This window comes from Streptomyces sp. CA-142005 (assembly GCF_050942335.1).
In the GTDB taxonomy this organism is placed as follows: domain Bacteria; phylum Actinomycetota; class Actinomycetes; order Streptomycetales; family Streptomycetaceae; genus Streptomyces.
In genome coordinates, this window is record NZ_CP192078.1 from 501,210 (window position 1) to 614,015 (window position 112,806).

Below are 112,806 nucleotides of genomic sequence, written 5' to 3' on the forward strand. Positions count from 1 at the left end.
TCGCCGGCATCAGTCACCAAGGTGGCCCACGGAGTGACGGATCACTGGACCGCTGGAACAGCAGGACCTCAGCGCTCGCCGACGAGTCGACGAGAAGCGGGACGAGGCCGGCCGCCTCCAAGCCCAGCTGGCCGTGCCCGAGCGCGAATGGCGGGAGTGGGCGATCGCCCGCAGGCGGGTCGGCGCGTATTGAGTCGTGATCACCAGAACCGTGACAACCCGCTACGACAAGCGCAGATACGTCTACCTCGGCACCGTCACCGCCTCTTGACCGAAGCAGCGGATTTACCCAACGGCGGCTCGACCTGCGGCCCGAACACATCCGAGGAACATCATTGCCCCAGCCTGTGATGGTCACTAAAGTCGGGCGGGTGACTGCCGGGTCGGCCATGGGCCATGCACGAGTGAGGTTCCCGGCCTCGGCGTGAGCGCGAGGCGGGCAAGAGGCCCGCCCCCTTCTCCGCGTCTTCGCTCCCGGCGCCCGTTTGCGGCGCTTCACCCAGCGGATCCCCAGACCGGAGACACACCACTGATGTCCTCTGACCAGCAGTACCCGCATGAATCCGAGCTGCCGACAGCCGGTGTCCAGTTGAACCACACCGCCATCTACGCAAGCGACCGGCACCTGTCCGCCGAGTTCATCGCCGCGATCCTGGGCCTGAAGGTCGGCGCCCCGTTTGGGCCGTTCCTGCCCGTCGACCTCGGCAACGGCGTGACGCTCGACTACTACGAGAAGAGGGACGAGCCGATCCAGTCACAGCACTACGCCTTCCTCGTGCCCGACGAGCAGTTCGACGCCATGATCGCCCGCTTGGAGGTGGTCGGGGTTACCTACTACGCAGACCCCGGTCACACCGAAGCCGGCCAGATCAACCGTCTATTCGGTGGTCGTGGCGCCTACTTCGACGATCCGGACGGCCACAACATGGAGATCATGACTCGGCCTTACGTCCGCCCCTAGAGCGGCGTATATCGGCTGTGATCAAGAGCCAGCCTTGTCGCAGCGGGTTGCGACGCCTCGCCAGGCCTTGAGCTTGTTGATCAGGCGCTCGACGGTGTTCCTCTCCTTGTAGAGGTCCGCGTCATGGCTGACTGGTCGGCCGCCCCTGGAGCCTTTCCTTTTCTTCCGGCTGGCGGTCTGGTCCTTCTTCTCGAAGATGACTGCCTTGATGTGGCGTTTGCGCAGGTGGGTCCGGTTGCCGCGGGACGAGTAAGCCTAATAGGCACTTGGGTTGGCCGTTGGGCCGGTCCAGGCAGGGGCTGGACAAGACGTCTGGGATGTAAGCAGCGCCAGGAGTGCTTGGACAAGAGGGACGCTGTTGCAGCCCCTGCCGCGTCACCCCCGGGCACCGTACGGTGCCGTGATTCGAGCCATGCCCAGGGTTACCTCCTGATCAGCCGGAGCCGTCGAGCTCTTCACGAGATTGAGGACCCTGGACCAGGCTGGGGTCACGGACGGCTGATGGGGTGGTGCGCCTGCGAGCGCTTCTATTAGGTCGCCGGGTGGCCCTGCCGTGGCTCGATGCCGACGGACAGCGAACACTCGAAAGGAAAGCGCGGTGCACGCAACCTGCGGAATCGACTGGGCCGAGGACCACCACGATGTGGCGGTGGTCGACTCCGAGGCCCGACTGCTCGCCAAGCTTAGGATCAGCGACGACGCGGCAGGCCTCCAGGACCTGTTACGCCTGCTCGCCGACCACGGCGACAGCCCGGACGATCCGATCCCCGTCGCGATCGAGACCTCCCGGGGACTGCTGGTGGCCTGCCTCCGGGCCTCCGGACGCCGCGTCTACTCGATCAACCCGATGGCCGTCGCCCGCTACCGCGACCGGCACGTGGTCTCCCGGAAGAAGTCTGACCACCATCCTGCGGACCGACGCCTCATTGCACCGTCCACTGCCCAGCGACTCCGACCTGGTCAAGGCAATCGCTGTCCTCGCCAGGGCCCAACAGGACGCAGTCTGGGACCGCACCCGTGCCCACAACCGGCTCCGCTCCCACCTGCGCGAGTACTACCCCGCCATCCTCAAGGCCTTCGCCACCAAGCGTGAGCAGTTGCTGGCCCGGGAGGCCCGGACGATCCTGGCGATCGCGCCTACTCCAGCCGAGGCCGCCCGGCTGACCCGCACCCGAGTGAGGATGGCCGTCACCCAGGCTGGACGCCAACGCCGAATCGAGGCTGAGACCGAACGACTCCTTGAGGTGTTCCGCCGGACCTGGCTCCGCCAGCCGGCTCTGGTCGAGCAGGCGATGGGACGGCAGACGCTCGCCCTCCTTGCCCAGCTCGAGGCAGCCTGCCGGGCGTGCGACGACCTTGCCCGCGACACCGAGGAGCTGTTCCTGCAGCATCCCGATGCGGAGATCATCACGAGCTTCCCCGGCCTGGCCACGCTTACCGGCGCACGGATACTCGCCGAGATAGGCGACGACCGGACCCGGTTTGGCCAGGCCGGCGACTTGAAGTCCTACGCCGGAAGCGCACCGGTGACCCGGGAGTCCGGCAAGAGCCGCCGTGTCACCCATCGTCGGGTCAAGAACAACCGACTGGCCGCAACCGGCCGGCACTGGGCGTTCGCCGCATTGACCGCCTCGCCCGGAGCCCACGCTCACTACAACCGACGACGCAACAGAGGAGATCACTACCAGGCAGCCCTCCGCAACCTGTTCAATCGCATGCTGGGCCAGCTTCACCACTGCCTGGCAAGCCGCCAGAACTTCGACGAATCCATCGCCTTCAGCCAACCGGCACAGCCCTCGCTCACCACAGCCGCTTGACCCAATAGCCGCATGGGGTGTCTTGTCCCCGGCGACCGCGTCCGGCCGGGTGCCGGGGCGCCGGTGGACCTTCCTGGTCTGCCCGCCGCTGGAGCTTCCCAGGCGGGCCGCCCTTCAACCGGAGTTTTCGCCGACGCCGGATGCGCCGTCGTTCTTCCCAGTCAGGAACTGTTTCGGCGTCCTGCCACTTTGTTCTTCCGACCCGCCCCCCTTTGACCTGCACTTCTCCTCCTCGGCCGCGGCCTGCTCCAGGCGGTGACAACGTCACGGTCCAAGTGCATCCCGGCCGCGTGTGGTGAGCACGCACGATGGTGGAGTCGGCGCTGACCAGGGACAGGTCCACCTCGCCCCGCTCCGCGGCTTCCGCCATCACGCCGTCCAGCAGGGCTGCGAACACGTCCGCGTCACGCCACTGCCGGAAGCGGTTGTGCACGGTCGACCAGGCGACGGACTCCCCCGGCATCTCCCGCCGCTGCCCGCCGGTCCTGAACCGCCAGATCACGCCCTCGAACTGCTACCGCAGCCGCTCGGGGTACGGGCCGTACTCGCCGATCGGCAGGTACGGCTCGATGAACTCCCGCTCGTCGTCGCTCAGTTGTACTCGCGTCACGCGACACGAGCTACCGGTCCAGGCCCCGCCCACGAGGGCTATTCCCGCAGATCGATCAGGACCCCATACGCGCCCCTAGGCGGATCCCCGCAGCCGCAGTTCCGCGCGTGCTACGAGGTCGTCGGGGCCGAGTGGGGTGCCGCCGGTCAAGAGACGGGCGGCCTGGTCGACGGCGAGTGCCCCGAGCCTGCGCGTGTCGAGGGCCACGCTGGACAGCGGGGGCTCGACCAGCGTGCCGAGCCTCACTCCGTCGAAGCCGATCACGGCCAGGTCGCGCGGGACCTGGCGTCCCATCCGGCGTGCACCGCGCAGCGCGCCGATGGCGATGATGTCGTTGAAGGCGAAGACAGCGGTCACCTCGGGGTGTGCGGTGAGCAGGCTTTCCACTGCGCTTTCGCCGCCCTCCACGCTCTGATCCGCACGGTACACCGGTCCTTCGGCGAGCCCGTGGGCGGCCAGCCCATCGGCGAACCAGGCGTGGCGCACGCTCGGCTCGGTCCGGGCAGCGTGGTCGAGCATGCCGATACGCCGATGCCCGGACTCGACGAGGTGGGCGATGGCCGCCCTGACTCCGTCCCTGCCGTCGATCCGGATGGAGCTGAACCGTTCGGCATGCTCACCACGGTCGATGAGGACCACCGGCAGCCCTCGGGTCAGCTGTTCGATCTCGGCCTCGGGCAGGCTGAAGTAGCCGACGACCGCGTCCACTTGCGAGGCGATCACCTGGAGTGTGCCGAGTTCCTCCTGTGCGCTGTCCGCAGTGTCGTAGACGAGGACGTGCCAGCCGCGGGCCCGTGCCGCTTCCAGCGCCGCCGCGGCGACCTCGGTGAAGAACGGGTTGAGCAGGTCGGGGATCACGAGACCGACGCTGATCGTGTCCTGGCGCACCAGCCCCCTGGCGAACCGGCTCGGGCGGTATCCCAGCGTCAGCGCGGCGTCGAGCACGCGCTGCTTGGTGGAGTCGTCGATCTCCCCCTTGTCGTTCAGCGCGCGTGACACGGTCTGCCGGGACACTCCGGCAGCGCGGGCGACATCATGGATCGTCACCCTGCGGGACTCGGTCCCGGACGGCACTATCGCTCACCTCCACACATCGGACGCCACCGGTGCGTCACAGCGGTCCGAGTATGCCCGGGCGCTGCCACGAGCCTGTGCGACCCGGAAGTCTTGACACTCGAACGCACGGGAGCGCACACTTCCGAACGTTTCGCACCGTCCGTGAGCGTTCCCGTGAACGTTCACGGGAACGCTCACGGACGGAAAATACATCAGCTTGCCCATTCCCGCCACGGCGCTCGGCGACCGAACCGACACCGTTGCGCCCGTCCACTTCCACCACGGCCTCCCGTCTGAGTGAGTCAACGTCGACCCGTCTAGCGCCGTCGCTAGTCGTTCTCGGGAACGGAAAACATGAGCAGCACAGTCACGCGCACCCGCCTCGCCGTCGCGGCCGCCACAGCAAGCATCGTCGTACTGGCCGGGTGCTCCTCGTCCGGTTCGTCGGACAAGGCGTCCGCATCGTCCTGCGCGCCCACGAAGGGCAAGGTCACCCTCCAGTACTGGAACACCGTTCCGGGCATGGACAAGGTCGTCGCCCTGTGGAACAAGCAGCACCCGGACATCCAGGTCGAGACGAAGAACATCTCCAACGACCAGTACGGCACCCTCGGCAACGCCCTCAAGGCGGGCAAGGCGCCGGACCTCGCTCAGGTCGGCTACGACGAACTGCCCAACCTGCGCACCCAGAACGCCTTCGTGGACGCCTCCGCCTGCAAGGCGGCCACCGCCGCCAGGTCGAAGTTCGTCCCGTGGACCTGGTCGCAGACCAGCTTCGGCGGCACCGGGGTGTTCGCCATCCCGCAGGACACCGGCCCGATGGCCCTCTTCGTGCGCAGCGACATCTTCAAGAAGCACCACGTTGCCATCCCCACCACCTGGGACGAGTACGCGGCGGCCGCGCAGAGGCTGCACAAGGCGGATCCCGGCCTCACCATCACGTTCTTCGACCCGAACAACGCCGAGTGGTTCAACGGGCTCCTCTGGCAGAACGACGCCAAGATGTACGGCTACTCCGCCGACAAGTGGCAGGTGACCGTCGAGTCGGACCAGAGCAGGCAGGTCGCCGGATACTGGCAGAAGCTGATCTCCGGCAAGCTCGTGCGCACCGACCTCGCCAACGGGTCGACCCAGATGTACGCCGCGTACCAGAAGGACCAGATCGCCAGCTACGTCGGCGCCGCCTGGGGCTACAGCATGTTCCGCGACAACCTGCCCAAGCAGGCCGGCAAGTGGTCGATCGTCCCCATGCCCACCTGGGGCTCGGACGGCGCGTCCGGTGACTGGGGCGGGTCGACCGTCGCCTTCATGAAGGGCAGCAAGCACCTGCACGAGTCGGTGGAGTTCAACACCTGGCTGAACACCGACCCGGACGCCCTGGCGCTGGAGAACGAGCTCGGCGGCCTCTACCCGGCGGCCAACGCCGGCCTGCAGCTTCCCGCGCTGAAGAAGGGCGTGCCCTACTACAACAACGAGAAGATCTTCGACATCTTCGCCGACTCGTCCAAGAAGATCGACACCAGCTTCGCCTGGGGCCCCACGCAGAAGACGGTGAACCTGGCACTTCAGGACGCGATGGCCAAGGCGACGGCCGGCGACGGCACGCTCACCGACGCGCTCGCGGCCGCCCAGTCGGCGGCCCTGAAGTCGATGAAGGACCAGGCGATCCCGGCGACGGCGGGCAAGTGACCGCGGTATGACCGACCTCGCAGCCCGTCCGGCCGGCGTGGTGACCACGCCGGCGGGCCGCCGCCGTCGCCTCGGCCGCAGCGGCCCCCGCGTGGGCACCGTCGCCGCGTTCCTGACGCCGTTCTTCCTGCCGTTCGTGCTGTTCTATCTGGTGCCGGTCGGCTACGCGCTCTGGCAGAGCTTCCGGGTCGTGCGCCGCTCCGGAGGGCAGTACGGGACGTCGTACACGACCTTCGGCGGATTCGAGCAGTACGCGCGGGTGTTCCAGAACACCGAGTTCTGGTCCAGCATCGGCCGCATCGGGCTGTTCGGCATCGTGCAGGTGCCGGTCATGCTGTTCGTCGCCCTGGTCATCGCGCTGCTGCTGGACACCCCGCTGCTGAGGCTCAAGGGGTTCTTCCGTATCACCGCGTTCATGCCGTACGCGGTGCCCGGTGTGATCGCCGCGATCATGTGGTCGTACCTCTACTCGCCCCAACTCAGTCCGGTCGTCGACCTGTTGAACGGCATCGGCCTCAAGCCCGACTTCCTCGGCCCGGGTGCCGTGCTGTGGTCGGCGGCGAATGTCTCCACCTGGCTGTGGACCGGTTACAACATGTTGATCATGTTCTCGGCGCTGCAGTCGATCCCGCAGGAGCTCTACGAGGCTGCGAAGATCGACGGTGCGAGCAACTGGGCGATCGCCTGGCGGGTCAAGGTCCCGATCATCGCCCCGTCGATCGTCCTGACGACGGTGTTCTCGATCATCGGCACGCTCCAGCTGTACGCCGAACCGGCGGTGCTGCGTCAGATCTCCTCGAACATCTCCAGCACGTTCACCCCGAACATGCTGGCCTACACGGTGGCGTCCGGGAACAACTACCAGCAGGCCGCGGCGATTTCCGTGGTCATCGCCGTCATCACCTTCGTCTTGAGCTTCGGGTTCATGCGACTGACCTCGAAGAAGGCGGGACTGTGAGCAACAGCAACCCCTCTTTGATCCGCGAAAGCCGCGTCAGCCGTACGGCCGCCATGGCCCTGATGCTCCTGCTGACCGTCTACTTCCTGCTGCCGGTCTACTTCCTGGTCGTCGCGGCGACCAAGCCGCAAGGAGACCTGGCCTCCACCAACGGGCTGGTGTTCTCGCACTTCAACCTGTTCGAGAACCTCCGCGTCCTGTTCACCCGCAGCGACGGCGTCTTCGGCCGCTGGGCCCTCAACACCGTCCTCTACGCCGTGCTGGGCGCGGCCGTCGGGACCCTGATCTCCGCGCTGTGCGGCTACGCCCTCGCCAAGTTCCGGTTCTGCGGCCGGGAGTTCCTGTTCTCCGTCATCCTCGGCGGCGTCCTCGTGCCCACCACGGCGCTCGCCCTGCCGCTGTTCCTGCTGTTCTCGGCGACCGGGCTCGTCAACACCTACCTCGCGGTCTTCCTGCCCAGCATCGTCAGCCCGTTCGGTGTCTACCTCGCGCGGATCTTCGCGGACGCGGCGGTTCCGCAGGAGCTGATCGAGTCGGCGCGGCTGGACGGCGCGGGCGAGTTCCGTACGTTCTTCTCGGTGGCGTTCCGGCTGATGACACCGGCCCTGGTGACCATCTTCCTGTTCCAGTTCGTAGCCATCTGGAACAACTTCTTCCTGCCCATGGTGATGCTCCAGAAGGAGTCGCTGTTCCCGATCACGCTGGGCCTGTACGAGTGGAACGGCCAGACCGCCAGGGCCCCGCTGCTCCAGCAGTCCGTGATCACCGGTTCGCTGGTGTCGATCGCGCCCGTGATCGTCGTGTTCGTGCTCCTCCAGCGGTTCTGGCGGACGGGGCTTGCCGCCGGCTCCCTCAAGTGACGCCCACCCCACGCGCAGAAGGTGACTGTCGCCATGCCCGAATCCGCCGTCTTCGTGCCCCACTTCCACTGGGACCGCGAGTGGTACGAACCCTTCCAGGTGTTCCGGCACCGGCTCGTCTCCGCCCTCGACACGGTGCTGGAGACGGCCGAGGCGGACCCGGACTTCCGGTTCACCGTCGACGGCCAGATGGCCGCGGTCGAGGACTACCTGCAGATACGCCCGGAGCACCGCGATCGCGTCGCGGCCCTCGTGCGGGAGGGCCGGCTGGCCGTCGGCCCATGGCTGATCCTGCTCGACGAGTTCCTCTGCTCCGGCGAGACCATCGTGCGGAACCTGCAGATGGGGTGGGCGGCCGCGGAGAGCCTCGGCGGCGCGATGCCCATCGGCTATCTGCCGGACATGTTCGGCCACATCGCGCAGATGCCGCAGATCCTGGCGCGCGCCGGCATCGAGCACGCGGCACTGTGGCGCGGGGTGCCCGGGGCCGTCGATGGTCACGCCTTCCGCTGGCGCGCTCCCGACGGCTCCGAGGTGCGCACCGAGTTCCTCTTCGACGGCTACGACAACGGGCTCGACGTCCTCCTGGTGCCCGACCGGATCGGCCCGGCGCTCGGCGAGTACGCCGAGATGACGGCCCGGCGGTGGGGTGCCGACCCCGTGCTGGCGATGGCCGGAACCGACCACAACGCGCCCGACCCACAGCTCGCGACCTGGCTGCGCCGCGCATCCGGCCCGGAGCGCGTCATCACCATCGCCACGCTCGACGAATACGTCCGCAAACATGTGCGCGACGAGGTGACCACCGTCGTCACCGGTGAACTGCGCAGTCATGTGCGCGGCAACATCCTCCCTGGCGTGCTGTCCGTACGGCTCGGGCTCAAGCAGCGAATGGCTCTCGCCGAGCGCACCGTCGACCACGCCGAGCGGGTGAACGCCCTGTGGTCTTCGCGGGACGACTCGCCGTTCCTCTCGCTCGCCTGGCACAAGATCATCGAATCGACCGCACACGACTCGGTGGTCGGCTCCGGCACCGACGAGACCTGTGCCCAGGTCGAGGCACGGCTCGCCGAAGCCGCGCAGACCGCGCGCGCCGTCCGGGACGCGGCCCTCGCCGAGCCCGCCGCCCTCGTGCCGAGCGACGGCCACCTGGTCGCCAATCCGCTGCCGTTTCCCCGCATGGCGTTGGCCGAGGTGGAGGTCGCGGCCCCATCCGCGGGAACCACAATGGTCGCCACCACGGCGGACGGCTCCGAACATCCCGTGCAACTGATCTCCGAGGCCCCGACCGTGCTCGGCGACGAGCGCATGGATGCCTCGCAACTCGAACGCGTGCTGCGTCGCATCCATCGCCGCGAGCTCTTCGGCCGTCTGATCGACCGCTACGAACTCACCCCGGGTTCGCTCGTCTTCCACCTCGCCGAGGTGCCGACCGGCGGACCGTTCGACCTGCTGATCCTGCGCCGCGAGGTCGCCGCCGCTGCCGCCGCGCATCCGGGTCAGTGGCGGGTGCGGACGCTGGCGGAGGCCCGCGCCACCGCGCTGGTGCCCGTGCGCCTCCCCGCCTGCGGGCTGGCGAGCCTCCGGGTCACGCCGATCGACCGGCCCGCCACCCCCGCGATGCCGCTCGCCCCCTCGACGGCGACCGCCCGCACGCTCTCGAACGGGCTGGTGGAGGTCGCGGTCGCCACCGACGGCACCCTGGACGTGACCGGCGCCGACGGCACCGTGCTGCACGGAGTCGGCCGGCTCGTCGACGGCGGTGACCGCGGCGACAGCTACAACTACGCTCCACCGGCTCACGATGTGCTCGTGTCGGAGCCGAAGGAGGTCCGCGTCGAACTCCTGGAGAGCGGCCCGCTGCGGTCGAGGCTGCGGGTCACCCGCGTCTACGAGTGGCCCGCCGCACTCTCCTCCGACCGCGACGTGCGCGGCGCCCGGACCGTGCCGACACCGGTGGAGACACTCGTGGAAGTCCGCGTGGGCGAGCCGTTCGTCCGTGTCTCCACGTCGTTCCTGAACCAGTGCGCCGACCACCGGCTGCGCTTTCATGTGCCGCTGCCCGAGCCCGTGGACACGTCCGCGTCCGCCGGGCAGTTCGCCGTCACCGAGCGCGGCCTCACCGCGGAGGGCGGCTGGGGCGAACACCCCCTTCCGACCTTTCCCGCGAGTTCGCTCGTGTCGGCCGGCGCCGCGCACGTCCTGCTCGACCACTCCAGTGAGTACGAACTCATCGACGACGGCTCCGAACTCGCCATCACCCTGCTGCGCGCCATCGGCTCGATCAGCGTCAACATCCATCCCCTGCGTGACGAACCCGCGGCGAGCGAGATCCCCGTGCCGGGCGCGCAGGAGCTGGGCATGCGCATCGAGAACCGTTTCGCGATCCTGCCATCGGCAGCCGGCTGGCAGGGTGCGCACGCGGTCGCTCGCGCGGAGGACTTCCGCAACGACGTACTCGTCACCCGTGGAACCGCGACCGCTGAAGGCCCCCTGCCCCCGGACCGGATCGGGGTGCGGGTCGAGGGCAAGGACGTCTTCGTCTCGAGCGTCCGTCGCGTCACCGACGCCGACCGCGGAGCCGGCACGGAGATCCGGCTGTCCGCGATGAGCGCCACGCCGACGCACGCCCGCGTGACCGGCCCGTTCACCCAAGCCACGACGGTCGACCTGCTGGGTCGGCCCCTCTCCGAGACGCCGGTACGGGACGGACTCCAACTCACCCTCGGCGCTTGGGAGATCCGCACCGTCGTGGTCCGCTGACCGGTCCCCCGGCGCTCAACTTCCCCCACTCGCTACCGAAAAGAGTCGTGACCTCTTGCCGTCCACACTTTCCGCCCGTGTTTCGGACATCGCACCAGGACGTGGCGCACTGCGTCCCGCGCGCTCGTGGCTGCACTCCGACGCCCCCTGTCGGTCGCTGAACGGGCCCTGGCGATTCCGTCTGTCGCCCACGGCGTCGGTGGCGGAGGATTTCGCGGCCGAAAGCTTCGACGACCACAGCTGGGACAGCATCCAGGTTCCCTCCCACTGGGTGCTCCAGGGCGACGGAGCCTACGGGCGGCCCATCTACACGAACATCCAGTTCCCCTTCCCCATCGACCCGCCCCACGTGCCGGACGAGAACCCCACCGGCGACTACCGCCGGCACTTCGACATGCCAGCCGACTGGTCGGACGCCGAGCGCATCGTGCTGCGGTTCGACGGAGTCGAGTCCCTCTTCCGGGTGTGGGTGAACGGCGTGGAGGCCGGCAGCGCCAGTGGCAGCCGGCTCGCCCACGAGTACGACGTCACCTCATCGGTGCGCCCCGGTGACAACGTCGTCGCCGTGCGGGTGCACCAATGGTCGGCGTCCAGCTACGTCGAGGACCAGGACCAGTGGTGGCTGCCGGGCATTTTCCGGGACGTCACCGTGATCGCCCGGCCGGCCGGAGGCATCGAGGACGTCTGGCTGCGCGCCGGCTTCGACAACGGACGCGGTCACATCGACCCGGAGGTCACCGCCGACACAGCGGCGTTCCCGGTCGCCCTGCGCATCCCCGAACTCGGTATCGAGCAGGTCTGGGCCACGCCCGCCGATGTGGCGCCCCTCGACGTCGCCGCCGTGGAGCCCTGGTCGGCCGAAGTGCCTCGCCTCTACGACGCCACCGTGTCGACGGCCGCGGAGACCATCGCCCTGCGCGTGGGTTTCCGCACGGTCGAAATCCGCGGCGACCAGTTCCTGGTCAACGGCCGTCGCGTCGTGTTCCACGGGATGAACCGCCATGAGGCCCACCCCGAGCGCGGACGCGTCTTCGACGAGGAGCACGCCCGCGAAGACCTGGCCCGCATGAAGCGGTTCAACGTGAACGCCATCCGCACCAGCCACTACCCGCCGCATCCACGGCTGCTCGACCTCGCCGACGAACTCGGGTTCTGGGTCGTCCTCGAGTGCGATCTGGAGACGCACGGCTTCGACAAGGTCGACTGGGTCGGCAATCCCTCCGACGATCCGGCATGGCGCAAGGCGTACCTCGACCGCATCCAGCGCACCGTCGAACGGGACAAGAACCATCCCAGCATCGTGATCTGGTCGCTCGGCAACGAAGCGGGCACCGGCAGCAACCTCGCCGCCATGGCGGCGTGGGTCCACGCCCGCGACACCGAACGCCCCGTGCACTACGAAGGTGACCACACCGGCGAGTACACCGACATCTACTCGCGCATGTACGCAACAGTGCCGGAGATCGAGCGGATCGGCGCCGACAACGCACGTTCCACGCTGATGAACTGCACTCCCGCACAAAGCGCCCGGCAACGCACCAAGCCGTTCGTGCTGTGCGAGTACGCGCACGCGATGGGCAACGGGCCGGGAGCGCTCGACCAGTACCAGGCTCTGGTCCACGCGTACCCGCGCGTGCACGGCGGTTTCGTCTGGGAGTGGCGCGATCACGGCCTCCTGGCAACGGCCCCGGACGGGACGCCGTACTACGCCTACGGCGGTGACTTCGGAGAGGTGGTCCACGACGGAAACTTCGTCATGGACGGAATGCTGCTGAGCAACGACGTGCCGACGCCCAGCCTCCACGAGTTCAAGGCGGTCGTACAACCGATCCGCTTCGACTTCGACGGCGACAAGCTCGCGCTCACGAACCTACGTCACTCCGCCGACACCTCCGACCTGCGCTTCCGCTGGCGCGTCGAGCACGACGGCGTTCCCGTGGACCACGGTGACCTGGAGGTCCCCGTCCTCGCACCGGGCGACTCGGTGCACGTGCCGCTGCCACGTATCCGGGTGTCGCCGGACGCTGAGACATGGCTCACGATCGACGCGCTACTGGCGGCCGGAACGGCCTGGGCGCCCGAGGGACATGTGGTCGCGACCGCCCAACTGGACAGCTCGTCACCTCGTACGGCCCCCGCTGCCCGGCCCCGGTCCGACTGGGAGCCGGGAGACGGAACCCTGACCCTGGGAACCGCCCAGTTCATCGACGGATCCCTCGTACGACTCGCCGGACGGGCGGTGACGGGCCCGCGGCTGGAACTCTTCCGTGCGCCGACCGACAACGACGAAAGCGCCTCCGACCAGGTCGAGGACAGCGACGCCGACGTCGCCGGAGCCTCCAACGCCGACCTGTGGCGTCGCGACGGTCTCGACCGGCTGACCACGCGACGCGTGTGCGTGGAACAGGCCGCGCGGTCCCTGCGCACGATCGACAAGGTCTCCGCGGCGGGCTCCGCCTTGTCGGTGATGGTGGAATCCGTCTGGTCCCTCCAAGACGACGAGCTGGAACTGCGTGCCGAGATCGAGCCTTCGAGCGGCTGGCGGACGGTGTGGCCGCGGATCGGGATCCGGTTCGATCTTCCCGATGGCGCGGCTCCGGTCGACGGCGCCGAGTGGTTCGGCCTCGGCCCCTTCGAGTCCTACCCCGACAGTCTGCGTGCGGCGCGCACCGGCCGCTTCTCCGCCACCATCCGCGACCTCTCGGTCGACTACGCCCGCCCCCAGGAGACCGGTCACCGCTCGCAACTACGCCGGCTGACACTGCTGAGCGGCGAGAGCGAGGTGCTGCACATCGTGGCACTCCAGGACACGTCCGGACGGCGTCCGGGCTTCACCCTCAGCCGTCACACCCCCCAGCAGATCGCCCGAGCCCAGCACCCCTTCGAGCTTCCCGTCTCGACGACGAGTCACCTGATCATCGATGCGGCCCAGCACGGACTCGGCTCGCGGGCCTGTGGACCGGATGTGCGGCCGGAGTTTGCGCTTCGCCCCGAATCCCGCACGATCAGACTGCGCCTCACAGCGGGCCACTGAACTCCGTTGGGTGGTTCCTGGGCCGACCGCTCGGCGCAGGCGGTCCCGGTTTCGTGACGTTCCCTGCGCTGCCGGCTCGGCTCAGAGGTGGAGGCGGGCAAGCGCGCTGACGATCACGGCGGTCCAGGGCCGGTGCTACCAGGTGTTCCAGCCCGCGCCGCACCTGGCGGACGACGAAGACACCACCCGCGCCCGGGCCGGGGCAGCGTCTTCGTCAACAGCGACCTATGCCCGCGTGAACCCGTGGCTCCGCTCCACTTTCGCCATATGCAGCGTGTAGCTCTCGTACCACTCGGCTCGCCCGCGCTCTTGCGCCGCACGGTGCTCGGCGTTGCTCCGCCACTCCCTGAGGGCGTCGGAATCGCGGAAGTACCCGACGGTGATGCCCAGCCCGCCTGGAGTCTGCGCGTGGTCCATCCCCAGGAAGCCAGGGACGTCCTTCACCAGCTCTTCCATGCGTGCGTTGGCCTCGCTGTAACCGCTTTGGTCCTGGGTTCGCACTGTAGTGAACACGGCCACGTAATAGGGAGGTTCATAGGCCTCGACGGGCGCGGCAGGCACTTCCGAGTGATCGCTCATGACGCCACCGTAGGCGGACTGTGCCCAACAATCAGCGTCTCTCCTCGACGAAATACCACGGCCGCCGTGACTGGTGCCGGCAGCCGCCTGCTTGGTCGCAAGACCACCCTCCCGCCCCGGGTAGGTTTGGATAGCCTCGGTGCTGTGACGGCCTATCGTGCTGGCGCCGCGGAACCGTGGGCGCCCCTTCTGGAAATGACACGTACTTCGCCGGGCGGGAGGGGGTTCTACTTGGACTTCGACGGCACGCTCTCCCGAATTCAGGTCGATCCAGCGACGGTCCTGCCGGTGCCGGGTGCCGTGGAGGCACTGACCAGACTCGCCGGCTTGGTGAGTGCCGTCGGGATCGTCTCGGCACGGCCGGTCGACTTCCTCCGGTCACGGTTCGGCGATGTCCCGGGCGTGGTACTGCACGGCCTGTACGGGCTCGAGCGGTGGCAGTCGGGGACGACGACCTCTTCTCCGGAGGCCGAGCGCTGGGAGCCCGTGGTTGTGGCACTGCTTGCCCGCGCCCGAGAAGAACTCCCGGGCGAGATCCTGATTGAGGACAAACGTCTCTCGCTGGCGCTGCACTACCGGCGAGCACCGCGGTTCGAGGAGCATGCCGTCCAATGGGCGCGCGAACAAGCTCACCGCCACGGCATGCTGCTGGAACTCGGGCCGATGACAGCAGAGTTGAAACCACCGATCGATCGAGACAAGGGCACCGTACTCACCGAGGCGACCTCCGGGTTGAGGTGCGTGTGGTACTTCGGTGATGGTGCACCCGACCTGGCGGCCTTTCGAGCCTTGAGTGGCTGGTCTCTCGCTTCTCCGGGCAGAACAGCGGTGCGCATTGCTGTGCGTCACCCGGACACCGATGCCGCGCTGCTCCAGGAGGCGGATCTCGTCGTGGACGGTCCCGATGCGGTCCCCGGGCTTCTCGACGCTGTGAGCACGGCGTTGGCTCATCGGCCCAGCGGGTAGACGTAGCATTGCTGCAACCGCCCCATGTCCGGGGCATGGTCGCGCATGAGCGCGCTGTCCAGTGCCAGCTCGTAGACGAGACCGAAGCCGCTCCCCCCGAATCGCTTGGCGAGTTGTCGCCAGTCCTGCCGCAACTTGCGAACAGCCGCTGCTGTGGCCGCCGCACACGTGCCTGCGCAGAGGAATACCCGCGTCTCCTCCCAGTCCACGGCCTCCACCACCGCGTACTCGAGGTGAGGGCCATCGCCTGCTACGGGTTCCATCCGGCGAAACGTACGGTGCGTGTTCCCGTGCACGGGGCGGACTTCGACACCGCGCACGGGCCGACCGTTCTCGTCGCGCATGGAGAACGCGAAGGCGAACGGTGCCTGTCCGAGCATCACCGTTGTCGTGGTGTTGTACACCGGCCCGCCCACGAGTATCGCGCAGTCGACGCCTCGCACCGTGTTCTTGATATCCTCAGCGGTCGCCTGCTGGTGCTCGGTGTATTCCGAAACCGACCTGCTGGCGGTGACGCGGCAGCGTATCGGCCGGTAGACGACCCGCTCGGGAAGGCCAACGGCTTGCAGCAGCCGGACCACGGGATTGGCTTGCAGCGCGTCGGCGAAATCGAGCGCCTCCCGGTATTCCAGCTCGCTGATGGCCGTCCCCGTGAACCCTGCCTGGACGGAGACGGTCCCGGTTGCAGTCCGAGGTCGGATGTCGAAGCTGGGCACGATCACCGTGAGGGAGCTTCTCGACGCCGTACCGACCCGGAAAAGCTTCCATACGCTGCTGCGCCGTGACAGCCAGGCCGCGGCCAAGGCCAGGGCGCTTGCCAAGACGGCCAGCACGCCCGTGCCGGCGACATTCGCCAAAACGTCCCGCACGAACCCCATTCGGCCGCCCCCTCGCCGCCGCCGTTCGCCAAACGCACTGCGAGGACCATCTTAACGATCTCATGCACAGTAGAGCGGTCAAACTCGAGTGCTTGAACACCGTTCGTGATCGTACGGCGGGTACGCGGTTCGTGCAGCGCGCCCAAAAGGGTGTTGCACGAGGCCGTGATCAAGAATCCTGAAGCGTCCGGCGAACACACAGGTGAGCGGCCTGGTTCCAGGAGCATTTCGACTCATCGATAGTCTGCGTCACCATGATGCGCGCTTGGACCGTGCCGATGCTGTTTGCGCTCTGCGGCTCAGCCGCCGCGACTGAGTTGATCTTCAAGGGAAGCCCCGGCACAGCTGCGGCACTTCTGCTGGCGTTTCTTGCCCTCGCAGGCGTCAACTCGCCCCTGATCTTCCCGAGGTCGATCGGTGCGCGGGAGGCACAGCGCCGCAGCGCCGTCGACGGCCGGCCGGTCGTCTACTGGCGTCCGGGCTGCACGTACTGCATGCGACTGCGCATCCGGCTGGGCCGCAGCGCCCGCCAGTTGCATTGGGTCAACATCTGGCATGACCCGGCAGGTGCCGCAGCGGTGAGGGCGGTCAACAACGGCAACGAGACCGTGCCGACCGTCGTCGTGGCGGGCCAGCCGCACACCAACCCCGATCCCCAATGGGTGCGGGAACAGCTCTCCCCTTCCGCCTGATCAGAAACCCGGAGAGGCGCCCGCAGACCTTGCAAGCAGAGGTCAAAAGACAAGCTGAGGTCCGATCGACCTGATCCGTCTGAGGGGCACGGCAACAGCGTCATTCCTCAGATCGCGGGCGAGGAGGAGCGGACGCATCCCACCGAGGCCAATGCCCTGGGCGGAAAGTTCGCGGTCGATACGCCCTTCGTCCGTGACACCCCCAGGACCTGCCTCTTTCCAACAGGGCACGGGTACAACGGCCTTGCGCGCGGTACCTGCCTCGCCCACCTGACCGGCTACCGCGACACGGACTGTGCGACCGGGCTCAGATCCACGTTCCGAGCCACATCCTGACGCGCCAGTCGGCGTACGGGATGGTCTGCCCGGTATAGAGCGGGAAGAGATAGATGAAGTTCCAGACGATGAGCAGCACCAGCACGCCGGCGGCGACCACACCCAGTACGGGGCGTTTGCCCGCCGCGCCCGGCGGCCCCGACAGGGCTCCCAGCATCATCGCCACGGCCAGGCACAGATATGGCACGAACACGACCGCGTAGAAGGAGAAGATCGTGCGGTCCTGGTAGAGAAACCAGGGCAGATAACCGGCACCCACCGCGCACAGGATGGCACCAGCCCGCCAGTCGCGGCGAAACGCCCATCGGTAGAGCAGGTACACCAGTGCGCAGCACGCCAACCACCACAGCAGCGGAGTGCCGAGGGCGAGGACCGTCTGCGAGCAGTCGCCGGCCGTGTGGCAGCCGTCTTGTCCGGGCTTCGGCGACTCGTAGTCGAACAGCACAGGGCGGCCGAGGACCAGCCAGCTCCAGGGATTGGATTCGTACGTGTGAGGAGTGTGCAGCCCCACATTGAACCGGTAGACCCCGGACTCGTAGTGCCACAGGCTGCGCAGTGGAGCGGGAACCCATGACCACGTACCGCCGCGGCCGTCGGCCCAGTGGCGTCCATAGCCGTCGTCGGACAGGAACCAGCCGGTCCACGTCACCAGATAGGTCACCCCGGCAACCGCAACCAGGGACAGGACTGACCATCCGAGGTCCTTGCGCAGCACCGCCCGGTACGGGCGGCGGGCCCCCGCCACGCGGCGAGAGCCAACGTCCCACAGCACCGTGAGCACCATCAAGAAGACGAGGCAATACAGGCCGTTCCATTTGGTGGACGCCGCCAGTCCCAGGAACAGGCCGGCTGCGAGCCGCCAGGGACGCACGCCTGTCCCGGCATGGTCACCGGTGTGTCCGTCCGGGCGCGCACGGCCGTCCGCCGCGACCGGCAAGGCCCCAGCGAGCCGGGCCCGTGCACCATCGCGGTCGATCAGCAGGGACCCGAACGCCGCAAGGACGAAGAACATGACGACGAGGTCCAGCAGCGCCACACGGCTCATCACCATGTGCAGACCGTCCACCGCCATCAGTGCGCCTGCCAGACAACCCAGCAGTGTCGAACGGAACAGGCGGCGTCCTATTCGACACAGAATCAGCACCGACAGGGTGCCCAGGGCCGCCGTCATGAAGCGCCAGCCGAACGGGGTGAGGCCGAACATCCACTCACCGAGGGCGATCACCCACTTGCCGGCCGGCGGGTGTGCGACGAAGGAGCCGGTGTCGGAGAGCGGGATGACCTGAGGGTGGGCGAGTATCTGCGGGTCGGAGATCTTGCGGTCCGGCCAGGTGCCCTCATAGCCGAGGTGCAACAGAGACCACGCGTCCTTGGCGTAGTACGTCTCGTCGAAGACGACCGCCCGCGGCCGGCCGAGATGCCAGAAGCGGATCGCTCCGGCCAGCACGGCGACGAGTACCGGCCCAAGCCAGTCCAACGCCTTCGCGACACGGCACACCCCAGCCGGGCCAAGACCTGTCCACTCCCACAGACGGGCCGACGGCCTGGGAAACGGCGGAACAAGACGCTCGCGGACGTCGCTCTCCGGACGTGCCACGTATCCGAACCGGCGAAGCCGCGCCTGCCAGTCCTCGGGCACCGTCGCCAAACCCGTGCCATCGGGAGCAAGAAGGCGGCATGCGCTGCTACTCGTCACCGGATGACCCTAGCCGTTAGCTGGGGCCCGGTGTCGCCGGGCGGGCGGTCAACGGCCGATGGCATCCCGGCCAGTGATGCAGCCCGGTGGTGCAGCCCAGGGAGCGCCGTGAACGCCGAGTGTCAGGTCGCGCATTCGTCGTCGGTGACTGCGCCTCGAACAAATGGTATGCCACCACACAAGTCCCTCTGATGATCGGGCACTTCAGCCGGAGGAACGCTTCATACCTCTCATGTGCGCGCTCGTGAACCGGGGGCACGGCACTCCGGGGCTGTGCCACGGGGGCGGTGTCGTCGCTTGGCGCCAGGCGGTGTCCGTCCAGTGGGGCGGTCCACGAGCTGTGGCCGGGCGCCAGCGTCTTGACGAGGCGTGAGCGGTGACCCAGATCCGACCTGTGAAGGTGACCGGCGGCGACCGTGTCGTCACCGAAGACCTCATCCCAGCGTCCGAAGGGACGGACCTGTTTGGGACCTGTCCGGATCAGCAATGTGCCGGACGGTACGGGTAATCGTCTTGTTGAAGACGCGTGGTCCGGCGATGCTGGGCCGATGCCAGGGCAGCGGAAGAGGAAACGAAAGCAGGCCGACGAGAGGCAGCGGGCCGACGCTCGCTTCGCGCCTGACACTGGTCATTGGGAAGTGCTCTTCGAGACTCAGGACGAGTCGGAATGGCGTGCTCACATCCATCGTCTGCGAGCGTCGGACGAGCAGATCGACTGGACGGCGGTGCGGTTGGATACGCTCTGCGGACGCTTGGTGCAGCCGACCACCTACCGGCTGAGTCTCTTTGTGCCGAGCCCCGTGCACGATCCGGGCCAGGACTACGCCAACCATTGATCATGTGGCTGGTCGAGGCGAGTTGGCGAAGGCGGCATGGGAGCGAATAGAGCCCTGCTGCGCCGCGGGTGGATGGATGGGCGTGGCCGTCCCTGGCGGGGTCTCCTGCAAATGGTTTACGGGGTGCTTTGGCGGTTGCGGACCGGCGCTCCCTGGCGCGACTTGCCCGAACGGCACGACCCCTGGCAGACGGTGTATGAGCGGTTCTGCCGCTGCGAGGCGGACGGGACCTGGGCAGGGCGGGGCCGCCGGGCTGGCCGTCCTGGAGGAGGAGTGGGACCCGCCGGCCGGCCGCTTCGACCGGGCCCGCCCGCTGCTGCTCGCCGCCGACCTCCCGGCGTTCCGCCCCCGGCGCAACCGGCTCACCCATCCGCGCGGCCACGTCCAGCTCCGGCTGGGCCGCGACGGCCTGTGGTACGCGTACGAGTCGGAACCGGGCCGGGACGACTGGTGGCCCCGCGGCACGCCCGACCTGGACCCGGTGGGCGCCCTGACCGGCCTCGGCACACCGGACGACGGCTGACCGCCACGACGCGGGAAGGCCGGTGCCGGCAGCGGTGGTCGCTGCCGGCACCGGCCTTCGGGTGCCTAGGGTGCCGTCGGCTCAGTAGGCGGAGTTGACGTTGTCGATGGAGCCGTAGCGGTGGGCGGCGTAGTTGGCGGCCGCGGTGATGTTGGCGACCGGGTCGGTGACGCTGTTGGCGGTGCCGGCGACGTGGTAGGCGTGGAAGGTGGGGTCGATCACCTGGAGCAGGCCCTTGGAGGGGGTGCCCTGCTTGGCGTTGACGTCCCAGTTGTTCTGGGCGCTGGGGTTGCCGCCGGACTCGCGCATGATGTTGCGCTTCAGGCCCTCGTAGCTGCCCGGGATGCCCTTGGCCTTCATGATGGCCAGCGACTGCTTGATCCAGCCGTCGAGGCTGCCCGCGGAGCCGCTCGTGGAAGCGCCGTGGCTGTCGTTGCCGGAGGCCGTGACCGCACGGGCATGCGCCTGTACCGGCTCGGCGGCCTGCGCGTTGGCCGGCATCAGGGTGAGCGCTGCGGCGGCGGCGCCCGTGGTGGCGATACCGGTCAGGCCGAGACGGGCGATGCGGGTGCGGTTGATCATGGCCATGCGAAAGCAACTCTCCGTGGGGGACGTCAGTCGGTGCCGGCCGCTTGCCTGCGGCGGCGTCGGCCGCCCGTGCACACGGGCAGACCCTTAGGGGGGTCGCTCGCTTCCGGCCATCCGGCTCGCGGCGACGACAGCCATGATTAGCGGCGGCCGGGGGCGGGCGCAATGATGTGACCTACTACCCCCATACGTATATTTGTCCGTTTTGTGCATGAATGGCGCTGTCGGTGCATTTCAGGGGCATCCGGTCCTACGGCCCTGGTTAGGATGTGATCCCGCTCGCATGGCCGACATCACGCCCACACAACCCCGGGCGCGGTCAGCAGCCGGAAAACCCGGGGCATCCGCCCGGCGACGGCCCGACCGACGGGACCAGGTCACGGCAGTGGCCGGCTGCGCCCCGGCCGCCCGGGCAGCGCCGGCGCCGCACCGAGCCCTTGCCGGGACGCTAGCGGAAAGAGATGACCCAGGTGTCACCCGCACCGTGTCCATGCCAGGACCGCCGGGCACCGACTGCATCCACCAGTCCGGCACGAGCGACGCCAGGACCGCCACCGCGGACAGGAACCCTCGGGCCGACGCCGCTCGGGCGGGCCTTCGATGCGATCACGCAAGACAACGCGAAGAGAAGGTCACCTGCCGGGCGAAGACCACGGCCCAGGACCGGGCGGACAAGGCCCCTGCCAGACAGTAATGGGGATATTTGATTCTGGCTCTGGCTGCAGTTCCGTGAACCACAGCACCTGGTGCGCCGGCAAAGACAGACGCGCCGATCGCCCCGTTATGGCTGAACAGCCTGGACGTGCCACGGAAGGCTGCCGCGGAGTCGCTGCGTGCCCAGTTCAGCGCCCTCGGCGTGGAGATCCTGTCGACCCGATCAAGTCGGAGGTCATGGAAGACCTTCCGCAGCTCGCGCGATTCGTACTGCTGCGGAGCCTGTGGCACGGTGTGATCGACGGCTGGACCGAGCCAGGATCGTTCGATCAACTGCCCGCCGCGCAACGCCTTCTGGCCGCTGGGCGGACCGGGAGGACCTTGTTCGCCTGGTCCGAGCCGTTGCCTATGAGGCGGTGTTCGCGACGCTCGACGAGCTGGACGCCGACGGCGATGTGAACGTGTCGGGTGTGAGTGCCGGCTGGGTGGTCATGGAGTCGGGCGCAGATGGCTCTCCGACTGGGCGGGTCTTGTCAGACCTGAATGAAGACCTCCTGACAATGGACCCCAGCGGGCGCGACGCAGCTGACCTCTGGCAATGAGGGCCGTACATTGGGCTGATTGATGCACCCATGAGGGCCGGGCTTGTCAAGCGCGTAATGGGTCCCTGACCTCGGGTTTTGACTGTCGAGCCATTCCGGGGGCGTTGGAGATTCCTGGCGTGAAGTTGCGGTCCGCAACTGGTCGTTCGCGTGGGATTGGCTCCCGGAGTGACGTGGTCGGCGTGGGGTTCACAAGCACCCATTCGGCGTCTGGCCTGTGTGGTCGGCGCCATGACCGTGGTCCGGGGCCGGGGCTGCTCAGTCAGGTCATCGAGCGCGGCGAGGCCGTCTCATGCAAGAGATGCGAGCTCACCCCGGGGGTCTGCGGGCGGCCGGTGTGGGAGGGATTCATCGCGCGGGTCGTTTCTTGCGCTGCGGCTGCGCTTCGGCGGCTTGGAGGAGGTGGTAGGCGCGGGTAAGAAGCTTGCGGGCGATGGCGGTGGTGGCGATCTTCTTGCCGCGGCGGGCGGTGATGGCGTGGTAGGTGTCGGCGAAGTCCGGGTGACGCTTGGCGGTTTGTGCGGCTTCGCACAGGATCCACCGCAGCCAGGCGTCTCCCTGCTTGGAGATGTGGCCGTGGCGGACGATGAGGTCCGAGCCGCGCACGGTCGGGGTGAGTCCGGCCCAGGCGGCGAGTTTGCGTGCGGAGGGGAAACGGGTGACGTCGCCGACCTCGGCCAGGATCACCAGCGCGGTGAGCGGGCCCACGCCCGGCAGGGCAGTGAGAACTTTGACCCGAGGGTCACCGCGGGCGTGCGCGGCAAGCCGCACGTCAAGGGCGTCGATGGGGATCTGCAGCGCGTCCATCAGCTGCAGCAGGTCGTCGACCACGTGGCGGGAGGCGTCCGGCAGCTCGAGCGAGGCGAGCCAGACCCGCCCTGGTCCGGTGAAGACCGAGCCGGCTCGGTCGTGGCCGAGATCCGCGAGTACCGCGTGGACCCGGTTGCGCAGCAGCGTCCGCAGACGTACCAGCTGGAAGCGGTGGCGCAGCAGGGCTCGCTGCTGACGCACCCACAACGGCGCGATCCATGCCTCCGGCAGGAGGTCGGCACGCAACAGCCGGCCCAGCGTGGCTGCGTCGACCTTGTCGTTCTTGAGTCTGGCGGAGGCGATGGCCTTGCATTGCAGCGGATGCACCAGATGCGGCTGGTAGCCGTAGTCCTCCAGCAGTTCCACCAGCCAGCCCCAGCCATAGGCGGCCTCGAACGCGACCGGAGTGCCGATCGGTAGATCCCCGATCACCGAGAGCACCGTCTCGACCCCGTTGGGCACGTTCCGATTGATTCGAACCGTGCCCTCCTGGTCGAGGACCGCGATCTGCGACCGCTTGCGGTGCACATCGATACCGACGTAGACAGACATTGAGGGCCTCCTTCCCGAGCCCGTCGATACCCGGACGATAGGCATCGCCCGACTGAGCACGGAAGGGGGCCCGGCCCTCATAGGGTCAGGTCATGACTGGGGGATGCGGGTCCGGTGGAGTTCTATAAGATCCCCGGCTGCACGGTCGGTTGACGGCGGACGTCCGGACGGCGGACCACCCGATGAGCCCAGGCTGCAAAGGGAAAATCGCGCGCCGCTGGGTCGGCCCGTCCGTAGCATGTCGTGGCATGACGTATACGCCTCGTCGTTCCGACGTGCCCGAGAAGACCTCTCTCGAGGGACTGGAAGAGAAGTGGTCGCGGCGTTGGGATGAGACTGGCGTATATGCCTTCGACCGGAGCCGACCGCGCCGGGAGGTCTTCTCCATCGACACTCCGCCGCCTACGGTCAGCGGCTCGTTGCACGTCGGCCACGTCTTCTCCTACACCCACACGGACGCCATCGCGCGCTATCAACGGATGCGGGGCAAGGCCGTCTTCTATCCGATGGGTTGGGACGACAACGGTCTGCCGACCGAGCGGCGGGTGCAGAACCACTTCGGGGTGCGCTGCGACCCTTCGCTGCCCTACGACCCGGACTTCACCCCGCCCGAGCACCCTGGCAAGCAGCAGATCGCAGTCTCCCGGCGCAACTTCATCGAGCTGTGCGAACGGCTGACCCGGGAGGACGAGAAGGCCTTCGAAGAGCTGTGGCGCAGGCTCGGCCTCTCCGTGGACTGGTCGCTGACCTACCAGACCATCGACGACGCGGCGCGCGCCACCGCCCAGCGGGCTTTTCTGCGCAACCTGGCCCGCGGCGAGGCATACCTCGCTGAGGCTCCCACTCTGTGGGACGTCACCTTCCGCACCGCTGTCGCTCAAGCCGAATTGGAAGACCGGGAACGTCCTGGCGCCTACCACCATCTGGTCTTCCACGGCCCCGACGGGCAGGCCCTTGAGATCGCCACCACCCGCCCGGAGCTGCTGCCGGCTTGTGTGGCGCTGGTCGCTCACCCCGACGACGCTCGCTACCAAGCTCTCTTCGGACAGACCGCTGCCACCCCGCTCTTCGGCGTTGACGTGCCGGTGGTGGCACACCGGCTGGCCGACCCGGGAAAGGGCACTGGCCTCGCCATGGTGTGCACTTTCGGCGACACCACCGATGTGGTCTGGTGGCGCGAACTTCAGCTGGCTACCCGGCCGGTGATCGGCTGGGACGGCCGGTTCCTGCCCGAGCCGCCGCCCGGCCTGGACGGCGATGCCGCGCGCTCTGCGTACGCGCTGTTGGCGGGCGCCACACCGCACACGGCTCGGGAGCGGGTCGTCTCGCTGCTGCGGGAGCGCGGTGAGCTGCTGGGCGAGCCCCAGCCGATCGTCCACGCCGTGAAGTTCTACGAGAAGGGCGACAAGCCTCTGGAGATCGTCACCACCCGGCAGTGGTACCTCCGCAACGGCGGCCGGGACGAGCAGCTGCGCGACCGACTGCTGGGACGCGGCGCGGACCTGCTCTGGCACCCCCCGCATATGAAGACCAGGTACGACAGCTGGGTGAGCGGCCTCAACGGGGACTGGCTGGTCAGCCGGCAGCGGTACTTCGGCGTGCCCATCCCGGTCTGGTACGCGCTGGACGACACTGGCAACCCGCGCTGGGACCAGCCACTGGTACCCACCGAGGACCGGCTGCCGGTCGATCCGGGCACCGACACCCCCGACGGGTACACCTCTGAGCAGCGCGGGGTGCGGGGCGGGTTCATCGGCGACACCGACGTGCTGGACACGTGGGCCACCTCCTCGCTCAGCCCGCAGATCGCCGGGCGTTGGGGACGGGACGACGATCTGTTCCAGCGGGTCTTCCCCATGGACCTGCGGCCCCAGGCCCACGAGATCATCCGCACCTGGCTGTTCTCCACCGTGGTGCGCGCAGACAGTGAGCACGGCGTGCTGCCATGGCGCCGTGCGGCGATCTCCGGCTGGATCCTGGACCCCGACCGTAAGAAGATGTCCAAGTCCAAGGGCAATGTGGTCACCCCGACGGACCTGCTCGTGCAGCACGGCTCCGACGCAGTCCGCTACTGGGCGGCCAGCGCCCGGCCCGGCACGGACACGGCCTTCGATACCGGGCAGATGCGCATCGGCCGCCGACTTGCCATCAAACTGCTCAACGCCAGCAAGTTCGTGCTGGGTATCGGCGAGCCCGACCCGAGCAAGCGGTTGGTTGACGAGCCGCTCGATCAGGCGATGCTGGCCCAGCTTGCCGACGCCGTCCAGGACGCCACCGAGGCCTTCGAGGAGCTCGACTACGCGCGAGCGCTGGAGCGGGCCGAGGAGTTCTTCTGGCGCTTCTGCGATGACTACCTGGAGCTGGTCAAGATCCGTGCCTACGGCGGGCACTCGCAGGAGGGCGCCGACTCGGCCCGGCTGGCGCTGCGGACCGCGCTTTCGGTGCTGGTACGGCTGTTTGCTCCGTTCCTGCCCTTCGCCACCGAAGAAGTGTGGTCCTGGTGGCATGACGGCTCGGTGCACCGCGCGCCCTGGCCTGACGCAGTTTGGCTGCGCGAGCAGGCCGGAGCAGCGGACCGGTCGGTGCTCGAGGTGGCTACGGAGGTGATCGCCGCGGTTCGCAAGGCCAAGTCCGAAGCGAAGGTGTCCATGCGTACCGAGGTGGCTTCCGCCAGGATCAGCGCCTCCCCGGCCATTTGGGAACGGGTGGCGCTGGCGGCGGATGATCTTCGCGCCGCGGGCCGAATCGCCGAGGTGGAGCCCGCCGTCGGCGAAGGTGCCGGACTTGCGGTAACGGTCACACTGTGACTGCGCCCCGATACAGGGCGAAGACCTTCCTCTCGCGCACCTGACCGCCGACGCCGCCGGTCGACGCGTCGTCCACTTCGACCACCGGAGCGGACGACGCTCAGCGGTTTGCTCGCCCCCACCGTTATTAGTCGGCGCCAATCATCGCGTAGAGATGCGTCTCGGTGTGGAAGGCACCCCGACTGCCGTCAGCGGCACTGCTGCTGGCTTCGGCGCTACTGGAATTGAGCGCCAGGCTTGCCCACGCCTGCCTTGGGGCCGGCCGAGCCTTGGTGTGCGTGGCGGCGCCCGCGAGTCTTGAGCTGCGGCCGTGATCAGCGCAGGAGGACGCCGAAGACCATGTGGAAGAAGGCGTCGAAGGGAGCGGAGGACTTGTCGGCCCGGGCTGCGATCAGCGTGCCCTCCCAGGCGCTGAGAATGAACAGCGCGGCCTCCTCGACGTCGAGAGCGGCGTCCAGCTCACCTGCTTCCCTGGCTTCGGTGAGCACCCGCCGGATGCGCGCGGCCCATCGCTGGAAGCCGCTCCGGACGGCGGAGCGGATCTCCTCGGAGTGGTCCGCCACCTCCGCGCCGAGGTTGCCCACCAGGCATCCGCGGGCGAAGCCGCTGCCTACCGTGTCCGCACCCAGGAATTCGAAGTGCGCCCGAAGCCGCTCCAGGGCAGGACGTCCGGGGGTCTCGAGCAGGTCGAACCGCAGCCCGGCGGCGTAGCGGCTCAGTGCCTCAAGGGCGCTCTCCTCCTTGCTTGCGAAGTGGTTGTAGAACGAGCCCTTGGGAGCCCCGGCCGCCGAGGTGATGTCGCTGATGCCGGTGGCATTGAAGCCACGCGTGCGGAACTGCTCCAGGGCTGCCTGCGCGATCTCCTCGCGCTTGGACGCGCGTGCCATCCTCACCACCACCTCGGGATCAATATGTCCGGTCGCCTTGGTCTGGGTCAAACCCACGTCACAGGTCAGCGGCTCCCGCCCACGACGACATGTGACCCATGACTCGACCCTCAGACCTGCTTGACTAGGTTTAAAGTGACCGGTCATATTGAAGTGACCGGTCATATTCAAGCAAGTTCCCACCCCCAAGCCGCCAAGCCCTTGGCCCTCCCCGCTTCGGCAGAGGCAACAACGAGGAGATGCGACATGTCCGCCTACCGAGCATTCGAGGCCACCGGTGTCCACCAGCTCCGGCTCGTGGAGCGTGAGCTGGTCGACCCGGATCCCGGACACGTCCGGCTCAGGGTGGAGGCGTGCGGTGTCTGCCACACCGACGTGCTGGCCGTGGAGGGCCTGCGCCCCGACCCGTCACGGCCCGTCGTTCCCGGCCATGAGGTCGTCGGCGTGATCGATGCCGTGGGCGCGGGCGTCACCGCCTGGCGGCCGGGCGACCGAGTCGGCGTCGGCTTCCTGAACGGGCACTGCTGGCAGTGCGAACCGTGCCGCCGCGGTGACTTCGTCAACTGCCTCAACCAGGAACAGACCGGCACCACCATCGACGGCGGATACGCGGAGGTGGCCTACGCCCGCGCGAGTGGACTGGTGCGCATCCCCGACGGCATGTCCGCCGTCGAGGCGGCCCCGCTGCTGTGCGCCGGACTTACCACCCTCACCGCGCTCCAGCAGGCCGCCACCCGCGCGGGCGCCCTGGTCGCCGTACAGGGGATCGGCGGGCTGGGACACCTGGCGCTGCAGTACGCACGCAGCCTCGGACACCGTGTGGCCGCCATCGCGCGCGGCCAGGAGAAGGAGCCTCTCGCCAGGGAGCTGGGCGCCCACGAGTACATCGACAGCACCCTCACCGACCCCGGCACGGCGCTGGCCGACCTGGGCGGCGCCTCGCTCATCGTCGCCACGGCATCCAGCGGTACGTCCATGAACCCCCTGGTCCGCGGACTGGCCCCGGGCGGCACGCTGGTGGTCGTCGGCGCCGCCCCCGACCCGCTGACGGTCGCCACAGCCGACCTGATCTTCGGCACCCACCGCATCGTCGGCAGCCTGACCGGATCGTCGATCCAGAACGAGGACAACCTCGCCTTCAGTCTCGCCCACGGCATCCGCCCCGCCACCGAGACCATGCCCTTCACCCACGCCATGGACGCCTACGAGCGGATGCTCTCGGGCAAGGCACGCTTCCGCGTCGTCCTGGACATGGCCGCCTGACCACGCCACAACCTGTGCCGCCGGGCAGGCGAGTTGAGGCCCGCGCCCTCGGCAATCCCCTCGAGGTTCCCCCCATGACCGACATGGTCGACACAACAGAGCACACCAGCATCGCCCCGTGCGAGAGCGTGCCTGCGCGTCCAGCCGCCGACATCGTCTCCGCCGTCAACGGTCTCCATGCGACCCGCGCCGCACGGATCAGGCTGCTGTCCGTCTCCCTCGGCACCGCCGGCCTCGGCGGAGCCTGGCAGGCAGGGGTAACCACCTTTCCGTCCGCTCTGCAGTTCAGCGACGCTCTGTTCACCGTCAGCGGACTGATCTGGCTGGTGCTGCTGGCCCAGTACCTGCGGCATGGCGGGACCCGATGGCACAACCTGCGCCATGACCTGCGTCATCCCGGCGATGGCTTCACCCTCGGGTACGTCCCCATCATCGGCATGCTGATCACAGGACACTTCTCCCGGTTCGAGCTCACCGGGGCACGCTGGGTCTACGCGGTGTTCCTTGTCCTGGCCGCCTTCATCGCCGCACGCCTGCTCGCCCACTGGCTCACGGGCACCCTGAGCACCACCGCTTTGCACCCGGGCTATCTGCTGCCGGTCTCCTCCGCACCGTTCGTGGCGAGTGCCGTCGCCTCCACGCTCAGGCTGTCCGGTGTCGCCGACGCCGCCTTCGCGGTGGGGCTTCTGTACTGGCTCGCCTTCGGCACCGTCATCCTCGGCAGCCTCGTCACCGGTGGACCCCTGCCCGGGCCCGCCCGCCCGGCCCTCACCGTCCTGACCATCCCACCGGCGACCGGCGGAATCGCCTGGACCGCCGCTCACAAGGGCGTCTTCGACGCCGTCGGCTACGGCTTCGCCGGCACCCTGCTCTTCACCGTCCTCCTCGTCGTCTTCCTCCTCCCCGAACTACGCCAGCCCTCGTTCCATCCGGGCGTGTGGATCTTCAGCTTCCCCATAGCGGCAAGCACCAATTTCGCCGTCCGCTGGATCCATGCGTCCGCACTCCCCGGAGGACCGGCCCTCACGGGCATCCTCCTCGCCGGTGCCACATTGGCGCTGGGCCTGCTGGCCGCAGCCACTCTGAACCACCGCGCCCGGCGAGCACTTCCCAACTGACTTCCTGCTCCGCGGGCGGAGAGACGCATGCCAGAGACATCACCTCGTCCACAAGCGCCCACCGACCCCGTTCACCGGACGGCGACAGCCCGCGGCCCCGGTTTACGGTGCCAGCAGACGCCGACTCCATCCGACCCATGTGCCCTGCCCCACCGCAACATGCCCAAGGAGCCATCATGCCCACGCTCGACCGCCATGACGCCGTCTTCGTCCTCGACCTCGGCGACGGGGAGAACCGCTTCCACCCCGACTGGATCACCTCGGTCAACGCAGCCCTGGACGAGGTGGAGAAGTCGGAAGGCCCCCGCGCCCTGGTGACCGCTGCGAACGGGAAGTTCTATTCCAACGGTCTGGATCTCGAATGGCTCGCAGCGCACAGCGACGAGCACCTGGCCTACGTCAACTCCGTCCACGGCCTCTTCGCAAGGTTCCTGTCCCTCCCGCTGGTCACCGTAGCCGCCCTGCAGGGACACACGTTCGCCGCAGGAGCGATGCTGTCCCTGGCCCACGACTTCCGTCTCATGCGTGCCGACCGTGGCTTTTGGTGCCTGCCCGAGGCAGAGATCAACATCCCCTTCACTCCGGGCATGTCCGCCCTCATCCAGTCGCGGCTGACCCCGCAAACGGCCCAGCACGCCATGGTCACGGCCCGTCGTTTCGGCGGCGAGGAAGCCGCCACCGCCGGAATCGTCGATCAGGCCGTGGACGAGGGCGCCCTGCGCACTGCCGCCTTCGAACTCGCCCAGGCTCACGCGAGCAAGGCCGGCGACACCCTCGGAACCATCAAGACGCGCATGTACGCCCCTGTCCTCGCCCTCCTGTGCGACACGACCAACCCGCGGGGCTGACGCCGTGCCGGGGGCGGTCGCCGGCCCGGGTAGGGCACGACGTGTGCAGGTGCGGACAGACCGGTCATGGTGACCGGTCGGACGACTAGGGCCTGTCCGGCGAGGGGATGTCTTCACGTCTCGGCGCGGCGGAACTTACGGTTTGTGGGTTACCCAGAGCAGTTCCGCCGGCCAGCGGTGTGCCCAGTCAGGCGGGTCGGTTTCGTTGTAGCCGTTGGGTGTTCCGAGTTCGGGCCGCGGCTCGATGAGGTCGTCGATGACGAGACCTGCGCCGCGCAGGACCTTGACCCAGTCGCCGTAGGTGAGCTGATAGCTGGTCGCGCCCTGGCCTTCGGCGATGGTGTCCAGCCCGAAGTAGTCCTGCTGCAGCGTCGTGGTCACGCGACTGGCGACTTCGTCGTAGCAGGCTTCGAACCATGGGCTGGCGACGTTGAACACCAGGCGCCCACCGCGGCGCAGGATGCGTGCGGCCTGCGGGACGGCCAGATGCGGGGGTGCCCAGCTGAGCCCGCCGTAATCACAGAACACCAGGTCGAAGCTGTCGGCGGCGAACGGGAGTTGTTCGGCGGCGCCTTGCACCAGCGGGTAGTGGGCCGCTCCCATCGCGCGAGCTGCCGCGGCGAGCTGGGCTTCGGACAGGTCGAGCCCGACCACGGTGGCGCCCTCAGCGGCGAGCGCCCTGGACCACTGGCCGGCGCCGCAGCCGAGTTCGAGGACGCGCTTACCGGTGACGTCGCCCAGGGCGTGCAGGTGCGCGTCGGGGATGGAGTACATGCCCCACAGCCGGGGTTTGGCGCCGATTTGCGGGTCGTGCTCCTGCTGGTAGGCGCTGCTGATCTGGTTCCAGAGCCGCCGGTTGGCGGGGATGCTGTCCACGTGCCGACTCCAGCACTGCCTGCCGGGGGCGGTCAACACGATTAGGGCACTGGCCGGCCCTCGCCTCGGTCCGGCCCTGGCTCGGCCCATGATCCGCCGGACGAGCCCTAGGCTGGCGCCGTGGCCAATGAGCTCGTTCATGAGGGAAGCGCCTTCCTCAACTTTCGACGCTACTTCCCGGATCCGAAGGAGCACGGGTTTCGGTGGGTCGACGTCAAGCAGCTCCGCTTCTCTGCGGGGTCCATCGACGATGGAGAACTGCTTGCCGCACTGATTGGGCATGAGCAGTTCCGGGACGACTATGCAGGTGGTGGAGTGCTGCCGGAGGGGCGCCGGCACGGTCCATATTGGCTGCGGTTGATCACGCCCGACGTCTACGAGCCCATCAGCCAGGAGCAGGCCGCGCAGATCCTGCGGGAGTGGGTGGATCCGCTCTGGGACGTGCCCACGGAGCTGGAGGAAGATCTGCAGCGAAAGGTGCTGGACCGCCTGGCGGCAGCCGATGGCGTCTACTATCTCGGCGAGCTCGGGGATGAGGCGATTCATGACTGGGGACGTGTACACGACTACTTCCACGAGTTCGTGCTGGTCGACCGTTCCGCTGGGCAGATCACCCTCGTCGTGGCGGCCGACGACTGAGCCGACCGCTGGGACACCCGCTGCGATGGCTGAGATCAGTAGCGGACCCACATCCGAATCGCGGCAAGACTGACCGTGACCTGGAAGACGCAGGCCCGCTTGTCGTAGCAAGTCCCCACGGCTCTGGAGGCGTTGCGCGCGCGTTGAAGCAACGCTCGGCTTTGTTCCTCCTCTTGTAGGCAGTGCTGTCAATGCCGGTTGGCCGGGGTGTCATCGATCTGGCGTCGCCGCAGGTAGCGGCGGTTTCGGCAGAGCTATACGCGTTTGAACTGCTACCAAAATGGATGGCGGATGCACCCCTGACGGGATGAAGATCCTCCGGTACTCGCCGATGAAGGGGTAGCTATGGGCGACGTCGTCCCGAGGGAGCTCATCTCCCTTGCCGATGACGAGGGAACAGCGTCACTGTCAACGTTTTGGGACGTAGCCCCAGCTGGGCAGCCGGGCTCGACGCCGAAATCGTCGTCACGACGCCCTTCGTATCCGGTCGCTGTTACCTGGGGTTGTCCGCTTACAGGTTGGAACGCTGGTCCGAGGCGCTACTCAGGCTCGACGCCGGCGACGACGTCGCCTGGCTGGAGATGAGCAGGGGGGCGTCCATTTCGATTCAACTCAGAGGCGAGCATGACTGCCCAGAGGTGATCGTAGAGGACGAAACGGGATCCATGGTCACCGTGCGCGTGCCGATCGCCTTGCCAGACGACTGGATTGCCGACCACCGACAGCGTCTGCTCCAGGTCACGAATCACTGGGTTCCGATGCTGTCATCGTAGCGAGACAAGCCGTCGCCAGCAGATGAGCGCGCATCCGAGGGCAAGGAATGTGGAAGTGGGCGAACGCTCGCCTCACGACCCAGCTCGGGTGCTGAGTTCGGAGCCGTGCCCGGTGCCCCTACGGGCGATCAGCGGCTCCATGCCGAGTGCGCGCGGACGAGGTCCGAGATCCTGTCGATCACGGGCCTGACAGACCCGAGGTCCGGCCCGGACCCGGTGCCGTAACCCGCGCCCGCCAGGCCTACACCTTTGTGGATGGCCGTCTGGGTCCGCTTGGTGCGGTCGCCCCATCCTAGACGTCGTGGCAACGGTCGCAGCGATCAGCGGTCTGCCGCCGACCCTTGGCGGTCGACCTTGCGAGGTCGATGGCTCGGCGCGGCGACCACGGCCCGTCCAAGGGATGTACTCCCTCGTAGCCCCAGCCATTGAATGAATGACTTGTGCAGATTTCTACAGGTTAGTTCCGTATACCCCATGCTGGCATCGAGGGCGCGATGAGGTCACGTCGGTGGGAAGTTGCCGGAAGGCGGCAGAGTTCAGCTCATTTTTGATGCCGGAAGCGGCCACTTACCTCAGTTGACCAGGTACATACACTTGTTCGTGCAGTTTTCGCCGAGCACATCCGGGCCCGCCGATCGTGGGGACGGTCTACGGCGGTTGTGGGGGGATTACGTGTTACGGAGTAGCGCCGTGGTGTTGAGTCTGGTCGTCGGTGTGACGGTGCTTGTCCGCCGGGAGCTACGGGGGATGGCACTCAATCCCTGAGTACGCCGAGCCGAGACGGCAGCTGCCTGGCGACTCGCGATGCGCGCCGCCCAGCCCATATCCCTCACCATTTTCGCTGACGTTCAAGGCCGCAAGCACCCTGCGGGATCGTGAATCCCGGCAATAGGAAATCATGTCATGCTTCGTTCCAGGAGGAGCCGCGATCATGTCTGCGCACCTGACCACAGGTGACTGGTCGCTCATCGCTGCCGGCGTCACCGTGGCCTACATGTCCTCGATGTACTGGTGCATGCCAACACCGAAGGCGAAGCGGCGCATGGTTGTCGCCCCGCTGGCCGGCTGGATATTCCTGTTGCCCAACGCCACCATAAAGGGCTATTCCGTCTCGCACACACTGTATATCTACAGTTGCACTCTGGTGATGTTCATCATCATGCTGGTGCCGGCCGCGAAACGGGTCGCCTCCGACATTGCGGAACAGGAGGAGAAGCCTTGGGACAAGGTGCCTCTCAATACTTTTTCCCTGTACTGGATGCTTGGGTCGGCGACGGGCTGCATAGCGGGAGGGGTCTACCTCTGGCCGTTCCTTGCATAGCGGACGCATAGGCGAGGCACCCGCGGCTTGGGGCGTGTGCAGCCGGGCGACGCTGAGCATGGCCCGGTGAACGCCCTTTCCTTTGAGCCGGCAGTCGTGCGGAATAACCGGGGCTGCCTCGGCAGGTCCGGTCGGCGCCGGTCTTCGTGAACGGCCGGCAGCCATCGCGACTGCCCGGCAGCGGGAGGCCGATCGCCACGATCAGGCGACTCTTGTGGCGTCGATGACGACCTGCAGTTACGTCGAGTACTGACAGTTCTTGCTGGACGCGGCGATTGCGGGGAGGGGCAGGGATGCCGTCGACGATGTAGACGGCATCCCTGCGAGGCCGACGGGCGGGTGAGACGGCCGGCAGGGCCGCGGCCTGAGAGGGCCTGGCGAACCTCGACCCGTCACAGAATTAGCCGGCGTAGGGGTTGCCGCCGAGCCAGGTGTTGCCGTCGATCAGTTCGCGCACCGCGTCCAAGTGGCCGCTGTGGCAGGCGACTTCGGTGAGCACGTGGATCAGGATGTGCCGTACGTCAGGCAGTCGCCAGGTCGGCCAGATCTCCACGGGCCAGGCGGCGGGTTCCTGTTCGGGCGCGGCAGTGGCGAGTACGGTGTCCGCGCGCGCGATGGCCGCCCGGTATTCGGCGAAGGCCTCCTCGGCGCTCATCCCCTCGGGTACGTACCAGTGCGCCTCCGCGTCCGCCGTGAGCTGTCCGGCCACATCCGGGTCACCCGCGATCACCCCGGGGAACCAGAAGCGTTCGACGTCCAGGGTGAGGTGGCGCAGCAATGCCAGGCAGCTCCAGCCACTGGGCAGCACCGACCGCCGCAGATCCTCCTGTGAGAGCCCTTCGAGGATCCCGAGGACGTGCTCGCGCTGGCGGTCCAGGGCGCCTTTGAGGGCGCCGAGTTCGGCGTTCACCGGGCGGAGCACAGATCGGCGAGGCGTTCCAAGGTGCTCGCCATCTGCGTCTGCCACCAGGCGCGCCCGCTGTCCACCTCCGCGCGTTTGTCGTCCGGCATGCGCGAACCGTCGAAGATCTCGGTCACCACCGTCGCCCCGGCCCCGTCCGGGAGCAGCTCGAAGATCCACCGGTGGCCCCACGTGGCCTCGGGATCGGTGGCGTCCGGGTGCCCGCGACCGGGCCTCGGCTCCCAGCCGATACGGCGGTCCGGTTCGTACTCGACGACGTGGTTGATCATCTCGTAATCGCCGTAGCGCTCGTAGTGCATCCGCATCACGAAGACGTCCCCGACGCCCGAGACGGCGGCTTCGAAGACGCCACCGCGCAGCATCCCCGAGCCGTCGAGGCCCGGGTGCCGTCCGGGGTCGGCCAGGATCCGGAAGATGTCCTCCGCCGGGGCCGTGATACGCCGGGACACCGCCACCACGGCCTCGCCTGTCGTACTCGTCATCCGCGCGCCTCCGTCAACGGCAGAGCATGAGCCTGACTCCTGCTTGGACGCTACACGGCGGGTACGACAACGCCCGGCCGAGCACCTACCAGCCTAGCCCTGCGCGCACCTCCACCAAACCAGTTCTCGCCGCCGGCACCACATGCCGTCGGATGCCCGGCGATCTCCTGCGAGGAGTACTCGCGCGCCGGCGTGCGGCCATCTCCGCCGTCGGCTGCCGCACGCCGGTCAGCGGCCGGTTGGTGTCCCGTGCGATTGGCGAGTCCTCGGAGCGGATCAGCGCCACGTCGTCCGGCAGCCGCCGAGCCTGGGGTCTACATGGTCCGGTCCTGGCTTCAGTGACCTTCAGAAGCAGGTGACAGCTTCTGGAATGTGTTTCGTGGCGGTGTCGATTTCGCCGGTGGTCGTTCGTGTAGGGGGTGACAGGGCCGCAGCAGGGCGGCCCGCGGAATGAAGGGAGCAGGTCGGTGCGTGCGATCACGACCAGGATGTTCGTCACTCTCGATGGAGTGGTTCAGGGGCTCGGCCGCCCGGACGAGGACACCAGCGGCGGCTTCATCCACGGGGGCTGGGGCCCGCAGTACAACGACGAGGTGATGGGCCGCGAGCTGGCCAAGGAAATGGCCAAACCCGGAGATATGCTGTTCGGCCGCCGGACCTGGGAGGACTTCATCACCGACTGGGGGCGCGAGACCGACGGCAATCCTTTCACCACGCACATGAACGCGGCGACCAAGTACGTCGTGTCCAGGACGTTGGAAAACGCGGACGCCTGGCAGAACTCGATCCTGCTGCGCGGCGATGCCGCCGAGGAGGTGGCCAAGCTCCAAGCGCAGCCGGGCAACGACCTATCCATCAACGGCAGCGCCTCGCTGGTCCGCAGCCTGCACGCCGTAGGGCTGATCGACCATTACACCCTGCTGATCCACCCACTGGCCCTGGGCAGCGGAAAGCGGCTGCTCGACGGACCTGCCCCACTCACCGAGTTCGAGCTCACCGGGAGCGTCGCCACCCCCAAGGGTGTGATCATCGCCCACTACACCCGCCGATGAGAGACCGCGTCCATCAGCTCCAGGGCGTGTACTTAATGTGCTGGTCACAGCCATTCGATGATGGCTGCTGCGAGGACGGGCGCCTCGTAGCGGACCCACCACCTGCAGCGCAAGACACACTCCTCATGGCACATCCGCGTCGAGCACAACATCGCCCCCCAAGAAGCGGCGGGCTCTCGCCTGCCACCATGGCTGCCGCGAGCACATGAGCGACATTGGAGCCTCGCCAGCTTGAAGTCGCAGGTCATCGGGGCGGCATGACGTCGTATCGGGGTGCTCCGTGCTAGTCGTGGGCGGCAGTCTGTGTCCTTGATCGTCAGGCAGTGGTCAAGGCCGGTCTGTTCGTTTCCAGGTCGCGGAGGCGTACGGATTCGTAGGCTCGCGGGATGACGGAGATCAACGAGGTCGCCGAACGCGTCGCAGCCCGCCGGGCGGAGCTCGAGGAGGAGAAGCTCCTGGCCGAACGGCTCGATGCGGTCCGGGCGACCGTCTCCGTCACGCACCGTTCGTCGCATGAGAACAGGGAGACTTGTGAGCACATCTGAGGCTTCGTCAACGTCCTCGGAGGACCCGTCCGGTGACCTTAAGCGCCTACTGGTCAGGGCCGATGATCTGGCCCCGGCCAGCCTGGGCGATTTCACCGAGTTGGCCTCTCCTTCGTCCGACGAGGACCCGCCGCCGATGACCGGCCCGACCCGGGAAAGCACGGCCTTGCTGAACCGGACGTTCACCGACAAGGCCGCGAGAGAGGTCAGGACGTCCTTCGCGAACGCCGACTCCTCGATCGTCATCGATGAGGGGGTTTCGGAGCGGATGGCGGGGGCCGCCGTGAGCTGGATGGCCGACATGCGACAGGTGTACGCCCAGTGCGCCGCGTGGACCATCAGCATCGGCGATCAGGAGATAACGGTGGAGGTGGTGGAACCGGCCGATGATCCGAACAAGCCTCTCGAGGTGGAGCGGAGGTTCGGCGACGAGGCGCTGATGCGCACGATGCTCGCCGGTCCAGTCGGGCAGCAGGCCCAGATCACCACGCTCTTGGTTCGCGACGGCGACAGGGTCCTGGAACTGACGTTCCGTAGCTTGGCGGCCGACGCAGACAGCCCGGAGATGACCCGGTTGAACACCGCGATGTCGAAGTTCCTGGAGCTGGCTCCAGCAAAGTTCCTCGGTCTGCCGGTCGGCTAGAGATCCCCCAACTGACACGCGCACAACATGACGGAAAGTCCCGGCCAGGAGCATCACTGGACTCCGCTTCGTGCCCTGGTCGGGGCCTTGTGGTATGGCGTAGTGCTTGTGCAGGCACGCCGGTGACGGCGCGAACCGCCCGCTATCAAGGCGACCCCACAAGCCTCACCGTCTTGAATTCGTAGGTCGGCGTGGCGTGATCTCGTGTCGATGCCCGTGCAGGTCGCGGGGCTGCGGTCTGCACTCTTGATCATCCGTCAGTGTGAGAGCTCGAGGCTCGCGAGGACCAGGGCGCGCTCTGGAGCTCTTCACCGACGGAGAGCGGTTCTGGTACTCAGACCTCGCCCACTACATCGAGCGTTACCACGTCCCACTGGACGAGGCCTTCATCAAGTACGCGCATACACAGCACTGGACTCCGCCCCGTCTCTCCGCCGAAGACCTCATCCGGATCGGAGACACCCTGGACGCCTTGTTCGATGCCGAAGGCGCGTGACGTGCCTGCCACTTGACGAGTTGAGCCCCTGAGGTGTCTGTGTGGCCAGAGCACTACAGGCCGAAGGCGGTCCCCGGACAGGCACGACGAAGCTCCTGGTAGTCGGCGGGTGGTCTTGGTCGTCACCCCGTCTGCCAGGAGCTTCGTCGCTGCGTACTGCTTGGGCCCCTCACCCTGGGGGTGGCCCCGTGCGTGAGCCGTCGCCCGTGGCCGGCAGGATCAGCAGGGGAAGGTGCCGCTGTAGATGGCGTGTCCGTAGGAAGAGCTTCCGGAGCCGAAGCCGTAGATGCCGTCGTCGCTCCAGACAGCCTCGCGGAAGCCGGTGACGCAGGTCGACGTCGGTGCGATCGCGAAGCCCTCCAGGTTGTCGGTCGGCATGACGGCCGGGTTCGTGTAGGTCACGTCCGGAACGATCGCGCCGCTGGCGTTGACCTTCATGAAGGTGTGCGTCTCGCCGCAGGTGTTGTCGCAGGTCGCGATGATGCGCTGGGTTCCGGCGTCGAACGTCACATCCATCACGGAGGCCTTGCCGGTCGCGATCGTGCCGAACGTGGTGAACGCGCCGTCGGAGTTCAGGCCGTAGACATGCAGCGTGCCGTCCCACTCCAGGCCGGCGAAGAACAGGCCCGACCCGTGCAGCGGGTAGTTCGCGGGGTTGTAGGCGGCGCCGGTGAGCGGGTCGACCCAGCCGTTCGCGGTCAGCCAGCTGTCCGGTACGTAGCCGACGCCCTCGAACCCCAGGTTGGCGTCGTCCTTGCTGCCGGTGTCGAGCTGCGGGAACTGCGAGGTCATGTCCCACTGGTGGATCGGCGTTAGCGTCGATCCGGTCGCGGCCGGGTCGAACTCCATGATCGTGTCCTTGGGGACCGTGTTGTTGGAGTTGTCACGCTCGGAGGTCACGTAGAGGTGGCCATTGGCGCCGACCGTCAGACCCTCGGAGTCCGGCTGGCCGGTGCCTCCGGCGAAACGGATCTGCTTGCCGGTCGCGCTCCATGACGCGTCCGGGATCCACTTGCCGTTGCTCTTGACCAGCTTGTACAGCCAGTTCTTGTTCTTGGCGGCCCACAGCACCGACGGGTTCGCCGGGTCGAATGCCAGGCCGCTCAGGTCCCTGCCTTCAGGGCCGGTGGACGTGGTGAACGCGCAGACGTTGTCCGCGATCGTGACGTCCAGACCGCCCGGCCACGCAAGGGTGCCCGCCGGCGTGGAACCCGTACCGGAGGGCGCCTCGGGGGTGCAACCGCTGGTGAGGGAGCCGCCGCCACCCAGCAGCTGACCGCCGCCGGTACCACCGCCGCTGCCCGAGCAGGAGTTCGCACTGCCGAGCGTCGCGGTCGTGGAGGTCTGGAACCAGCCGGTGCCGTTGGCGCAGCGCTCGTCCGACGGCTTGGCGTCATCGGTCGCCCAGGTCACCGAGTCGACGGTGTTGCCGTTGCCGTCGAGGAGGAAGACCGAGTCGTTGTCGCCCAGACCGAGGGTGGAGTCGAACGTGACGTAGCCTCCCGCGGGGATGCTGGTCGCGCTCGGCGAGGAGGACGAGACCGAGACCGGGGAGTGGGTGGTGTCACTGTCGACGTACTTCCACGAGCCGATGCTGACCGCGCTCGTCCCGCCGTTGTACAGCTCCACGGTGTCCGCGCCGTCCGAGGTGACCTCGTTGATCCGCACCCGGCTGGCCGCCGGTATCGACGACGGGCAGCCCGAGGCGTTCGAGGCGCCGAACGTGGACACCGCGGTCGTGGTCACCCACCCCCCGGTGCCGTCGCCGCCGCAGCGCGCCATCGCCGGCTTCGCCCCGTTGGTGGCCCACTCAACGCGGTCGACCACCGCGCCGCCGGCCGTGTAGATCACCAGCTTGTCCGAATCACCGAGGCCCTTGGGCGAGTTGAAGGTGACGAAGCCGCCTGCCGGGAGCGTGCTGGAGGACGGGCTGAACGTCTGCGGCGAGAAGCTGTCGTCGGACATCTTCCAGCCGCTGATGCTCACTGCGATCGAGCCGGTGTTGTACAGCTCCACCGTGTCGGTGTTCGACGAGGTGACCTCGTTGATCCGAACATTCTGGTAGCCGGCCGGGTCCGCGGCAGCCGCGGGCTCAGCGGCAACCATCCCTGTCACCAGCAGACCTGAAAGCGTCAAAGCCGCGGCGCATACTGAGGCGACGCCGGCACGCGAATGTGAGGTAGACACGAGGCGGAACTCTGGCGACACGATCTTGAAACAGCGTGTACTCCGGCTTAATGCCACCTGCTGGCCACCGGAACGCCAGGCGCGCGTCGGTCCCCGGCGCCGGCCTGCGGCTGACCCGACTGCCCTGAGGCCAGGCCCTGCATCTGTCTCGGGTACCACCGAGCCCGGAACACCCGCCGGCATCCGGGGCACCACCGTGAACCAGCCGGTTCGCCGGCGGATGCGAAGGCGCATCGGCCCTGGCCCACACGCCCCGCCTGCCACCGCGCGGTCGACATGTCCCCCGACGGAACAGGCAGCCGTCGAGCACCACAGCCCAAGCCGCAAGGAGCGCAAGGACTTGCCGGGCGCGGCCCGCGTCTGGTTGGGTACCACCGCCCCAGCCGCATTGGGCGTGCCGGGCAGGGTGGGGAGCGGAGCAAGCAGCGTGCATACGACGGTACGGCAGGACGGCCCGTGGCCCTTGCCCGACGGGCTCGGGCAGGCGATTCGTGCCACTGCCGAGGAGATCGCCGCGCTGCTGCGCAGCGCGAGCGACACGGCGCTGGCCGTGCCGGGATCACAGTGGACCGTCGGCGAGGCCGCCGCCCATCTGGCCCTGGCCAACGAACTGATGGCCGACCTCGCAGCCGGACGGGAACGCCCCTACGGCGACGGAACACCCCAAAGCCTCGCCGAGGCCAACGCAAAGTCCCTCGCCGCCTTCACAGAGCGTCGGGCGGAGCCACTCGCGACGATGATCACGGAGCAGGCCGAGGCGTTCCTGGACGCTCTGTCGCGCCCTGCGGCCGACGTCCAGGCACCAGCCACACCGCTCGGCCAGATGGACCGCTCCGTTCTGGCGTCGTACCTGCTCACGCACATGCTCGGCCATGGATACGACCTTGCTCGCGCCATGAAGCGTCCCCACATGGTCGACCGGGCACGGGTGGCCTTGTGCATGCCTTTCATGCTCTCGGTCATGCCGCGTGTCGCGGACCCCACAGCCACGGCCGGGCTCACGGCCCGCTACCGGATCCGGCTGCGCGGGGGCGAGGCGTTCGGCGTGTCCCTGGCCGACGGCGCTGTGCAGGTGACCCCGGGCCCGCCACGGCAGCGCGCGGACTGCACCATCCTGCTCGACCCCGTCGCCTTCCTGCTCATCGCACTCGGCCGGCTGAATCCCTGGCGTGCCATCGCCCAAGGGCAGATCCTCGCCTGGGGCCCCCGGCCGTGGTTGGCCCCCCGCTTCCCGACCCTGTTCACCGCGCCCTGACCCGGCTGACGGGCCGGACGCCGCAGTCAGCCGCAGTACAGGGGCCGGAGCCCTGCGCGACCGCCACAGCACTGCTTCTCGCTGCACGGGCATGACGGTGGCCTGCGCGGCCCTTGCCTCCACCGCCCACACGCCCGGCGGGGGCGAGAAGGTGGCAATGGAGCGGCCGTGGCCGCCGGGGCGCAGCCGCCGCCGTCAATGGTCTCCCCGCTGTCCGCTGAGACGAGATGGGCCTCCAGGAGGAGGCCGGGGTCCTCGGACACCGCGGTCACCCAAACCAGTCGCCCCGGGCGCTGTCTCCCCACTCGGGCGGCGCGGCCGACAGACACGGCACGGTGCCGTCCCCCAGCCTGCGGTCGTTGTTCTTGAAGCGGTCCACGTAGGCGACGGCTCCCCCGATCACACTGAGCGCGACGTCGGTCCGCTCCCCTTTGCCGCCTGAGGCGAACACCCTGTACGCGGCAGGGCGGCCGGCCAGCCGATCCGCCTCGTGTTCCAACCCATCTACCAGGGGCTTCACCATGTTGTCAGCCCAACTGTCGCAGCTCGGAAGCAGGTTGGAAAAGGCTCACTACAGCGGATGCCCCGATGGTCGCCTCAGTCGTCGGCGGCGACGATGAGCGTGATCCGCAAAGCCGAGCGGTCGATGAGCACGAACTCGTGGAAGTAGTCGTGCACGCGTCCCCAGTCATGAATCGCCTCATCGCCGAGCTCGTTGAGGTAGTAGATGCCATCGGCTGCGGCCAGGCAGGCGAAGACCTCCCGCCGCAGATCTGTCTCCAGCTCGGCCGGCACATCCCAGAGCGGATCCATCCACTCCCGCAGGATCTGCACGGCCTTCTCCTGGCTGATGGGCTCGTACAGGTCGGGAGTGATCAACCGCAGCCAGTACGGACCGTGCCGGCACCCGTCCGGCAGCACTCCACCACCTGCATAGTCGTCCCGGAACTGCTCATGCCCGATCAGTGCGGCAAGCAGCCGTCCATCGTCCACGGACTCTGCAGAGAAGCGGAGCCGCTTGATGTCGACCCACCGATACCCGTGCTCTTTCGGATCCGTGACGTAGCGTCGAAAGTTGATGAAGGCGCTTGCCTCGTGTGCGAGCCCGTTGTTCATGGCGTCAGCCTAGAAGGCAGGCAAGGGGACTCCGCCGACTCACCGGACAGGTCCTAGCCCTCCCGCGCCCACGGCCGCAGCTTCTCCGGGTTGCGGACCGCCCAGATTCCGGTGACGCGCCCGTCGGAGACATCGAACGAGGCTACGGTCACGACGACGCCGGCACGCCGGGCCACCAGACCCGGCACACCGTTGACCGACCGCTCCAGGAGTTCGAGTCCCGGAGCCTTATCGGCAATGGCCACCATGTACTGGGCGATGCGCGCGCCGCCCGCGACGGGGCGCAGGACGGTGCCGACCATTCCGCCGCCGTCGGCGGTCATCACAGCGGCCGGGTTGAGGAGACCCACGAGGGCTGCGATGTCCTTGGTCTCCCACGCCTTCTTGATCTGCCTCACCACCTCGGCCTGGCCGGTCGCCGTCACCGGAGCGGGCGCGACGCTCACCCTCCGCCGGGCGGAGGCAGCCAGCTGCTTGCAGGCCGCAGGGCTCCGGTCGAGAACGTCGGCGACCTCGGCGAACGGGTACCGGAAGACGTCGTGCAGGACGAACGCCACCCGCTCTGCGGGCGTCATCGATTCCAGGACGACGAGGAAGGCCATGGTCACCGACTCGTCCAGGACGATCTGGTCGGCCGGGTCCGCAGGGCCGGTGGGGTCGGCGCCGCCCGCGTGGTCCCACTCGGTGCGGTCGGGAACCGGCTCGGGCAGCCAGGCGCCGACATAGTGTTCGCGGCGGGCGCGCGCCGAACCGAGCACGTCCAGGCAGATGCGGCTGGTCACCGTCGTCAGCCAGGCGCCGGGAGACAGGATCTCCTCCTGCCGGCTTCGTGGCAGCCCGTACCAGCGGGCGTAGGCGTCCTGTACGGCGTCCTCGGCCTCGGTCACCGAACCGAGCAACCGATAAGCGATATTGATCAGTTGGCGTCGCTCGCCGGCTACCTCATCTGTGCGGGTGCCGACAGTGTCCATGTTCCGGCCGCCCCTCGCCTTACGTTTCGCAGGCCCGCGTCGTCGGGCTGGTGAGACCTTATCGATCTGCTGCCCGAGGGCGGAAAAGGGGACTGTGACATGGCCACCCAGGTGACGACGACGGCGAACGCACGGCGCATCTCATCGTTCCTGCAGATCGCGATCGCCCTGCAGACCCTGACCATCTTCCTTCAGGCGGTCACCGCCGGACTGCTGCTGACCTCGTCCTACGGAGAGACACTGCACAGCGTCGGCGCCCGTGTGATGTACGGGGCGTCGATGCTGTACGTCCTGGCGGCGGTGCTGGCGTGGAAGCCGGGCGGCGGCTCGCCCCGGCCTATCTGGCACGCGTCAGGTTTCCTCGTGCTCGCCTCGGTCCAGGTCGTGCTCGGCATCGCGCATGTGCCGTCGGTCCATCTCCCCCTGGGCGTCTTGATGTTCGGTCTGAGTGTGCTGGCGCTGGCCCGGCGGTGAAGTCGGATAGAGACTCCGTGTGCCGTCAGCCGCCATGGGGAAAGTCGGGCTTCCCTCGTCATCCCGCACAAGCCGTACGACGCCGAAGGGCCCGGCGAGGGTCTCGAGGCGCCGGCCGTACCAGGGCTGCCCCGTACGCTCCGGTAGGAGCAGTCCTCGGGGTACCTCTTCTGTCGTCGGATCACATCCGGGAAGCGCCCGGGCTACTGCCTCGCGAATCACTCAGGCTCGATGCGGAGAAGGTCGACGCGGCCGTAGCCAGCGTGCAGCGGATGCGGTAGCTCGTCATCGCCGCCTGAACTGCCGCTCGTACCGCTCATTTGGCGGTCCTCGGGTGGTGGTGAGATGGTGAAGAAAAGGAGTTTTCGGAACATACGGTGACTGTGTCACTTTCCGAAGCATGTGGCTGGTCGCTGCAATGCAGCCTCGTTGCTTAGCGCGCACGAGTGGACACCCTTTGCCGCCTCAAACCCCATCGGGCTGTGCAACAACACTCAACCAGCAACACTCAACACAGTTGCCTCCTGAACGATTGTCTGGGCAATTGCACTGGAAAGGACAATGGTTGTGCGCACCAAGCGATCCATCATTCAGGCCAGCTCGGTGATCCTTGCGCTCGCCATATCGTCTCCGGCTATGGCCACGCAGGCATTTGCCGCGGGAAGCGAACCCGCCGGCGTCCTGCGCAGCATTACGCTGCACCCGGGCCAGGACGACGACGAGGGACCCGGATGGACACAGGGCTACATCGACGGCAAGGCATGCCGCGACGGGGACCCCGGAGCGTACGAGAGCTTCCCCGACGAGAACTTCGAGGGCAATTACTGGGCGGGCTACGACGAGGGGTATTTCGAGGCCGATTGTTAGTCGACGACGCGGTCCGGGCCGATTGAGCCGGAGACGACGGTCGCGTCGACGCGTTGTTTGCCGACGGTCAGTGATCCGCCACGATGTTCTTCAACTCATCGGCGCATCCTGGAAGCGCAAGGGCGTTCTCTCGATCGTGCGGCCGGTCCACGCGTACACCATCACGGGCGCTTCCCGGCGTGACGTCCTGCGAGGCACCGCCGGTGACGACGTCATCTGTGGCCTCGGCGGCGACCACGTAATCCTCGGTCTAGGCGGCGAAGACGTGAGCACTCGCGTCCCGTCGGCGGCCCCTGCGGGTCTGCCTCAATCCAGAGCACGGCCGCTACCTGCTCCAACTCCACTACGAGCTGTGCTGGGCAACCACAGGGATGGCGGATGCCAATCGGTGGATTGCGCCGGTGCTCGGCCTCCCCGAACTCCCCTTCGTCGACTTCGGCGACGTCTTGCTTCAAGACCGCCCCGACGGAGTTCTCCGGAAGATTGCTCTCCTGGTGGACCACGCCAACGGCCGCGCCTTCACGTGAGTGGACGACGAGCAGAGCGACCTGGACCAGGCGTACGTGACCACCCACCATCGCGCACGTGGCCTTCTGCACCACGTCAACCCGCGGATCGGCCTGCGCGAGGATGACTGCCGGGCTCTTGCCGACTTCGCCCGTTCTTTGGGTACTTCACAAGCCACCGGCTGAGCCTGTCCTCAGCCCATCGAGCAGCTCTGCCCCGGCTCCGTGATCATTGCGGGACAGCCCTTCGGGGAACCGGGAGGCGCTCTACCGGCGGACCGCCGAGATCAGTCCGCCGGGCCGCTCCTCGCGCTGCGACGGGGTGCTGATCGGGCGGCCGTAGGCGGCAGCGCACTCGCGCAGGGTGTGGCTGTTTGCCTCCCAGCCGTGCCCGGCCAGCCAGCCCACCGGGTCGTCGGGCATCTCCGAAACCCACATGGATGCCGCCGATCCCGGCACGGCGTCCACGCTGAAGCGCTCGATCACGCCGCGCGAGCCCAACGTCAGCCCCATCCGACTGCCCGCTGCCGACTGCGCGCTGATCCGGGCCAGCAGCAGTTCCACCGCGTCCTCGGGCAGATAGATCAGCAGTCCTTCGGCGATCCACACGGTCGGGGCCGCCGGGTCGTGGCCTGCGGCGGCCAGCGCGGCTGGCCAGTCCTCACGCAGATCCACCGCGACCGTGATCCGCTCGCAGCGTGCGACGGCCCGCTCCTGGCGCAGCACCGAAGCCTTGAAGTCCAGTGGCGCGGCGGTGTCGACCTCGAACAGCCGGGTGCCCTCGGACCAGTCCATCCGGAAGGCCCGACTGTCCATGCCTGCGCCGAGCAGCACGACCTGTCGGACCCCGGACGCGGAGGCCTGCTGCAACAGCTCGTCGAGGAACTTCGTCCTGATGACGATGGAGAACGCCACGCCCAGCCGGCGGCGTCGCGCGGCCTCGTCACCGGGCAGCGGCGGCGAGGAGGGCCCCAGGCCGCCGGCGGTGGCGAAGGCCTGTGCCAGTGGGTCGCGGAACAGCGCGTTCTCCCGCTCGGTCTCCAGCGCCCGCACCCTGGCCACCCCTACCGCCGTGGCCCACACTCCCGACGGCTGCACCCGCTCCTGCTCATCAGTCACCGCGCCAGCTTAGTGCTGTCCCGTCATGTTCTTCTTTGCAGGCCAGTTGGGGCTGGTCGCGCTCACGGCGATGCGGGATGACCGGGCCGGTGTCCCGGTAGCCGCCGTCGGCGCACGGTGGCGTTGCCGACGGCGGCCTTCATGCCGGGCGGTTCCCACGCTGTGCAGCCCCCGGTACGTGGCTCTGAAGATTACGGGGCCTCTGGATACTCAGGGCGCTTCCGCTTGAGCTTGGCCAGGTCACTGAGGTCGATCCCGGTGGCCTTGGAGTACTGCTTGGCCCAGTCGGCGACGGCTTGCCGGAAGAGGTAGTCGGGCCAGGGGACCACCGGTCCCTCGCCTCGCTTCCGTAGCTTGGCCACGGCCGCCCGTTCCAGCTCTTGATCCCCACAGTGCCGGGCCAGCAGGATCGCCTGGGCAAGCCGTGCCGGCTCGTTGTTGGTCGGTGCGAAGCACCAGACGCTGTCGCGGTGAACGTGGGTATCCGCCAGCAGGAGCAGGCCCAGGTCGTGGCGGTCGCGGACGAAGTGCAAGGAGGGACGCCCGTACTCAGTGACGGCGGCAGTGGCCTCCCTCGCCAGAGGGCTCCCACTCGCCGGCCAGGGGTAGCAGGCCCCCGGGGGATGTTGGTTGGGTTCGCCTCGCCGGATGGCGAGGGGTGGTCGATCCGGACGCTCATTCCGCCGAAGCTGTTCATCCGGTCGCGGAGGGCGGCGTCGTAGGTGACGACCATCCAACCGAAAACCGCCCGGTCGTAGCGGTCTTTCCAGATCGAGAGGGTGGAGTGCGGGTCTCCCCGTGCGAACGTGAGGTTGCCGCCGTCCACACCGGCAGGAGCCATCCCGAGCAACTGGGCAAACTCATCCGCCATCTTGCGCACCGTCCAGGGCCGGATCACGAAGGCATGGCAAGCGCTGGCTAACGGCGTGTGACCTGCGGCACCTGCTGCCGAAGCGCCCCACCGCCTGTTCCCGGATCACCGGTCGGCATCGCCCGCTGTTCTTCGCTGCCCAGGGTGACGCCGGGCAGGGCGTTGCTGTGCTCCGGCGCGGGGACGACACGGCACAGTGAGTGTGCATGTAGCCCGGCCGGCCGACGCCGCGACGACACCGGCCTCGACGTGCGAGGAGAACGCACACGACGCACACGACGGCGCTGACGAGACCGCGGGCACAGCCGTTCACGAAGGCGTTGCCGCTGCCCTCGACGGCGGCCTTCGGCTGTGGGGAACCGTCGTCCGTGACCGGCGCCACCGCCGTCGCAGCGTCCCCGCCATGGCCTGCACCGATCGGCGAGAGGAGATCCACTGCGTGCCATCCACCCGTCTTGAGCAGAGCCTCGCCGACGCTCTCGCTGCGCGTGGAATCCGCCACAAATCACTCCCTTAGCAGGCGTAAATGCATAAAAGTAGTCCTTTGAGTCGGTTGCACTCCTCCGGTAACCAGCTCCAGGATTCACCGTCCAGTGACATGGGAGAAGCGTTTGATTACGGCACGTAAGCGAAGCACCAGGCTGATGGCCACGGCCGGCGTACTCGGCGGCGTACTCACGCTCACGGCCCTCGGCGGTACCAGCAACGCTGCCACCGGCGGTAACGACACCGCGAATCATCCAAAGTCGCAGGCGCCGGGAGATCAGGCGGGCGCCCCGGACGCTTCCGACGCCCGAATAAAGATCACGCCTGGGCAAGGTTCCTACGACGTCGGGATCACCGGCCCCGTCAAGGTCACCGTCAGCAACGGCAAGCTCACCAAGGTGACCATGACCACCGTCGCGACCGGCTCCGAGATCTCGGGCACCCTGTCCACGGACGGCACGTCCTGGAAGCCGGACGGCCGGCTGGAGCGGGCCACCAAGTATCAGATCGCCGCAGAAGCCGAGGACGCCAAGCACCGCTCCGTCACCGGGAACGCCACCATCACCACGGTCTCCCCGGCCAACGACTTCATCGGGCACCTCTCCCCCGAGGACGGCTCGACCGTCGGCGTGGGCATGCCCGTGACGGTCAACTTCGACAAGGCGGTCAGCGACAAGGCCGCCGTGGAATCGGAGATCCAGGTCAGCTCCAGCAGCGGGCAGCGGGTCGTCGGTCACTGGTTCAACGGCAACCGCCTGGACTTCCGCCCCGAGACCTACTGGAAGCCCGGCTCCACCGTCACCGTCACGCTCCACCGCCACGGCATCCAGAAGACGGTCACGTTCAAGATCGGCCGGAGCCAGATCAGCACCGTCGACGCCAAGACGAAGCAGATGACCGTCGTACGGGACGGCAAGACGATCAAGACCATCCCGATCTCGTCCGGCAGCCCCGAGCATCCGACGTACAACGGTCAGATGGTGATCTCCGAGAAGTTCAGGCAGATCCATATGAACGGTGCGAGCGTCGGCCTCACGGAGAAGGACGGCAAGCCCTCGTACGACATCCAGGCGGTGCCGCACGCCATGCGCCTGACCGACTCGGGCACGTTCATCCACGGCAACTACTGGGGTGCCGATTCGGTCTTCGGCAAGGCCAACACCAGCCACGGCTGCGTGGGCCTGAAGGACGTCAAGGGCGGCGGCGACGGCAAGCAGCCCGCCGCGTGGTTCTTCGACAACTCGATGATCGGTGACGTCGTGATCGTCAAGAACTCCGAGGACAAGACCGCGTTGGCCCCGGACAACGGCCTCAGCGACTGGAACATGCCGTGGACCGAGTGGGTCTCGGGCAGCGCGACCAGCTGACGCCACGCGACTCTCCGGACACCTGAACCTGAACCCCTTCCGGCAGGCGGCGGAGCGCTCGAACGACCCTCCCCCGGGAGCCCTCGCACGTCGTCGACGCTCCGCTTGCCCGCCTGCCGACTCACGGAAGACTGTTCCGTGAATGCCGACTCTGCGGGTGCCGATAAGTCGTCCACCCAGGAGCGGGCCAGATCGCCTAACCTCAGGTCGCGCTTGTCGACCACTCCGAGATCTCGAATGCGCACCCGCCGCCGACCCGCGCACGGATACGCCGCCGCCGCGCCGGCTCGACGCGCCCGACCGGGACGACAAGACCGGGCAGTCCACACTCCCGGCTTCCCCCGGCGATCATCTCGGTCCGCAAAGCCGCTTCCGTACATTCAGGCAGCGCCCCCCACCCGCGCCGGCACCAGCTTCATCCCGAAGCCCACAGCCATCCCCTGGCGCGTCAGCCCCTCTTGGCCGAGCCGGGCCCGGTCCGCCGACATGGCCAGGATGCGCTAACAGTCCGCCGACAGCACCGACCACCCCAGCCCCTGGCGCCACACCGGCACCTGCGACTTCCGCTACGCCGCCTCCCGGCCCACCGGCCGCCCGGCCGACTCCCGCACCTCCTGGACTCCCTGCGTGTCAGCGGCGCTGTCACCGCCCGCAGTCAGCACCACGTCACCCGCCTGCGAGCAATCACCCACTCCTGCCATTCCTGCTCGGCCGCGGCCGGCTCGGCCTGGATCCGGTCGGCCTCCTCCCCCAGCTCGTCCACACAGCGACGGGCAGCCGCTCCAGCAGTCCGACAACCGACGGCATCCGCAACCTCCCCGGCACGACCTGACACGCCATCACTCCCGTGGAAACACCGGTCTCATGCCTCAACAGCGGAAACGCGGCAATTACGTCCGGAGGGGCCATCAGCGTCGGCCACGATCTACGACAGAAGAGGGCATAAGCCCCAGCAGAAGCGCAGAACCGACCTGACCGTCACATCAAGCCAAGGCGGCCCACGATGTCAGTAGAGCGCGACCGGCGCTCCGTGAACGCCTAACGCCGGTACCGCTGAACGGTTCCCGAGCCCTGACCCACGAGTTGCAGCTGACCGCCGTGTCCGCGAAGGTCGTTGTCGTCGTGCCGACGTTCAACGAGCGGTACAGGCGCCCGAGGTATGGGAATCGGGCAGGTTCTCGGTCACAGTGGATGTACTCGGTCGAGGGGGAAGCCGTGGCGGGGGAAGAAGGACCGACGACGGGGTCCGGTCTGTTCGAGCTGGATGCCGTCGTGGTGGGGCAGCCGAAGCGTTCACGGTGGCGCAGATACGTGGGCCCCGCCCTGGCCGTGTCCACCGTGCAGGGGACCCCGCTCGCCTGGGTCACGTACACCGACGACACATACTCCGTCCTCACGACAACGTCCGGGGAGTCCATCGTCCGTATCGAGCAGTTCGGACCGGCGAAGTTCCGGTTCACCGACGCCGCGGACCGCGAGGTCGGTACCGCGGGTGCCCGTGGCTTTGCCAAGACCCGGCAGCTGAGGCTCCAGACAGAGCAGGGACGCCGGCTCTTCCTCACGCGGCCGGGTCTCCTGCACGTCGAATGGCATCTCACGGAGACCGATCCGGACGGGGGCCCGGCGCCGGAGATTCTCGGCCGGGTCACGGTGAGCACCATCGACTCGTGGATCGGGTTGCAACAGTACGTTGTCGAAATGGGCCCTCGCCTCGACGCCTCGGAACGGCGGACCGTCGTCGCCTCGGTCGTCTGCCTGCACCTGCTCCGCCGACCGCCGGGGGCCAGCACCGCGCCGGCGTGAGAGGGGTCCTGGTGTTGCCCCCGGCACGGTTCACCGAGTCGTGTCGGTGTCAGCGCGGTCGCCGGAGGAAAGCGACAAATTCGGCCAGCCATGTCCTCGTCCGTGACACCCTCGGCGCGGAGAGCGTCGGGGCGCGTGAGCGGGCCGTGGCCGTCACGGTGTGGAGCAGCATCGCGGAGGCCAGGTAACACACACTGAGCCGGTACGGACGCGGGCCTCGCCGCGGCATGAGTAGGACCGTACGGCTGCTCGAGTAGGTAGACGCCCAGGTAGACGCTCACCATCGAAGGCGACGACGAGTCGGTCGTCCATGACCTCCCGCTGACGGTGACCGCTGAAAGGCCGGACCGACGTGACCAGTGCCCGGCCCGCCATTCGTCACCACCTTGACAGGTGACGCGTGAAGGTGCACTCTGCTACCACGTCCAGCCGTCGAGCAGGACACCATCCACGACCGAGGAAGCGGAGAAGGTCATGAGCAAGGAATCCACGCCGGACGCCGCAGCCGCAGCCCGGCACGCACGCTTCGGCCGGCTCCCCGAGCGCATCCGCTTCGAGGACATGACGGAAGAGGTCGAGGCCGGCCCGAGCGGCGTGAAAGCCGCCTACGACCCCGAAGGCTCATGGAAGTACTACTCGTGCCTGGCGCTCGACCTCGGGCTGTAGTCACCCGGGACGCCGACCGGTAGACCCGGCTCGTTCGCTCCGCTCGTCAAGCCATTGCCACGAAAGGGTGTCCGCTCCGGCGGACGCCCCTCACTAGGTCATTCAGCGGTCCGTCAGCCCTGCGCCATCCGGGCCGCCCCGGTGCCGACCGACAGGAGAGCCGAGGCGACACCAGTCGCTCTTTTAGCGGTCCTGACAATGGCGTTGGCCCTGGCGCTATGTGATGGGCGCCGGGGCCGCCGCGGTCGCCCGGAGCCCTTACAGGCGGGTGTGCCCCTCGTCGATGGAGGCGTCACATCTTGTCCACCTGCTCGGAAACGTTCCCCGCGTGCTCCTCACACAGCCACCGGGAGTGGTTTCGCTCCGCCCAGGACCGGCTGACGTGTCCGGTGCGCATGCCCAGCCGCGCCTCGGGGTCCTGGAAGGCCTTGCGCATGTGTCCGAGCAGAAAGAAGGTGATCGCCCAGGCCAGCAGGTCGTGGACGAAGATCGCGCTGGTGCGGGAGATGAAGGGCGCCAGCCCCATGAACCACATCAGCAGACCCGTGAACATCATCACGAGGACCGCCCCGGCGATCCAGCCCGCATAAAGTTTCTGGCCCGCGTTGAACTTGCCGGCCGGGCGCGCCCCGGGAGACGTGTGGCGCCTGCGCGCGGCCCGCAGCCACTGCCGGTCGTACACCGCGAAGCGGTTCAGCCGACGCAGGTCCGCGCGGAAATCGGCGGACAGGAGCCCCAGCAGCAAGGGCAGCGGCAGCGAGATGCCCGACCACTCGTGCACGGTGACCATCAGGTGCCGCCGCCCGACGAGCTGGGCGAGAGGCCCGAGGTAGAGGCAGGCGGCCGAGGCCAGACACAGCAGCATCAGCCAGCCGGTGGCCCGATGGACCATGCGCGGGGCGGTGCCGAAGCGGCGGACGCGGCCGGTGGGGTCAGGCCCCGTCGCCATGCCGGTCGGCGCCGTCGAGCCAGCCGTCGATCGCATATCCGCGTTCCTCCCAGTAGCCGGGAACGACCTTGTCGGTGACCGAAATGCCGGACAGCCACTTGGCCGACTTGTAGAAGTACATGGGGGCCACGTAGAGACGGACCGGTCCGCCGTGCTCGTGGGTGATGGGCTTGTCCTGCATGTTCAGCGCGACCAGGACGTCCGAGCGGCGGGCCTGCTCCAGGGTGAGACTTTCGGCGTAGGCGCCGTCGAAGCAGGTGAAGCGGACCGCAGCGCCCCGGGAACGTACTCCGGCGGCGTCGAGGATGTCCGCGAGCCTCACCCCTTCGAAGGGCGTCTTGTCCACGCGCCATCCGTCCGTGCACAGCACGTCGCGCACGATCCGGGTCTGCGGCATCGCGCGCAGTTCACCGAGCGTGTAGGTCTTCGGCTTGTCCACCAGCCCGCCGACCCTCAGCGCGTAGTTCGTCTCGTCCTTGTGCGGCACCGATCCGACGACGCTGTAGTACCGGAATCCGCCCGGGTTGGGCAGCAGTCCGGTCAGGCCCGTGGCGTCGACCTGCGAGGCGGCGCCGAGGAACCCCTCCCAGCCGCGCTGCAGATAGGGCGCGGCGGCGAGCCCGGCGGCGCCCGCGCCGAGCATGCCCAGCATCGCCCGTCGCGCCACCGGTGCGCCCTCGGCACTCCGCTTCGGCTTTCGTGCCATGGTCCGTGTTCTCCTTCAAGGTGGCGACGGTCCCGGCGCCGCGCGCCGCACGGGGCGGAACCGGCCGGGCGAGAGCCCACACGTGTGAACGCAGGTCGAGTCATCGCGACGTCCGTCACCTGTTTAAGTGGTGACGATGCTGCCATGCAGACTTCGGGCTGTCAATGACGGGGCCTCGGCGCCGCGAGGGCGAAACACCCCCGGGCCGGTCGGCACACACCGGCCCACATATGTGACCGGGTAATGCCTGCACCGTCGGCCGGCAGGGCCACGAGGGCTGCTACGCTGCCCCCGACGTAGATCGTGTATCGAGGAGTCGCAGACGTGGTGGGTGACGACGACATCTCCGGGTGAGATCCGGATCTGACGGCCACCGGACGCGCTGAGGAGCGCCGCCGAGGTGGCCCGTCTCGTCGTACCCCCTTTTGCCATGTCTGCCCAGGGCAGGGGTCTCTTCACTGCCCGCGATCCGTCCGAGGTCACCTCATGTCCGACGTCGCCGTCGTCTGCTCGAACCTGTCCTTCGCCTGGCCCGACGACACCCCCGTCTTCCACGACCTGTCCTTCGCCGTGACCGCCGGCCGAACGGGCCTGGTCGCCCCCAACGGCTCCGGCAAGTCCACCCTGCTCAAGCTGATCGCCGGTGAACTGAAGCCGGCCACCGGCTCGGTGGTCTTGGACGGCACGCTCGGCTATCTCCCGCAGAGCCTGCCCCTGGCCGGCGATCTCACCGTCGCCGAGGTGCTCGGCGTCGCCGGTGTGATCCGCGCTCTGGACGCCGTCGAGTCCGGGGACGTGAGCGAGGAGCACTTCACCACCATCGGCGACGACTGGGACATCGAGGAGCGCACCCGCGCCCAGCTGGACCGCCTGGGCCTCGCCGACCTCACCCTGGACCGCAGCCTGAGCACACTCAGCGGCGGCCAGGTCGTCTCGCTGGGCCTCGCCGCCCAGTTGCTCAAGCGCCCGGACGTGCTGCTGCTCGACGAGCCCACCAACAACCTCGACCTGGGGGCGCGACACAAGCTCTACGACGCGCTGACGGACTTCGCCGGCTGCCTGCTGGTGGTCAGCCACGACCGCGCGCTGCTCGACCGCATGGAACGCATCGCCGAGCTGGGCAGTGGCGAACTGCGCTTCTACGGCGGCAACTTCACCGACTACGAGGAGGCAGTGCGGGCCGAGCAGGAGGTCGCCGAGAAGAACGTGCGCAACGCCGAGCAGGAACTGAAGCGGGAGAAGCGGGAGATGCAGCAGGCCCGCGAGCGCGCCGAGCGCCGCGCGAGCAACGCCGCGCGCAACCTCAAGAACGCCGGTCTGCCCCGTATCTTCGCCGGCAACATGAAGCGCGGCGCGCAGGAGTCCGCCGGCCGGGCCGGGCAGATGCACGCGGCCCGGGTCAGCGAGGCCAAGACCCGCCTCGACGAGGCCGGACGCGCGCTGCGCGAGGAGCAGCGCCTCACCCTGGAGCTGCCCGACACCCAGGTGCCCGCCGGACGGAACCTGTTCATCGGCGAGGGGCTGCAGGTCCACCACGGTGACCGGCCCGTGTTCGCGGACGGCGGCGTCGACCTCACCGTCCGCGGCCCCGAGCGCATCGCGCTGACCGGGCCCAACGGCGCCGGCAAGACCACTCTGCTGCGGCTGGTCAACGGCGATCTCGCCCCGGACAGTGGGGAGATCAGGCGGAACGACGGCCGGATCGCCTACCTTTCGCAGCGCCTGGACCTGCTGGACCTGGACCGCACCGTGGCGGAGAACTTCGCCGAGTTCGCCCCCGGGCGGCCCGAGGCGGAGCGGATGAACCTGCTCGCCCGCTTCCTCTTCCGGGGTGCCCGGGCACACCTGCCGGTCGGTGTCCTGTCCGGAGGCGAACGGCTGCGCGCCACCCTGGCCTGCGTGCTGTGCGCCGAGCCCGCCCCCCATCTGCTGCTGCTCGACGAGCCGACCAACAACCTCGACCTGGTCAGCGCGGGTCAGCTGGAGGGCGCGCTCAATTCCTACCAGGGCGCCTTCGTGGTGATCAGCCACGACGAGCGGTTCCTCACCGAGATCGGGGTGAACCGCTGGCTACGGCTGGCCGACGGAGCGCTCAAGGAGTCGGGGGCACCTGCGGTGTGAGCCGCCGGCGTGTGAAGTGGCCCGCGTCCGAGGCCGTGCGCCCGGCGGGCCGACCACCGATCACGTGGGACGGATTCCTGTCCCTCAACCCGCTCTGCTCGCTCACGACCTCGTCCGCGTCCTGGGAGGCCGGCGCGTCCTCGACGGTGTCTCCCTGACCGCCTCCCCCGGCCACCGCATCGGCCTGATCGGGGAGAACGGCGTCGGCAAGTCCACCCTGCTGCGGGTGCTGGCCGGCGTGGACGAACCCGACGCGGGGAGCGTCACGCGCCCCGCCGACCTCGGCTTCCTGCACCAGGAGATACCCTTCGACGCCGCCACGACCATCGCCGCTGTGCTCGACGAGGCGCTGCGCGAGGCCCGCGAAGACCTCGCGGAACTCGAACGGCTCGGCGAGGAGCTGGCCCGCGTCCCGGAGGGGGATCCGTGCCATGCGGAACTCCTCGACACCTACGGCAGGCGGCTGGAGCAGGCCCAGGACCGGGCGTCCTGGGACGCCGACCGCCGCGCGGCGCTGGTGCTGGACGGTCTGGGCCTCGGCGCGCTCGGGCACGACCGCACTCTCGGCTCACTGTCCGGCGGGCAGCGCAGCCGGCTGGCCCTGGCCGCACTGCTCGTGCGCAGGCCGTCGGCGCTGCTGCTGGACGAGCCGACCAACCACCTCGACGACGACGCCGCCGCCTTCTTGGAGGAGCAGGTACGCGGCCTGCCCGGCACCGTGGTCGTCGCCAGCCACGACCGGGCGTTCCTGGACGCCGTCTGCACCGACCTGATCGACCTCGACCCGGCGTTGGACGGTCCGGTCCGCTACGGCGGCACCTACAGCGCCTACCTGGACGACAAGCGAGCCGAGCGGGAACGCAGGGAGCGCCGCTACGCCGAGGAGCAGCAGGAACTGGAGGAGCTGCGGCACGCGGCAGGTGTGACCGCGCACCGCCTCGCGCCCGACCGATGGCGGCGCGACAACGAGAAGATGGGCTACGGCCACCGGGCCGGCCGGGTACAGAGCCAGATCTCCCGCCGGGTGCGCAACGCCACCCGGCGGCTGGAGGAGTTGGAGCGCGCCCGGGTCGCCGAGCCTCCCCGGCCGCTCGGGTTCGCGGTCGGTGAGCTGGCCGCGCGTGCCGATGAAGGCCCGCAGCCCCTGGTATCCCTGCGGGACGTCCGAGTGCCGGGTCGGCTCGCGCTGGACTGCCTGGAGGTGACGGCGACAGACCGGCTGCTCGTCACCGGCGGCAACGGGGCCGGCAAGTCGACGCTGCTCGCCGTCCTCGCCGGACATCTGCCGGCCGAGGGCGACGTGCGCAGGCGGCACCGGCTGACGGTGGGGCTGCTCGGCCAGGACACCGTGTTCGACCGGCCCGACCGCAGGGTCCGCGACACCTACTAGTGGCTCGTCACGCAGTCTTGGTCGGGTAATCGGTCCAGGACCGGATCGGTGAGTCGGGCGCGAACGCCGTCTTCGGCTCGGCGCGGGCATTGCGCCAGCGGACGTAGGCCGCAATGGCCGCGTTCTGCTCGCCGTGGCTGCGATGGTCAGTGCCGTTCAGGGCGAAGTAGCGCAGGGCCGCGAACTCGGCCTCGATCCAGTTCAGCCAGGAGCCGTAGGTCGGCAGGAAGACCAACTCGACGTCGTTGTCCGTGGTCCAGGCACGCACTTGGGCATGCTTGTGCGGGGAGAAGTTGTCCAGCACCACATACAGCTTCTCCCCAGGCCAGCGCGCACGCAGGGCCTTGAGCAGGCCAAGGAACTCGCGCCAGCGCTTGCGCGGGCGGATGCGGTAGTACAGCTTGCCGGTGGCCAGATCGAGGGCGGCGAGCATGTGCCGCACGCCGCCATAGCGGTTGTAGGTGGCCCGCAGCCTGCGCGGACGCCTCACCAGCCCCCAGGTCTTGCCCTTGCGGGGCATCAGGTTCAGCGGCCCGAACTCGTCGACGCATATCACCCGCCCGTCCGTCGGCGGGGTGTCGTAGAGCGCCAGGATGCGGTGCATCTTGGTGATGAACTCCGGGTCGGTGGACGCCTTCCACGTAGTGGTGGTCTTCCAGGAGACCTTGCCGGCGCGCAGGATCCGGCGCAGGGTCTCCCGACTGATGGCTGCGATCACCTGCTGCTTGATGAGGTGCTCGGCGAGCTTGCTCAGGCTCCAGGTGGAGAACGCGGTGATCTTCCAGTCGGCGGGGGATGTCCGGGCGATCAGGCAGATGTGCTCGCGCACCTGGTCACTGATCGTCTTGGGGCGTCCCCCGCTCCATTTTGGGTCCAGCGCGTCGAACCCCCGCTCGTTGAAGGCGTGGATGACATCGCGGACGTAGTCCTCGCCGACCTGGATCAGCGTGGAGATGTCCTTGACCGTCTGGCCCTGGGCGGACATCAGCACCACGATCGCCCGGCGGAGTTTCACCGGGTCCTTCGCGGTCCGGCTGATCCGCTGCAGCTTCCGGCCCTCGTCCATCGTGACCGGCCGGACGAACACACTCGGTCGACGTCCCACGACCACCTCCCAGATCAGGTCTTGGAGACAGTCTGCTGGCCGACGAGCAACGGATCGATTACCAGGCCAAGGCTGTGTGCCGAGCCACTAGCAGTCGCTGGGTGCCGAGCGGGCCGAGAAGGTGCCGCTGACCTCGCTCGGACTCATGCACGAGGCCGACCTGGGCAAACCGGTCGGGCACCTGTCCGTGGGACAGCGCCGACGGCTCGCGCTGGCCCTGCTGGTGGCCCGCTCATCCCAACTGCTGCTGCTCGACGAGCCCACCAACCACCTGTCCCCCACCCTGTGCGACGAGCTGGAGGCCGCGCTGGGCCCCGGTCCCGGCGCGATCGTCCTCGCGAGCCACGACCGCTGGCTGCGGAGGCGCTGGCAAGGCCGCGAACTCCGCCTGGAGCAGGCGCGCGTGCAGCGGGGGGAGGTGTCGACGGCCCGTTTCCCGTCCTGACCTACGCCAGCCGGACACCGTTTCCGCCGTTTCCGGTCCTGACCTGCTCTCCATGCGCGAGGTGCCATACGATCGTGAGCACCCGCTCCCACGGGGTGACCGGCCCGAATGTGACGAGCCTTGCGTTCGCCATAAGTCACCTGTCAAGATGGTGATGTGAATCTTAGCCATGTCTTCGTATGCGGGCACCCGGCGCTGGACTTCGTGGCCACCCTTCGTGCCCGGCGCTCGATCCGGTTCGAGATGTTCGTGACGCCGGAGCGACTCAACGCCTGGTACCTGGAGTCCGGACTCGTGGACACGATCACACCCGGTGACGAGGACGACGTCCGGGAGGCGATCGCCGTGCGCGAGGCCCTCTACCGGCTGGTCACCAACCGTCGGCTCACTGAGGAGTTCGACCGCGAGGCACTCGCCGTGGTCAACGGCGCCGCGCGCAAGACCCCCGCGACGCCGCAGCTCACCGTGGCCGGGCGGCACACCGAGGCGACCCCCGGGCAAGCCCTGGCCACCGTCGCCCGGCAGGCCGTCGAACTGCTCAGCGGCCCGGACGTCCCGCTCCTGAAGGAGTGCGGCAACCCGGAGTGCACGCGGGTCTACATCGACCGTTCGCGGGGCACGCGGCGGCAGTGGTGCGGCATGGAGTCCTGCGGCAACAAGATCAAGGCAGCCGCGTACCGCGCCCGCAAGAAGGCCGCACCCGGCGTCACCGCGCGCTGACCTCCCCGCCGCTGCCGTACGTCCGAGACGATCCGCTGGCCGTCGTTCTCCGGTCCCGCGCCGTGGAGCCACCCGGCCTGACACGTGCTGTCACGCACCGCCTACTGGCGCTGCCGCACTCCTGAGTCGCTGCGGGCGCTGAAGCAGTTGCCCTCTCACCGGGCAGCAGTCACGGGTAGTTGTCGTCGCAGAGAAGGGAACGTTCCGAGAGGGGCACGGCCGCCGAGTCCGCCTGACGGAGAGCGGCGCAGCCCTCCTCGCGGCGAAGGGGAAGTCGCGCCTGCCTCTGCCAAGGGACCCCTCCGGCGTCACAAGCAGCAGCGCTCCGTCATGCACACCCTCGTGAAGCCGGGCAAGGCCGGCGCCGTCGGCTGACACCTCGGCTCGTCCCGACTACCCTCGCCGGCCGGCGCAGTACGGGAACACATGCACGCCGACCGTCGGACACCACCTCTGCCGACCGACGGGTGAGCGGTGGATCGAGCCCCCGAGACGCCGGCCGCACCGGTGCATCCCGACGCCGCGGGTGAGAGCGCGATGGCCACTGCCGTCAAGAGCGCGCTCGCCCGGCACGCGTGGACGTTCCGCACGTGGCACGCTCGTCGGTGTCCCGGGCCGGACCGGCACGATCCCGTGGCGGGCCGGCCCTTTCGGTACGGCAATCTCCGCACCCTGATCCGCCGTCAGAAGAAGCTGGATGCCGACGGGCCGTACCCCGAGACCATCACGCTCTCCGCCCAGTGCCACACCCCCGTGTCGGCGGGCCACGGACGGTCCTCGGAGTGTGCGGTGTCCCGGGACGGCCGCGCGCCGGAGCCGGCCGAGACACGGCCGAGGGCGGAACGACGGTGCTTGGCGTTCCCTATGTGTGTGGGCGTCATCGAGGCCATGGGCTGCCTTCGCTCTCCGGTCGGTGGCGTGGGTGTGGGAAGCGGGTCCCGCGCACGGGGGAAGTCAGCACGGGACCCGCATCTAGGGAGGGCTGCGTCAGGCGACGGCGCCGGCATTGATCGTGACGGGTACGTTGTCGCGTGTCGCCTTGGAGTACGGGCAGATCTGGTGGGCGGCGTGCGCGAGTTCCTCGGCGGTGGCCTGGTCCACGCCGCCGAGGACCGGGGTGAGGACCGCGGAGAGGGAGAACTCGCCGTCGTCACCGTGAGTGAGGGTGATCTCGGCCGTGATGGTGGTGCTGGTCAGTCGGATCTTGCGCAGGGTGGCGGCGCGGCGGAGGGCGCCGAGGAAGCAGGCGGCCCAGCCCGCGGCGAAGAGCTGCTCGGGGTTGGTCGCGGTGCCGGCGCCGCCCAGCTCCTTCGGGAGCGCGAGGCTGGTCTCCAGCAGGCCGTCGGAGGAGCGGACGTGACCGCCGTTGCGGCCCTCTCCGTCGACGTCGACAACGGCGGTGTAGCTGACTGCCATGGCTGGGCTCCCCATCTGGGTCGAATGGTCTTCGGGTACCTCCTGACCAGGACACTTTTGCATCACCGGTTGAGGCGGTGACGCAATCATGGCAGCCCTTAGCGTCACCAGTCAAGGTGGTGATGACCGTCCCTCCGTGGAACCTGAGTCATACGGCCCCCAATCCCCCGCCGCCGTCACACCCCCCTTGAGCGTGACCTGCGTGTGTGCGTGACGGCGGAGCACATGCGTGAGGCAACCGCCGTACGCCAACGGCCGTTTCGGCAATCGGGAACCGCTGTCTGGCGGCTGCCGCCGGGACGCCGTCGCCGTCCCCCAGGACATGGCCGACCGACTCGCCACCCAGCACGCGCAGTGGCGCCAGTGGCGCCACATCAGCGAATCCGCATGAACCGAACCACCGGGCCGGACGCCGGGTGACGGCAAGGGGCGCACGCGCGGTCACGCTCCCGGGCACTGCACGGTCCAGGTCATCCACTGCGGCCTGAATCATCTGCCCGGTCGGACTTCAAGCGCATCACGACCGGCGAGAACGTGCGGCACCGGGTCCATACCCGATTCCGGCCTTCGGCTCATGGCGTGAAGGGCGGCCGTGGCCCGGCCCCGGCACGCGGTCGGCGGGGACGGCCGCGGGCCCTGTGGCGATGGGTCCCGCACGGGCGGGAGGTCGGGGGAAAGCGATGGCACCGCAGCCGTCGGTGGGCAGCCGGAAACGCCGCGCCGGCGGCAGGTGGTCGGCCCACCTGCCGCCGTCGGCGGATCTGACCGTGGTCGGAGGCGGGTCAGAGGGTGATGGTCTTGTACTCGGTGTAGGTGCCGAGGCCGACCGCGCCGTACTCGCGGCCGATGCCGCTGGCCTTGAAACCGCCGAACGGGCCGTCGAAGGCGATGGAGGCGCCGTTGATGGTGATGGTGCCGGTGCGGACGCGGCGGGCGACCGCCAGGGCGTGCTCCTCGTCGGAGGACCAGACACCGCCGGAGAGGCCGTACTCGGAGTCGTTGGCGATGCGGACGGCGTCGTCCTCGTCGTCGTAGGCGATGACGACCAGCACCGGGCCGAAGATCTCCTCCTGCGCGATGCGCATGGAGTTGTCCACGTCGGCGAAGACGGTGGGCGTGACGTAGTTGCCCTTCTCCAAACCCTCGGGGATCTGCGGGCCGCCGGTGACCAGGCGGGCGCCCTCCTCGATGCCGAGCCGGATGTAGGCGCGTACCCGCTCCTGCTGGTCGGGGCGGATCATCGGGCCGATGAAGGTGTCGGGGTCGCGCGGGTCACCGACCTTCAGCGACTCCACCAGCTCCTTGAGCGCGGCCACGACCTCCTCGTACCGGCTGCGCGGGGCCAGGATCCTGGTCTGTGCGATGCACGACTCGCCGTTGTTGAGCAGGGAGCCGAACTTCACGCCGACGACCGCCTTCTCGATGTCGGCGTCGGGGAGGATGATGGCGGCGGACTTGCCGCCCAGCTCCAGGCTGACCCGCTTGAGCTGCTCGCCGGCGATCGCGGCGATGCGGCGGCCGGCCGCCGTCGAGCCGGTGAAGGCGATCTTGTCGACCTCCTGGTGCGACACCAGGTACTCACTGGTCCCCCGGTCCGCGGGCAGGACGCTGATCACGCCCTCGGGCAGGCCCACCCGCTCCAGCAGCTCGGCCAGGAATCCCATGCTCAGCGAATTCTCCGGGGACACCTTCAGGACCACGGAGTTGCCTGCGACGAGCGCGGGGATGATCTTCGAAGTGGCCGAGGAGAACGGCGAGTTCCACGGGATCACCGCGGCCACCACTCCGATCGCCTCACGGCGCACCACACTGCGCACCGGGGACGCCGGGTCGGAGGGCACCAGGGTCTCCTCCCAGCCGAACTCCTCCGCCGCCTTCAGGTAGGCGTTCGCCTGCCGGGTCAGGCCGGGCTGTCCGGCCCGGGTGAACCATCCCGCCGAACCGTTCTCCAGCGAGATCAGGTGCGCGATCTTCTCCGCGTTCTCCTCGCGCAGCACGTTGAACCGCCGCAGGACCGCGATCCGTTCCGCGGGCGGCGTCGAACGCCACACCCCCGCCTCGAACGAGGCCCGCGCCGCGGCCACCGCGCGGTCGATGTCCGCCGGCTGCGCCTGGGCGGCGCGGCCGACCGCCGACTGGTCGTGCGGCGAGGCGATGTCGAGCAGCTCCCGGTCGCTCGGCTCCACCCAGGAACCCCCGATGAAAAGCCGGTCGTAAGTGATCATGCGCTCTCTCTCCTTCAGGGCATCTCTTAACTGTCACACCACTGTAGCACTTTATAAATCTACGTAGACATCATCGAGATACAAAGACTGTGATCCTCCGCACGGGAGCTGCGCTTAAGGTAAGAGAGCCGACGCAGAACGCAATCTGGAAGCCGTTCTGACCACCGGGGCACGGATGATCGCCGCCGAGTACGGCGTCGAGGGCCAGGGAAGGGCCGCGCGGCAGCGCGCGATGCCGGGCCGCGCCGCCGTCCAGCGCACCGGGCACGCCTTTCGAGGAGTGCAGGTGTCCGCGAACCGCCGCGGCCGGCGCCCGATGAAGGCGTCGGCCGGGTGGAGCGCGGCGATTGGGCGCTCAGGCGGCTGGGACGGTGTCCTTGGCGTTGGCGTCGGCGGGGTCGCTGGCACCAACCCCCTGCTCCCGGCCGGTCCTGCGGGTGGGCTTGAGGAAGAGGGCCAGGAGGGTGCCGACGGCGAGGGCGGGGGTGATCCAGAGGTAACCGGTGGCGGTGGCGTGCGCGAAGGCGTCCAGCGCGGTGTCGCGCAGGGCCGCCGGGAGAAGGGCGACGGTGTCCGGGCGGGCGGCGTCGAAGCCGCCGGAGGTCGGCAGGCCGTGGGTGCGGTCGGCGAAACCGGTGTTGAGGAGGGTGCCGAAGACGGCGACACCGAAGGCCGCGCCGATGGAGCGGGCGAAGGTGACCACCGCGCTGGCGGCACCGAGGTCGGCGGCGGGCACACTGTTCTGCACGGTGGTCAGCACGACCATGGGGACCATACCGATGCCAACGCCGGTGATGAGGAAGTAGACGCTCAGGACCAGGGTGTCGGTGACGGCACCGATGGTGCCCAGCAGGAGCAGCCCGGCGAGGTTGGCGAGCAGGCCCGCGAGGAGGATCGGGCGCAGCCGGCCGGCGTGGGCGGACCAGCGTCCGGCCAGCGACTGGCTGACGACCAGGCCGGCAACCAGCGGCAGCATGTGGATGCCGGAGAAGGTGGCCGAGACCCCGTGGACGATCTGCAGGTAGGTGGGCAGATACACCAGGACAGCGAACATGGCCGCGTTGGCGACGAATCCGATCAGCGAGGAGAAGACCACGGTCCGGGAGGAGAACATGGCCGGCGGTAGCACCGGGGCGGCGGCGCGGCGCTCGATCGGGACCAGCAGGGTGCCGAGTGCGACGGTGGCGACGATCAGGCCGATGATGGCCGGCGAGGCCCAGCCCCAGCGCTCGCCGAAGGACGTGACCAGGACCAGGCCGGTGGCGATGGCCGCCAGCACCAGGGCGCCCGCGTAGTCGATGCGGGTCTTGGCCCCCCTGACGCTCACCGGGAGTGCCCGCGCTGCGACGACCAAGGCGACGGCCCCGACGGGCAGATTGACCAGGAAGGCCCACCGCCACGACAGCTGGTCGGTGAAGACACCGCCGAGCAGGGGGCCGACGATGCTGGCGACACCGTAGACCGAACCGAACATGCTCTGGTAGCGGCCGCGTTCGCGGGGGGCGACGATGTCACCGACCAGGGCGAAGGTCAGCACGATCATTCCGCCGCCGCCCACGCCCTGCAGCACGCGGGCACCGATCAGCTCGGGCAGGTTCCGGGCCAGGCCGCAGGCCACCGAGGCGATCAGGAAGAGGGTGGTCGAGGCCAGGTACAGGCGCTTGCGGCCAAACATGTCGCCGAGCTTGCCCCACAGCGGGGTCACCGCCGTCGACGCCAGCAGGTACGCGGCGCTGACCCACGCGATGTCGTCGAACCCGTTCAGGTCCTGCGCTATCCGCGGCAACGCCGTCGACACGATCGTCTGGTCCAGGGCCGCCAGGAGGACCGCCAGGACCAGTGCGCTCATGGCAGCGGCAACTCCGCCTGTTCCAGGGGAGGGAGACTGCTGTGCCTTCGGCATGGAGGTGTGCCTTTCTACACGGGTGCCAGGGATGGCGCGCAAACCGCCTGCGAGACGGACTTGACCCAATCAGCTGGCACTACCAGCTATATTTGCCACATCAATGTAGCACTTAGCATGTGGGGTTGCACATGATAGGGGCGATAGGCGTCTCAGGTTTCACATCTCCCCGCTAGACTGCTGCGGTGAGAGCCGACGCAGCACGCAATCTCGAAGCCGTTTTGACCACCGGGGCGCGGATGCTCGCCGCCGACCCTGGCGCGAGCATCGCGAGCATCGCCGCCGAGGCGGGCGTGGACCGGCGTACGGTCTACCGGCGCTTCGCCTCTCGCGAGGAACTCCTCGCCGCCATCTACGCAGCCCGTCTCACGGCCATCGAGCAAGCCATCGAAGACGCCCGGCTGCGCGAGGCCCCCGTCGCCGTCGCCCTGCACCGCTACGTCGAGAACATCATCGCCGTCAATCGCACCTGGCCCGTCGACCTCGCCCGCATGCTCGCCGACGACACCGTCCACGCACGCCGCGACGCCTCCATCCGTGAAGTCGACGCCTTCCTCCAACGCGCCACCGACGAAGGCCTGCTCCGCCCCAAGCTGCCGGAAGGGTGGGCGAGCGCACTGCTGCCGCAGCTCATGCACCTCGTGTCGCGGCAGATGCCCCATCTGAGCCCCGCCCAGGCGGCGGACGTCGTCGTCGACACGCTGCTGCACGGCATCGGAACATCCTGACACCTCAAGGCCCCGCGACGGCGGAACGCCCCCGGCATACGCGGTGCGGGATTCAGTCCATCCCGTCGGATTCCGGCTCGAAAGCAGCCAATTGCCGGCCGGTCGAGCGGGATCTCACCCGCCGGCGGAAGGGCACCGCCGTTCCGGGGGTTGTTGAGCAGCGGCGCGGGAACACCTGCAGGCGCTTCCGGCCCCGAACTCGCCCAAGGCCAGCCGTCGGTGGTCGGGAGAGACCGCGGGCAAGGAGTTGCCGAACAGGTCGTCCGCGGTCCCTGGTCGGCGTCGAAAATCCCCGCCACCGCCTTCTCTTCGAGGAACGGCTCGGCGCACCGCCCGGGCCGAACGAGCACGTGCCGAGCTGAGAACGTCGGGGCCGGCCACGCGCGCCACGGACGCTCAGCCGTCCGAACCGACCCGGCAGGAACGCCGGATCGGGGACCTCTCCGTCAGGGACTTGACCGACAAAGGAGATCGGCAAGCGCATGCACCTGTTGCCGCGCACGGTCAACTCCCACCTCTACCGCCTGTTCCCCATCTCGGCATCGCCTGCCCCACCGCGCTGCGCGAAGCACGGGCCAGGCTGGTGGACGGCCATGACCTTTGAAGCCTGACCTCGAACGGCACGGCTCAGTGCATTGACTCAAGCCCCGAAGCCGCGGTGCCGGGGACGGAAATCCTGCTCTCCGGGCCGAGAGTGTGCCGCACGGCCCGCCACCTGCGGCGCCGCTTACGGGAGCCGGTCATACGCGAGGTGCGCCGGACGGCGGTGTCACCGCCCGCGTCGTACCGTCAAGGGACGGATATGTCCGGTTTCGTTGCGGACAGAGTGTGCATCGCCGGCCCGGGCCGCGGAAGAACAGCCTCTGCACCACCGCCCGGCACGGAGACGCCTTTGCGTCACCGGTTTGACAGGTGACGAGCCCTGTGCGAGGGTCGTCACGCCACAAACCGCGGTGATCTCGTCCCCGGGACGGGAGCGGGAGTTCCCAGGGCGTGGACCGGTCACCGGAGAACGCACGACGGAGGGGTCAGATGATCAACAGGCGTACTTTCAGCAAGGCCGTCGGCCTGGGCACCGGCGCAGCCGCGGTCTCGTTGTCCGGCCTGCAGAGCAACGCGTCCGCCGCCACCGGGACGGCCGTCTCCCGGCAGGCCGGCGGCACGCCCGCTCCCACCGTCCCCAGCATCGTCCCCGGCACCCACACCGGCTTCCGCACAATCAAGCAGATCAAGGCCGGCGTCCTTGACACCGGCTACGCCGAGGCCGGACCCGCCCACGCCCCGGTGGTCATACTCCTGCACGGCTGGCCCTACGACATCCACAGCTACGTCGATGTCGCCCCGCTCCTCGCCGACCTGGGCTACCGCGTCATCGTCCCCTACCTGCGCGGCCACGGCAGCACCCGCTTCCTGTCCCGGCACACCCCGCGCAACGCCGAGCAGTCCGCGATCGCCCTCGACATCATCGCGCTGATGGACGCCCTGAAGATCGACAAAGCCGTGCTGGCCGGCTTCGACTGGGGCTCACGCACCGCCGACATCATCGCCGCGCTGTGGCCCGAACGCGTCACATCCCTGGTGTCCACCACCGGCTACGTCATCACCAACGTGAAGGCGCAACTGACGCCCGCCGCCCCGGCCGTCGAACACAACTGGTGGTACCAGTGGTACTTCGCCACCGATCGCGGCAAACAGGCCATGGAGAACGTCGACGAGCGCATCGCCCTGTGCCGCTACGTGTGGACCCTCGTCTCCCCCAACTGGAACTTCGACGACGCCACCTTCCAGCGCACCGCCCAGGCCTTCCACAACCCCGACTACGCCGCCATCGTCCTCTACAACTACCGCTGGCGCATCGGCCTCATCGAGGGCGAACCCCGTTACGCCCGCTACGAGAAGCAACTCGCGGCCCAGCCCTCGATCCACGTTCCGACCATCACCCTCGACCCCGCCCTCGACCCCTTCACGCCGCCCGGCGACGGCACCGCCTATCGCAGCCACTTCACCGGGCCCTACGAGCACCGCACCATCGCGAACATCGGGCACAACCTGCCGCAGGAAGCGCCCACCACCTTCGCCCAGGCCGTCGTCGACGCCGACCACCTCTGAGCTCGGGCGCCCGTCACCGACGCGGTGGCGATTCCGCCCGTGTTGGCCACCGAAAGGTCTGCCGGCGGGTCCGTCGGAGCACCACATGGCCTTCGCCGGCACCCTCCCACTCACGCCCTCAGCGCCCTGACGACCGAGCTGACCACGGAGATGGCGACGCTGATCGCCTTTGCCTGCTGCTTCGGTGCCGGACGGGACCTGGTACGCGACACCCTGGAGACCCAGGACGGCCTCAGGCACGCCGGTGAGGGGGAATGTCCACGATGATGGCAGCCTTCCCCGAGCTGATCCTCGCCAAGAACCTGGCCGAGACGCACGGGCCGCGGATCGGCTTGCCCACAAAATCCACCGAGCCGGTGTACGTGGCCGTGTCCTTCGAGCGGATCACCGCCTCGCGGGCGTCGTGCCGTACCAGGGCGTGCCCGTCCCGGCCCCGAGCACGGCGCGGAAGCGGTCGGCATGGTGGAGGCGTTCACCTCGCAGCACGCCGACCACCTGGGTGCCCGACGTGCTGACCGCGTTCGGCGCCATGTCCGGGTGGTCCACCGACGAGCAAACCACGGCGGTCCCACCTGGCTCGTCGTAGTAGTGGAGGGCTGTCGGCCCGCCCCGTAGCCCTCCCCGTCACCCACCGACCTCTTCAAGGCTACGGACCATCTTGATCAGGCTCCGACGACCTGGACGTATGCGTCTCCGCCCGTGAGCCATCGGGGAGCCGGATGCAGCCGGCCGGTGCTCATCACCGGCTCCTCTGCCTTCCTGGCTCCCCCACGGCCCGGCGCAACGGTCAGTACTGCTCGGTTTCCATGAAACCCGTACCCCCGTTGTCGTCCGCGTCGAAGGCGGCGGCGGTCGGGTCGAATCCGGGCGGGCTGTCCTTCAGGGCCAGACCCAGGCCGGCCAGCTTCGCCTTGACCTCGTCGATGGACTTCGCACCGAAGTTGCGGATGTCCAGCAGGTCCGCCTCCGAGCGAGCCAGCAGCTCACCCACCGAGTGGACGCCCTCGCGCTTGAGGCAGTTGTAGGAGCGGACCGTGAGCTCCAGCTCCTCGATCGGCAGCGCCATGTCGGCGGCCAGGGCGGCGTCCGTGGGGGACGGGCCCATGTCGATGCCCTCGGCGTCGATGTTCAGCTCGCGAGCCAGACCGAACAGCTCGACCAGGGTCTTGCCGGCCGACGCCATGGCGTCACGCGGACGCATGGCCTGCTTGGTCTCGACGTCGACGATGAGCTTGTCGAAGTCGGTGCGCTGCTCGACACGCGTGGCCTCGACCTTGTACGTGACCTTCAGCACCGGCGAGTAGATCGAGTCGACCGGGACACGGCCGATCTCCTGGCCCACCTGCTTGTTCTGCACGGCGGAGACGTAACCGCGGCCACGCTCGACCGTCAGCTCCATCTCCAGCTTGCCCTTGCCGTTGAGCGTGGCGAGGACCAGGTCGGGGTTGTGCACCTCGACACCGGCCGGGGGCGCGATGTCGGCGGCGGTGACCAGACCCGGGCCCTGCTTGCGCAGGTACATCACGACCGGCTCGTCCTGTTCCGAGGAGACGACCAGCTGCTTGATGTTGAGGATCAGGTCGGTGACGTCCTCCTTGACGCCCGGCACGGTGGTGAACTCGTGCAGGACACCGTCGATGCGGATGCTGGTGACAGCAGCGCCGGGGATCGACGACAGGAGGGTACGGCGCAGGGAGTTGCCGAGGGTGTAGCCGAAGCCCGGCTCCAGCGGCTCGATCACGAACCGGGAGCGGAACTCGTCGACGACCTCTTCGGTCAACGAGGGACGCTGAGCAATCAGCACGAGGTATTGCCTCCAGTGTTTGGCGCCCGCTATCTGACGCCGTGGTCTCCGAAGGGTACGGGCCATCCGGCCTCCCACGAAGCCGAACCGCCCGTCTGCAGGCCAGGCTCATCTGGCTGGAGTGAAATTTCACCGAGCAGCCGGGTAGCCCCCACCGCAGTTCGCAGACGCGTACTGTAGGACCGCTGTGCCCGGTCAGGGCAAGCGCGTCCTCCCATCCGGGACGGCTGCGAACACCGCCTGCACGCTGGAGAACTGGCGACCGTTCCGGACCGGAGCGGACTGTCCACTGCCTTCACTGCGAGCACCTGACGCCAGTGGCTGAGCGACGCGAACCGGTGCCTCTTCTGCCGTTTCTGCCGGCGCGGCCCTCGCGTGCACTCAGCTCCAGTCGCCACTGCCATGGCACGGCCGAATGGGGTAGGCCGCCGTCCGGGGGGCGGCATCGCCTCGGAGGTCAGGACAGGCGCGCGCCGAGCGTGGGCGTCAGTCGCGCTGGTGCCCAGCCGTGCTGTCGGTCCTGGCCTGTACGGTCCTGCCCATGGCTGAGAGACCGACTACGAACTGGCGGCGCGGCATAGCCGAGGAAGCCGAAGAGCTTGCCGCCGGCACCCTGGACCCCGAGTGCGCCTGCATGGCCGGGTTGTTCCCCGAGGAACTGCTTACGGCGACCGACGCGGTCCTCGACGTTTTCGAGACGGAGCTTCCCGGACTCGTCGAGGCCAGTGACGAGCGGGTCTTCGTCGTGGTGGAACGCGTCATCCTGGCACTCAACGCGGTGAACGAAGCCCACAACGGGAACGCCTTCGAAACCGACGAGCGCGAGGAGCTGTGCGACTACATCGACGAGTCGCTCACCGAGCACGGCGTCGATGTCGTTGCACTGACCGCCCGCCACGGTCTGGGCCGGTACCAGCTCACCGACAAGTGGCGGAAGTGGTAAGGCCGCTCTCTATGCGGCCGCTGAGCACCGCACCGGCGTCGGCGAGCGGTTCAGGAATGTGCCCGCTGCTGCTTGTCCCACTGAGCCCGCGAGAGGGCGGTGGGCCGTGGGAGCAGGACGCCGTCCACGTACAGGTCGACGTGCTCGTTGTAGAAGGCGACCATGCCCGCGATGGCGGCGCACGACACCGTCGGGAAGTCGTACGCCCAGGCGACATCGTCATGGACGACGGCCCCGCCCGCGAACGACCAATACTCGCTGGTCCTGCCCTTGTACGGGCACGCCGTCACCGTGTCCGAGGAACGCAGTAGGGTCCAGTCGACATAGGCACGCTCCACGTAGTAACGGGTCGGCAGGCCGGTTTCGAAGAGCTTCACCGAGGACGGCGCGTCCGCCAGGACGGTGCCGTCCACCTCGACGCGCACGCTGCTGGACGAACGCAGCGCGTCCACCCGCGTGTACGGGCTCCTCGGGTGCACGAAGACCTGCTCTTCCTCCTCGTACCACGCGTCGATCGCGTCCCATCGGAAACGGGCGGTGTCGATGAGTGCCTCCGGGGCTCCCTCACTCCAGACCCACGCCGCACCCTCACGGACCTCCGAACCGACCCGCAGGGAGTGCCGCCGTGCCGGGCCGGGGCCCAGCCGGCCGGCACGGCCGTCGTCGCTCAGGACGCCCTCGACCATATCCCGCAGCGGGATGCTGTACTGCGGGTACCCGGGCCACTCCCATACGTACAGCGCGTGCCGGGTGTCGAATGCGCACCGGCCGCCGACCTGTGCACGGATACGCCGCGGCACCGGCTCGACATGCCCGACCGGGACGATGAGACCCGGGTAGTCCACATTCTCGTCCGCCATGGGCGATCACCTCAGTCCGCTCGGCCGCTTCCGTACATCCAGCTTTTCCCCGGAGGGCACACTCCGTCCTGTGGGGGTTGTCATGATTGCGCCATTCGGTGCGATGAGGCAGCCAAGGGACACCCTGACCGGGAGGCGACCGGCGCACCGATCCGCGCCGGATCTCCGCTGGGAGCGGTTGACGCGGCGGGCCAGCCTTGGACGAACGCGCTGGGCATGAGGGTGTCTCCTGATTGTGAGGATGCTGTGGGTGGCGGGGGAACAGGGTTCCGGCTCCCGGAGCCTCTCCCTACGCTCCGGTTCACATGACAACAGAACACGCGCAGCAGTCCGAGGAGAGCGCCGGACACTCCCGCAGACGTTTCCTGGCCGCCGCCGGGGCGACGGTCGCCGGCGGAGCGGTCGCGGCGACCGCCTTATGGTCCGCCGGGAGCGCCGCGGCCGCGGCGTCCGAGAAACGCGTCGCCGTTCTGGGCGGCGGCGTCTCCGGCCTCAGCGCCGCCCATGAACTCGCCGAACGCGGCTACGCCGTCACCGTCTACGAGTACTACGACGCCCTCGGCGGCAAGGCCCGCTCCATGGACGTACCCGGCACTGCCGCCGGCGGTCGCGCCCCGCTTCCCGCGGAGCACGGCTTCCGGTTCTTCCCCGGCTTCTACCGGAACCTGCCGGACACCATGCGCCGCATCCCCTTCCCCGGAAACGCCGGCGGCGTCCACGACAACCTCCGCAGCGGTACCGAGGCGCTGTTCGCGCGCGGCTCCGGCCGCCCGGACCTGCACTTCCCCCTGCGCCGGGTCACCACCCCGCCAGCGCCCGGTGACATCACCCCGGCCTGGCTGCGCGACCAGATCCTGTCCGTCCTCGACCTCGGCACCCGGCTGCCCGCCCACGAGGCCGCCTACTTCGCCGACCGTCTGCTCGTCCACCTCACCAGCTGCGACGCTCGCCGTGAGGACCAGTGGGAGAAGACTGCGTGGTGGGACTTCATCCGGGCCGGCGAGATGAGCGCCGAGTACCAGGTGCTGCTCGGCATCGGCCAGACCCGCAATCTGGTCGCCACCCGCGCCGAGATCGCCTCCACGCGAACGGTCGGCCGCGTCATCATCGAGGCCCTGCTCCTGTGGGGCCTGCTCGGCCGGGGCATGGACGGCGACGCCGACGTCGACCGGGTCCTCAACGCCCCGACGAGCGAGGCCTGGATCGATCCCTGGGAGCGGTATCTGCGCTCGCTCGGCGTCGAGTTCGTGCTCGGCACTGAGGTTCGGGAGGTGCTGTACGAGGGCGGCCGCGTAACCGGCGTCCGTGTCGCGCCCCGCGACGGCGGGCCGGAGCGCACGGTCACCGCCGACCACTACGTCTCGGCGATGCCCGTCGAACACGCCCGCGTCACCTGGGGCCAGGCCCTGCGCGCGGCCGACCCGCAGCTGGGCCGGTGCGACGCGCTGAAGACGGACTGGATGACAGGCGTGATGTTCTATCTGCGCTCGCCCACCCCTGTCGTGCACGGGCACATCAACTGCCTCGACTCGCCTTGGGCCGTGACCGGCATCGGACAGTCCCAGTTCTGGGACGTACGCGACTTCTCGCGCGACTACGGGGACGGACGGGCCCATGACTGCCTGTCCACGATCATCTCCGAGTGGGACAAACCCGGCATCCTGTACGGCAAGACCGCCCGCGAGTGCACCAAGGACGAGATCGTCGCCGAACTCTGGGCCCAGCTGCAGGACGGACTGAACGACTCGGCCAAGACGACCCTCACCGACGAGGACCGGCTCGGCTGGTTCATGGACCCGGCCGTGACGGGTCTCGGCGGCCCCGACCCGCGCAACCGCGAGCAACTCCTCATCCACCCCACGGGCACTCTCTACAACCGGCCCTCGGCCCGCACCAGGGTGGCGAACTTCTTCCTCGCTGGCGACTACGTCCGTACGGACGTGGACCTGGCGACGATGGAGGGCGCCAACGAGTCCGCACGGCGAGCGGTCAACGCCCTTCTCGACGCGGACAATTCGAGCGCCGAGCGGTGTCGCGTCTGGGAACTGTTCCGCCCGCCGGAACTGGAGCCCCTGAAGCGGGTCGACGAGGTGCGTCATCGGCTGGGACTGCCCAACACCTTCGACCTGGGTTGAGCCCGTACGGCTGCCGGGGATGAGCCCGAAGGGCCGCTGCACCGCTGCCTCCGAGCGGCTGCGGCCCTTCACGCCTGTGGCGTCGTTTTGCGCCATGCCCGGCAGGACTTGACCGGGCGATCATGTTCCTGGTCAGGGTCGAGCGTGTCCAAGACCAGCATGAGCAACGAGACCAGCGACATGGTCTGCCTGTGGGTCGAGCCGTGGGGAACGGATCACTGGATGCGTCCGGGTGAGGAGTTCCCGGTGGTGACCGAGGCGGAGCCGGAGCAGTCGCCGTTCAACGTGGTCGTGCATGATCAGGGCATCACGGTGTGAGTGAACGCGGGGCATGACGCCGAGGTCTTCGACAAGAACGGTGACTTGGTGCCGTGCGGGCATCAGCGGCCCGCCGACGGCGGTAGCTGAGCTGCGTGAGATGGGTAGATGCGGAGCCAAATGCGTCGGAAACGATCGTTTCGACATCCGATGTTCTGCCGCAACAACCGTGGTCCGACACCTCGACCATGACGCTTGAACAGGCCAAGAGCTACCGCGAACAAGTCATGCAGGAACGCAAGTTCTTCGTCGACGAACACAACGAGCAGCTCTACGAGCGAGAATTCTCCCTCTGCGAGCACTGAATCTCTTCAATCCTGAATACGTGCACCCATGAGGGCCGGGCTTGTCAAGCGCGTAATGGGTCCCTGACCTCGGGTTTTGACTGTCGAGCCATTCCGGGGGCGTTGGAGATTCCTGGCGTGAAGTTGCGGTCCGCAACTGGTCGTTCGCGTGGGATTGGCTCCCGGAGTGACGTGGTCGGCGTGGGGTTCACAAGCACCCATTCGGCGTCTGGCCTGTGTGGTCGGCGCCATGACCGTGGTCCGGGGCCGGGGCTGCTCAGTCAGGTCATCGAGCGCGGCGAGGCCGTCTCATGCAAGAGATGCGAGCTCACCCCGGGGGTCTGCGGGCGGCCGGTGTGGGAGGGATTCATCGCGCGGGTCGTTTCTTGCGCTGCGGCTGCGCTTCGGCGGCTTGGAGGAGGTGGTAGGCGCGGGTAAGAAGCTTGCGGGCGATGGCGGTGGTGGCGATCTTCTTGCCGCGGCGGGCGGTGATGGCGTGGTAGGTGTCGGCGAAGTCCGGGTGACGCTTGGCGGTTTGTGCGGCTTCGCACAGGATCCACCGCAGCCAGGCGTCTCCCTGCTTGGAGATGTGGCCGTGGCGGACGATGAGGTCCGAGCCGCGCACGGTCGGGGTGAGTCCGGCCCAGGCGGCGAGTTTGCGTGCGGAGGGGAAACGGGTGACGTCGCCGACCTCGGCCAGGATCACCAGCGCGGTGAGCGGGCCCACGCCCGGCAGGGCAGTGAGAACTTTGACCCGAGGGTCACCGCGGGCGTGCGCGGCAAGCCGCACGTCAAGGGCGTCGATGGGGATCTGCAGCGCGTCCATCAGCTGCAGCAGGTCGTCGACCACGTGGCGGGAGGCGTCCGGCAGCTCGAGCGAGGCGAGCCAGACCCGCCCTGGTCCGGTGAAGACCGAGCCGGCTCGGTCGTGGCCGAGATCCGCGAGTACCGCGTGGACCCGGTTGCGCAGCAGCGTCCGCAGACGTACCAGCTGGAAGCGGTGGCGCAGCAGGGCTCGCTGCTGACGCACCCACAACGGCGCGATCCATGCCTCCGGCAGGAGGTCGGCACGCAACAGCCGGCCCAGCGTGGCTGCGTCGACCTTGTCGTTCTTGAGTCTGGCGGAGGCGATGGCCTTGCATTGCAGCGGATGCACCAGATGCGGCTGGTAGCCGTAGTCCTCCAGCAGTTCCACCAGCCAGCCCCAGCCATAGGCGGCCTCGAACGCGACCGGAGTGCCGATCGGTAGATCCCCGATCACCGAGAGCACCGTCTCGACCCCGTTGGGCACGTTCCGATTGATTCGAACCGTGCCCTCCTGGTCGAGGACCGCGATCTGCGACCGCTTGCGGTGCACATCGATACCGACGTAGACAGACATTGAGGGCCTCCTTCCCGAGCCCGTCGATACCCGGACGATAGGCATCGCCCGACTGAGCACGGAAGGGGGCCCGGCCCTCATAGGGTCAGGTCAGAAGAGGGCGAACAGCCTGGACGATGGTGCCGATGCGGCGGGTGGAGCAACTGGCCCGCCGCAGCAGTGGCCAGGTATTCGGCGGTGCGAAGGCTCGTTCTCCAGAGCCACCAGTTCTTGACGGTGACCATGGCCTGCTCGCCGACCGCGCGGATCTTCGCGTGGGCCCGGTTGACCTCCTGCTGGCCTGCGGAGAGCATGTTCCAGCGGCCGCGGTGGGGAACGTAGATGGCGGGCCGACGCCTCGGTAGGCCTGTCCGCCCAGCAGCGGATGCATGCGGTGTTCAGCGCGTCGAGGATGCCGCGGGTGCGGGCGGGCTTGATTTGCGTCGGAGGGATTGGGGCCGTATGCCGTCGATCAGCTGCCGTCCGGCCCATGTCGGCGGACGTCCCAAGATCCACTGCCGGCGCGTCCTAGCTGCTCCAGTATGCGAAGGTCTGGCTGGTGGCCTTGTGTACGGTGGGTTCGGCGATCGGGGCGGGCCAGACCTGGATCAAGTACTCCTCAATGGCGTCGGCATCGTCGCGGGGGTCACCGTCGTCACGGTTGCAGCCGTGGACACGCAGCCGGTAGTCGCCGGGCCCGGGCAGGTCAAGCCGCTTGTTGGGATCGCTCCCCTGGTCTGTCGTGCCGAAGTCGATAAAGGCGGACCGCCAGGTGACGGACACCTCGGACACGTCCTGCCAGCCTTCAGTGTCCAACGGCGGGGCGCTGCCCCACAATTCCGCGGTGACTGCGACGCTTCCGATCTCCTGCCCGCACAGGATGCGTGCTCCGTCGCCGTCAGGGTCGGCTTCGACAAGGGCGTTAACGGTCCACTCCGGCTCAAACTCCACCACCAATTCCTCCCCAGCAAGGTCGACGGTGGTGGCGTCCACGTGAACCTGCGGGGCGGTGGCACGGTGTAGCAGTTGTGTCATCGGCGTGCTGCCTCTCAGCGGGGACGGGACTGCTGGTTCAGCTTATGCATGCGTGAGTCGTCGTTCGCTGCTGCCAACGGAGCTCGCAGCTGTCCGCGGCTCGCATCAACGAGCCGTCAGAGCACAGCAGTCACAGGCAGGGCATATGGCCGCAACCAGGGGCTGATTCCCGGCGTCAGGCAGCGAATCCGATGGTGGTGACGTACTCGTACTGACCCCATTCGGAGCCGAGGTCCACCACCGCGTCGCTGACCCAGGCCTCGTCCAGAGCCTCGTCGTCGTCGTTGGCCCATGCCTCCACGATCCGATCCCAGTGGCGCACGTTGAGTGTGCGGAACGACAAGGCCCGCTGGCGAGGGCGGGGAACCTGCGACTGGTTGAGCGGGTGGAACTCAACACGCGTTCCACGGCCCTGGCGGTTCAATCGAGCCAGCAGATACCTGGCCACATTGTGACGACGTACCGAACGGTAAGCGACCTCGATGGCCTGGAGATTCTTCTTCGACGGGCTGCGCCTGCCCTCCAGCCACGCCTTGACCGTCCGGTCGCTGACGGTGAGACCGACCTCACGGGCCGCCCGACGGGAGCGATCGGTCCGCGTGAGATAGTGCAGCCGCGCAAGCAAGCCACGCCGCTGCGAGACCGGGGTTGCAATGAAATTGGCCAACGCATCAAGCTGACGCGCCACCGCTTCATGCCCTTTGACCCCGCTGGCCCCGTATCTGCCGAACTCGATATTCCTATCCGGCACCTTCTACCCCTCGCCCCACGAACCATTGACGGACACTCAGGAGCCCCAATTCCAATGATCAACCATACAGGAATTGAGGGCTGAAACGGCCCGTCGCCCCAGCATTTCCATACGGCCGTCGCTGATTGCCTAGTCGGTCGTGTCGGGAGTGCCGACGCGGTATACGTCCTTGACCTTGACCTCGGCGACGCCGCGGCCTTCGGGGAACACCGCACGCCAGTTGCCGATGACGTGGAGTTCGTCGGTACCCATCGCTCGGACGACCATCAGGCCCTCGTCGTACGCGCGGTGGGCCTTCCACCACAGGTTCGCGAAGGCCTGTGAGCGGATGATGTGCATCCAGTCGGTACGGTACAGTTCCCGGTTGTAGTTCGACTCCCCCAGCGTGGAGACGAACTTCGAGTACATCGCCTTGACATACTCCAGCGTCACTTCGTCGCCCTCGGCGATCGCCCGGTCCCGGGCATCTTTCAGGGCGACGCGGAATTTCTCCAGCAGGCCCTCCGTGGCCCCGGACGTCCACGACTCGTGGATCTCCGGCGGGTCACACAGCCCGTATTTCGGTCCCGAGATCCGCAGCAGCAGGCGCAGGGTGGATTCGGTCACCCACAGCGGGCCCGGCTCGTCCCGGCTGCCGATCGGGTTCGGCAGGTAGGCGTCGTGTGCCCAGTCGGGCGGGGTGATCAGATGCACGCCGGCGCGGCGCCGGTCGTGATGGTTACCCGTGGAGTGCTCCAGCTGGCCGAGCGGCAGGTGGGTCTTGAGCGCACTCAGATAGGCGCCGTTGACGTCGAGCGCGGTGACCTCGTGCTCCCCCGGCGGCAGTTCGGGCCTCGCCCACTTGGGCCGGGCCTCCCAGATCTGGTCGGCGCCGCGGGAGGACTGCTTGCGCAGGACGTCGGGCAGCCATGGATGCGCGACCACCTCGTACCGGCCGCCCTTGCGGCTGTGGTCCAGCAGAGCCATCGCGTCCGGGATCGCCCGCTTCACCAGCGCAGTGGTCGCCGCCTCCACATCGCCGGAATGCTCGGCGAGCGCGGCCGCAACGGCGGAGCCGACCAGGTCTGGGGCGTCGGCGGTCGTCAGCCGGCGGCCGACAGGCACAACCCTCACCCCGCGCTCCTGCTGCCCGGTGCGGCCGGCGGGCTCCGGACGCCCGGCTTGCTTGGGCGGAGCCGGCTCCTCCGGCACAGCGGGCCCGATCGCAGGCGGGGGCTTGGCGGTGCCGCAGTCGTCGGGGTCCAGATGCTGGGGGAACCCCGCGACCTCGTGGTGGGCGGGCTGCCCGCACAGCACGCACGGCCGGGGTGTGGCGAGCTTCTCGACATCGTCACCCGAGCCGAGGTCCTGCTCGGCTTGCGGAGGCACGATGTCCTCGCGCTCGTCGGCCGGCGCCCTCGGGGGCTCCTCGGCGGCCAGTTTGGTCCGCGCACCTGTGAGGAAGTACGCGTACGTCTCCCGCACTTCGCCACTCGGGTCCCGCCCCGACTCCCAACCCCCGACCGTGGACGGGCTTACCCCCAGGGCCTGCGCAAGCTGGACGCGCGAGACGTTCAGCGCCTCACGCAGGGCACGCCGCTCCTCGACCGGCGGCAGCGCCACCTCCCTCTTGGCCCCCGCCAGCAGCGCGTCGATCGCACCGAAGTCCGTCATCACACTCCTTCGTCGGCGCTCGCAGCGCCTGCGGTGGCAGCACGGCGGCCGGTAACGCGGCGACGCTCGGCAGGCAGCGCCTCCGCAGCCCGGGTGGGTCCCGCCAGAAGATCAAGGACATCGATACCGTAGTGCGCGGCGACCGCGTCACAGTCGGCCAGGCTCCAAGCGGCGGAACCCGACTGACGCCGACTCACCTGAGCCTGACTCACCCCCAGATCGGCGGCGAGATCAGTCTGCGACTCACCGGCCGCATGCAGCAGCGCCGCCACAGCCGACCGCACCCGCTCCTCCAGGCTCATACCCATAACGCGGACCCTATCATCAGGCATGCATGTTCTATACGTATTTCGCATTGCGTCGTGGAGGCGGACAGAACTCCGCAAGGCGGCCGAGGCCGTACAGGGACACAAGCACTGGAGACTTGGCAAGCCGCACAGCGTCGAGGGCGCTGACCTGGTCGCCCCCGGCAAGCCCCTACCTGGAATGGCGAGCCATGCCGGCCGCCTCCGCGGTGAGCTCGGTGCCCCGGGGCCGAGCTCAGTAGCGGCTGAGCATGCACCCGAAGCATCTCTTCGCCGGCGCGCGGCTCACCGCTGCCCACGAGTCCGACAACTCCTGATCGCAGCCCGGATCCTCCCGGTGGCGGGGCGCGGTCCTGCATCCGGTTCGGCGGGCTTCACCATGGCTGGTGGCCCCACCTGCGGTCACCTCCCCGTCCGTGCGCGGCGAGTGGTGCGGAAGCGGCGCTGATAGGCGGCGGGACTGATGGACAACTCCCGTACGAACACTCGGCGCAGACTCTCGTAGCTCGGGAATCCCGCCAGGGCGGCTGCCTGCGTCGCGGTGTGCCCCTGGTCGAGGAACGACTTCGCGAGGTCGAGCCGGATCGACTCGACGTACCGGGCCGGCGTGGTGGACAGCTCCTCGCGGAACAGTCGTGTGAGATGGCGGGCGCTGACATGGAGATGCTCGGCGAGTTCGCCGAGGGAGTGGTTCCCCGCGGGATCCGCCAAGACCCGCTCGACGACTGTGCGCAGGGCGGGAGACCGAGGTGGCGGACCCTCAGCGGGGCGGAGAACTGCGACTGACTGCCCGCGCGTTGCAGGTAGACCACCAGGGCGCGTGCGACGTCCCGGCTCAGCTCGGACCCGTGGTCCTCCTCCACGAGAGCCAGCGCCAGGTCGACGCCGGCGGCGACGCCCGCCGACGTGAACGTGGTGCCGTCGCGCACGTAGATGGCGTCGGGCTCCACGTGGGTCTTCGGGCACCGGGCGGCGAGTTCGCCCGCGACCTTCCAGTGGGTGGTAACACGCTTTCCGTCCAGCAGGCCGATGGCACCGAGGACGAACGCCCCGGAGCAGACGGAGGCGACACGGCGGGAGCGGACCGCCAGGTCCCTCGCAGCCTCGACCAGCTCGCGCGCGATGGGTGTCCTGGGATAGACGTCCCCGCCTGGCACCACGAACGTATCCGGGGCCGGTTCGGAGGCGGGGCTGCCGTCGACGGCGATCCGTATGCCGACCGAAGACCTGACGTCGGCGCCGGTCGCCGACAGCACAGCGATCCGATAGTCGGCACCGAGTCGATTCGCCTCGGCGAACACCTCGGCGGGACCGGCGACGTCCAGAAGTTTCACCCCGTCGTAGACGAGGAGGGCGACCCGGTGTGGCGTCCCGGAGCTCACAGTTCTCTTCCTCAGGCCTCTGGATGTGAGTGATGCGTCGCCGGACCGATGTCGCGCAAGACGACCCGATGTCCTTCGGCGCGCTCCCGGAAACCGACGCCCGGGAGCCAGGCGACCGGGTGGTGCTCCGCCGGTAGGCCGGCGGCCCCACGAGCGATCTCGGAGACGGTCGGCACCCGGCTTTCGTGATCGAGCGCCTGCAGACCCCTGCTACGCACGGGTTGACGCACGGCCCACGGAACGCCGGCCCCGGTCCGCGGCTGGCCGCCGGGCCGTTCCTGCTCCTGTGGCGCCGGCCTAGGCGGCTGCACCGGCGGTCCGCGGAGGTCGGATGTCGTACGAGATGCGTCCGGCGGGCAGGTAGAAGAGGGCGATCAGCGCTCCTCCCCGTACCTCCGGGTAGTGGTGACTGCCCGGGGCGGGTGCTGTCCAGCCCGGCCCCTGCCAGCCGTGGGGCCCCGCGAGCTCGGCTCCGGGGTCGATGGGGACGACGAGGTTCAGTTCGCCGTACGGGTGCGCGTGGTACTGGCCCCGGTAGCGCTCGACGCTGTCCATGTAGACGGCGGTGATGCTGAAGTAGTGGGTCTCGGCCGTCGGTTCGGCGATGATGCTCCGGCGGTAGCGGGCGCCGTCGACCTCGATGTTCGCCGCCCAGCCCTCCTCCAGGACACCGATCTTGATCAGGCGCGCCAGGTCCAGGTACAGCTCGCTGCCGGCACCGTAGGTGGTGTTCAGCCAGCTCTCGAGGTCCTTGCCGGCCGTACGGTTCCTGACCTCGGCCAGGAACGGGATACTGCGCTCGATCAGTGCCCTGCGGCTGTCCGCACTCATATGCGGAATCCTCTCGTGTGGCTACTGGGTGTCCCCCGAGAACGATGCATCTGCTTTACGTTACAGTCAATAGCTGTAACGAAAGGTGGGCCGGTTTCTCGGTACCAGGGTGAGGGGCCGGGGATGTCAGGCGGGTCGGGCTTCTCCGTCCACGCAGAGCGTCGGCCAGAGCGCGGCGACGACCCGTTCCGCGAAGCCGGCGTCGACCTCACGGCCGGTCCTGAGGTAGTCGGCGAAGTAGCTTCCGAAGCACAGGGTGACGACCATGTCCAGGTCCACGTCCTCGCGCACGGCGCCGCGGCGCTGCAGCGAGACGAGCGTCATCAGCAGTTCCTCACAGCGGGGATGCACCCCGTGCTCGCGCAGCTGGTCCAGCAGGCCGGGCGCCCGCTCCACCTCGGCCATGAAATTGCCGTGCAGGGCCATGGCCCGCTCGTTGTGGTAGCGGGGGTCGAGACGCCGCACCGCTTCGACGAGCGCCTCGCGCGGGGTCAGCTGCTCCATGTCCAGCGGAGGGTAGGCCTCGCGCTGCTTGCGCAATCCATACTCCAGGGCATCGATGACAAGGTCGTACTTGTTCGCCCACCGCCGGTAGAGAGTCGGCCGTGTGACGCCGGCGTCCGCGACGATGTCCCCGATCGTCATGGAGGTGTAGCCATCGGTGGCCAGCCGCTTGCGCGTGGCCTGGATGATCGCCTCCTCGATGGCCGGATCCCGGGGCCGTCCGCCGACGGAGGCGACCGGCTCCGCGCCCGAGCGACCCCGGCGCCCGTCGGACCGCTCACCGTCACGCGTCGTCTTCGCCCTCGCCATCTCATCCCTTCCGAACACACAAGCCGGCCGAAACCGGGGTGCCCATCCGCGCTCCCCCGCAGCACGAGCACACTACGCGAACCGCTGCCCGCTGCCCGCTGCGGCTTTAACGGACGCCGGGCAGGGCAAGGCCGGGTTTTCTTTACAGCTCTCGACCGTAACCAGAACCCGCCCGTGGCGTGGCACGAACACAGAGTCTGGTGACGTGACCGAACGCGACGAGTGCACGATGCCGATCGACCGCAGCGTTCCGGACCCCATGTACCGCCAGGAAGCGGAAGGCCCGGAGAAGGCCTCGTCCCTGGTGCGGTGTGGATCGGCCGGGACCTGTGCCGGGAGGCCACCGCCCGGCACCGCACGCCGGTACGACGAGCCGCCCGGTCGTCAGGTGCGGAACGCCGACCCCGCCGTTTCCCGCACCGGCCGGACACGTCTCTTCCCGGACCGCTCCGTCCGCGGCCTGACGATGGAAGCGACCATGAACCACACATCGACCACGACATCGGTCCCCTCGACCCGTTCAGGAAGCCTTGGCGCGCGCGGTTGACGCACGTGGTGCCGACAGGTGCCGGCAGGGAGTCCGTCTTCGGATGCCGGCGGCGAGTGCGCTGGGGCGGGTTGCGTGACGGCGTTGCCGTTGGCGGTGCGCATGCCGATCAAGGAGGCGCCGTAGGCCCCGGACGCCGACACCAGCGCGATTGGGCGAGGGGCGCTGTCCGATGCGTGTCAGAGCTCGCAGTCCCATCCTGAAGTGGCTGGATATGAGTGGTTCACGGCCGGACCGATGCGGAACCGAAGTCCGCATGGTCGGCACTGTGGACTTCGGACGCACAGTCCAGTCCTAAAAGATCGCATCGGAAAGAGCGGACGCATGACCGTCATCATCGCAGGGGTGGAAATCCCCGAGACCTCGGCAGTGGCGGAGGCCACGAGCCGCCTCCGGGAAACGACCACACCCCTGATCTTCCATCACTCCCGGCGTGTTTTTCTCTTCGCCTCCCTGCACGCGCGCGAGTTGGGCCTGGAGCCCGATCCCGAGCTGCTTTACATCTCCGCGATGTTTCACGACACGGGCCTGTTGACCCCGTTCTCCGAGGAGGAACAGCGTTTCGAGCTCGACGGCGCCGACCACGCGCGCAAGTTCCTGCTCGACCGCGGCTTCTCCAAGGGCGCCGCCGACGTGGTCTGGACGGCGATCGCGCTGCACACGACGCCGGGCATTCCCGGCCGGATGGGCCCGGAGATCGCTGCCACGAACTACGGTGTCCTGACCGACGTGGTCGGCTGGGGCCTGGACGGACTGGAGGGCGACCAGGTGGACGAGATCGTCGCCGCTCACCCGCGCGGAAACTTCAAGAAGGAATTCGTGCAGGCGTTCGTCGAGGGGCTCAAGGACCGTCCGGACACCACGTACGGGACCGTCAATGCGGACTACCTGGAACGCTTCGTTCCCGGCTTCCACCGCACCTCCGTCATCGAGCGCATCACCGAGGCGCCCTGGCCGCAGTGACCCGGCGGCAGAGACTTCCCGGTCCAGGACGACGCGCCGCTTCACCGTTCTGACGGTCACCAGCGCCGTGCTGATGGCGGCTGCGAGTGCACTCTCGCCGATCTATTCCCTCTACCGTGAGCGCTGGGACTCCTCGGTCTCCATGGTGACGGTCGTCTTCACCGCGTACGGTGCCGCGAGCGACCGCCTGGGACGCCGTCCGGCGCTGCTCGCCGCACTGCTCATGGCGGCGGCCAGTACGGCGATCCTCTGGACGGCCGACGGTGTCCTGTCCCTGGTGATCGCAAGGGCGGTGCAGGGCGTCGCCACCGGGACCGCCATCAGTGGGCTGGCCCCGGGCTCGGCGGTTTGTCCCCGGCGAGACACCCGCAGGCAGGGACCACGGTGACGGCGGTCGGCACGAGTGTGGGCCGGGCCGCCGGCGCCTCGGTGGTGGGGCCGATGATCCGGCTCATCCCCGAGACGGTGGCGTCGCCGGTCGGCGCCCCCCGTCTCCCTGCGCCCCGGGGTGGGAACCCCCAGGATTCCCGGCGCCGGTTTCTGGCCGCCGTACCCACCCTCATGGCGAGCTGGTCCATCACGGGGCTGTTCCTAGCTAGCGCTCACCCTCTCAGTGGTCACCGGCGTCCTGCACATCGCCCAGGGAGCCGCGGGCGGACTCGAGATCGCCGCGTTGTTCCTGGCCGACCGTGGGATCGGCCGGGGGCGGCACGTCCAACGAGGCGTTGTCATTGCGGTCGCCGAGCAGTGGTCCCCTGCCGTGGAGGGGGCGGCACATGCGCGGCATAGTGGCAGTGTGTCCACTGATGGTTCTACGAGCTCCGCAGCTGGAGAGCGAGCTGTGCAACCAGGTGACGTTCTGGCGGTGATCAGTGCCGACATGACGGTCTCCGTGTGGACGGGGGCCGCCGAGCGCCTATGGGGCTATTCGGCTGACCAAGCGCTTCATCGTCCCGCCAAGGGGCTACTGGTTTCCGGCGCCCCTGAGATTTCCCGTGTCTTCGCCGGCAGCCCCTGGTCAGGGCGGGTGCGGATCCACCGCCGCGACGGCCATGAGGCGACTGCGGATCTACAGGTCACTCCTCTGGACGCTGACGGCGGCGCGGGTTGGCTCGTATGGGGCCCTGACATGTTTGGCCGACCAGGCCTGGATCCGGCTGCGGTGAATGCGCTCTTTCACCACTCGCCAGTCAGCCTGGTCATCTGGGACCGGGAATTGCGCTGTACCTGGTTCAACGACAGCGTTCACGATCAGGACATCTACAGCTCCCAGCCGGAGCTGGGCGGCTATGTCACCGACGTGGTCCGCGCTCGTCACCCGGAGTGTCTGGAACGCGCCATGGCCCGCGTCCTGAGCGACGGGGTGCCGCTCCTCGGGTACGAACTGTGGCCGACCGAGGCTCGCGCCCCCGACCGTTACTACCGTGTGGCCCTGATCCGTCTGGATGAACCGGACGGTCGACCAGTGGGCGTCTGCTCTGCGGCCGTGCAGGCCAGCACCGGCCAGCAAGTCGGAGGACTTCGTCTGCTCAACGAAGCGAAAAGCCGCCTCGGCACGGATTTGGACCCGTTGGTCACCAGCCAGACACTGGCGGAGACAGCGATACCCCAGCTCGCCGACTACGTCACCATCGACCTCGTCGAGGCCGTGCCGCTGGACAAGGAGCCGCTCAGACGCCTCAGGTCCACCGATACGAGCATCCCGGGCTTCTACCGCGCCGGCGCCGCTTCCATCCACGACGATCTTCGCGAGTCTCTCTGGGCGCGCGGAACACCGGTCTACGTTCCGCCGGCATCCCCCTTCGCCGCCGTACTCAGGAATCGCAGGTCCTACTTCGAGCCTGTTCTCGACGCCTCCCCCGGCACTTGGCTCGACAACGACCCGGATCGGGCCCGGGTCATTCGCGAGACCGGAATGCATTCCCTCATGATCGTCCCCCTGCAGGCCCGCGGTGCGATGCTCGGCATCTCCGTCTTCGTGCGCAGCGAGAACCCGGTCCCGTTCAGCAGGGCAGACCTTGCGCTGGCCGAGGAACTCGCGGCCCGTGCCGCACTGATCATCGACAACGCCCTGCGGTACACCCGAGAGCGAACCGCCGCGCTGGCGATACAACGCGCCCTGATGCCGCACCACTTGTCGGGCGGCAGCGCAGTCGAGCTGGCCACCCGCTACCTGCCCGCGGACAGATATGCCTGCGTCGGCGGCGACTGGTTCGACGTCATCCAACTGTCTGATTCCCGCGTGGCCTTGGTCGTGGGAGATGTCGTCGGTCACGGCATCAACGCGGCCGTGACCATGGGACGTCTGCGCGCCACGACACGTGCGTTCAGCAAGTTGGAACTGCCGCCCGCCGAACTGCTGCGTTTCATGGATGAACTCGCCGTCGACATCGCCCGTGACCGTTGCGACGACGGCACCTCCGCACCATCGGCTTTCGCAGCCACCTGCCTCTACGGTGTTTACGACCCGAAATCTCAGCGATGCACCATGTCCAGTGCCGGCCATCCCCCGCCCGCGATCATCTTCCCGGACGGATCGGTCGACTTCGCCGGAGTAGCCCCGGGTGCGCCCATCGGGCTGGGACTGGGCTTCTTCGAATCGACCGACGTGGAGCTACCGGGCAGCAGCGTGATAGCGCTGTACAGCGATGGTCTGATCGAGATGGAGCACGACGTCGACCGGGGACTGCAGCGGCTGCGCGCCGCTCTCGCCGGCCCCATTTCCAGTCTGGACGACCTGTGCACATCGGTCGTCGACACCCTGGCCCCTGACGGTCCGGTGGACGACGACATCGCCCTCCTTCTGGCCCGCACCCACCCCGCCGCCGGGTAAATCGGGCCCACACACCCTGATGATCGGCGCGCTTACCCCCCTCTGAGCAACAGGCCCTGGAGAGGATGGCGGAGAGCCCATGTGTGATCCAGAATGACTGGATGGTCAGGCTTGAGACTCCCCGTTTGATCCTGCGTCGCTGGCGCGAGGAAGACGTTGCGCCCATGGCTGCCGTCAATGCCGACCCCGAGGTCATGCGGTGGATCCGTGACGGCAGTGTCCGTGACGAACAGCAGACTCGCGACGGGATCCAGGCATGGGAGAGCGAGTGGGAGTCACAGGGCTTCGGCCTGTTCGCCGTGGAGATCCGGTCCACTGGCGAACTGGCCGGGTTCACCGGCCTTTCGGTGCCCAACTTCTTGCCGGAGGTACTGCCGGCGGTTGAGGTCGGCTGGCGGCTCGGGCGTTCCCACTGGGGGCAGGGCTTGGCCACCGAGGCCGCTGTGGCCGCTGTACGGTTCGGGTTCGAAGAGCGGGGGCTGGAGCGGATCGTCAGCATCACTCAAGTGGGCAACGACGCCTCCGAACGGATCATGACCAAACTGGGGATGCATCCGGTCCGTGAGACCGTCAATCCCACCGGCGGTCGGCGAGTGCGGGTGTTCGAGTTGTCGGCGGACCAGTACGTCACCACCACTCGTTGATGGCGGCGACTGGGACGGTAGCCTCGTAGCGGACCGCGAGCTTGTCGTATCCAACGGCCACGGCTCGATGTCTCTTCCGGCGATTGATGCCGCACTCGACCTGCGGCGAGTCCCCCGGCTGCCCTGCCGTGCTCACAATCGACAAGGGCTTCTGTGATCATCGGGCTCGTCGAAGACACCGCCCGGTGATTCCTTCTCGGTGGAGTCGACGCTCAGGTTCCACACGATCGCGCCCTTCGCATCGGCCAGGGCCTGGAGCCGGGTGAGAACCTGGTGCCAGGTGCCGTCTCGCTGCCACCGGCGAAACAGGCCGTAGATCCGGCCCCACGGCCCGCACTCGACGAGCACGTCCCGCCATGGCACACCGGCGCGGGCCCGGAACCGTATGCCGTCGAGCGGAGCTGTCTTCGAAGATCCCGAGTTCGCGTAGCTACGCTGGAGCCGCGAGGTGGAGGAGGTTGCGATCGGTATGGGTGACGGGCACGAGCCCCGACGGTCTGAGCAGGACGACCCGCTCGGAGCCGAATGGGACAGGCACCGGCCCGCCGTTTTCGGTGTGGCCTACCGGCTGCTGGGAAGTGTGGCCGATGCCGAGGATGTCACCCAGGACGTGTGGCTGCGGGCGGCCGGAGCGGATCTGCAGGACATCGGTGATCTGCGGGCCTGGCTGGTGACGGTGGCCGCGCGACGGTCGTACGACATTCTCAAAAGTGCCCGTTTCCGCCGGGAGACCTATGTCGGGCCGTGGCTGCCGGAGCCGCTGCTGACAGGGCCGGACGCCTCGCAGCCGGTACTCGTCGACGAGTCCGTCAGTTCGGCGATGCTGCTGATCATGGAAGAGCTGAGCCCGCCGGAGCGGGTGGCCTTCGTCCTGCACGATGTCTTCGGCCTTGAGTTCGGCCGCATTGCCGAAGTGCTGGACGTCTCCGTGCCGGGGGCCCGGCAGCTCGCCTCGCGGGCACGACGACGGGTGGCCAAAGCGAAGGAGGCCACGCCCCAGGCGTCGAAGGCGGAGCGCGAACGTGTCCTCGCGGTCTTCCGCGCCGCCTACGAGGCCGGGGACCTGGCCGGCCTGGTCAGGCTCCTGCACCCGGACGCGGTCTACGTCACCGACGGCGGCGGCAAGGCGTTGGCGGCACGCAAGCTCATCCACGGCGGCGAGCGCGTCGCCGAGGTCATGGTGCGTACGGGGCGTCAGTGGCACCCGGACCGCATCGACTTCGCCGAGGTCGGCGGCGAGCCGGCCCTCGTGTTCCACCGGGAAGGCCGGGTCTACTCCGTCGACACGGTGCAGATCACAGACGGTCTGATCACCGCGTACCGCAGGGTCATGAACCCCGACAAACTCGTGCGCGTCTGAGCTGTCACACCCGGAGGGGCCACCTCGTCTCCCTACTGAGAACGCACAACGGGCGACGAAGGAATACGCGCGAGCAGGTGAGATCGATCATGCAGAGCGGCATACATCCACCTGCAGCCGCTTTGAGCCCGGCGCGCGAGTGTGCCGTGCGCTCGGGTCGCCCCTCCCAGTAAGGACCTGTATGCAAGCCATCACTGTGCGAGACCGTGACGCTGGTCTTGCCGGGATGTCCCTGACGGACATGCCCTACCCTCACGCGGCCGAGAACGACGTCATCGTGCGGGTGCACGCCGCGGGATTCACCCCCGGAGAGCTGGACTGGCCCGCCACGTGGACCGATCGCGCCGGCCGCGACCGGACGCCGAGCGTGCCCGGGCACGAGTTGTCCGGTGTCGTCGCGGAGCTGGGGTACGGCACCACCGGCCTGAGCGTCGGACAGCGGGTGTTCGGCCTGGCCGACTGGGCCCGCGACGGCGCCCTCGCCGAGTACACCGCGGTGGAGGCCCGCAATCTCGCCCCGCTGCCGGCGGACATCGACCACACCGTGGCCGCCGCACTGCCCATCTCCGGGCTGACGGCCTGGCAGGGCCTGTTCGACCACGGCCGCCTCACCACAGGCCAGACCGTCCTGATCCACGGTGCCGCGGGCGGCGTCGGCTCGATCGCCGTACAGCTCGCCCGCGAGGCCGGCGCCCGCGTCATCGGCACCGGCCGGGCCCGCGACCGGGACAGGGCCCGCGCACTCGGCGTCGACACCTTCATCGACCTGCAGGCCGAGAAGCTGGAGGACGCCGGCGAGGCCGACGTCGTGTTCGACGTGCTCGGCGGCGACATCCTCGACCGCTCGGCCGCCCTCGTCCGGGCCGGTGGCACGCTCGTCTCCATCGTCATGCCGCCCAAGGTCCGGCCCAAGGACGGCCGGGCGGTCTTCTTCGTCGTCGAACCCGACCGCGCCCGGCTCGCCGACCTCGCCACGCGGCTGAGGGACGGCCGGCTCAAGCCGGTCGTCGGTGCTGTGCGGCCGCTCGCCGAGGCAGCCGCCGCGTTCACCCCCGGCAAGCGCACACCGGGCAAGACGATCATCCGCGTCACGGAAGACGCGTCACGGAAGACTGAATCAGGAGACCCCTCGTGATCGGAATGCGAATCGCCACCGGCTTCCTGGCCGTCGCCGCGCTGACTGCGGCCACGGCCTGCTCGACCTCCGACCAGCCCGCCCATGTCAAGGGCACGACCGCGGCCATGGCATCGCCTGCGGCCGCGGCATCGACACGCCCCACCGAAACCCTCAAGCCGCTGCTCCAGCAGGCCCTTCCCAACGTGAAGGGCAAGACGTTCACCTCGGCGATCGTCGACTTCCCGCCCAACGCAAGCGCCCTGCCACACCGGCACGGCCAGGCGTTCGTCTACGCCTACGTCCTCGAAGGCACCGTGCGCAGCAAGCTCGACGGCAAGCCCGCGACCACCTACCACCAGGGCGAGAACTGGGTCGAACAGCCGGGCGCCCACCACGTCCTCACCGAGAACACCAGCCGGACCAAGCCCGCCAAGCTCCTGGTCGTCTTCGTCTCCCACACCGGAGACAAGCTCAAGGTCGACGACCCGAAGACATAGCCCGGGGCACGCAGGGGGCGGCAACAGTCCGCCCGAACTCTGCCCCTGCCAAAAGCACACAGCGCCCGCCACCAGGACGCGCGCCCGCAATGCACGGCGCACGCCACATGAAGGAATCGAACGAACCATGACCGACACCCAGCGCGTCAACATCGGCAAGCAGCACCCGGCCCCCTACAAGACCCTCATCGCCCTGTCATCACAGGTGGAAGAGGCCGCCGCCGCAGCGGGACTTGACCCGCTCCTGGTCGAACTGTTGAGGATCCGCACCTCCCAGATCAACGGCTGCGCGTTCTGCCTGCGCATGCACACCGGCGATGCCATCAAGAAGGGCGAGAACCCCGACCGGATCGCCGTGCTGCCCGCCTGGGAAGAGACCGGCTACTTCTCCGAGACCGACCGCGCCGCCCTCCGCCTGACCGAGGCGATCACTCGCGTGCCGGACGGACACGTCAGCGACGAGGAGTACAACGCCGCCGCGGCCGTACTCACTGCAGACCAGATCTCGGCGGTCGCCTGGCTGGCAACGGTGATGAACGCCTTCAACCGCGTCGCGATCACCAGCCGGTACCCTGTCGGCGGCTGACCTCGACGGTGACGCCGGCGGTGACACGGTTGCCGAAGCCTCCGCCGTCGTGAAGGCGATGGGCGGGATCAGCCGGGCAGCGCGGTGGAACAGTGGATCACGTCACCTGACGCGGCCGCGCTGCCGATAGCAGAGCGTCTCGCCCGGCCCGCAGCGAGCAGGATTGAGGGCGTCGGTCGGCACGGTGCCGACCGACGCCCGTCTCCATCGAGCAGCGCGGCGACGACCTGCCCAGTGCCCGAGACCGCAGGGCGACCTCACAAAGACGCCCACATGGTCGACTGGGCACATATGCGTGACCGCTGGTACGAGGCAGGTGTCTCCTCACGGCGGACGAGAAAACGCGTTGGCCGGCTGCCGCAGGGCGGCTGCGACCATGCAGCTGTTTCCGATGCGGAGGGGGCCTTTGTTCGTTTTCGTTTGTGTGAGGTGCGAGGCAGAGCTGACCGTCCCCTTGTCCCAGGTCTCCCTGCCGGCCCACGCCCGTCAGAAATACGGGAACGGGGTCCAGCTTCCGGTGCTCATGGAGTCAGGGACGTTTGCCGTGGACCCGGATCCCTGGGGAGGGCCGTGGCGGACGTGGGACGAGATCGATGCGGACGAGGCAGAGGCGCGCGGCATCTATGCGCCGGTCCATGCCCTGTCCGACGGCGCGCCCGGGGCGATCGTCATCGCGCCCGGTGATATCCGCGGGACCCGGCTGATCCCAGAGAAACGCGGCGGTGCCTGCTGTGGCCTGGACGGGGCCGACGGGCCCAACATGGCCTGCCGGGCGTGCGACCTGCCCGTGGCGACCAGGGTCGACGACTGCTCGCTCTGGCAAGCGGTGCGGCTCAGCTCGGACGCCGTGCACCGCGTCCTCGTTGGCGGTGTCCACACTGTGCCGCTCTCCTGGGCGGAACTGGCGGAGGAGGGGGAGAAGACGCCCCCGTTCGAGCCGATTGCCACGTGGGGAGGAGGACGGTTCGGGACGAGCCACCACTGGTCGTGGAGTCCGCGATGGGAGGCGGCAGCCGGCCAGGCGCTCGCCCACCTGCTCGCGGCCTCCCAAGGACAGCCGGTGCAGGTCCCCGACGGACTGACCGCGGACGTGTTCCAACGCGCGCTCGACGCCCTGCTGCCCGCAGGCCCCCCGAAGCGGCGTGCCGTCCTGACCGGACCGGGACAGCCCTCCCCCGACGCGGACGTCGACATCCTCCTCGTACCGGTCCATCCCCAGACGGGTCAGACCTGGACCCCCGCCGGCCCGCCTGCGTCGGCATACCCGGTGCCCCTGCCGCTGGGAGTGTGGCAGTGGCTGGTCTCTCCCCAGCCGTACTTGCCGGTTCCCGCGTCGGGCGGCACACCCCGAGACGTCCTCCGCGACGACCCGCTCCCGCCGCGCCCCCACCACCTGTTCCGGGCGGACCGGGGAACGTTCCAGCACACCTTGGTCCGGCTGCCGGCCGTTCGCAGCCCGTGGCTGCGCACGATCCTCGAAAACCTCACGCGGGCCACGTCGGCCGGCCTCTTCTAGTCTCTGGCAATCGAGCAGCGCCAGAGGGACCTCGGCACACACATCAGTGATCTCAGACCGTCGACATCTCCGCGGCATCGTTGCCGGCGGGCTGCCGACGCAGTCGCGCGGCGTCCGCTCCCGGGGGCGTGCCGAAATGCCGGCGGTACTCACGGCTGAATTGCGAGGCGCTGTCGTAGCCGACCGCGAAGCCGACGGAGGCCACGTCTTCCGTACTGCTCATGAGCATCAGTCGAGCCTCCTGCAGCCGGATCCGCTTCTGGTACTGGATCGGCGTCATGGCGGTCACCGCCCGAAAGTGCCGGTGGAAGGGTGAGACGCTCATCCCGGCCACATGGGCGAGATCCTCGACGCGCAGGGTCTGGGTGTGATGCTCGCGGATCCAGTGGATCGCGCGGCTGATCTGCGTGAGGCGGCTGTCGGCCAGCCCGATCTGCCGGACCAGCATCCCCTGCTCACCGGTGACCAGTCGCCAGAGGATCTCCTTTTCGAGCATCGGGGCGAGAATGGGCACGTCGTCGGGATGATCCAGCAGCCGGACCATGCGTGTCACCGCGTCCACGAGGCCCGCGGGCGCGTCACTGACCGCAAGGCCGTGAGGGGTTGCCCTGTCGGTGTGCCCGGTGTCACCGGGCCGCCGTCGAGTGTCCGCTCGCTGATGCAGCCGCTGCGGCCCTGCTGGGCGCGCCGACTCCGCCGCGGCCGAGGCCTCCAGCAGGAGGGAGGCGATGCGCGCGGGTTTGAGGACGAGCCCGAAGCCGAGCAGCGGTTCCTCGGGGGTGGCCTGCGTGCAATGGCCGGTGACCGGCAGGTCGACCGTGACGACCAGGTACTGGCCGGCACCGTAGTCGTAGACGAGGTCGCCGAGCATGAGGCGCTTGCAGCCTTGGACGACGAGCGCCATGACGGGCTCGGCCATGCCTACCGTCGGCGCGGTGGGCCAGTCCGTCCGGGACAGCAGCAGGCCGTCGACGAGACCGTCGGCGTGTTCGGCGTGCCGGGCGATGAGGTGGCGCAACTCGGTCAGGGACACGCCCCGATTCAAGCCCCGGTCCGGACCGCATGCAACGCCTCCCCGATGAAATCGACAGGATCGTGCAAGCCGTCGATGGGATCGCACTAACGACAGCCCAGCTCAGGCTGCTTTGCTCGAAGAGCCAGTACATTCACGACTCTCTTCGGGAGCATTCATGGCACTCGACTCGTACGTCAGTCTCGGCCGGTCCGGTCTCAAGGTCAGCCCCTTCTGCCTCGGCGCGATGAACTTCGGCGAGGACAGCGGGCTGGGCTGCGGCGTCGAGGAGTCCGAGAAGATCCTTCAGGCCTACGTCGACGGGGGTGGGAACTTCGTCGACACCGCCAACCTCTACACCAACGGCCACTCGGAGGCGATCCTCGGCGACTTCCTTGCCGCTCGCCCCGGCCTGCGCGACCGGCTGGTACTGGCCACGAAGTTCTTCGGCAACCTCCACCTCGGCGATCCCAACGGCGGCGGCGCGAGCCGAAAGGCGATCATCGGCCAGCTAGAGGACTCCCTGCGCCGCCTGCGCACGGACTACGTGGACCTCTATTGGCTGCACAACTACGACTGGGCCACGCCGATCGAGGAGACCCTGCGCACCCTCGACGATCTCGTAACCGCCGGAAAGATCCGCTACATCGGCTTCTCCGACACCCCCGCCTGGTTCACCGCCAAGGCCCACACCACCGCGCTGCTGCGCGGCTGGTCTCCGGTCGTCGCGCTGCAGATGGAGTACTCCCTGCTGGAGCGCACCATCGAAGGCGAACTCATCCCCCTGGCGCAGGACGCCGGGATGGGGCTGCTGCCCTGGAGCCCCCTCAAGAGCGGTTACCTGACCGGGAAGTACCGCCGTCATCTGAACGCCCCGGCCGACGCCAAACGGGCCGCAATCCTGGGCAATCCCAGCGAGGCCCAGTTCACGGTGATCGAGAGGCTGGTCTCGGTCGCGGAAGAAGCCGGCACGACCCCGGCCGCCGCGGCACTGTCCTGGGTCCAGAACCGGCCCGGCGTCACCTCCACCCTCATCGGCCCGCGCACCCTGGCCCACCTGGAGTCCCATCTCACCGCTCTGGACGTCCGTCTCACCCCGGCCCAGATCGCGGCCCTGGACGACGTCTCCATTCCCACCCTCAATTTCCCCCACGACCTCAACCACCGGGTAGGCGCCATGCTCAAGTACGCGGGCGCGACAGTCGACGGCCGCCCGAGCTCGGTGTACCCGCCACTGCTGCAGAGCGTGAATCGCTACTGACGAGCCATCGGTTCACCGTTCGACGGGGTTGTCGGGCCCGCCGCTGCGAGGTGGAGCAGGCCGTGAAGAAGGCCGTGCGGCACGCCGGGAGGACCCGTCTGGCGAGTAGCCGGCGCCGCGTCCAGCGCTGATCGGGCCCAGCAGCCAGGACGCCGACGGTCTCCTCGTCTGCAAGGCTGACGCGTACGTCGGCCGCTGGCAGTGAGCAGCATGCGGCAACGGCCAGCACTGGCGATGCAGGCGGATCCCCCTCGAACGCCCCGGCTCACGGGCGATCACGTGCTTCGCCTCCAACGGTGATGGACCAAGCGGCCGGCAAGGCCTCACCGCTGCCCATCCCCCACCCAACGTTTGCCTTACCTATCGAAATTCGATAGATTCCCATCGTAACTCGATGGAAGGATGAGTCGTGGGGAAACTGGCAGTGCGTGCGCTGCGCGCCGTGCTCGTGGTGGTGCTCGTCGGCACCGTGTTCGTGCAGGCGTTGATGGTGTGGGCGTTGGTCAGCGGGAGCGACCCGGAGGACGGGTCGCTCCCGCTGACCCCGCTGCGCGTGATCACCATCCTGGGCATGGTGTCGGCCCAGGTCGCCCTGGTCTGCGTATGGCGGCTGGTGTCGATGGTGCGACGCGGAACCGTGTTCTCCCACGCCGCCTTCCGATACGTGGACGGGATCATCGGCGCGATCGTGGCGGCTGCCCTCGTATGGTTCGCGGTCACCGCTCTCAATGCGCCGGGCCAGCGGGACGACCCGGGCGTCACCCTCATCATGGGCGGGATCGGCGTGGCCATCCTGGGCGTCGCGCTCATCGTGCTCGTCCTGAGGACACTGCTCGCCCAGGCCGTCGCGCGCGACGCCGAAGCGGCGCAGATGCAGGCCGAGTTGGACGAGGTGATCTGATGCCGATCACCGTCGACATCGATGTGATGCTGGCCAGGCGGAAGATGTCCGTGGGCGAGCTCGCGGACCGCGTAGGGATCACGCCCGCCAACCTGGCGGTACTCAAGAACGGCCGCGCCAAGGCGGTGCGCTTCACGACACTCGCCGCGCTCTGCGAGGTGCTCGAGTGCCAGCCGGGCGACCTGCTGCGCTGGGAGGCCGAGGGCGCCGCGGGCGGATGACATGCCCCAGGGCGGGCGCGAAAACGCCTGGCCCACCGGCCGTGGCACGGCACGTGGCCCGTCCTGGTCGATTATCGCGACCTGCGAATGTGACCTCCCTACCGCGAACCCCGCCCTTCCAGCGTGGAAAGGCGGGGTTCGTCATTGTGCGGCGACGGGGTTCCGGGAACGGGACAGGCACGGGCTTCCAAGATCTCCCCGAGCCACCCCCGTGATCGTTTCACGACCTTGATTGGCATCTTAAACACGACCTACGGGACGCGTATCTGGTCGTGATCAATGAGCGTCGCAACGTCCAGGGCTGGTGCCCGTCTGGGATGCCGGCCCGGCGATCTGCGGTTGGCCCCTGCGGATTGACGGCATCTCACCTCTCCTCCCGTGTTGGCTGCGAGCTGGCGCCCCTCAGGGTCCGGTGTCATCCCCAGGTCTGACACGGCTTCCCGCGGTCCGACGGAAGCCGCCCATCGGAACGGGAACTGCGGCTGACGTCACGGCCTGCTTACGCCGGGACGATGGAACGGTCCCCAGAAGGCAGTAGCCCTACGGCCAAGCGAGCGTCGTGAGCGTCGCCGGATCCAGTACGGCGGTGTCCGGCCTAGGTGCCGTGGGACAACCGATAACGGGAGGAAGTACCGAAGATGGCCAAGCTGCAGAGCCTGGACCCGAATACGCCGATGTTCGCGCAGTTCAAGGAGAAGACCGGCCCCATCGTCCTGGCCAACACCTTCTTCGTTCCGAAGGAGAGGACTGACGCGTTCCTGTCCCTCTTTCGGAGGCAGGCGGAGTTCATGAAGGCTCAGCCGGGAGTCGTCTCCCTGCAGATGCACAAGGGAACGACGGACAGTCAGCTTCTGATGAACGTCGCGGTCTGGGAGTCGACCGAGGCGGTCGCCACCGCGTTCGGCAGCCCGGAGTTCCAGCGCATGGCGGCCGAGTTTCCCGACGACACCGTGTCGTGCCCGCACATCTTCGAGCAGATCGACGTATGACACGGCAGCTGTAGCCGAGGGAGAGCAGCCGGAGAAGCCCCGCCCCCACCCGGGTGGTCACCCATCCCTGCACCATGCCGGGTCGCCAAGGCCGCCGAGCACCCCACCACGCATAGCCCCCGCCCCCGAAGAGGAGTCACTATGCGGTCCCGCATCGCATCTCTGATCATCCACCGGACAGACACAGCCGATCGACTGCGCAGACCATCGAAGCGACGCACCTTACTCCTGTGTCGCCGCCCGCTCCTCTTCCTCTGGGGGCAGGCCCACCGGGCGGCGGCCAGGGGGCTGTTGGGGCTCGGGGCGCACGGGTGCGCGCGGCAGACGGCGGTCCACCGGCGTGCCGGCGGTCAGGGTCGTCGGCTCCCCGTGATGCAGCACGACCAGGGACTCGCCGTCCACCAAGTGGTACCGCACCTGGGACGGGCCGATGTCCACCTTGAGCCTGCATCCCCGTACCAGCAGCGTGAACGCCACCCTGGACAGCGCCTCCGGCAGGCGCGGTGCGAATGCCAGCAAGGCTGGTTTCCCGTCGTCGCCGGCGTACCGGCGCACGCCTCCGAAGCCGGCGACCAGCGCGATCCACGTCCCGGCGAGGGAGGCGATGTGGAGCCCGTCACGGGTGTTGTGTTCCAGGTCGTCCAGGTCCATCAGCGCGGCTTCGCCGAGATAGGCGTAGGCCAGGCGCAGATGGCCGGTCTCGGCGGCGAGGACCGCCTGGAAGCACGCCGACAGGGAGGAGTCGCGGACGGTCAGCGCCTCGTAGTAGGCGAAGTTGCGTGCCTTCTGCTCGTCGGAGAAGGCGTCCGGGCACTCCGTCATCGCCAGCACCAGGTCGGCCTGCTTCACCACCTGCTTGCGATACAGGTCGAAGTAGGGATAGTGCAGCAGGAGGGGGTAGTTGTCGGGCGGGGTCGCCTCGAAGTCCCAGCGCTGGAGACTCGTGAAACCGGCCGACTGCTCGTGCACGCCGAGCACGTCGTTGTACGGCACCGCCATGCGGGCCGCGGCGTCCCGCCACGCCGCGGTCTCCTCGTCGTCGACACCGAGTTCCGCGGCGCGCTCCGGATGACGGGCGGCGGCGTCCGCGGCCGCGACGAGGTTCTGGCGGGCCATCAGGTTGGTGTACAGGTTGTCGCGGGTGATCGCGCTGTACTCGTCGGGCCCCGTGACCCCGTCGATGTGGAAGACGCCCTCCGCGTCATGGTGTCCTAGCGAGCGCCACAGCCGCGCGGTGTCCACCAGGAGGTCGAGACCCTCACCGCGTTCGAAGTCCTCGTCCCCGGTCACCATGACGTACCGTTCGGTGGCCATCGCGATGGCGGCGTTGATGTGGAAGGCGGCCGTCCCGGCCGGCCAGTAGGCGGAACACTCGGCACCGTCGATCGTGCGCCAGGGGAACGTCGCGCCCGCGAGCCCCAGCTGACGCGCGCGTTCCCGTGCCGCCGGTAGCATCTGATGACGCGCCCTCAGTGCCGATGCGACGGCCTCCGGAGAGGTGAACGTCAGCACGGGGAGCACATAGGACTCGGTGTCCCAGAAACAGTGCCCGTCGTACCCGGTCCCGGTCAGGCCCTTGGCGGGAATCGCCCGGTTCTCACCGCGGGCCGCCGCCTGGAGCACGTGGAAGAGGGCGAACCGCACCGCCTGCTGGATGCGCGCGCTGCCTTCGACCTCGACGTCCGCGCACGCCCAGAAGCGATCCAGGTACGCCCGCTGTGCCGCGGCCAGACCGTCCCAGCCGGTGCTGACCGCGGCCGCCACCGCCGCGTCCACCTGATCGTGCACCGCCGGCAGCGAGCGCTCGCCCGACCAGCCGTAGGCCACGAACTTCACCAGCCGGAGCGTCTGCCCGGGCACCAGATCCGCGGTCACCGTCAGACGGCTCACGTCAGCCTCGCACTGCGCCGTCCAGCGGGTGCTGTCCGGTCCTTCGACGAGATGGTCGGCCGCCGCCCCCACCCGCAGCGCGCTGCGGTCGGTGCGGTGCACCAGCCGCAGCCGGGTGTCCTGCGCGAAGTTCTCCTCGGCCACCAGCGGTGACTCGATCGCCGCGGCCACGCGCGGATCGCCCTCGAATCGCGGCAGTTGCGCGTTGGCGACGAGCTCGGACTGCACGGCCACCGTGGTCGGTCCGTCGACCGGCTCCACCTCGTACACCACCGCGGCCACCGCGCGCTGGGTGAAGGACACGAGCCGCTGCGAGGAGATCCGCACCGTACGACCGCCGGGTGAGGTCCACCGTGCGGTGCGGCTGAGGATGCCCGAGCGGAAGTCCAGGACCCGCTCGTGCGCGACCAGCCGGCCGTAGCGCAGGTCGTACGGGTGGTCGTCGACCAGCAGCCGGAAGATCTTGCCGTCGGTGACGTTGATCATGGTCTGGCCCGACTCGGGATAGCCGTAGCCCGCTTCGGCGTAGGGCAGCGGATGCCGTTCGTGGACGCCGTTGAGGTATGCGCCGGGCAGTCCGTGCGGCTCTCCCTCCTCGAGGTTGCCACGCCACCCGACGTGCCCGTTGGAGAGGGCGAAGACCGACTCGCTCTGCGCGAGCACGTCCAGGTTCAGCTCGGTCTCGCGCAGGCACCACGGCTCGACCGTGAAGCTGGGATGGGTGATCACCGGTCCTCCAGAAGCTCGGCCAGGTCACGGACCACCACATCGGCGCCGTGTGCCCGCAGTTGCTCCGCCTGGCCCACCCGGTCGACGCCCACCACCACGCCGAACCGGCCCGCCCGCCCGGCCTCGACGCCGGCGAGGGCGTCCTCGAACACCGCGGCCTCTGCCGGATCCGTGTCGAGCCCTCGGGCCGCCTCCAGGTAGGTGTCCGGGGCGGGCTTGCCCCGCAGCCTGCGCTCGTGGGCGACCACTCCGTCGATCCGCTCGTCGAACAGGTCCTCGATGCCGGCCGCTCGCAGGACGTCGCGGGTGTTCGCGCTCGACGACACCACCGCGCAGCGCAGGCCCGCCGCCCGCGCCGCGTGTACGAACCGGACCGAGCCGTCGTAGGGTTCCACACCCTCCTCGCGGATCCGCCGCAGGACCAGCTCGTTCTTGCGGGTGCCCAGGCCGTTCACCGTCTCCGCCTCCGGCGGGTCGTCCGGTGATCCCTCGGGCAGGTGCACCCCGCGTGCGGCGAGGAAGGTGCGCACGCCGTCCTCACGGGGCCGGCCGTCCACATACTCGTCGTAGTCGCCGATCTGGTCGAAGGGCACGAATTCGGTGCCCTCGCGCGTCGCGCGTTCACGGAGATATCCGTCGAACATCTCCTTCCAGGCGGCCGCGTGCACCTTCGCGGTCTGGGTGAGCACCCCGTCGAGGTCGAACAGGCAGGCACGGACGTGCGCAGGAAGCCCCAGCATGCCGACGAGGCTAGAAGGCGCCTGCGGACGGGCGCGGCAGGACACCGTCCGGCACGCAGGAAGAGACCCGGTTGGTCGAGGCGGTGGGGGCGCCCTTGATGCCGCGTGCGTAGCAGGCGTGCCGGCGATGGCCGCGAGCAGCCTGGTGGCCGGGCGACGCTGGGTGGCGCTCACCATGGCCCGCTTCTCCGCGTTGCGCGGGGACCGCATCGGGCATGCTGCTCTTTGGTCGGCTTGTGCGGGAAGCGGCGTTCGGCGTACCGCTGTGCCTTGCCTCCGAGTCTCCGGCTCGAAGCCTGTCCCAGTCCGCACCGACCAGCGTTCAGTTCACCGGGCCTCCAACAGCTCGGTCGGAGACTGGAACCCGGATCGGCGGTAGAGCGGAGCACTGCGTTCCGACGGCCAGACGATCAATACGTCCATGCCGCCGCTCTGCGCATGCCTCCTCAGAGCTTCGAGAAGGGCCGCTCCGAACCCTCGATTGCGGTGCTCAGGCACCACGTAGAAGTTCGTGACGTAGCCGATCGGGGTGTTGTCCTCGTAAGGCTCCGGCATCCTCTCCACCAGGTGGAGGAAGACGTGCCCGCAGACCTCGCCGTCGCTTTCGGCGACCCAGGCCAGCCAGCGCTTGCTCGCGAGCCGCTCCCGGATCCACTCCTCCGCATGGCTCACGGGCCGCACCGGCTCGGAGAGGTCCCCTTCATGGTCCTCACGCTTGAATGCCCAGCGCAGACGGGCCAGAACCGGAGCATCAGCCGCGTCAGCCTCGCGGACATGGACGTCAGTGATCATCAGGCCAGTTTCGCGCACCCCCGTGGTGTCGCGCTCCCGGATTTCTGGGTCCGGCCCCCGTCATGCCGGTCCGCAGCTGGAAGTCCGGAACACATCGACCGGAACTGAACGGGGCGGGGTGAGCGATGACTCTGCCGCAATGGGTGAGGGCCGTGTCCAGGCCGGACCCCGGGGTACTCGGGCCACCGGTGCGGTCCGCGATGGCGAAGGAGGCGGCCATGATCGGTACCGGCCAGAGCCTGCCGCGGGGGTTCCATGACACGTTCACTCATCACTTCACCACGGTCGGGCCGGTCAGGCTGCATCACGTAACCGGCGGCCCGCCGGGGTCGGAAACAGTGGTTTTGCTGCACGGCTGGCCGCAGACCTGGTACGCGTGGCGCAAGGTGATGCCCGGCCTCGCAGCCGCCGGCTACCGGGTCATGGCCATCGAGTACCGAGGAGCAGGTGACTCCTCCCGCCCGGCCCACGGATACGACAAGGCCACCGATGGCCGGTGACATCAGGGGCCTGCTCGATGCCGTCGGTGCACAGCGGGTGCACATCGTGGCCCGGGACATCGGGCTCATGGTCGGATACGCCCTGGCCGCCCAGTGGCCCGAGCGGGTCGCGTCGATGACCATGCTCGACGTGCCGCTTCCCGGCACCGGCGCCTGGGAGCAGGCCAAAGGAGATCCGCAGACCTGGCACTTCGGTCTGCACCGGCAGCGCGACGTCGCCGAGACGCTCGTCACCGGCAGGGAGTACGACTACATCTCCACCTTCTATCGCGCACGCCTTCGCCGAGGACCAGGAACGCTTCGCCGAGCTGATGGAGGACAAGCTGCCGATGCCCGTACTGGCCTTCGGCGGGGAGCTGGACAGCGGGGCCATGATTCCCGACATGGCGCGTGAGGTGGCCGCCGACGTGCAGGGGGTGATCGTTCCGGGCGGGGGCCACTGGACGCCCGAGGAGAACCCCGGATTCCTCCTGGAGCGGCTGCCGGCGTTTCCTGCCGCCTCCTGGATCCGTGCAGCACGACACGAGCAACGATCATGAACAGTGACACAGGCACCGCCCAAGCGGTGACCGTCGTGGTGACCAGGGTGGTCGCCCCGGACAAGGAGGACGAGTTCGCCCGCTGGGCCGACGATGTCGACCGGGCCGCCGCCCGCTTCGCCGGTCACCTCGGTGCCGTACGGCTGCACGACGGCCAAGGGCTGCACCATCTCGTCTACCGCTTCGACACCCCCGAGCACCTCGACGCCTGGGAGCGGTCGGACGTGCGGCACGATCTGCTCCAGCGCGGAAACAGGATCTCGGATCCGCGGAGAAGCCGCAGTGCCGATCTCGTCCCCTGGTTCACCCTGCACGAGCCTGGCGTCCCACCCAAGTGGAAGAGGTTCCTGACGACTTGGGCAGCCGCCTATCCTTGCCTGCTGACGATTGCCACCCTCCTGAAGCTGCTGTTCCCCGGCTTGCCGCAAGCTGCGGCCCTGGCCATCAACTCCCTTGTTCTCACCGCCCTTCTCACCTGGGTGCTCCAGCCGAGGCTCACGCGCCAGGCCCGCGCGTGGCTTCTGCAGGGAGCACGCCCGGCACCGACCAGGGGAACGACGCCTGTGTCACGTGGTTGACGCCTGACCCGGACGAGCTTCGCCGGTGAGGGAACGTCGGGGGCCTCGGCGGTGTCGTGTTCGGTGCGCGGCGGCGCGAACCATCCTCCAGCACCGTGGCGAGCACTCTTGGTTGATCCGCTCCCGTGGTAAGCCGCCGGCCTCTCCTTGTGCCTCCCCGGTCCGCGGCTGCGTCCGCCCAGGTGTGTGCCCGCGGCGCGACCGGGCCTGCCGGATCCGGCCGGAAGGTGGGGATGCGCCGCCACGGAACGTGCCGGTGCCCGCGCCGCCAACCGGTCGGGCTTGGCTGCGCCGGCCTGTCGCCCTGCGAGGCCAGCCGGCGGTCCCGGCACCCGGCACGTGGCCGCAACCGCCCGGTGACGACCGCATTGCGGCGGTGGTCAGCCCGCGGCGCGGCCGTGCCCGTCCCCGGCCGGCGCCATGACCTGTGCGACGGAGCCGCCTGAGTACCTGCCCGCCGTACAGGATTGCTGGACCGGCGGACGGCTGAGCGGGGTGGGCTCATCCCCCAAGTGGCGTGTTGTACACCGATTGTGACCCGGCCGGTCCGGACGACGGCAGTCCATCGGCCGCCGTCCGGATTCCCGCGGGGTGGGTCGGCCTGCGGCTCAGCAGCCGCCGCAGTTGTAGTACAGAACGTCCCAGTGGCTTCCCTCGTCGGTGTAGACGTTGCCGGCACCCGACGTCCACATCGGGTAACCGTCGCCGCGCAGCCCGGAGTAGCTGAAGTTGCTCTTGATGTAATTCCCGAGGCAGGTGTACTTGCTCATGTCGAGCTTGTAGCCGTTCCAGTGCGAATACGTGCCGGAGGCGTGTCCGACCTCGGTACCGCCGGTGATGTTCACGGCACAGCCGCTGGCGCGCTTGAGGGTCTGGGCACCCTGGGCGGTGGCGAGGTTGAGCTGCTCGAACGAGGTACAGGTCGAGTTGTAGCGGTCGGAGCAGTTGCCGGAGGAGGACCAGGTGATGCCCACCTCGCGGAACATCTGGGTGGCGGTGGCTTGACTGATCTTGGTGACGGCGAAGGCGTCGGTGGCGGTGCCGAGAACTGCGACGCCCGGGGCGACGACGAGGGCGAGAGCGGTCAGTGCAGAGCGGACCTTCATGGGGAGCCTCCTGCGAGTGGCCGTGCTTCCTATGGGGCGGCTGTGCAGGTGGTGCCAGGCGATGATGCCAGAGTTCTACGCGCGTCCGCCAGAGGGGCGGCCAAGTCGCGGGCGCATCCAGGGGGCATCCGCACGGACACCTGTGGTCGCCTTCATACTGCTGAACCTCGGAAAGAGGTGCGGGCCCACAGCAGGGATGCGAGGGCCGTGACGCCGAGTCCGGTCAGGCAGATGCCGGACCAGCCGGCCTGCGACCACATGAAGGACGCCGCGGCCGAACCGAGTGCCCCACCCACGAAGTAGAACGCCATGTAGATGCTGTTGACCCGGTTGCGGGCCGACTCTTCGACGTCGTAGATGACGCGCTGATTCAGCACGTGCAATCCCTGCACGCCGATGTCCAGGACCAGCACACCCGCGATGATGCCGCCCAGGGTGCGCCCGGCTACCAGCAGCACGGCGAAGGCGATGGCGATGAGAGCGACGGCGACACCGGTGGGCATGGGATGGGTGTGCCGCCTGACGCGACCGGTGAGATTGGCCGCCATCGCGCCGGCGGCGCCCAGGAGTCCGAACAGGCCGATGACGGCGGGCGAGTAGCCGAACGGACTCCGACCGAGTTGAAGGGCGGCGGTCGACCAGAAGATGCTGAACGCGGCGAAGCCCAGGGCGCCGTAGGCGGAGCGGACGCGTACCAAGGCGTCGGCCTGGTAGATGCGAACCGTGGAGCGCAGTACCTCGCCGTAGCCGATACCTCGGCCAGAGCGGACGTCCATGCCCCGCAGAGCGCGACGCAGAACCAGGTTGACGACGATCATCAGTCCGGCGGCGCCTAGGAACAGCGGGCGCCAGCCGACGAGTTCGGTCACGATACCGGCGACGGTCCGAGCGAGCAGCATGCCGGCGAGCAGACCGCTGATGACGCTCGCCACGGTGCGCCCCCGCTGGGCGTCGTCGGCGAGGTGTGCCGCGGCGGGCACGAGCACTTGAGCCGCGACGTTCGCGAGGCCCAGCGTGGCGAAGGCGACCAGGGCGATGGCCGGTCCCGGAGCGAGGCCCACCGCGGCGAGGGCGGCGGCGTCGAGCAGCAGCAGGACGGTCAACAGGGACCGGCGCTCGACGATGTCCGCCAGCGGAAGGACGAACAGCAGACCCAAGGCAAAGCCGAGCTGGGTGACGGTGACGATGCCACCGGCGGCACCCGCCGATGTGCCCCCGGAGCGCGCGATCGCTTCGAGGAGTGGCTGGGCGTAGTACAGGTTGGCGGCGATCGCGCCGGTGGCCGTCGCCAACAGCAGCGTCATGCCCCGCGATATGCCGGGGTGCGAGGAAGCCGCTGCGGGGACGGGCCGCACTGTGTCGGTCTGGGACATGGAGGATCTCCTCCTCGTCGGACGGAAAGGGCTCGTCCAACGTCCGGGCCGCGCGGGCGGCTGTCCAAGACCTTTTCCGTGGTCGCTGATACCCCATGGGCATGGAACCCCCGTGATACCCGGCGGGTATCACAGACGGCGGAAGAGGTCTTGGACGCGGGTCCGTCTCCCGGCGCAGGCTGGTCAGCGAAGTCACCGGCCCACGGAGATAGGAGCCACAACCATGAAGATCTTCCTCACCGGCGGATCCGGATACATCGGCAAGGCCACGATCAGCGCCCTGGTGCGCCACGGGCACACCGTCGAGGCCTTGGCCCGCAACGACCGCGCTGCCGAGACGGTCAGCGCCCTCGGCGCTACGCCGGTGCGCGGGGGACTGGGAGACCTCGGCGTGCTCAACGCCGCGGCGGTCCGTGCCGAGGCGGTCGTGCACCTGGCGCAGGCCGAGACCGGTGACGAGGACCTCGCGGCCGCCACCGCCATGCAGGACGGCATCGGCACGGGTACCTACGTGCACACCGGCGGCACCTGGGTCTACGGCGACACCGACGGGGTCGTGGACGAGACCGCCCCCTGGAACCCGCCGGCCCTGGTCGCCTGGCGCAAGCCCGTAGAGGACGCCGTCCTGCAGCGCGCACAGCACGGTGGCCGCCCCGTCGTGGTGCAGCCCGGCCTGCTGTACGGCGGCGATAACCGCCTGATCGACATCTTCTACACCACCCCCGGCAAGGAAGCAGGCGCCATCCCATACATCGGCGACGGCACGAACCGCTGGGCCCTGGTGCACATCGACGACCTCGCGGAGCTGTACGTCGCCGCGCTCAGGGCGAAGCCCGGATCGGTGTACGTCGGCGTGGGCGGCGTGAACCCCACCGCCAAGGAGTGCGCGCTGGCCGTAGCCCGGTCCGTCAGCCTCGACGGCAAGGTCGCCTCCATCACCCTGGAACAGGCCCGCGAGGAGATGGGCCCGATCGCGGACGCCTTCGCCCTCGACCAGCAGCTCACGCCCGCGCGCGCCGAGGCGGACCTGGGGTGGACCCCCGTGCGGACCGACCCGCTGGCCGTGCTCGCCGCCGGCGAGTGAACCAGACCGGGAACGGGTGGGCTCCGCCTGCGAGGGCCCACCGCACCCGGGCGGTAGATTCACGACCACATGCCTCGGTCGTCCCGCGGGGTGATCGCGGCAGTCGTTTCGAGGACGGCCGAGTGACCAGACGGGTCGTCGCGTCGGGAAAGTGAGCGGTGAGTCCGGGTGGATCTGGATCTGCGGAAGCTCCGGTATTTCGTGGCAGTGGCCGAGGAGCTTCACTTCGGACGCGCGGCCGAGCGGCTGCACATCGCCCAGCCGGTGCTGTCCCGGCAGATCCGGAGCCTGGAGGACGAGCTGGGCGCCGAGGTCTTCGATCGGGACCGGCGCGGCACGCTGCTCACTCCGGCCGGACAGCAGTTGCTGGAGGACGCCGTTCCGCTGCTCGCCTCGGCCGAGGCGCTGCTCCGACGGGTCAGGGCGGCGGCGCAGGGGACCCCCACCCTGACCATCGGCTTCATGCCCGGCATCACGGTCACCCCTGCCATGGCGGTCTTCACCGCGCGTCATCCCACTGTCAACGTGCGCCTCCTTCGCACAAGTTGGGACGATCAGGTGGCGGTGCTGCTGGACGGCCGGGCGGACGTGGGCGTCGTACGGCTGCCCATCGACCAGCACGGCCTTCAGGTGCGGCCGCTCTTCCAGGAGCCGCGGGTCGTCGTGCTGCCGGTGGGACACCACCTGGCGAAGAGGCAGTCGGTGACCGTCGGCGACCTGGCCTCCGAGCACCTGCTCCAGGACCCGGACGCCGTTCCCGAGTGGCGTGACGTGGCACTGGAGTTGCGCGACAAGCGACGCCCCGAAGTTCCGCCGATCCATCAGGTGGAGGAGAAACTGGAACTGGTGGCCTCCGGCGCCGGCATCTGCGTGCTGCCGCTGTCCACCGCCAACTTCTACACGCGTCCGGACGTCATTCCCTTGCCCGTGGAGGACTTCGGCCCGAACGAGGTGGCCCTGGCGTGGGTGGCGTCCCGCCGCTCCCCGCTCATCCACGACTTCGCCGAGGCCGCGGTGGAAACCCTGGGCCGGCCCCGGACGGACGAGCGCCCGCCCGGGCACTGAGCCGGAGGTGACTCTCGACATGGCGGGCACCACGTTCCCGCACCAAGTGCCGGGGCACTGACGGCCGCAACTTCCGGAAGATCTGGGCGGCCGGACCTCCCGTGCTCTCTCAGCCGGTGTGAAGGATCCGGAAGCGATCGGGTTCCGCCGGATCTCGATCAACGACTTGGACTGGCGTCCGGGCCCATTGCCAGACGCTGATGCCCGGCGTGCGGGAGAACCGGATGTGCCCCCGGGTGCCCTCGACCGCAGCGCGCGGCCAGGATTCGGCGGCGCGCGCCCGGTCCGCGCCGTGAGAACGCAGCACCTCGGCGAGCACGGCGACCGTGTCGTAGCCCTCGAAGGCGACGAAGGAGGGCGCATCGGCCAGCCGCTCGCGGAGGGCCGTCTCGATTCGTGCGCCGAGTGGGGTGAGGCGCTCGGGCAGGTAGCGCAAGAACGGGATCGCCGCGCCGTCGCCTCCCAGCAGCGCCGCCCATTCGGCGAACTCCGGTTGCCCGGCCGGAGCACCGATCAGGATCTCGGCGAGACGCTGGTCGCGACGGACGGACTTGACGATCGACACCGCCGGCTCCGGGTGGCCGACCAGAAGAAGGAGCGTTGTCGCGCGATTGTCGACGAGTTCGTCGCACACGGCCGAGGGAGCGAGTGCGCGCATGTCGAGTTCGATCACGGTGCCACCGCGTGGCGCGAGGTAGTCCCGCAGAATGCGGACCCCGGATGCCCAGTAGACACTCGGCTGGGCTGCCACGGCGATTCGACGGTGACCCGCGCCGAGGAGGAAGTCTGCGTAGATCTGCCAGCCGCGGGACTGCGGTGGGGACAGGCGCGCGACCCAGTCCGTCGGCTGCTCGGTGAGCGCGTCGAGAACCGCCGACGAGCAGAGGAACGGCAGGCCGAGAGCATCGGCCCTGGCAGCAGCGGCGCGAGCGACGACGCTGTGATACTCCCCCGCCAAGGCGGCCACGCCCAGGCGAGCCAGTTCTTCCACGGCCGCCGCGGCCCTCTGTGGATCAGCCGCGGTGTCCCGGACCAGCAGTTCAAGTGGCCTTCCGGCGATCCCGCCGGCGTCATTGACTTCGCGAACGGCCAGCTCGAGGCCAGCGAGCAAGTGCCGGCCCGCCTCGACCCAGCCGGGCCGGGTCAGCGGAACGAGAGCGCCGATCCGGACCGATGATCTGTCAGTCCACTCAGCTCCAGGTGGCGATGGCCTCGTATTCATGCGCCGACGTCTCCCGCCTGACGATGCAGGTGCAGTGTGCCCGGATCACACAGTGGCGGACGCGCCTGGGTGATCACGCCGGACATTGCATCCACCAGCATCGCCAACAGGCAACCGATTATTTGTTCGCCGAGCTGCCGGCCAGGCTTCGGCAGCGCCCCGAGAGCCATGACCAGTCGCGGCGGTCTTCTTGGAGGCACCGGCACCGTACAGGGAGATGAGCAACAGAGTCCCGCTGTTATGGTGCGCCCGTGTCATCGATCAAGCAATTCCAAGTCACCTTTGACTGCGCGGAACCCGAGCGCGTCGCTCGTTTTTGGTGCGAGGTGTTGGGGTACGTCGTATCGCCGCCACCGCAGGGGTTCGCCACGTGGGACGATTTCGACCGCTCCCGGCCTCCCGAGGACAAGGGTTCATGGTTCGCCTGCAGTGATCCCTCAGGTGTGGGCCCGCGACTGTTCTTTCAGCGCGTCCCCGAAGGCAAGGTCGTCAAGAATCGCGTGCACCTTGACGTGCGGGTCGGCACCGGGCTGGTGGGTGAAGAGCGCCTCGCCACGCTCGAAGCCGAGTGCGCACGACTGGTCGCGCTCGGCGCGGTACGCGTCCAACTACTGTACGACGGCAACGATTCGTGCATCGTGATGCAGGACATCGAGGGCAACGAGTTCTGTCTCGACTGAGCATCCTCGGAGCCGACGAGATGCAGGCTGCTGCAGGACGTGTCCGGGCCAGGCGAACGAGTGTGGCAGCAGTACGCCGTCGGGCCCCGGTTGCCGATGGGCCTCGGCCGCCCGTCAGGGACGCGGGGCCTTCTCGCCGTGCACGGCTGTGTATTCCGCTGCGAGCCACGGTCCGAGGTCGTTGATGAGCATGTCCAGAACCACCGGGTCGGGTAAGGGCGCCCGGCCGGTGGACGCGGCGACACGCATCCGCTCGACGCGCTCCGGGTAGTAGCGGCCGAACAGCTCGGCGGACTGGTCGAGGTCGCTGGTCCAGCCGCCCCATCGGGGCATGACCAGGGTGAATCCTGTGCGGACGATGCGACGGCCGACGAGACGGCTGAGCGTCCGGCGATCGGCGTCCGTGGTGGCTTGGGCTGCTTGGGCTGCTTGGGCTGCTTGGGCTGCTTGGGCTGCTTGGGCGCGCCAGCGTGGAAGCTTGCTGGCGAGGTCACCGTTCGTCTCTCGCGCCAGCAGGGCTGTGGGGCGGTAACGGGGCAGCCGTTCTGCGAGGTCCGGGCCCAGCAACGGGGCGCAGAGGCAGGCGATGAAGAATCCGGCATCGTGCCGTTCCACGTCGCTGAGCAGAACCCGGGCCGATGTGGGCCGGGTGCACGTGACCACCCGTCATCGCGCACGCGTGCTGGCCTGGCCGAGCGGGCCCGCCAAAGCCCCCGCCGCACATCTCCGCCCCGCACCTCACGGAGGAGGCGTCAGGACGGACGCGTCCTCGGCCGCCGGCCGAAGCGCCGCACCATCCGAGGGCCGTGCCGAGGATGTGCTGCGTGGCGTGGTCGATCACTGCACGGTGCGGCTCAGCTGGGGGCGGAGTACGTCATAGGACCAGGCCGCCAGAGTGGTGGGGGTGGTGGTGTACACGGTTCGCGGCTGTTCCGGGACGAACCCCTCCCGCAGACCGGTCGACATCCCGACGACCGCTTCGACCAGACCGTCGGTCATCCCGGCTGAGCGCAACAGGTTCCGCATCGCGTCGTCGCTGATCCGCTCCACGCGCAGCGGACGGCCGGTGGCCGCGGACACGATCTCGGCGGCCTGCGGCCAGGTGAGGTCGGCCGGGCCGTGGACGGCCTGGACACAGCGTCCGGACCAGTCGGTCGACAGCAGCCGTGTCACGGCGACCTCCGCGATGTCACGGGGCGCGACCCAGGCAAGAGGCTCATCCAAGGGAAGAATCACCGGGATGACACCGGCGCGTACGGCATCGAGCTGGAGCTCCAGGTTGGTGAAGAAGTACCCGCAGCGCAGGTGCGTGACCGTGGCACCGAGGGCGTCGAGAGCAAGCTCGGTGCCCGCGAGGCCGTCGATCTCTCCGGCGCCGTGGCGCTTCTCGGCGCCGACACTGCTCTGGAAGACCGTCCGCTCGATGCCGTTCGCCTCGACGGCGCTCACCACGCTCGCCGTGGCCAACTCGTAGTCCACGAGCGGATCTTCGCCCGCCGACGGGGGATCCACCCAGAACAGGGCGTCGACACCCGCGGTGGCGGCGACGACCGCCTCGGCGTCGCGCTGGTCCACCACGACCGCGTCCACCTCACGGCGAATGCCGGGCGCGAGCCGACCGGGGTCGCGCACCAGAACCCGTGGACAGACTCCGGCCCGGAGAAGCATGGCGACGACGTGGCGTCCGACGTTGCCGGTGGGCGTCGTGACTGCGATACGCATGGCTCGGTGTCCCTTCTGCGGTCTCCCGCACGACGCTATAGGCCAATCCGGACACCCCATGTCGCCTTAACCTCATGTCCCCCCTTTGTCGCACCACGGACATGCGCATACGCGACGGCTGCCGCCCGTACGGGGCTCAGGCGGGCTCAGCTACGACCGCCACCGGGCAGGCCGCGCGGCGGAGCGCCCGTGGGCGACACGGCCCAGGCCGCACGGGACACGCCCGGCAGGCGCCTTCACGAAGCTGGACCGATACGGGTGTCGACACGGCCTGGTCGAGCTCCTCGACGCCGAACCGGACAGCTCGTCGTCGGTGGCGCGGACACCGCCGAGGTGGTCCCTTGCTGCGCTTGCCCTGATCACCCGGCACAGGCGTTACGCCCCAGGAGAAGAGCGCGCCGGCCTGCGCGCCGGGTCCCCCGCCCCGCCGCGGCTGCCCGGCAATCGCGAGCACCCCTGAACTCGTCGCGTCCCCTCAGGCGTCCGGGGCTGTCTTGCTGTGCGTGATGAGGCTGACCTGGCCCGTCCAAGATTGCGGGTCCTGAGTCGGATCCCAAGTCACCTCGACGTTGGTTCCGTGGAAGTCGTGCGCGAATCCCACCACCATCGCCGCCGCGGCGGTCCGCGCCTCGGCGGGACCGGCATCGATCGCAACGCCAGGGATGCGCCCACAGACCATTCCGCCGTCTGCGGTGAGGACACTGTGTCGCCAGCCCTCGGGCGTTGCCAGCAGGACGATGCGCTTCGGCATGCCGAAGGGCGGCCGCTGATTCTTCTTCCGCTTCCGTATCGCCACCGAGCCATCCAACAACGGCGGCTCCCTGGCCGCATGCTCGGGCCGGAGATTCAGGGGACGCGACCTGCCGACTGGTGATCATCCGCGGCCCTTCAACCGCCGGAAGGAGCCGTGTCAGAGCGTGGTGAGAGACTCTGCGGTCGTGGAGCATGAAGGCCGTGACCGCGGCGAGCGTGTCACGATGGAAGAGATCGTCCGTGCCCAGTTGGGAGTGGGAGCAGCTGAACGCTTCCTTCCCCTGATCAGGCCGTCAGTGGGGTTCGCCGTCCGAACAGACCTCCCTGACTCGGGCAGCGTGATCGGGAGCTTGCCCCGAACCACCGAATCGTTCCAATGGCCCCACTATGACGGGCAGCCGATGGTGCTGCTGGCTCAGTTGGACTGCGGCCAGGCGGCACATCTGCTCGGCGACGCCTGGACGCTCCCTGCGGATGGATACCTGCTCTTCTTCCACGACGATGACTTCGCGGCGGAGTTCAGCTTCGATCTCGGCGATGACGGCTGCCGCGTCGTGCATGTCGCGGCCGGATCCGGCGGACTGCGGCATGAAAGCAACGGCCCAGTCATGCCGGCCCTGCCACTGGAGGCCTTCACGCTGCCGTCGGTGCCAACCCTGGTAGACGCGGAGGCAGATCAGGCAGTTGATGGCGATGCCATTGCCTTGATCAACCTTGCCGAAGCGCTGTCCGGCCTCCTGCCAACTCCGCGTCACCGTCTGCTCGGCTGGTGCGACACCGGCGGCACCCCTCAGCCGAAGGGGCATCGGCCGCTGCTCCAGTTGGAAGCGGAAGCCGGCACTGCCTGGGGCGAGATCGTCAACGTCTCCTTCTGGATCCGCGACGAAGACCTGCGAGCCGGGAACCTCGGCAATGTCCGCCGATCCTACGAGGTCGCATAGTGCTACTCAGCCATGCGTCGTCTGCCCCATGTCGACAAGCACCGCATTGGCGCCGCCGGCAGGCTGGGCGGGTGGTCCGCGACGAAGCCTCAACGCCGCGCATGGCGGATCTTCAACCGCCCGAAACCCATCGTTCCGGAGATCCTGATTTTCCGCCCGCCGGGGCGGGAACCCCGCGGTGTCTCGTACCGCAGGTCCTTCCACCCAGTGCGCAGACCATCGACATCAACGACCGCATCGCGGGGCACCGTGATCTTGGCCCCACCCGTGCCGAGTTGCAACTCGATGTCGACGACCGGATGCTCGATGACCGCCCGGGACAGATCCAGGCGCACCCGTCCGTATGCGGACTCGACCTTGAGGATCCGAGGTACCCGCCATGCGCCGCGCCGCTGGATCCGCCCGCCGGCGGCGGCGATTGTCGACGTGGTGTCAGGATCCTCCACCGGGAGCGCGGCCAGAGCGGATGCGAGCTCCTTGTGCGTCTTGGCGGTGAGCACCTGGCCGAGACGTTCATCCATCTCCTCGTGCGAG

General features: G+C 68.6%; 101 protein-coding genes and 16 pseudogenes (1 of these 117 cut by a window edge). 63 read left to right on the forward strand and 54 right to left on the reverse strand.

Features of this window, described 5'->3' with window-relative positions; translation table 11 throughout:
* Positions 1-532 precede the first annotated feature (532 nt).
* Entirely contained in the window at positions 533-961 is a 429-nt protein-coding gene (locus ACQPXS_RS02665) for a VOC family protein (protein ID WP_433446525.1), read from the forward strand.
* 33 nt (positions 962-994) lie between these two features.
* Here the strand turns inward: ACQPXS_RS02665 and ACQPXS_RS02670 are convergent.
* A pseudogene (locus ACQPXS_RS02670) lies at positions 995-1,216 on the reverse strand (transposase); the annotation flags it as partial.
* A gap of 343 nt (positions 1,217-1,559) precedes the next feature.
* Here ACQPXS_RS02670 and ACQPXS_RS02675 point away from each other — a divergent pair.
* Positions 1,560-2,778, forward strand: a pseudogene (locus ACQPXS_RS02675) (IS110 family transposase).
* 63 nt (positions 2,779-2,841) lie between these two features.
* Here the strand turns inward: ACQPXS_RS02675 and ACQPXS_RS02680 are convergent.
* Together ACQPXS_RS02680 and ACQPXS_RS02685 are read right to left on the reverse strand one after the other, a co-directional pair.
* Positions 2,842-3,388: pseudogene (locus tag ACQPXS_RS02680) on the reverse strand (transposase); the annotation flags it as partial.
* A 75-nt stretch (positions 3,389-3,463) separates the two neighbouring features.
* Positions 3,464-4,462, reverse strand: coding sequence for a LacI family DNA-binding transcriptional regulator (locus tag ACQPXS_RS02685; RefSeq protein ID WP_433446527.1), 999 nt, complete (start codon positions 4,460-4,462; stop codon positions 3,464-3,466).
* 336 nt (positions 4,463-4,798) lie between these two features.
* On the opposite strand from ACQPXS_RS02685, the gene ACQPXS_RS02690 reads away from it, so the two are divergent.
* Genes ACQPXS_RS02690 through ACQPXS_RS02710 form a run of 5 tightly spaced genes read left to right on the forward strand, consistent with a single transcriptional unit; the run spans position 4,799 to position 13,748 of the window.
* Positions 4,799-6,133, forward strand: coding sequence for an ABC transporter substrate-binding protein (locus tag ACQPXS_RS02690; protein ID WP_433446529.1), 1,335 nt, complete (start codon positions 4,799-4,801; stop codon positions 6,131-6,133).
* Positions 6,134-6,140: 7 nt separating this feature from the next.
* Complete coding sequence (locus ACQPXS_RS02695; protein WP_433446531.1) at positions 6,141-7,091, forward strand: carbohydrate ABC transporter permease; 951 nt, start codon at positions 6,141-6,143, stop codon at positions 7,089-7,091.
* 53 nt (positions 7,092-7,144) lie between these two features.
* Positions 7,145-7,951, forward strand: coding sequence for a carbohydrate ABC transporter permease (locus ACQPXS_RS02700; protein WP_433455674.1), 807 nt, complete (start codon positions 7,145-7,147; stop codon positions 7,949-7,951).
* A 33-nt stretch (positions 7,952-7,984) separates the two neighbouring features.
* Entirely contained in the window at positions 7,985-10,714 is a 2,730-nt protein-coding gene (locus ACQPXS_RS02705; protein ID WP_433446533.1) for an alpha-mannosidase, read from the forward strand.
* Between the two features lie 55 nt (positions 10,715-10,769).
* Complete coding sequence (locus tag ACQPXS_RS02710; protein WP_433446535.1) at positions 10,770-13,748, forward strand: glycoside hydrolase family 2 TIM barrel-domain containing protein; 2,979 nt, start codon at positions 10,770-10,772, stop codon at positions 13,746-13,748.
* Between the two features lie 225 nt (positions 13,749-13,973).
* Here the strand turns inward: ACQPXS_RS02710 and ACQPXS_RS02715 are convergent, their stop codons facing one another.
* The gene (locus ACQPXS_RS02715) at positions 13,974-14,327 is read right to left on the reverse strand and encodes an antibiotic biosynthesis monooxygenase family protein (RefSeq protein ID WP_433446537.1); all 354 of its coding nucleotides are present in this window, start codon (positions 14,325-14,327) and stop codon (positions 13,974-13,976) included.
* Positions 14,328-14,558: 231 nt separating this feature from the next.
* Here ACQPXS_RS02715 and otsB point away from each other — a divergent pair, with 231 nt between their 5' ends.
* Positions 14,559-15,293, forward strand: a complete 735-nt coding sequence (gene otsB / locus ACQPXS_RS02720; protein ID WP_433446539.1) for a trehalose-phosphatase — start codon at positions 14,559-14,561, stop codon at positions 15,291-15,293.
* Here otsB and ACQPXS_RS02725 read toward each other — a convergent pair.
* Positions 15,275-16,171, reverse strand: coding sequence for a hypothetical protein (locus ACQPXS_RS02725; RefSeq protein WP_433446541.1), 897 nt, complete (start codon positions 16,169-16,171; stop codon positions 15,275-15,277). The genes otsB and ACQPXS_RS02725 overlap by 19 nt on opposite strands.
* 254 nt (positions 16,172-16,425) lie before the next feature.
* Here ACQPXS_RS02725 and ACQPXS_RS02730 point away from each other — a divergent pair, with 254 nt between their 5' ends.
* On the forward strand, positions 16,426-16,863 hold the full coding sequence (locus ACQPXS_RS02730) for a glutaredoxin domain-containing protein (protein ID WP_433446543.1): 438 nt from the start codon (positions 16,426-16,428) through the stop codon (positions 16,861-16,863).
* A gap of 307 nt (positions 16,864-17,170) precedes the next feature.
* On the opposite strand, the gene ACQPXS_RS02735 is transcribed toward ACQPXS_RS02730, so the two are convergent.
* Positions 17,171-18,838: a dolichyl-phosphate-mannose--protein mannosyltransferase gene (locus ACQPXS_RS02735; protein WP_433446545.1), complete on the reverse strand. Its 1,668-nt coding sequence runs from the start codon at positions 18,836-18,838 to the stop codon at positions 17,171-17,173.
* A 473-nt stretch (positions 18,839-19,311) separates the two neighbouring features.
* Here ACQPXS_RS02735 and ACQPXS_RS02740 point away from each other — a divergent pair, with 473 nt between their 5' ends.
* From ACQPXS_RS02740 to ACQPXS_RS02750, 3 genes and pseudogenes are all read left to right on the forward strand, one after another.
* Complete coding sequence (locus tag ACQPXS_RS02740) at positions 19,312-19,731, forward strand: hypothetical protein (protein ID WP_433446547.1); 420 nt, start codon at positions 19,312-19,314, stop codon at positions 19,729-19,731.
* Between the two features lie 4 nt (positions 19,732-19,735).
* Positions 19,736-19,968 (forward strand): annotated as a pseudogene (locus tag ACQPXS_RS02745) (transposase); the annotation flags it as partial.
* Positions 19,880-20,254 (forward strand): annotated as a pseudogene (locus ACQPXS_RS02750) (SWIM zinc finger family protein); the annotation flags it as partial. The pseudogenes ACQPXS_RS02745 and ACQPXS_RS02750, both read left to right, overlap by 89 nt.
* Positions 20,255-20,335: 81 nt before the next feature.
* Here ACQPXS_RS02750 and ACQPXS_RS02755 read toward each other — a convergent pair.
* The gene (locus tag ACQPXS_RS02755; RefSeq protein ID WP_433446352.1) at positions 20,336-20,842 is read right to left on the reverse strand and encodes a transglycosylase SLT domain-containing protein; all 507 of its coding nucleotides are present in this window, start codon (positions 20,840-20,842) and stop codon (positions 20,336-20,338) included.
* Between the two features lie 1,070 nt (positions 20,843-21,912).
* Here ACQPXS_RS02755 and ACQPXS_RS02760 point away from each other — a divergent pair.
* The gene (locus ACQPXS_RS02760; RefSeq protein WP_433446549.1) at positions 21,913-22,098 is read left to right on the forward strand and encodes a hypothetical protein; all 186 of its coding nucleotides are present in this window, start codon (positions 21,913-21,915) and stop codon (positions 22,096-22,098) included.
* A gap of 348 nt (positions 22,099-22,446) precedes the next feature.
* On the opposite strand, the gene ACQPXS_RS02765 is transcribed toward ACQPXS_RS02760, so the two are convergent.
* Positions 22,447-23,460, reverse strand: a complete 1,014-nt coding sequence (locus ACQPXS_RS02765) for an IS110 family transposase (protein ID WP_433446551.1) — start codon at positions 23,458-23,460, stop codon at positions 22,447-22,449.
* A 248-nt stretch (positions 23,461-23,708) separates the two neighbouring features.
* Here ACQPXS_RS02765 and valS point away from each other — a divergent pair, with 248 nt between their 5' ends.
* Positions 23,709-26,267, forward strand: a complete 2,559-nt coding sequence (valS, locus tag ACQPXS_RS02770) for a valine--tRNA ligase (protein ID WP_433446553.1) — start codon at positions 23,709-23,711, stop codon at positions 26,265-26,267.
* A gap of 314 nt (positions 26,268-26,581) precedes the next feature.
* Here the strand turns inward: valS and ACQPXS_RS02775 are convergent, their stop codons facing one another.
* The gene (locus ACQPXS_RS02775) at positions 26,582-27,154 is read right to left on the reverse strand and encodes a TetR family transcriptional regulator C-terminal domain-containing protein (protein ID WP_433446555.1); all 573 of its coding nucleotides are present in this window, start codon (positions 27,152-27,154) and stop codon (positions 26,582-26,584) included.
* Positions 27,155-27,400: 246 nt separating this feature from the next.
* Between ACQPXS_RS02775 and ACQPXS_RS02780 the strand changes: the two genes are divergently transcribed.
* The 3 genes from ACQPXS_RS02780 to ACQPXS_RS02790 all read left to right on the forward strand — a co-directional run bounded on the left by ACQPXS_RS02780 (position 27,401) and on the right by ACQPXS_RS02790 (position 30,383).
* Positions 27,401-28,417 (forward strand): alcohol dehydrogenase catalytic domain-containing protein, encoded by a 1,017-nt coding sequence (locus ACQPXS_RS02780; protein ID WP_433446557.1) that lies wholly within the window; start codon positions 27,401-27,403, stop codon positions 28,415-28,417.
* Positions 28,418-28,491: 74 nt separating this feature from the next.
* Positions 28,492-29,535, forward strand: a complete 1,044-nt coding sequence (locus tag ACQPXS_RS02785; RefSeq protein ID WP_433446559.1) for a hypothetical protein — start codon at positions 28,492-28,494, stop codon at positions 29,533-29,535.
* Positions 29,536-29,711: 176 nt separating this feature from the next.
* Positions 29,712-30,383, forward strand: a complete 672-nt coding sequence (locus ACQPXS_RS02790; protein WP_433446561.1) for an enoyl-CoA hydratase-related protein — start codon at positions 29,712-29,714, stop codon at positions 30,381-30,383.
* 135 nt (positions 30,384-30,518) lie between these two features.
* Here ACQPXS_RS02790 and ACQPXS_RS02795 read toward each other — a convergent pair whose 3' ends face one another.
* Entirely contained in the window at positions 30,519-31,259 is a 741-nt protein-coding gene (locus ACQPXS_RS02795; RefSeq protein ID WP_433446563.1) for a class I SAM-dependent methyltransferase, read from the reverse strand.
* A 120-nt stretch (positions 31,260-31,379) separates the two neighbouring features.
* Between ACQPXS_RS02795 and ACQPXS_RS02800 the strand changes: the two genes are divergently transcribed.
* Positions 31,380-31,898: a hypothetical protein gene (locus tag ACQPXS_RS02800; RefSeq protein WP_433446565.1), complete on the forward strand. Its 519-nt coding sequence runs from the start codon at positions 31,380-31,382 to the stop codon at positions 31,896-31,898.
* Between the two features lie 35 nt (positions 31,899-31,933).
* Here the strand turns inward: ACQPXS_RS02800 and ACQPXS_RS02805 are convergent.
* A pseudogene (locus ACQPXS_RS02805) lies at positions 31,934-32,103 on the reverse strand (IS5/IS1182 family transposase); the annotation flags it as partial.
* Positions 32,104-32,302: 199 nt separating this feature from the next.
* Between ACQPXS_RS02805 and ACQPXS_RS02810 the strand changes: the two are divergent.
* Both ACQPXS_RS02810 and ACQPXS_RS02815 read left to right on the forward strand, forming a co-directional pair.
* Positions 32,303-32,671, forward strand: a pseudogene (locus ACQPXS_RS02810) (DUF5959 family protein); the annotation flags it as partial.
* 931 nt (positions 32,672-33,602) lie between these two features.
* Positions 33,603-33,992 carry a hypothetical protein gene (locus ACQPXS_RS02815; RefSeq protein ID WP_433446567.1) on the forward strand — a complete coding sequence of 130 codons (390 nt, stop codon included), beginning with the start codon at positions 33,603-33,605 and terminating at the stop codon, positions 33,990-33,992.
* Positions 33,993-34,010: 18 nt separating this feature from the next.
* Here ACQPXS_RS02815 and ACQPXS_RS02820 read toward each other — a convergent pair.
* From ACQPXS_RS02820 to ACQPXS_RS02830, 3 genes and pseudogenes are all read right to left on the reverse strand, one after another.
* Positions 34,011-34,353, reverse strand: a pseudogene (locus ACQPXS_RS02820) (IS5/IS1182 family transposase); the annotation flags it as partial.
* Between the two features lie 39 nt (positions 34,354-34,392).
* On the reverse strand, positions 34,393-34,902 hold the full coding sequence (locus ACQPXS_RS02825) for a DinB family protein (RefSeq protein ID WP_433446569.1): 510 nt from the start codon (positions 34,900-34,902) through the stop codon (positions 34,393-34,395).
* Positions 34,899-35,396 carry an SRPBCC family protein gene (locus tag ACQPXS_RS02830; protein ID WP_433446571.1) on the reverse strand — a complete coding sequence of 166 codons (498 nt, stop codon included), beginning with the start codon at positions 35,394-35,396 and terminating at the stop codon, positions 34,899-34,901. The genes ACQPXS_RS02825 and ACQPXS_RS02830 overlap by 4 nt, the downstream gene beginning before the upstream one ends.
* A 467-nt stretch (positions 35,397-35,863) precedes the next feature.
* Here ACQPXS_RS02830 and ACQPXS_RS02835 point away from each other — a divergent pair, with 467 nt between their 5' ends.
* The 4 genes from ACQPXS_RS02835 to ACQPXS_RS02850 all read left to right on the forward strand — a co-directional run bounded on the left by ACQPXS_RS02835 (position 35,864) and on the right by ACQPXS_RS02850 (position 38,132).
* A complete protein-coding gene (locus ACQPXS_RS02835; RefSeq protein WP_433446572.1) occupies positions 35,864-36,448 on the forward strand; it encodes a dihydrofolate reductase family protein in 585 nt (194 codons plus the stop codon).
* A 386-nt stretch (positions 36,449-36,834) separates the two neighbouring features.
* Positions 36,835-36,993: a hypothetical protein gene (locus ACQPXS_RS02840; RefSeq protein WP_433446574.1), complete on the forward strand. Its 159-nt coding sequence runs from the start codon at positions 36,835-36,837 to the stop codon at positions 36,991-36,993.
* Entirely contained in the window at positions 36,980-37,636 is a 657-nt protein-coding gene (locus ACQPXS_RS02845; protein ID WP_433446576.1) for a hypothetical protein, read from the forward strand. Before ACQPXS_RS02840 ends, ACQPXS_RS02845 begins: the two co-directional genes overlap by 14 nt.
* 262 nt (positions 37,637-37,898) lie before the next feature.
* Positions 37,899-38,132: a hypothetical protein gene (locus ACQPXS_RS02850; protein ID WP_433446578.1), complete on the forward strand. Its 234-nt coding sequence runs from the start codon at positions 37,899-37,901 to the stop codon at positions 38,130-38,132.
* Between the two features lie 219 nt (positions 38,133-38,351).
* Here ACQPXS_RS02850 and ACQPXS_RS02855 read toward each other — a convergent pair whose 3' ends face one another.
* A complete protein-coding gene (locus ACQPXS_RS02855) occupies positions 38,352-40,238 on the reverse strand; it encodes a lamin tail domain-containing protein (RefSeq protein WP_433446580.1) in 1,887 nt (628 codons plus the stop codon).
* A gap of 508 nt (positions 40,239-40,746) precedes the next feature.
* On the opposite strand from ACQPXS_RS02855, the gene ACQPXS_RS02860 reads away from it, so the two are divergent.
* Positions 40,747-41,574 carry a maleylpyruvate isomerase family mycothiol-dependent enzyme gene (locus ACQPXS_RS02860; RefSeq protein WP_433446582.1) on the forward strand — a complete coding sequence of 276 codons (828 nt, stop codon included), beginning with the start codon at positions 40,747-40,749 and terminating at the stop codon, positions 41,572-41,574.
* Positions 41,575-41,842: 268 nt separating this feature from the next.
* Here the strand turns inward: ACQPXS_RS02860 and ACQPXS_RS02865 are convergent, their stop codons facing one another.
* The 3 genes from ACQPXS_RS02865 to sigJ (ACQPXS_RS02875) all read right to left on the reverse strand — a co-directional run bounded on the left by ACQPXS_RS02865 (position 41,843) and on the right by sigJ (ACQPXS_RS02875) (position 43,661).
* Positions 41,843-42,097 carry a hypothetical protein gene (locus tag ACQPXS_RS02865; protein WP_433446584.1) on the reverse strand — a complete coding sequence of 85 codons (255 nt, stop codon included), beginning with the start codon at positions 42,095-42,097 and terminating at the stop codon, positions 41,843-41,845.
* 74 nt (positions 42,098-42,171) lie between these two features.
* Positions 42,172-42,690 (reverse strand): hypothetical protein, encoded by a 519-nt coding sequence (locus ACQPXS_RS02870; RefSeq protein ID WP_433446586.1) that lies wholly within the window; start codon positions 42,688-42,690, stop codon positions 42,172-42,174.
* A gap of 53 nt (positions 42,691-42,743) precedes the next feature.
* Positions 42,744-43,661, reverse strand: coding sequence for an RNA polymerase sigma factor SigJ (sigJ, locus tag ACQPXS_RS02875; RefSeq protein WP_433446588.1), 918 nt, complete (start codon positions 43,659-43,661; stop codon positions 42,744-42,746).
* Between the two features lie 99 nt (positions 43,662-43,760).
* On the opposite strand from sigJ (ACQPXS_RS02875), the gene ACQPXS_RS02880 reads away from it, so the two are divergent.
* Positions 43,761-44,135 (forward strand): hypothetical protein, encoded by a 375-nt coding sequence (locus tag ACQPXS_RS02880; protein WP_356316178.1) that lies wholly within the window; start codon positions 43,761-43,763, stop codon positions 44,133-44,135.
* Between the two features lie 567 nt (positions 44,136-44,702).
* A complete protein-coding gene (locus ACQPXS_RS02885) occupies positions 44,703-45,002 on the forward strand; it encodes a hypothetical protein (RefSeq protein WP_433446590.1) in 300 nt (99 codons plus the stop codon).
* Positions 45,003-45,069: 67 nt separating this feature from the next.
* Here the strand turns inward: ACQPXS_RS02885 and ACQPXS_RS02890 are convergent, their stop codons facing one another.
* Positions 45,070-45,240: a hypothetical protein gene (locus tag ACQPXS_RS02890; RefSeq protein ID WP_433446592.1), complete on the reverse strand. Its 171-nt coding sequence runs from the start codon at positions 45,238-45,240 to the stop codon at positions 45,070-45,072.
* Positions 45,241-45,280: 40 nt separating this feature from the next.
* On the opposite strand from ACQPXS_RS02890, the pseudogene ACQPXS_RS02895 reads away from it, so the two are divergent.
* Positions 45,281-45,694, forward strand: a pseudogene (locus ACQPXS_RS02895) (hypothetical protein); the annotation flags it as partial.
* 81 nt (positions 45,695-45,775) lie between these two features.
* On the opposite strand, the gene ACQPXS_RS02900 reads toward ACQPXS_RS02895, so the two are convergent.
* Positions 45,776-46,627: a class I SAM-dependent methyltransferase gene (locus tag ACQPXS_RS02900; RefSeq protein ID WP_433446594.1), complete on the reverse strand. Its 852-nt coding sequence runs from the start codon at positions 46,625-46,627 to the stop codon at positions 45,776-45,778.
* Between the two features lie 191 nt (positions 46,628-46,818).
* The gene (locus ACQPXS_RS02905) at positions 46,819-47,160 is read right to left on the reverse strand and encodes a hypothetical protein (protein ID WP_433446596.1); all 342 of its coding nucleotides are present in this window, start codon (positions 47,158-47,160) and stop codon (positions 46,819-46,821) included.
* Between the two features lie 982 nt (positions 47,161-48,142).
* Between ACQPXS_RS02905 and ACQPXS_RS02910 the strand changes: the two genes are divergently transcribed.
* Complete coding sequence (locus ACQPXS_RS02910) at positions 48,143-49,351, forward strand: Ig-like domain-containing protein (protein ID WP_433446598.1); 1,209 nt, start codon at positions 48,143-48,145, stop codon at positions 49,349-49,351.
* Between the two features lie 395 nt (positions 49,352-49,746).
* Here the strand turns inward: ACQPXS_RS02910 and ACQPXS_RS02915 are convergent.
* Positions 49,747-50,158: pseudogene (locus ACQPXS_RS02915) on the reverse strand (hypothetical protein); the annotation flags it as partial.
* A gap of 408 nt (positions 50,159-50,566) precedes the next feature.
* Here ACQPXS_RS02915 and ACQPXS_RS02920 point away from each other — a divergent pair.
* Both ACQPXS_RS02920 and ACQPXS_RS02925 read left to right on the forward strand, forming a co-directional pair.
* A complete protein-coding gene (locus ACQPXS_RS02920; RefSeq protein WP_433446600.1) occupies positions 50,567-51,154 on the forward strand; it encodes a hypothetical protein in 588 nt (195 codons plus the stop codon).
* Positions 51,155-51,628: 474 nt separating this feature from the next.
* Positions 51,629-51,820 carry a hypothetical protein gene (locus ACQPXS_RS02925; protein ID WP_356316192.1) on the forward strand — a complete coding sequence of 64 codons (192 nt, stop codon included), beginning with the start codon at positions 51,629-51,631 and terminating at the stop codon, positions 51,818-51,820.
* 292 nt (positions 51,821-52,112) lie between these two features.
* Here ACQPXS_RS02925 and ACQPXS_RS02930 read toward each other — a convergent pair whose 3' ends face one another.
* Together ACQPXS_RS02930 and ACQPXS_RS02935 are read right to left on the reverse strand one after the other, a co-directional pair.
* On the reverse strand, positions 52,113-52,805 hold the full coding sequence (locus ACQPXS_RS02930; RefSeq protein ID WP_433446602.1) for a cytochrome b/b6 domain-containing protein: 693 nt from the start codon (positions 52,803-52,805) through the stop codon (positions 52,113-52,115).
* Positions 52,753-53,475 carry a molybdopterin-dependent oxidoreductase gene (locus ACQPXS_RS02935; RefSeq protein WP_433446604.1) on the reverse strand — a complete coding sequence of 241 codons (723 nt, stop codon included), beginning with the start codon at positions 53,473-53,475 and terminating at the stop codon, positions 52,753-52,755. The genes ACQPXS_RS02930 and ACQPXS_RS02935 overlap by 53 nt, the downstream gene beginning before the upstream one ends.
* Before the next feature lie 486 nt (positions 53,476-53,961).
* On the opposite strand from ACQPXS_RS02935, the gene abc-f reads away from it, so the two are divergent.
* Complete coding sequence (gene abc-f / locus ACQPXS_RS02940; protein WP_433446606.1) at positions 53,962-55,596, forward strand: ribosomal protection-like ABC-F family protein; 1,635 nt, start codon at positions 53,962-53,964, stop codon at positions 55,594-55,596.
* A gap of 64 nt (positions 55,597-55,660) precedes the next feature.
* Positions 55,661-56,983 (forward strand): annotated as a pseudogene (locus ACQPXS_RS02945) (ATP-binding cassette domain-containing protein); the annotation flags it as partial.
* Between the two features lie 10 nt (positions 56,984-56,993).
* On the opposite strand, the gene ACQPXS_RS02950 reads toward ACQPXS_RS02945, so the two are convergent.
* Positions 56,994-58,091: an IS630 family transposase gene (locus ACQPXS_RS02950; protein WP_433446515.1), complete on the reverse strand. Its 1,098-nt coding sequence runs from the start codon at positions 58,089-58,091 to the stop codon at positions 56,994-56,996.
* Between the two features lie 94 nt (positions 58,092-58,185).
* Between ACQPXS_RS02950 and ACQPXS_RS02955 the strand changes: the two are divergent.
* Positions 58,186-58,536 (forward strand): annotated as a pseudogene (locus tag ACQPXS_RS02955) (ATP-binding cassette domain-containing protein); the annotation flags it as partial.
* A 156-nt stretch (positions 58,537-58,692) separates the two neighbouring features.
* Positions 58,693-59,256: a CGNR zinc finger domain-containing protein gene (locus ACQPXS_RS02960; RefSeq protein WP_433446608.1), complete on the forward strand. Its 564-nt coding sequence runs from the start codon at positions 58,693-58,695 to the stop codon at positions 59,254-59,256.
* Between the two features lie 683 nt (positions 59,257-59,939).
* Here ACQPXS_RS02960 and ACQPXS_RS02965 read toward each other — a convergent pair.
* Together ACQPXS_RS02965 and ACQPXS_RS02970 are read right to left on the reverse strand one after the other, a co-directional pair.
* Positions 59,940-60,137: a hypothetical protein gene (locus ACQPXS_RS02965; protein WP_433446610.1), complete on the reverse strand. Its 198-nt coding sequence runs from the start codon at positions 60,135-60,137 to the stop codon at positions 59,940-59,942.
* Positions 60,138-60,243: 106 nt separating this feature from the next.
* Positions 60,244-60,672 carry an organic hydroperoxide resistance protein gene (locus ACQPXS_RS02970; protein WP_433446612.1) on the reverse strand — a complete coding sequence of 143 codons (429 nt, stop codon included), beginning with the start codon at positions 60,670-60,672 and terminating at the stop codon, positions 60,244-60,246.
* Positions 60,673-60,901: 229 nt separating this feature from the next.
* Here ACQPXS_RS02970 and ACQPXS_RS02975 point away from each other — a divergent pair, with 229 nt between their 5' ends.
* The gene (locus ACQPXS_RS02975) at positions 60,902-61,063 is read left to right on the forward strand and encodes a hypothetical protein (RefSeq protein ID WP_433446614.1); all 162 of its coding nucleotides are present in this window, start codon (positions 60,902-60,904) and stop codon (positions 61,061-61,063) included.
* Between the two features lie 391 nt (positions 61,064-61,454).
* Here the strand turns inward: ACQPXS_RS02975 and ACQPXS_RS02980 are convergent, their stop codons facing one another.
* Positions 61,455-62,897, reverse strand: a complete 1,443-nt coding sequence (locus ACQPXS_RS02980; protein WP_433446616.1) for an aldehyde dehydrogenase — start codon at positions 62,895-62,897, stop codon at positions 61,455-61,457.
* A 355-nt stretch (positions 62,898-63,252) separates the two neighbouring features.
* Complete coding sequence (locus tag ACQPXS_RS02985) at positions 63,253-64,746, reverse strand: MDR family MFS transporter (RefSeq protein ID WP_433446618.1); 1,494 nt, start codon at positions 64,744-64,746, stop codon at positions 63,253-63,255.
* Positions 64,747-65,039: 293 nt separating this feature from the next.
* Between ACQPXS_RS02985 and ACQPXS_RS02990 the strand changes: the two genes are divergently transcribed.
* Together ACQPXS_RS02990 and ACQPXS_RS02995 are read left to right on the forward strand one after the other, a co-directional pair.
* Positions 65,040-65,528: a TetR/AcrR family transcriptional regulator gene (locus ACQPXS_RS02990; RefSeq protein WP_356316259.1), complete on the forward strand. Its 489-nt coding sequence runs from the start codon at positions 65,040-65,042 to the stop codon at positions 65,526-65,528.
* 1,032 nt (positions 65,529-66,560) lie between these two features.
* The gene (locus ACQPXS_RS02995) at positions 66,561-67,637 is read left to right on the forward strand and encodes an alpha/beta fold hydrolase (protein ID WP_433446620.1); all 1,077 of its coding nucleotides are present in this window, start codon (positions 66,561-66,563) and stop codon (positions 67,635-67,637) included.
* 384 nt (positions 67,638-68,021) lie between these two features.
* Here ACQPXS_RS02995 and ACQPXS_RS03000 read toward each other — a convergent pair whose 3' ends face one another.
* Both ACQPXS_RS03000 and ACQPXS_RS03005 read right to left on the reverse strand, forming a co-directional pair.
* A complete protein-coding gene (locus ACQPXS_RS03000) occupies positions 68,022-68,168 on the reverse strand; it encodes a hypothetical protein (protein WP_433446622.1) in 147 nt (48 codons plus the stop codon).
* A gap of 256 nt (positions 68,169-68,424) precedes the next feature.
* A complete protein-coding gene (locus tag ACQPXS_RS03005; protein ID WP_433446624.1) occupies positions 68,425-69,441 on the reverse strand; it encodes a DNA-directed RNA polymerase subunit alpha in 1,017 nt (338 codons plus the stop codon).
* 541 nt (positions 69,442-69,982) lie between these two features.
* Here ACQPXS_RS03005 and ACQPXS_RS03010 point away from each other — a divergent pair.
* Positions 69,983-70,384, forward strand: coding sequence for a hypothetical protein (locus ACQPXS_RS03010; RefSeq protein WP_433446626.1), 402 nt, complete (start codon positions 69,983-69,985; stop codon positions 70,382-70,384).
* A gap of 50 nt (positions 70,385-70,434) precedes the next feature.
* Here ACQPXS_RS03010 and ACQPXS_RS03015 read toward each other — a convergent pair whose 3' ends face one another.
* Complete coding sequence (locus ACQPXS_RS03015; RefSeq protein WP_433446628.1) at positions 70,435-71,244, reverse strand: DUF427 domain-containing protein; 810 nt, start codon at positions 71,242-71,244, stop codon at positions 70,435-70,437.
* 305 nt (positions 71,245-71,549) lie between these two features.
* Here ACQPXS_RS03015 and ACQPXS_RS03020 point away from each other — a divergent pair, with 305 nt between their 5' ends.
* The 3 genes and pseudogenes from ACQPXS_RS03020 to ACQPXS_RS03030 all read left to right on the forward strand — a co-directional run.
* Positions 71,550-73,379 (forward strand): hydroxysqualene dehydroxylase, encoded by a 1,830-nt coding sequence (locus ACQPXS_RS03020; protein ID WP_433446630.1) that lies wholly within the window; start codon positions 71,550-71,552, stop codon positions 73,377-73,379.
* A gap of 144 nt (positions 73,380-73,523) precedes the next feature.
* Positions 73,524-73,697, forward strand: coding sequence for a hypothetical protein (locus ACQPXS_RS03025; RefSeq protein ID WP_433446632.1), 174 nt, complete (start codon positions 73,524-73,526; stop codon positions 73,695-73,697).
* Between the two features lie 125 nt (positions 73,698-73,822).
* Positions 73,823-74,002 (forward strand): annotated as a pseudogene (locus ACQPXS_RS03030) (DUF4246 domain-containing protein); the annotation flags it as partial.
* Positions 74,003-74,348: 346 nt separating this feature from the next.
* On the opposite strand, the gene ACQPXS_RS03035 reads toward ACQPXS_RS03030, so the two are convergent.
* The 9 genes and pseudogenes from ACQPXS_RS03035 to ACQPXS_RS03075 form a co-directional block, all read right to left on the reverse strand.
* A complete protein-coding gene (locus ACQPXS_RS03035) occupies positions 74,349-75,362 on the reverse strand; it encodes an IS110 family transposase (protein WP_433446551.1) in 1,014 nt (337 codons plus the stop codon).
* Positions 75,363-75,447: 85 nt separating this feature from the next.
* Positions 75,448-75,558 (reverse strand): annotated as a pseudogene (locus ACQPXS_RS03040) (IS5/IS1182 family transposase); the annotation flags it as partial.
* A gap of 311 nt (positions 75,559-75,869) precedes the next feature.
* Complete coding sequence (locus ACQPXS_RS03045; RefSeq protein ID WP_433446634.1) at positions 75,870-76,334, reverse strand: hypothetical protein; 465 nt, start codon at positions 76,332-76,334, stop codon at positions 75,870-75,872.
* 217 nt (positions 76,335-76,551) lie between these two features.
* A complete protein-coding gene (locus ACQPXS_RS03050; RefSeq protein WP_365335016.1) occupies positions 76,552-77,127 on the reverse strand; it encodes a transcriptional regulator in 576 nt (191 codons plus the stop codon).
* Positions 77,128-77,256: 129 nt separating this feature from the next.
* On the reverse strand, positions 77,257-78,780 hold the full coding sequence (locus ACQPXS_RS03055) for a helix-turn-helix domain-containing protein (RefSeq protein ID WP_433446636.1): 1,524 nt from the start codon (positions 78,778-78,780) through the stop codon (positions 77,257-77,259).
* On the reverse strand, positions 78,780-79,088 hold the full coding sequence (locus tag ACQPXS_RS03060) for a helix-turn-helix domain-containing protein (protein ID WP_356316239.1): 309 nt from the start codon (positions 79,086-79,088) through the stop codon (positions 78,780-78,782). The genes ACQPXS_RS03055 and ACQPXS_RS03060 overlap by 1 nt, the downstream gene beginning before the upstream one ends.
* A 399-nt stretch (positions 79,089-79,487) precedes the next feature.
* Positions 79,488-80,482, reverse strand: a pseudogene (locus ACQPXS_RS03065) (GlxA family transcriptional regulator).
* A 282-nt stretch (positions 80,483-80,764) separates the two neighbouring features.
* Complete coding sequence (locus ACQPXS_RS03070; RefSeq protein WP_433446639.1) at positions 80,765-81,298, reverse strand: DUF4863 family protein; 534 nt, start codon at positions 81,296-81,298, stop codon at positions 80,765-80,767.
* Between the two features lie 126 nt (positions 81,299-81,424).
* The gene (locus ACQPXS_RS03075) at positions 81,425-82,111 is read right to left on the reverse strand and encodes a TetR/AcrR family transcriptional regulator (RefSeq protein WP_433446641.1); all 687 of its coding nucleotides are present in this window, start codon (positions 82,109-82,111) and stop codon (positions 81,425-81,427) included.
* 871 nt (positions 82,112-82,982) lie between these two features.
* Between ACQPXS_RS03075 and ACQPXS_RS03080 the strand changes: the two genes are divergently transcribed.
* Both ACQPXS_RS03080 and ACQPXS_RS03085 read left to right on the forward strand, forming a co-directional pair.
* Positions 82,983-83,621, forward strand: coding sequence for an HD domain-containing protein (locus ACQPXS_RS03080; RefSeq protein WP_433446643.1), 639 nt, complete (start codon positions 82,983-82,985; stop codon positions 83,619-83,621).
* A gap of 73 nt (positions 83,622-83,694) precedes the next feature.
* Entirely contained in the window at positions 83,695-84,009 is a 315-nt protein-coding gene (locus ACQPXS_RS03085) for an MFS transporter (RefSeq protein ID WP_433446645.1), read from the forward strand.
* 222 nt (positions 84,010-84,231) lie between these two features.
* On the opposite strand, the gene ACQPXS_RS03090 is transcribed toward ACQPXS_RS03085, so the two are convergent.
* Positions 84,232-84,399, reverse strand: coding sequence for a hypothetical protein (locus ACQPXS_RS03090; RefSeq protein ID WP_433446647.1), 168 nt, complete (start codon positions 84,397-84,399; stop codon positions 84,232-84,234).
* Between the two features lie 87 nt (positions 84,400-84,486).
* Between ACQPXS_RS03090 and ACQPXS_RS03095 the strand changes: the two genes are divergently transcribed.
* Positions 84,487-86,454 (forward strand): SpoIIE family protein phosphatase, encoded by a 1,968-nt coding sequence (locus ACQPXS_RS03095; protein ID WP_433446649.1) that lies wholly within the window; start codon positions 84,487-84,489, stop codon positions 86,452-86,454.
* Between the two features lie 101 nt (positions 86,455-86,555).
* Positions 86,556-87,098, forward strand: coding sequence for a GNAT family N-acetyltransferase (locus ACQPXS_RS03100; protein ID WP_433455676.1), 543 nt, complete (start codon positions 86,556-86,558; stop codon positions 87,096-87,098).
* A gap of 132 nt (positions 87,099-87,230) precedes the next feature.
* On the opposite strand, the gene ACQPXS_RS03105 is transcribed toward ACQPXS_RS03100, so the two are convergent.
* Positions 87,231-87,446, reverse strand: a complete 216-nt coding sequence (locus ACQPXS_RS03105; protein WP_433446651.1) for a hypothetical protein — start codon at positions 87,444-87,446, stop codon at positions 87,231-87,233.
* A 121-nt stretch (positions 87,447-87,567) separates the two neighbouring features.
* On the opposite strand from ACQPXS_RS03105, the gene sigJ (ACQPXS_RS03110) reads away from it, so the two are divergent.
* The 5 genes from sigJ (ACQPXS_RS03110) to ACQPXS_RS03130 all read left to right on the forward strand — a co-directional run bounded on the left by sigJ (ACQPXS_RS03110) (position 87,568) and on the right by ACQPXS_RS03130 (position 92,174).
* Positions 87,568-88,458 (forward strand): RNA polymerase sigma factor SigJ, encoded by an 891-nt coding sequence (gene sigJ / locus ACQPXS_RS03110; protein WP_433446653.1) that lies wholly within the window; start codon positions 87,568-87,570, stop codon positions 88,456-88,458.
* A 181-nt stretch (positions 88,459-88,639) separates the two neighbouring features.
* The gene (locus tag ACQPXS_RS03115; protein WP_433446655.1) at positions 88,640-89,593 is read left to right on the forward strand and encodes an NADP-dependent oxidoreductase; all 954 of its coding nucleotides are present in this window, start codon (positions 88,640-88,642) and stop codon (positions 89,591-89,593) included.
* Between the two features lie 5 nt (positions 89,594-89,598).
* The gene (locus tag ACQPXS_RS03120) at positions 89,599-90,072 is read left to right on the forward strand and encodes a cupin domain-containing protein (RefSeq protein ID WP_433455678.1); all 474 of its coding nucleotides are present in this window, start codon (positions 89,599-89,601) and stop codon (positions 90,070-90,072) included.
* Positions 90,073-90,199: 127 nt separating this feature from the next.
* A complete protein-coding gene (locus tag ACQPXS_RS03125) occupies positions 90,200-90,658 on the forward strand; it encodes a carboxymuconolactone decarboxylase family protein (RefSeq protein WP_433446657.1) in 459 nt (152 codons plus the stop codon).
* 406 nt (positions 90,659-91,064) lie between these two features.
* A complete protein-coding gene (locus ACQPXS_RS03130) occupies positions 91,065-92,174 on the forward strand; it encodes a hypothetical protein (RefSeq protein ID WP_433446659.1) in 1,110 nt (369 codons plus the stop codon).
* A 52-nt stretch (positions 92,175-92,226) separates the two neighbouring features.
* On the opposite strand, the gene ACQPXS_RS03135 is transcribed toward ACQPXS_RS03130, so the two are convergent.
* Positions 92,227-93,207, reverse strand: a complete 981-nt coding sequence (locus ACQPXS_RS03135) for an AraC family transcriptional regulator N-terminal domain-containing protein (protein ID WP_433446660.1) — start codon at positions 93,205-93,207, stop codon at positions 92,227-92,229.
* A 157-nt stretch (positions 93,208-93,364) separates the two neighbouring features.
* Between ACQPXS_RS03135 and ACQPXS_RS03140 the strand changes: the two genes are divergently transcribed.
* From ACQPXS_RS03140 to ACQPXS_RS03155, 4 genes are all read left to right on the forward strand, one after another.
* Complete coding sequence (locus ACQPXS_RS03140) at positions 93,365-94,447, forward strand: aldo/keto reductase (RefSeq protein ID WP_433446662.1); 1,083 nt, start codon at positions 93,365-93,367, stop codon at positions 94,445-94,447.
* Between the two features lie 409 nt (positions 94,448-94,856).
* Positions 94,857-95,348: a DUF2975 domain-containing protein gene (locus ACQPXS_RS03145; RefSeq protein ID WP_433446664.1), complete on the forward strand. Its 492-nt coding sequence runs from the start codon at positions 94,857-94,859 to the stop codon at positions 95,346-95,348.
* Positions 95,348-95,569: a helix-turn-helix domain-containing protein gene (locus ACQPXS_RS03150; protein ID WP_433446666.1), complete on the forward strand. Its 222-nt coding sequence runs from the start codon at positions 95,348-95,350 to the stop codon at positions 95,567-95,569. The genes ACQPXS_RS03145 and ACQPXS_RS03150 overlap by 1 nt, the downstream gene beginning before the upstream one ends.
* Before the next feature lie 638 nt (positions 95,570-96,207).
* Positions 96,208-96,558: an antibiotic biosynthesis monooxygenase family protein gene (locus ACQPXS_RS03155; protein ID WP_433446667.1), complete on the forward strand. Its 351-nt coding sequence runs from the start codon at positions 96,208-96,210 to the stop codon at positions 96,556-96,558.
* 222 nt (positions 96,559-96,780) lie between these two features.
* Here ACQPXS_RS03155 and ACQPXS_RS03160 read toward each other — a convergent pair whose 3' ends face one another.
* The 3 genes from ACQPXS_RS03160 to ACQPXS_RS03170 all read right to left on the reverse strand — a co-directional run bounded on the left by ACQPXS_RS03160 (position 96,781) and on the right by ACQPXS_RS03170 (position 100,709).
* The gene (locus ACQPXS_RS03160; RefSeq protein ID WP_433446669.1) at positions 96,781-99,177 is read right to left on the reverse strand and encodes a glycoside hydrolase family 65 protein; all 2,397 of its coding nucleotides are present in this window, start codon (positions 99,175-99,177) and stop codon (positions 96,781-96,783) included.
* Positions 99,174-99,917 (reverse strand): HAD family hydrolase, encoded by a 744-nt coding sequence (locus ACQPXS_RS03165; protein WP_356310683.1) that lies wholly within the window; start codon positions 99,915-99,917, stop codon positions 99,174-99,176. Before ACQPXS_RS03165 ends, ACQPXS_RS03160 begins: the two co-directional genes overlap by 4 nt.
* A 327-nt stretch (positions 99,918-100,244) precedes the next feature.
* Positions 100,245-100,709 carry a GNAT family N-acetyltransferase gene (locus ACQPXS_RS03170; RefSeq protein ID WP_433446672.1) on the reverse strand — a complete coding sequence of 155 codons (465 nt, stop codon included), beginning with the start codon at positions 100,707-100,709 and terminating at the stop codon, positions 100,245-100,247.
* Between the two features lie 200 nt (positions 100,710-100,909).
* On the opposite strand from ACQPXS_RS03170, the gene ACQPXS_RS03175 reads away from it, so the two are divergent.
* From ACQPXS_RS03175 to ACQPXS_RS03190, 4 genes are read left to right on the forward strand one after another with little or no spacing between them, the layout of a single operon-like run.
* Positions 100,910-101,209 carry an alpha/beta fold hydrolase gene (locus ACQPXS_RS03175; RefSeq protein WP_433446674.1) on the forward strand — a complete coding sequence of 100 codons (300 nt, stop codon included), beginning with the start codon at positions 100,910-100,912 and terminating at the stop codon, positions 101,207-101,209.
* On the forward strand, positions 101,199-101,603 hold the full coding sequence (locus ACQPXS_RS03180; RefSeq protein WP_433446676.1) for an alpha/beta hydrolase: 405 nt from the start codon (positions 101,199-101,201) through the stop codon (positions 101,601-101,603). The genes ACQPXS_RS03175 and ACQPXS_RS03180 overlap by 11 nt, the downstream gene beginning before the upstream one ends.
* Positions 101,593-101,748, forward strand: a complete 156-nt coding sequence (locus ACQPXS_RS03185) for a hypothetical protein (RefSeq protein ID WP_433446678.1) — start codon at positions 101,593-101,595, stop codon at positions 101,746-101,748. The genes ACQPXS_RS03180 and ACQPXS_RS03185 overlap by 11 nt, the downstream gene beginning before the upstream one ends.
* Positions 101,745-102,326 carry a hypothetical protein gene (locus ACQPXS_RS03190; protein ID WP_433446680.1) on the forward strand — a complete coding sequence of 194 codons (582 nt, stop codon included), beginning with the start codon at positions 101,745-101,747 and terminating at the stop codon, positions 102,324-102,326. The genes ACQPXS_RS03185 and ACQPXS_RS03190 overlap by 4 nt, the downstream gene beginning before the upstream one ends.
* A 608-nt stretch (positions 102,327-102,934) precedes the next feature.
* Here ACQPXS_RS03190 and ACQPXS_RS03195 read toward each other — a convergent pair.
* Both ACQPXS_RS03195 and ACQPXS_RS03200 read right to left on the reverse strand, forming a co-directional pair.
* Positions 102,935-103,432, reverse strand: a complete 498-nt coding sequence (locus ACQPXS_RS03195) for a hypothetical protein (protein WP_433446682.1) — start codon at positions 103,430-103,432, stop codon at positions 102,935-102,937.
* A 152-nt stretch (positions 103,433-103,584) separates the two neighbouring features.
* A complete protein-coding gene (locus ACQPXS_RS03200; protein ID WP_433446684.1) occupies positions 103,585-104,805 on the reverse strand; it encodes an MFS transporter in 1,221 nt (406 codons plus the stop codon).
* 223 nt (positions 104,806-105,028) lie between these two features.
* Between ACQPXS_RS03200 and ACQPXS_RS03205 the strand changes: the two genes are divergently transcribed.
* Positions 105,029-105,889 (forward strand): NAD-dependent epimerase/dehydratase family protein, encoded by an 861-nt coding sequence (locus tag ACQPXS_RS03205; protein WP_433446686.1) that lies wholly within the window; start codon positions 105,029-105,031, stop codon positions 105,887-105,889.
* A gap of 168 nt (positions 105,890-106,057) precedes the next feature.
* Entirely contained in the window at positions 106,058-106,954 is an 897-nt protein-coding gene (locus ACQPXS_RS03210) for a LysR family transcriptional regulator (protein WP_433446688.1), read from the forward strand.
* A 109-nt stretch (positions 106,955-107,063) separates the two neighbouring features.
* On the opposite strand, the gene ACQPXS_RS03215 is transcribed toward ACQPXS_RS03210, so the two are convergent.
* On the reverse strand, positions 107,064-108,176 hold the full coding sequence (locus ACQPXS_RS03215; protein WP_433446690.1) for an ABC transporter substrate-binding protein: 1,113 nt from the start codon (positions 108,174-108,176) through the stop codon (positions 107,064-107,066).
* 251 nt (positions 108,177-108,427) lie between these two features.
* Between ACQPXS_RS03215 and ACQPXS_RS03220 the strand changes: the two genes are divergently transcribed.
* Complete coding sequence (locus ACQPXS_RS03220) at positions 108,428-108,856, forward strand: VOC family protein (protein ID WP_356310699.1); 429 nt, start codon at positions 108,428-108,430, stop codon at positions 108,854-108,856.
* 114 nt (positions 108,857-108,970) lie between these two features.
* Here ACQPXS_RS03220 and ACQPXS_RS03225 read toward each other — a convergent pair.
* The 3 genes and pseudogenes from ACQPXS_RS03225 to ACQPXS_RS03235 form a co-directional block, all read right to left on the reverse strand.
* A pseudogene (locus ACQPXS_RS03225) lies at positions 108,971-109,489 on the reverse strand (nucleotidyltransferase); the annotation flags it as partial.
* Between the two features lie 204 nt (positions 109,490-109,693).
* Complete coding sequence (locus ACQPXS_RS03230) at positions 109,694-110,578, reverse strand: NAD(P)H-binding protein (protein ID WP_433446692.1); 885 nt, start codon at positions 110,576-110,578, stop codon at positions 109,694-109,696.
* A 475-nt stretch (positions 110,579-111,053) separates the two neighbouring features.
* Positions 111,054-111,374, reverse strand: a complete 321-nt coding sequence (locus ACQPXS_RS03235) for a hypothetical protein (protein ID WP_433446694.1) — start codon at positions 111,372-111,374, stop codon at positions 111,054-111,056.
* 142 nt (positions 111,375-111,516) lie between these two features.
* Here ACQPXS_RS03235 and ACQPXS_RS03240 point away from each other — a divergent pair, with 142 nt between their 5' ends.
* Positions 111,517-112,272: a DUF1963 domain-containing protein gene (locus tag ACQPXS_RS03240; protein WP_433446696.1), complete on the forward strand. Its 756-nt coding sequence runs from the start codon at positions 111,517-111,519 to the stop codon at positions 112,270-112,272.
* Positions 112,273-112,361: 89 nt separating this feature from the next.
* Here the strand turns inward: ACQPXS_RS03240 and ACQPXS_RS03245 are convergent, their stop codons facing one another.
* Positions 112,362-112,806, reverse strand: partial view of a DUF1707 SHOCT-like domain-containing protein gene (locus ACQPXS_RS03245; RefSeq protein ID WP_433446698.1) — the 3' portion only. The gene runs 98 nt beyond the window's last position; only the last 445 of its 543 coding nucleotides appear in the window; its start codon lies off the right edge, out of view — the gene reads right to left on this strand; its stop codon occupies positions 112,362-112,364.

Bases quoted from the DNA above. Each gene is read 5' to 3' on its own strand.
- ACQPXS_RS02665 (WP_433446525.1), top strand. From the start codon at position 533: ATGTCCTCTGACCAGCAGTACCCGCATGAATCCGAGCTGCCGACAGCC.
- ACQPXS_RS02690 (WP_433446529.1), top strand. From the start codon at position 4,799: ATGAGCAGCACAGTCACGCGCACCCGCCTCGCCGTCGCGGCCGCCACA.
- ACQPXS_RS02695 (WP_433446531.1), top strand. From the start codon at position 6,141: ATGACCGACCTCGCAGCCCGTCCGGCCGGCGTGGTGACCACGCCGGCG.
- ACQPXS_RS02700 (WP_433455674.1), top strand. From the start codon at position 7,145: ATGGCCCTGATGCTCCTGCTGACCGTCTACTTCCTGCTGCCGGTCTAC.
- ACQPXS_RS02705 (WP_433446533.1), top strand. From the start codon at position 7,985: ATGCCCGAATCCGCCGTCTTCGTGCCCCACTTCCACTGGGACCGCGAG.
- ACQPXS_RS02715 (WP_433446537.1), bottom strand. From the start codon at position 14,327: ATGAGCGATCACTCGGAAGTGCCTGCCGCGCCCGTCGAGGCCTATGAA.
- ACQPXS_RS02725 (WP_433446541.1), bottom strand. From the start codon at position 16,171: ATGGGGTTCGTGCGGGACGTTTTGGCGAATGTCGCCGGCACGGGCGTG.
- ACQPXS_RS02730 (WP_433446543.1), top strand. From the start codon at position 16,426: ATGATGCGCGCTTGGACCGTGCCGATGCTGTTTGCGCTCTGCGGCTCA.
- ACQPXS_RS02755 (WP_433446352.1), bottom strand. From the start codon at position 20,842: ATGGCCATGATCAACCGCACCCGCATCGCCCGTCTCGGCCTGACCGGT.
- ACQPXS_RS02765 (WP_433446551.1), bottom strand. From the start codon at position 23,460: ATGTCTGTCTACGTCGGTATCGATGTGCACCGCAAGCGGTCGCAGATC.
- valS (WP_433446553.1), top strand. From the start codon at position 23,709: ATGACGTATACGCCTCGTCGTTCCGACGTGCCCGAGAAGACCTCTCTC.
- ACQPXS_RS02775 (WP_433446555.1), bottom strand. From the start codon at position 27,154: ATGGCACGCGCGTCCAAGCGCGAGGAGATCGCGCAGGCAGCCCTGGAG.
- ACQPXS_RS02780 (WP_433446557.1), top strand. From the start codon at position 27,401: ATGTCCGCCTACCGAGCATTCGAGGCCACCGGTGTCCACCAGCTCCGG.
- ACQPXS_RS02785 (WP_433446559.1), top strand. From the start codon at position 28,492: ATGACCGACATGGTCGACACAACAGAGCACACCAGCATCGCCCCGTGC.
- ACQPXS_RS02790 (WP_433446561.1), top strand. From the start codon at position 29,712: ATGCCCACGCTCGACCGCCATGACGCCGTCTTCGTCCTCGACCTCGGC.
- ACQPXS_RS02815 (WP_433446567.1), top strand. From the start codon at position 33,603: ATGTCTGCGCACCTGACCACAGGTGACTGGTCGCTCATCGCTGCCGGC.
- ACQPXS_RS02830 (WP_433446571.1), bottom strand. From the start codon at position 35,396: ATGACGAGTACGACAGGCGAGGCCGTGGTGGCGGTGTCCCGGCGTATC.
- ACQPXS_RS02840 (WP_433446574.1), top strand. From the start codon at position 36,835: ATGACGGAGATCAACGAGGTCGCCGAACGCGTCGCAGCCCGCCGGGCG.
- ACQPXS_RS02855 (WP_433446580.1), bottom strand. From the start codon at position 40,238: ATGGTTGCCGCTGAGCCCGCGGCTGCCGCGGACCCGGCCGGCTACCAG.
- ACQPXS_RS02865 (WP_433446584.1), bottom strand. From the start codon at position 42,097: ATGGTGAAGCCCCTGGTAGATGGGTTGGAACACGAGGCGGATCGGCTG.
- ACQPXS_RS02870 (WP_433446586.1), bottom strand. From the start codon at position 42,690: ATGAACAACGGGCTCGCACACGAGGCAAGCGCCTTCATCAACTTTCGA.
- sigJ (WP_433446588.1), bottom strand. From the start codon at position 43,661: ATGGACACTGTCGGCACCCGCACAGATGAGGTAGCCGGCGAGCGACGC.
- ACQPXS_RS02880 (WP_356316178.1), top strand. From the start codon at position 43,761: ATGGCCACCCAGGTGACGACGACGGCGAACGCACGGCGCATCTCATCG.
- ACQPXS_RS02910 (WP_433446598.1), top strand. From the start codon at position 48,143: ATGGCCACGGCCGGCGTACTCGGCGGCGTACTCACGCTCACGGCCCTC.
- ACQPXS_RS02925 (WP_356316192.1), top strand. From the start codon at position 51,629: ATGAGCAAGGAATCCACGCCGGACGCCGCAGCCGCAGCCCGGCACGCA.
- ACQPXS_RS02930 (WP_433446602.1), bottom strand. From the start codon at position 52,805: ATGCGATCGACGGCTGGCTCGACGGCGCCGACCGGCATGGCGACGGGG.
- ACQPXS_RS02935 (WP_433446604.1), bottom strand. From the start codon at position 53,475: ATGGCACGAAAGCCGAAGCGGAGTGCCGAGGGCGCACCGGTGGCGCGA.
- abc-f (WP_433446606.1), top strand. From the start codon at position 53,962: ATGTCCGACGTCGCCGTCGTCTGCTCGAACCTGTCCTTCGCCTGGCCC.
- ACQPXS_RS02965 (WP_433446610.1), bottom strand. From the start codon at position 60,137: ATGACGCCCACACACATAGGGAACGCCAAGCACCGTCGTTCCGCCCTC.
- ACQPXS_RS02970 (WP_433446612.1), bottom strand. From the start codon at position 60,672: ATGGCAGTCAGCTACACCGCCGTTGTCGACGTCGACGGAGAGGGCCGC.
- ACQPXS_RS02980 (WP_433446616.1), bottom strand. From the start codon at position 62,897: ATGATCACTTACGACCGGCTTTTCATCGGGGGTTCCTGGGTGGAGCCG.
- ACQPXS_RS02985 (WP_433446618.1), bottom strand. From the start codon at position 64,746: ATGAGCGCACTGGTCCTGGCGGTCCTCCTGGCGGCCCTGGACCAGACG.
- ACQPXS_RS02990 (WP_356316259.1), top strand. From the start codon at position 65,040: ATGCTCGCCGCCGACCCTGGCGCGAGCATCGCGAGCATCGCCGCCGAG.
- ACQPXS_RS02995 (WP_433446620.1), top strand. From the start codon at position 66,561: ATGATCAACAGGCGTACTTTCAGCAAGGCCGTCGGCCTGGGCACCGGC.
- ACQPXS_RS03000 (WP_433446622.1), bottom strand. From the start codon at position 68,168: ATGGCGCCGAACGCGGTCAGCACGTCGGGCACCCAGGTGGTCGGCGTG.
- ACQPXS_RS03010 (WP_433446626.1), top strand. From the start codon at position 69,983: ATGGCTGAGAGACCGACTACGAACTGGCGGCGCGGCATAGCCGAGGAA.
- ACQPXS_RS03015 (WP_433446628.1), bottom strand. From the start codon at position 71,244: ATGGCGGACGAGAATGTGGACTACCCGGGTCTCATCGTCCCGGTCGGG.
- ACQPXS_RS03020 (WP_433446630.1), top strand. From the start codon at position 71,550: ATGACAACAGAACACGCGCAGCAGTCCGAGGAGAGCGCCGGACACTCC.
- ACQPXS_RS03035 (WP_433446551.1), bottom strand. From the start codon at position 75,362: ATGTCTGTCTACGTCGGTATCGATGTGCACCGCAAGCGGTCGCAGATC.
- ACQPXS_RS03055 (WP_433446636.1), bottom strand. From the start codon at position 78,780: ATGACGGACTTCGGTGCGATCGACGCGCTGCTGGCGGGGGCCAAGAGG.
- ACQPXS_RS03060 (WP_356316239.1), bottom strand. From the start codon at position 79,088: ATGGGTATGAGCCTGGAGGAGCGGGTGCGGTCGGCTGTGGCGGCGCTG.
- ACQPXS_RS03070 (WP_433446639.1), bottom strand. From the start codon at position 81,298: ATGAGTGCGGACAGCCGCAGGGCACTGATCGAGCGCAGTATCCCGTTC.
- ACQPXS_RS03075 (WP_433446641.1), bottom strand. From the start codon at position 82,111: ATGGCGAGGGCGAAGACGACGCGTGACGGTGAGCGGTCCGACGGGCGC.
- ACQPXS_RS03080 (WP_433446643.1), top strand. From the start codon at position 82,983: ATGACCGTCATCATCGCAGGGGTGGAAATCCCCGAGACCTCGGCAGTG.
- ACQPXS_RS03085 (WP_433446645.1), top strand. From the start codon at position 83,695: ATGGCGGCTGCGAGTGCACTCTCGCCGATCTATTCCCTCTACCGTGAG.
- ACQPXS_RS03090 (WP_433446647.1), bottom strand. From the start codon at position 84,399: ATGTGCCGCCCCCTCCACGGCAGGGGACCACTGCTCGGCGACCGCAAT.
- ACQPXS_RS03100 (WP_433455676.1), top strand. From the start codon at position 86,556: ATGGTCAGGCTTGAGACTCCCCGTTTGATCCTGCGTCGCTGGCGCGAG.
- sigJ (WP_433446653.1), top strand. From the start codon at position 87,568: ATGGGTGACGGGCACGAGCCCCGACGGTCTGAGCAGGACGACCCGCTC.
- ACQPXS_RS03115 (WP_433446655.1), top strand. From the start codon at position 88,640: ATGCAAGCCATCACTGTGCGAGACCGTGACGCTGGTCTTGCCGGGATG.
- ACQPXS_RS03120 (WP_433455678.1), top strand. From the start codon at position 89,599: ATGCGAATCGCCACCGGCTTCCTGGCCGTCGCCGCGCTGACTGCGGCC.
- ACQPXS_RS03125 (WP_433446657.1), top strand. From the start codon at position 90,200: ATGACCGACACCCAGCGCGTCAACATCGGCAAGCAGCACCCGGCCCCC.
- ACQPXS_RS03140 (WP_433446662.1), top strand. From the start codon at position 93,365: ATGGCACTCGACTCGTACGTCAGTCTCGGCCGGTCCGGTCTCAAGGTC.
- ACQPXS_RS03150 (WP_433446666.1), top strand. From the start codon at position 95,348: ATGCCGATCACCGTCGACATCGATGTGATGCTGGCCAGGCGGAAGATG.
- ACQPXS_RS03155 (WP_433446667.1), top strand. From the start codon at position 96,208: ATGGCCAAGCTGCAGAGCCTGGACCCGAATACGCCGATGTTCGCGCAG.
- ACQPXS_RS03165 (WP_356310683.1), bottom strand. From the start codon at position 99,917: ATGCTGGGGCTTCCTGCGCACGTCCGTGCCTGCCTGTTCGACCTCGAC.
- ACQPXS_RS03170 (WP_433446672.1), bottom strand. From the start codon at position 100,709: ATGATCACTGACGTCCATGTCCGCGAGGCTGACGCGGCTGATGCTCCG.
- ACQPXS_RS03175 (WP_433446674.1), top strand. From the start codon at position 100,910: ATGGCGAAGGAGGCGGCCATGATCGGTACCGGCCAGAGCCTGCCGCGG.
- ACQPXS_RS03180 (WP_433446676.1), top strand. From the start codon at position 101,199: ATGGCCGGTGACATCAGGGGCCTGCTCGATGCCGTCGGTGCACAGCGG.
- ACQPXS_RS03185 (WP_433446678.1), top strand. From the start codon at position 101,593: ATGGCGCGTGAGGTGGCCGCCGACGTGCAGGGGGTGATCGTTCCGGGC.
- ACQPXS_RS03190 (WP_433446680.1), top strand. From the start codon at position 101,745: ATGAACAGTGACACAGGCACCGCCCAAGCGGTGACCGTCGTGGTGACC.
- ACQPXS_RS03195 (WP_433446682.1), bottom strand. From the start codon at position 103,432: ATGAAGGTCCGCTCTGCACTGACCGCTCTCGCCCTCGTCGTCGCCCCG.
- ACQPXS_RS03200 (WP_433446684.1), bottom strand. From the start codon at position 104,805: ATGTCCCAGACCGACACAGTGCGGCCCGTCCCCGCAGCGGCTTCCTCG.
- ACQPXS_RS03205 (WP_433446686.1), top strand. From the start codon at position 105,029: ATGAAGATCTTCCTCACCGGCGGATCCGGATACATCGGCAAGGCCACG.
- ACQPXS_RS03215 (WP_433446690.1), bottom strand. From the start codon at position 108,176: ATGAATACGAGGCCATCGCCACCTGGAGCTGAGTGGACTGACAGATCA.
- ACQPXS_RS03230 (WP_433446692.1), bottom strand. From the start codon at position 110,578: ATGCGTATCGCAGTCACGACGCCCACCGGCAACGTCGGACGCCACGTC.